This window comes from Microcella flavibacter, from assembly GCF_012530535.1.
Classification (GTDB): Bacteria; Actinomycetota; Actinomycetes; order Actinomycetales; family Microbacteriaceae; genus Microcella; species Microcella flavibacter.
This window is the reverse complement of record NZ_CP051299.1, coordinates 1,408,547-1,521,350: the sequence shown is the minus strand read 5'-3', so window position 1 is coordinate 1,521,350 and position 112,804 is coordinate 1,408,547. Positions and strand designations below refer to the sequence as shown.

Below are 112,804 nucleotides of genomic sequence, written 5' to 3'. Positions count from 1 at the left end.
CGCGAGGGCCGCCCGCGCCCACTCCGCGGCCGTCCGGCGCGCGTGCTCGGGGGCCGTGATGACGCCGACGCCCGCGAGCCGCGCCGCGAGGCGGCCGATCATGCCCTCGTGCGCGAGCGGGATCGTGACGGTCGCCTCGTCGCCCGCGTACACCACCTCGTCCTCGGGGCCGAGGAAGTCGTGCAGCAGGCCGAGGGCCGAGGCGGGCATCCCGACCGTCACCCGCAGGTCGTCGGCGTCGCCGCGGAAGAGCTCCCCCGGCGCCGAGGAGGCGGGGTGCTCGGCCGCGGGGCCGATCGGCTCGGCGCTCGCCATGCGGTCGAGGCGGAAGGTGCGCTCCGCGTCGCGGCTGAGGCTCCAGCCGCGCAGGTACCAGACGTCGTCGATGGATTCGAGGCGCAGCGGGTCGACCTCGCGCAGCTCGCGCTCCCCCGCGCTCGTGACGTAGTCGATGCGCAGGCGCTCCCGGCTGGCGACCGCGGCGGCGACGATCGTGCGCAGCGGGTCGACGGCGGTGGGATGCACGGCGAGCGGCGTCACCGTCGAGGCCGAGCCGCGCGCCAGCTTCGCCATGAGCTGCCCGATCTCGGGCCGCTCGGCGAACGCGGGCAGCGCCGCCACCGACTGCAGACCGGCCAGCAGGGCCGCGGCCTCGCGCGCCGAGAAGCGCGGCCGCTGCTGCAGGGGCGCCGCGCGGAACCGGATGACGTCGCGCTCGTCGAAGTCGTCCCAGTCGATGTCGAAGAGGCCGTCGTGCTGGTAGAGCCCCTCCGCCCCGGGATCCCCCGTGGCGGTGAGGTAGGTGACGTACTCGCGCATCTGGGCGGGCGTGACGCCGAAGTGCTCGGCGGCCTCGGCGACCGTCACTCGCGCCTGGTCGATGAGGTACGGGACGAGGGCGAGCAGGAAGGCGAGCTTCTCGCCGGACTTCTGCGGGGCGCGGCGCTCAGCCATGGGCCGCCGCCACCGCGCGCCAGCGGTCGAGCACCGCGGCGCGCAGGCTCTCGGGCTCGAGCACGCGCACGCCCGCGCCGAAGGCGGCGAGCTCGTCGGCGAGCACGTCGAGGTCGGTCGTGCGGATGCGCAGGGCCTCGCCGTCGTCGCCCGTCGCGGCGTCGGGCACCGCCTCGACCTCGGTGCCGGCGCGGTTGCGCAGCACGACGTCGGCCTCGCTCCCGCTCGTCGTGCGCACGAGGGCCGTGGTGCGCTCCCAGACGCGCTGCAGCTCGGCGCCGGCCCGCGCGGCCTCGTCGGGCGCCGCGGGGCGGGCGGGGGCATCCTCGATGCGCACGGCGCCCACGATGCGGCGCAGCAGGAAGGTGCGCGGCCCGCCGGCGACCTCGTCGTGGGCCTGGAGGTGCCAGCGGCCCTCGTGGTTCACGAGCGCGAGCGGCGAGACCGTGCGGCGCTCGGGCTCACCGCGGCCCGCTTTGAGATAGGGGAAGCTCACCTGCCGACCGCGGTCGATCGCGGCCGCGAGCGGATCGTAGGAGGGGTCGCGGGTGCCGATGGAGGGGGCGAAGCCCAGCTCCTGCGCATCGACCGAGAGGCCGAAGGAGCGCAGCTTCACGAGGGCGCGGCGGGAGTGCTCGGAGAGCGAGCCCTCGCGCCAGACCTGGCCGGCGAGGGTCAGCAGGGCGTACTCCTCGGCCGAGAACTCGACGTCGTCGGGCAGCTGGTAGCGCTCCTTGGCGATGCGGTAGCGCTGCTGCTTGGTGTCGTCCTCCGCGCCCGGGGGCGCGACCGTCTCGAGCGGCACGCCGAGGTCGCGCAGGTCGTCCTTGTCGCGCTCGAACTGGCGCTCGAGGTTGTCTCGGTCGGCGGCGACGGCGTAGCGCTCGGCGTAGCCGTGCACGGTCGACAGCAGCTCGTGCTTCGTGAGGCCCTGCGTCGTCGCGACGAGCGCGAGCACGAGGTTGAACTGGCGCCGCTCGACCGGCACGCGGGCGCGCACGGCGCCGGACGCGGCGGGCGCGTCGGCGGAGCGGCGGGCGGCCACGGGGCCCGCTACTGCTCGATGCCGAGCACGTCGACGACGAAGACCATCGTCGAGCCCGGCGGGATGCTCGCGGGAGCCTGGCCCTCGGGGTAGCCGTCCTCCGGCGGGATGATGACGATCACCTGCGAGCCGACGGTCTGCCCGATGAGCCCCTCGGCGAGCCCGGGGACGACGCCCTCCGGGTCGTCCTCGAAGCTCGCGGCGGTGAAGGTGGAGGCTGCGCCGCGCTCCCAGCTCGAGTCGAACACGGTCTTCTCGTCCCAGAGCAGGCCGGTGTAGTGCAGCACGACGCGGTCGCCCTCGGCGACCTCCTCGCCGTCGCCCGTGACGAGCACGTGCGTGCGCAGTTCGGCAGGGGCCTCCTCGTCGGGGATGGTGACGCCGGGCACGCCCTCGGGGCTCGTGACGACGGCCGGCACGCCCCGCGCGCCGAGCTGGGGCTGGCCCGTCGCGCGGCCCAGGTAGCTCTGCACCACGTCGATGACGGCGACGACGGGTGCGTCGTCCTCGAAGCCGAGCGCGGGGTCGAGCGCGCCCGAGCCGAAGACGTCGGCGATCGTCGCGGTCGCGGCGATGCGCGAGCCGACCTCGGCGCACTGCACGACCTCGGCGAAGAGCGGCGTGGTCGCGCCCTCGGCCGGCTCGCCCGCGGTGGTGCGCAGCGGGTCCTGCTCGTCGTCGTACGCGGTCGCGGTGATGAGCTCGCCGCTCGCGGCGTCGAACAGGCTGACCTCGAGGTCGACGATCGCGCCCTCGCGCACGAGCGCGCCGTCGCCCCCGACGAGCACGGACTGCTCGGCGCCCTCGGAGATGAGGGGCGTCGGGAAGCTCACCTCGGGGGTCTGCCCCACCTCGCCGCTCGCGTCGACCGTCGCGGCACCAGGGCCGGTGCCGACGAGCGGCTCGCAGTCGGCGGGAGGGACCGTGCATGCCGTGAGGGTGGCGAGCAGGACGCCGCTCAGGACGATCGCGGCAGCGGGAGTGCGCACGGAACCTCTTCTTGTCGCGGTGGGGGTGGGCCTGACCACTCTACCGGCTGGCCTCGGGCTGATCGGGGGTCGCGGCGGGGCCCTCGGACGCATCGTCGGAGGACGCGGCGGGCGCCTCGCGCGGGGCGTTGCGGAGGGCGGAGCGCTCGGCCAGCGACTGCGACTCGCGCACGACCTTGCGCAGGCGCTTGTCGCTCGCCTGCCGGTCGCCCAGCGCGCCGGGCGTCCACAGCTCGACGTCCTCCTCGCTGTGCTCGGTCTTCGAGCCGCGGCGCGCCTTCGTGAACGGCGGCGCGCCGGAAGCGAGCAGCCGCGCGGTGATGAGGAAGCCGGTGTGGGCGACCATGCGGTGGTCGGGGCGCACCGAGAGGCCGTCGACGTTCCAGCCCCGCACCATCGTCTCGCTGGAGAGCGGCTCGGTGAAGCGCTCCATGCCCCGGATGGCCTCGGCCGTGCGGGAGAGCTGGGTCGCGGTCGCGACGTAGCAGAGCACGACGCCGCCGGGGGCGAGCGCCTCGGCCACGGCGGGGAGGCACTCCCAGGGGGCGAGCATGTCGAGCACGACCCGGTCGACCGTGGCCGGCGCGCAGGTCTCGGGCAGGGCATCCTGCAGATCGCCGAGGGTGATCGTCCAGTTCTCGGGCGCCTCGCCGAAGAAGGCGGCGGCGTTGCCGCGGGCGATGTCGGCGAACTCGGCCCGGCGCTCGAAGCTCAGCAGGCGGCCGGTCGGGCCGATCGCGCGCAGCAGCGACATCGAGAGAGCCCCCGAGCCCACGCCGGCCTCGACGACCGTCGCGCCCGGGAACACGTCGGCGATCGAGACGATCTGCCCCGCGTCCTTCGGGTAGACGATCGCGGCACCGCGCGGCATCGACATCACGAAATCGTTGAGCAGCGGCCGCAGCGCCAGGTACACGACGCCGGCGGAGTTCTCGACGACGCTGCCGTCGGAGAGGCCGATGAGCTGCTCGTGGGGCAGGATGCCGCGGTGCGTGTGCAGGGCCTTGCCGGGTTCGAGCGTCACGGTCGTCATCCGGCCCTTGGGGTCGGTGAGCTGCACCTGATCGCCGATGACGAAGGGGCCGGACTGGCGGCGCAGGGTCATGAGGTGCCTTCCGGATGGTGGTGGCGGTGCAGGGCGAGCGCCAGGTCGTCGACGCCGCGACCGTCGAGGGTCGGCCAGAGCACGTGGGTCGGGGCCTCGTGCAGCTCGACGTGGCAGGGCACGCCGATCGCGGCCGCGCCCGAGGCGATGGCCGAGACGAGCCCGAACTCGCTGTCCTCGATGGCGGCGCAGCGCTCGATGGGCACGCCCAGGCGCTCGGCGGCCAGCAGGTACGGCTCGGGGTGGGGCTTGGCGTGCTCGACGTCGTCGCCGGCGACGACCACCGCGAAGACGTCGTCGCCGATCGCCTCGGCCACGGCGAGCGCCATGCGCCGCAGCGACATGGTGACGAGGGCGACGGGGATGCCCTCCGCGCGCAGCGCCGCCAGCAGCTCGCGCGCTCCCGGGCGCCAGGGCACGCTCTCGGCGATCTGCGCCATGACGCGATCGGTCAGGTGGTCGATGATCGCCGTCGTCGACAGGGAGACACCCGCCTGCTGCAGGATGCGGGCGGAATTCTCCAGGCCCGAGCCGACGAGCTGCATGGCGTCGTCATGGCTCCAGGTGCCGCCGTGCTCGGCGACGAGCGCGGTCTCGGCGGACATCCAGTACGGCTCGGTGTCGACGATCGTGCCGTCCATGTCCCACAGCACGGCGGCGGGCCGGTCGGGGGCGTGATGCGGTGTGGTCACGACGGTCGAGTCTAGAGGCGTTCTATCCTGGGGAGTCCCCCGCGCGAGCCCGCGCGGACGGCCCCCGATTCCCTAAGGCGAGTGCGTGACCTCCACCGATCTGTTCCGCAGCGGACGGCTGCTCGTCGTGGCCTTCGAGGGCTGGAACGACGCCGGCGAGGCGGCGAGCGGGGCGGTCAAGGCCCTCAAGGAGGTGCTCGACGTCGTCGAGATCGCCGACATCGACCCCGAGGACTACTACGACTTCCAGCTGAACCGGCCGCAGATCGAGACGACCGACGACGGGCGGCGCGTGCTGCGCTGGCCCTCGGTGACGATGTTCGGCCCCGCCAACGACGACGGTCTCCCCCGCGACGTCGTGCCCGAGGCGCCCCTCAACGTCAGCGGCACCAACCACGACAACATCTACCTGCTCGTCGGCACCGAGCCGAGCCGCGGCTGGCGAACCTTCGCCACCGAGACGATGGATCAGGCGCTCACCGCCGATATCACGGGCATCATCATGCTCGGCGCGCTGCTCGCCGACGTGCCGCACTCGCGGCCGATCGCGGTGCACGCCTCCAGCGAGAACGCGCAGGTGCGGGAGGAGCTCGAGATCGAGCGCTCGACCTACGAGGGGCCCGTCGGCATCCTCAGCGTCATCGCGGCAGCGGCGGAGGAGGTGGGCATCCCCGTCGTCACGCTGTGGGCCTCGGTGCCCCACTACGTGCACAACGCGCCCTCCCCCAAGGCCATCCTCGCCCTGCTCGACAAGCTCGAGGAGTTCGTCGACGTGACCATCCCCCGCGGCGACCTCGTCGACGAGGCCCGCGCGTGGGAGGAGGGCATCGACTCCCTCGCCGAGGACGACGAGGAGATGTCGTCGTACATCGTCGCGCTCGAGAGGGCCCGGGATGCCGTGGAGGCGCCCGAGGCGAGCGGCGAGGCGATCGCGCAGGAGTTCGAGCGGTACCTGCGCACGCACGAGGACGACGAGGAGCCGGGCGAGGCCCAGGAGTCGGACGATCCGGATGCGGCCGCTCCCGCGGACGACGAGGGCGACAGCGGCACCGGCAGCGGACCGGCCTCGGCGGCCTGACCGCTCGGGCGCCTACAGCGGGTCGAGCACGCCCGTCGCCAGCAGGATCAGCAGCGCGCTGCCGAGCACGACGCGGTAGATCACGAAGGGCAGGAACGAGCGCTTCGAGATGTACCGCATGAGCCCCGCGATGACGGCGAGGCCGACCCCGAAGGCGACGACCGTCGCGGCGGTGATCTCGAGCGCCGAGAAGGGGCTCGCGCCCGGCTCGCGGATGGCCGTGACGAGCTCGTAGAGCCCGCTGCCGAAGACGGCGGGCACGGCCAGCAGGAACGCGTAGCGCGCGGCCGCCGGCCGGGTGTACCCGAGGGCGAGGCCCATGGTCGTCGTCGCGCCGGAGCGCGAGACGCCGGGCACGAGCGCGAGCATCTGCGCGGCGCCGTAGGCGAGCCCGTGCGGGTAGGTCAGCTCGTTCAGCTCGCGGTCGCGCCGGCCGAGGCGGTCGGCGAGGCCGAGGATGATGCCGAAGACGATGAGCACGATCGCCACGAGCCACAGCGAGCGGAACGCGGTGCGGATGTACTCCTGCGCGAGGTAGCCGACCACGACGATCGGGATCGTGCCGATGATGATGAGCCAGCCCATCCGCACGTCGGGGTGGTTCGCGGGCAGCTCGCGCCGCAGCACGTGCCGGAACCACGCGCCGATGATGCGCGTGATGTCCTTCCAGAAGTAGAGCAGCACCGCGAGCTCCGTGCCGATCTGCGTGATCGCGGTGAAGGTCGCGCCCGGATCCTGCGCGCTCGGCAGGATCTCGCCGGCGATGCGGAGGTGGGCGCTGGAGGAGATCGGCAGGAACTCGGTCAGGCCCTGGATGAGGCCGAGGACGAGGGCTTCGAGGAACGACACCCGCAGACTCTAGTAGCGGCGCAGCAGGTCGGTGAGCGCGGCGTGGCCGAACTCGAGCGCCGAGAGCGGCACGCGCTCGTCGACCCCGTGGAACATGGCGGGGAAGTCGAGGTCGGGCGTGAGCTTGAGCGGGGCGAAGCCGTAGCCGGTGATGCCGAGCTCGCTGAGCGCCTTGTTGTCGGTGCCGCCGCTGAGCAGGTAGGGCAGCACCTGCGCCTCGGGGTCGTGCCGCTGCAGGGTGGCGACCATGGCCTCGACGAGCGGCCCCTCGAAGGGGTTCTCGAGGCCCACATCTCGCACGACGACCTCGATCTCGACGTCGTCGGGCAGCATCGCCCGCACCTCGGCGAGCACGGCGTCCTCCTCCCCAGGCAGGGTGCGGATGTCGACGAGCGCCTCGGCCGTGTCGGGGATGACGTTGTGCTTGTACCCGGCCTGCAGCAGCGTCGGGTTGCTCGTCGTGCGCAGGGTCGCCGTGAGGAACCCCGCGGCGGTGCCGGAGCGCAGCATGAGCTCGTCGGGCCCGGTGCGCTCGGGGTCGACGCCGAGCAGCCGGGCGATCTCGCCCAGCAGCCGCTCGGTCGTGCCGGTGAGGTGCAGCGGCCACTCGCGCCGCCCGATGAGCGCGATCGCCTCGGCGAGCTTCGTGACCGCGTTGTCGTGGATGACGCGCGATCCGTGGGCCGCCGTGCCGCGGGTGCGCAGGCGGATCCAGACGAGGGCCTTCTCGCCCGTCTGCAGCAGGTAGGCGCGCTTGCCGCCGATCTCGACCGAGTAGCCGCCGACCTCGCTGATGGCCTCCGTCGCACCGGCGAAGTGCTCGGGGCGGTGGTGCACGAGGTGGTGCGAGCCGTAGACGCCGCCGTTCTCCTCGTCGGAGAAGAACGCCACGACGAGGTCGCGGTTCGGCCGCGCCCCCGAGCCGAGGATCTCGCCGAGCGCGGTGAGGATCATCGCGTCCATGTTCTTCATGTCGACGGCGCCGCGGCCCCACAGCATCCCGTCGCGGATCTCGCCGGCGAAGGGGTCGACCGACCAGTTCGCGGGGTCGGCGGGCACGACGTCGAGGTGGCCGTGCACGACGAGCGCGGGACGCTCGCCGCGGGCGGTGTCGACGGGATGCTCGTACGAGCCGTCGACGCGGGCGATCACGCTCGTGCGCCCCGGTGCGGCGTCGATGAACTCGGGTTCGAGCCCCATCCCGGTGAGCAGCGCGCCGACGTACTCGGCCGCCTCGGTCTCGCCGTTGCTGCGCCCCTCGCCGTAGTTGCTCGTGTCGAAGCGGATGAGATCGCGCGCGATCCGGGCGGTGTCGTGGAGCTCGTCGCCTGCCATGACGACCACGCTACCCGGCGCTCGCCGCGGTGCGAGGGGGCCCCGAGGACGTGCTAATGTCGTCTCTCGGTTGCCCCGCCCTCGTGCGGAGCAGCCGGACCAGCGCGGGTGGCGGAAATGGCAGACGCGCTAGCTTGAGGTGCTAGTGCCCGGATAGGGCGTGGGGGTTCAAGTCCCCCCTCGCGCACGCTGGTCCGGTCGGATGGAGCTCGACTCCGCTCGACCGTGAGACCCGGTTTACGACCTGGTTGAGACAGGCCTGATCCGTCAGGTGAACGGCCCCGGTGAGCATCGCTCCCGGGGCCGTTCGGTCGTTCCGGGGCGTGCTCGTCCCGTCCGTCCGTCGCGACGATCCGGGCGAGGGATGCTCCCGGTAGGGTTGCGCGCGATGACCGTGACGCGACGCAGCCTCCTCGCCGGTGCCGCCGGCGTCTCGGTGCTGGCGCTCGCCGCGTGCACGCCGGATCCGCCGCGGCCCGCGCCGACCGCCACCACCCCTCCCCCCGTCGATCCGCTGCGGCCGCTCTCGATCCGCCGCAGCGACTGGACGCGGGACGGCTTCGCGCAGGGCGCGACGAGCTTCATCCCCGTCGGCGAGACGCCCGACCGGCGCGACGACCTCGCCGCCCCCGTCGACGACCGCCTCTTCTTCGCCGGCGAGGCGACCTCGCGCACGGCCCCCAGCAGCCTCGAGGGCGCGCGCGAGAGCGGCGAGCGCGCCGCGGAGGAGCTGCTCGCCGTCGCGGCGGAGGGCGAGCGCATCGCCGTCGTCGGCGCGGGGCTCGCCGGGGCGATCGCCGCCCGGCGCATCCGCGACGCCGGCTTCGAGGTGCTGCTCATCGAGGCGCGCGAGCGCGTCGGCGGCCGCATCCGCACGATCGACGGCGACGACCAGCAGCCCGACGAGCTCGGCGCGCTGTGGCTGCGCGAGGGGCGCGACGACGTGCTGCTCGCCGCCCTCGAGGAGGCCGGGGTCGAGACCGCGCCGCTGCGGCGCACGAGCGTGCGCACGGCCGAGCAGCAGCTCGACGCGGCCCTCGTGGAGGAAGCGGTCGTCGCGATCGACGCCTCCGTCGCCGCCACGGCCGAGACCGTCGCCTTCGACCTCCCCGTGAGCGGCGCGATCGCCCTGCTCGGCGCGCTCCCCGACGAGGCCCCCGCGCCGAGCGCGCCCAGCCCGCGCGCCGCCGTCGGGCTCTACACGGACGGGCTCGGCATCGCCACGGGCGCAGAGGCCCGCCGCATCTCCACCCGCTACGCGCTCGACGAGCTGCCGAGCGGCGACCGGCTGCTCTCGATCGGCGGGCTCGCGCGCTACGTCGACTCGCTGCTCGACGGCATCGACGTGCTGCAGTCGAGCGCGGTCACCACCGTGCAGCGCGACGAGGGCTCGCTGAGCCTGCGCCTCGGGGCGGGCGAGTCGCTCACCGTCGACCGCGCCGTCATGACCGTGCCGCTGGGCGTGCTGCAGTCGGGCGGCATCACCTTCGAGCCCGAGCTGCCGCTCGTCAACCGCCGGGGCATCGCCGCGCTCGGGGTCGGGTACCTCGAGACCGTGTGGGTGCGCTACGCCGAGGCGGTCTGGACGGAGCGCGCCGAGACCTGGAGCCTCGTGCCGACCGACGGCGGCCCCGACATCCGCACCTGGGTCAACCTCCAGCCCGTGACGGGCGACGCCGTGCTCGTGGGGCTGCTCAGCGGGGCGGAGGCCCGGCGGTTCGCGGGGCTCGGCGACGAGCAGGCCACCGACGCGGTGGTCGCGGCGCTGGAGCCGTTCCTGCGCGACTGAGGCGCAGCATCCCGATCGCCGATTCGAGGCGCCGCAGCGGGTGGAACCGGCCCTCGAGGATGAGCAGCGAGGCGATGAGGGCGAAGAGCGCCAGCGCGGCGAGGCTGAGCAGCGCGAACTCGCCGAAGCCGCTCACCTGCGCCGGGTCGAGGAAGAAGTACGGGTACCAGCCGACGAGCGGCCCGCGGATGAGGGTGACGACGCCCCAGCCGATCGGGTAGCCGACGACGACGGCGAGGATGCGCCAGCTCACCCGGCGCTCCCCCGGGGCGAAGAGCCAGTCGAGCAGCAGGTACGCCGGCAGCCAGTAGTGCAGGATCTGGTCGCTCCACGGCACGTCGAGCCGGTAGCCGCGCTCGGAGGCCTGCGCGGCGAGGATGGCGAACACGATGCCGGCGACGAGGAGGAAGCTGGTGACGGCGAGGCGCAGGCCGGGCATCCACCAGGGGTCGGATGCGCGCCGCAGGGCCACGATGCCGCAGGCGGTGTTCGCGACCACCGCCACCATGTTGCTCTGCACGGTGAGGTACGCGAAGAAGTTCGCCGAGGCGAAGGCGCTGAAGCCGAGGCCGTAGTCGAAGCGCGCGACGAGGGCGATCACGCCCGTGACGGCCGCGAGCAGGCGCAGCACCCCGAAGATCCGACGGCGCGCCAGGACGGCCGCGTCGGATCGGAGACTCATTCCACCGAGGGTGCCATGCTCTCGGCCCGCTGCTGGATCGCCCGCTCGCGGTTCGCCAGGAACAGCGGGAAGGTGAAGGCGATCGCTGTCAGGCCGGAGAAGGCGATGTACGCCCACAGGTGCCTCATGCCGAGGCGCCGGCCCTCGATGACGATGAAGGCGCAGCCCGTGACGGCCATGATCAGCAGGTCGGTCGTGAGGGATCCGACGGCCGGGCCATTATTGAACCAGTCGCCCAGGAAGTCGTTGCGCTCGATGATGGCGATGACGTTGTACGTCCAGGTGCCGACGAGGCCGATCACCGCGAGAACGAGGAACACGATGGCGCGAGGAGTCCAGTGACGGGTCAGGGTGCTCAGTCGGGTCATGCAGACATCATCGCCCCGTTCGGGCTGCTGCTCGACGTGGACGGGCCCATCGCGAGCCCCGAGTCGCGCACCATCGCGATCCCCTCGATCGTCGAGGATCTGCTGACGCTCGCGCACGCCGGCATCCCGATCGCGTTCATCACCGGGCGCAGCGACGAGTTCATGCGCTCGCAGGTGGTGTCGCGGCTCGTGACCTCGGGTCTGCGCTCCGATGCTCTGGTGTTCGGGGTGTTCGAGAAGGGCGGGGTGTGGGCGCCCATCACGCCCGCGGGGCTCGGCGCGCTCGAGATCGACGAGAGCGTCGCGCTGCCTGCTGCTGCGCGGTCGGCCGTCGAGCAGCTCGCGCGCGAGCACTACGGGCACGCGATGTTCGTCGACGAGGGCAAGCGCGTCATGGTCTCGCTCGAGCAGCGGGTGGATGCCCCGGCCGAGGTGTACCGCACCGCCCAGACGGCGTTCCAGGCGGCGGCGTACTCGCTGCTCGGCTCGCTCGGGGTGGGGATCCGGTACGGCTCCCGCTCGCTGCCCGACGCCTCGGGCGCCGTGCCGTTCCGCATCGATCCGACGATCATCTCGACCGACATCGAGTCGGTGCGCCTCGACAAGGATCGCGGGGCCGAACGGGCCCTGCAGTGGTTCTCGGCGCACGGGGTCGGCGCTCGCCGCTGGTACTCGGTCGGCGACTCGCGCTCGGACTACCTCATGGCCGACCACGTGCACGCCGTCGGTCTGGATGTCGCCCACGTCGACGTGCGGCCCGCCGACGGCGTGCTCGAGCGCGAGTACGAGGTGATCGTGCTCGGCGAGCTCGTGCACGATCACGCGGGGGCGGCGTTCCTGCGGGCGCGGGTCGAGGAGCTCGGGCTGTAGAGGCCGGGGTCGCGGAGCCGGCCGCCGCAGGGTGTCCGTCTCGCGCGGACTTCTAGCGGACGCGTCGGAAGAGGACCCGTCGCTCGGCGTGTCGCCCGATTCGCCGTGCAGGACGGACACGGGGCGGTGAACGAGACGCGCCGAGCATCCCGCCCTGATCGTCGACACGCCGTCGAATGTCGGTGGCAGTTGCCATATTCGAACGTATGTTCGACTATGGAGTCATGCCGGCTCTCGCCCTCTCCCCTGCCGCGTCGCTCGACGCGGCCTCCGGGGTGCGTGCGGGCTCGGTCTCCGGTTCCGGGTCGGGCTCGGGGTCGGCGGCGCTCGCCGCAGCGCCGAGCGGGGCGCGGCTGCAGACGGTCGACACCGTGCAGGCGCTGCAGGCCCGCATCGACTCGCTGCAGCGCACGACCCTCGATACCCGGCTGAAGCCGACGCACGAGGCGCTCGCCGACCTGCTGCCCGACGGCGGGCTGAAGGAGGGCGCCGCCTACTCTGTCAGCGGCTCCAGCGCGCTCATCATGGCGCTGCTCGCCGGCCCCTCCGCCGCGGGCTCGTGGTGCGGCGTCGTCGGCATGCCCGAGTTCGGCATCGAGGCCGCCGAGGCCATGGGCATCGACCTCGACCGGCTCGTGCTCGTGCCGCACCCCGGCGACCAGTGGCTCACCGTCACGGCCTCCATCGCGGATGCGCTCGGCGTCATCGTCGTCAAGCCCGGGCGGGCGGCCAGCGACGGCGCGGTGGCGAAGCTCGCCGGCCGGCTGCGCGAGCGCGGCTCGACCCTGCTCGTGCTCGGCGCCTGGCCGCAGACCGAGGCGATGATCAGCCTCACCGAGAGCCGGTGGTCGGGGCTCGGAGCGGGCTCCGGCTACCTGACCAGTCGCGAGGTGACCCTCACGGTGACGAGCAGGCGCTCGGGGCGGCCCGCGAGCGGGCGGCTGCTCATGCCCGACCCCGAGCAGGGCATCCGTCGGCTCGACCCGCCGCTCGGCGCGGGGCGCACCCGGCCCGCCGCCGTCCGCGCCGAGCAGCGCTGGCGCGAGGTCGGCTGATGCTGCGCGCGCTCTGCCTCTGGGTGCCCGACTGGCCGGTGCTCGCCGTCGTGCGCGACGGGCAGGCGAAGCCCGGCGCCGTGCTCGCCGTCGTGAGCGCCAACCGCGTCGTTGCCTGCTCGGCCGCGGCCCGGGCGCAGGGCGTGCGGCGGGGCATGCGACGCCGCGAGGCGCAGTCGCTCGCCCCGGCGCTCACCGTCGTGCCGCACGACGACGACCGCGACCACCGGGTCTTCGGCCCGCTCGTGGACGCCCTCGAGGGGCTCGTCGCCGGGGTGCAGGTCGTGCGGCCCGGGCTCGTCGTGATCGGCGCCCGCGGGCCCTCCCGCTACTACGGCGGCGAGCGGGCGGCCGCGCTCGCGCTGCGCGCCGCTCTCATCGAGGATGGGGTGACCGACGCGCGCATCGGCATCGCCGACGGCGCCTTCACCGCCGACCTCGCCGCGCGGGATGCCCCCGCCGACGCCCCCGTGCGCATCGTGCCGGCCGGCGCCTCGGCGGCGTTCCTCGCCGCCCACCCCGTCACCGTGCTCGACGACCCCGAGCTCGCCACCCTGCTGCGCCGGCTCGGCATCCGCACCCTCGGCGAGTTCGCCGCCCTGCCCGACGAGGCCGTGCGCGCGCGGTTCGGCGAGCGGGGGGCCCACCGGCACGCGCTCGCCTCGGCTCACGATGCGAGCCTGCTCGTGCCGCGCATCCCGCCGCTCGACCTCGAGCGCGTCATCGAGTTCGAGCCTCCCCTCGACCGGGTCGACCAGGTCGCCTTCGCCGTGCGCCGGCTCGCCGACGAGGTCGTCGAGACCCTCGCCGGGCACCGGCTCGTCGCCACCGCGATCCGCATCGGGTTCCGCGACGAGCTCGGCGGCGAGCAGGAGCGCGCCTGGCTGCACCCGCGCTCGTTCCGGCCGAGCGAGATCGTCGACCGCGTGCGCTGGCAGCTCAGCGGGGCGACGCGCGTGCTCGGGGCGCGGCCCGGTGGTGCGGGCGGCGGCGGTGCGCCGGGGCCGGGCGGCGGCGCGATGGGCCCGGGACTGCCCGACCTGCGCGCCCCCATCACGCGCGTACGCATCGTGCCCGAGAGCCTCGACGCCCTCGCCCACCACGAGCCGGGGCTCTGGGGCTCCGGGCCCGACGAGCGCGTGCACCACGCCCTCTCGCGCGTGCAGAGCCTGCTCGGGCACGAGGCCGTGCTCACCCCGCAGCGCTCGGGCGGGCGCACCCCCGCCGAGCGGCGGGTGCTCGTGCCCTGGGGCGACCGCGCCGTGCTCGCCCGCCCCGTCGACCGGCCGTGGCCCGGGGCGCTGCCGCAGCCCGCCCCCGCGACCGTCTACCCCTCGCGCCACCCCGTCACCGTGCTGGATGCCCGGGGCGAGGTCGTCACGGTCGACGAGCGCCTGCGGCTCAGCGCGCCGCCCGCGGGCTTCTCCCCCAGCGCCGGCGGGGCGGTGCGCCCCATCGGATCCTGGGCGGGGCCCTGGCCGCTCGACGAGCGCTGGTGGGATCCGGCGCGCGCCCGCCGCGCGCACCGGCTGCAGGTCGTCGACGCCGCCGGCATCGCCTGGCTGCTCGTGCTCGAGGGCACGAGCTGGTGGGCGGAGGCGAAGTATGACTGAGCGCGCAGCGACGAGCGGGGCGGTGCGCTGATGGCCGGCTGGCACAACCCGCCCATCCCGTGGAGCGAGTTCGAGCGCGCCCTGCGCGACGGCACCCGCCCCGGCACGGCCCCGCCGCCCGGGGCCGACGGCGGCGACTCCCCCGCCTGGTCGGCCAAGCGCGCGCCCTACCAGCCCGCCGCGATCGAGCGGCCCGATGACGATCAGCTCGTCCCCTACGCCGAGCTGCACGCGCACTCCTCGTTCTCGTTCCTCGACGGGGCCTCGAGCCCCGAGGAGCTCTTGGAGGAGGCCGCGCGGCTCGGCCTCACCGGGCTCGCCCTCACCGACCACGACGGCCTCTACGGCGTCGTTCGGCTCGCCGAGGCGGCCGAGGCGCACGGGCTCACCACCGTCTTCGGCGCCGAGCTGAGCCTCGACCTCACCGGCCCGCAGCAGGGCGTCGCCGACCCCGAGGGCACGCACCTGCTCGTGCTGGCCCGGGGGCAGTCGGGCTACCACCGGCTCGCGGCCGCCCTCACCGAGGGGCAGCTCGCCGGCGGCGAGAAGGGGCGCCCGGTGTACCGGCTCGACGATCTGGCCGACAGCGGGCGGGGCGAGTGGGTCATCCTCACCGGATGCCGCAAGGGCGCCGTGCGCGCCGCCCTCGGCGATGCCGCGCTGCCGACCCGGGCGGCGCGCGATGCCGCCGGCCGCGCGCTCGACGCCCTCGTCGACCGGTTCGGAGCGGACTCCGTCGTCGTCGAGCTCATCGACCACGGCCGCCCCCTCGACACCGTGCACAACGACGTGCTCGCCGCCCTCGCCCGCGAGCGCGGCCTGCCGATCGTCGCCACGGGCGCCGTGCACTACGCCTCCCCCGCCCGGCACCCCCTCGCGAGCGCCTTCGCCGCGCTGCGCGCCCGCCGAAGCCTCGACGAGATGGAGGGCTGGCTGCCGCCCGCCGGTACCGCCCACCTGCGCAGCGGCACCGAGATGGCCGAGCGCTTCGCCCGCCACCCCGGGGCCGTCGAGTGCAGCGTCGAGCTCGCGCAGCAGCTCGGGTTCCCGCTGCGGCAGGCGAAGCCCGCGCTGCCCAGGCAGCGGGTGCCCGAGGGGCACACCCCGATGAGCTGGCTGCGGCACCTCGTCTGGGCGGCCGTGCCGCGCCGCTACCCCGAGGCCACCGAGGCCGACCGCGCCCGCATCGGCCGCGAGCTCGACGTCATCGAGCAGAAGGACTTCCCCGGCTACTTCCTCATCGTGCACGACATCGTGCAGTTCGCCCGCTCCCGCGGCATCCTCTGCCAGGGCCGCGGCTCGGCCGCGAACTCGGCCGTCTGCTACCTGCTCGACATCACCGCCGTCGATTCCATCGCCTACAAGCTGCCCTTCGAGCGGTTCCTCTCCGCGCTGCGCGACGAGGAGCCCGACATCGACGTCGACTTCGACTCCGACCGGCGCGAGGAGGTCATCCAGTACGTCTTTACGAAGTACGGCCGCCGCAACGCCGCCCAGGTCGCCAACGTCATCAGCTACCGCCCCAAGAACGCCGTCCGAGACATGGCGCGCGCGCTCGGGCACTCGACGGGCCAGCAGGACGCCTGGTCGAAGCAGGTCGAGCGCTGGGGCGCCGTGCTCTCGAGCGACGACCACGACATCCCCGCCCCCGTCGTCGCCCTCGCCCAGCAGGTGCTCACCTACCCGCGGCACCTCGGCATCCACTCCGGCGGCATGGTGCTCACCGATCGGCCCGTCGGCGAGATCGTGCCCATCGAGCACGCCCGCATGGAGGGGCGCACGGTTCTGCAGTGGGACAAGGACGACTGCGCCTGGATGGGCCTCGTCAAGTTCGACCTGCTCGGACTCGGCATGCTCGCCGCCCTGCAGTACGCCTTCGACCTCATGCGCGAGCACCTCGACGAGGACTGGGAGCTCGCGACCCTGCCGAAGGAGGAGCAGGCCGTCTACGACATGCTCTGCCGCGCCGACTCGATCGGCGTGTTCCAGGTCGAGAGCCGGGCGCAGATGGGCCTGCTGCCGCGCCTGCAGCCGCGCAAGTTCTACGACCTCGTCGTGCAGATCGCCCTCGTGCGCCCCGGCCCTATCCAGGGCGGCGCCGTGCACCCCTTCGTGCGCCGCAAGCTCGGCGAGGAGCCCATCGTCTACGACCACCCGAAACTCGTCGAGCCGCTCGAGCGCACGCTCGGCGTGCCCGTCTTCCAGGAGCAGCTCATGCAGATCGCTATGGCCGTTGGCGGCTGCACGGGCGACGACGCCGACCTGCTGCGCCGCGCCATGGGCAGCAAGCGCGGCCTCGAGCGCATCGAGTCGCTGCGCGAGACCCTCTACGCCGGCATGGCGGGCAACGGCATCACCGGGCGCCTCGCCGACGAGATCTACGGCCGCATCCAGGCCTTCGCCAACTTCGGCTTCGCCGAGAGCCACTCCCTCAGCTTCGGCCTGCTCGTCTACGCCAGCTCGTGGATCAAGCTGCACCACCCCGGCATCTTCCTCGCCTCGCTGCTGCGCGCCCAGCCCATGGGCTTCTACTCCCCCGCGAGCCTCACCGCCGACGCCGAGCGGCACGGCGTCGAGGTGCGCACCCCGTGCATCCTGCGCTCCGGCGTCGAGGCCGGCATGGAGAGGGTCGACCTCGTCGTCGACGACGCGTGGGCGCCCATCCCGGTGGATGCCCGGCGCGCCGCCGCGACCGGGCGCGAGCAGTGCCTCCACCGCCGGCAGCCGCCCGTGCCCGAGTTCGACGCCGCGGGCCCCGGGGGCACCGCCGACGACTGCGCCGCCCACCGCCGCGACGGCGACCTGGCCGTGCGGCTCGGCCTCGGAGCGGTGACCGGCATCGGCCGCCCCACCGCCGAGCGCATCGTCGCCGAGCGCGAGCGCGGCGGCCCGTACCGCGACCTCACCGAGCTCGTGTACCGCACCGGGCTCACCGCCGCGCAGGTCGAGGCCCTCGCCACCGCCGGCGCCTTCGACGTGCTCGGCCTCACCCGGCGCGAAGCCCTCTGGGCCGCGGGCGCCGCGGCCCAGGCCCGCCCCGAGTACCTGCCGGGCAGCGTCGTCGCCGTGCAGCCGCCGCTGTTCACCGACCTCGACGACGGCGAGACGATGGTCGCCAACCTCGTGTCGACGGGCATCGCCCCCGGCGACCACCCCGTGCGCTACGCCCGCCCGGCGCTCGGCCGGCGCGGCGTGCTCAGCGCCCGCGCGCTGCGCACCGCCGAGCCCGGCCGCCGCGTCGAGGTCGCCGGGGTCGTCACCCACCGGCAGCGCCCCGCCACGGCGAGCGGCATCACCTTCATCAACCTCGAGGACGAGACCGGGCTCGTCAACGTCATCTGCAGCGTCGGCCTCTGGGGCCGCTACCGCCGCGTCGTGCGCGAGGCGAAGGCCCTCATCGTGCGCGGCACCCTCGAGCGCTCGGCGGAGGGCGTCATCAACATCGTCGCCGACAGGGTGGAGGCCCTGCCGCTCACGGCGACGATGCCGAGCCGGGACTTCCGGTGACCCGCGACCGGTGAGCCACGACGCGCGGAGCGCGCCGGCCGCGACGCGGCACTCCCCCGATGAGCGTGCCGCAGCGGCCTCGTGCCGCGGTACCGTGAGCCCATGGCAGACGGCGGCACGGCATCCCCCAGCAAGAGCGACCGCGCGGAGGACGCCGTCACCGCGGTGCACGAGCATCCCGCGTTCCGCCTCGCCGCTCGCGGCGGCTTCGCCGTCAACGGGCTGCTCCACATCCTCATCGGCGCGCTCGCGCTCGCCATCGCGCACGGCACCACCGGCGGCGACGACGCCGACCAGGGCGGGGCGCTGCGCAGCATCGCCGAGAGCCCCGGCGGCGTGCTCGTGCTCTACGTCGTGCTGGTGGGCCTGCTCGCCCTGGGGCTCTGGCTCGTCGTCGAGGCGTTCCTCGAGAACCGACCCCGTCCGACACCCGACAAGCGGTGGCTCAAGACCGGGGTGACCCTCGCCAAGGGTCTCGTCTACCTCGCGCTCTGCGCCCCCGTCGTCAGCGTGCTCATGGGCGTCTCCAGCGAATCCGACGAGGACGTGCAGGAGGTCAGCGCCTTCCTGCTGCGGACGCCCGGCGGCGTCTTCGTGCTCATCGCCGGCGCCGCGATCATGCTCGGCATCGGCGGCTACTTCGTCGTCAAGGGCGTCAAGCGGCGGTTCCTCGACGACATCCGCCTGCCCCGATCCCCGCTCGACCGCGGCGTCACCGCGCTCGGCGTCGCCGGCTACACCGCGAAGGGCGTCGCCCTCGCGGCCGTCGGCGGCCTGCTCGCCACCGCCGCGATCTCCACCGACGCGAGCGAGGCGGGCGGCATCGATGACGCTCTGCGCATGATCGCCGCTCTGCCGTTCGGCACCGTGCTGCTCACGATCGTCGGCGGCGGCCTCATCGCCTACGGTGTCTACTGCTTCGCCCGCGCCCGCCTCGCGAGGCTCTGAGGCGGCCGCGGCCGGTAGCCTGATCCGATGGCCGCTCCCGACGAACCGCTGCGCCCCGCCGCGCGCGCGGCGAAGGCGCTCGGCCCGGACACCCCGCTCGATCCCACCATCGAGAGCTCGGCCGGCACCGCGCGCACCGCGCTCGAGAGCCGCCCCTTCACGATCCTCGCCCGCTCCGGCTGGGCCGTCACCGGGCTGCTCCACCTCCTCATCGGCGGGCTCGCCATCGCCCTCGCCGTCGGCAATCGGGATGTCCGCGCCGACGAGGTCGGCGCCTTCGAAGCCCTGGCCTCCCCGCCCCTCGGCGGCGTGCTGCTCGCCGCGGTCACGATCTCGCTCGCGGGCCTCGGCGTCTGGATGATCGCCGACGCCGTGCTCAACCAGGGCCCCATGCACCGCCCCACCTCGGCCGTGTCGAGCGCGGCCCAGGGCCTCATGTACCTCGCGATCGCCGTGCTGCCGCTCATCCTGCTGCTCGGCGGCGAGCTGCAGTCGGGCGGCGCGGCCCGCCGGCTCAGCGCGATGCTCATCGGCACGCCGTTCGGCGCGGTCGTCCTCGTGCTCGTCGGTCTCGGCGTCGCCGTCGCAGGCGGCTACTTCGTGGTCAAGGGCGTGCTGCGCCGCTTCTCGTGGGAGCTGCGCCCCCTGCCGCCCCGGCGCGGCCGCGCCGTGCGCATCGCGGGGCTCATCGGCTACGTCGCCCGAGGGGTCGCGTTCCTGCTGCTCGCCGGCCTCATCATCGTCGAGACCCTCGAGGCCGACGCCGAGGGCATGACGGGGCTCGACGGCGCCTTCTCCGCCGTGCGCGAGGTGTTCCTCGGCCCGGTGATCCTCAGCCTCATCGGGGCCGGGCTCATCGTCTACGGCGTCTACGGCTTCGCCCGGGCGCGGCTCTCGCGCATCTAGCGGGTCGCGCCGAGCGCGCCGCGAGGGCGACCGCGCTCCGGGCGGCTCGAGCCTCGCGCCGTCCGACATCGGCGCTCCGCGCCGCCCGCCATCACGTGTTCGCGCCCCGTGCCGCCACCGCCCACTCCTCCTCGCGCCCATCCGGGTGCACCGCCACCACCCGGTCGGCGAGGTTCATGGCCGAGCACACGTGGTTCGGCGCCAACCGCAGCACCGTGCCGAGCGCGGGCACCGCCGCCGTCTCGGGCAGCTCGATCGTGGCGTGGTGCTCCGACAGCGCCACGATGCGCGCCTCGGGGTGGTCGGGCAGGCGCCCGAAGCCGGTCGCGAAGGCGAGCCGGTCGGCGCCGAGCGCCTTGTTGCCGGCATCGACGATCACGCGCCGCCCGCGCCGGCTCACGACCGTGGCGTGCGCGGTGAGGGCGATGCGGCCGGGGTCGGCGGAGCCGAGCTCCCACTGCTGCGCGTCGAGCAGCGGGTAGACCCCCGGGCGCAGCTCGGTGAGCAGGCCCGGCGCCGTGTGCTCGACGCTCGGCGTCGAGCCCCCGCTGACGAGGGGGCACGGGATGCCCTGCGCGAGCATCCCGTCGCGCGCGGTCTGCAGCGCCCGCTGCTCGTCGGCGGCCGCGGCCGCCCTCCGGTCGGGAGCGTAGGAGTGCCCGGGGAACGTGAACACCCCGTCCACGCCGAGCCCGGCGTCGAGCGCCACCGAGGCGACCGCGGCGGCCTCCGCCGGAGCGACCCCGCTGCGCGCGTGCCCGCTGTCGATCTCGACGGCCACCGTCACGACCGCTCGGCTCGCGGCGAGCATCCGCACCCCCTCGATCGAGTCGACCCCGACGCGCAGCCGCACCCGGTCGGCGAGCGCGCGCAGGCGCTCGGCCCGCGGGCCCGCCGCCCACACCGGGTACGCGATGAACAGGTCGTCGATGCCGTGGTCGGCGAAGATCTCGGCCTCGGCGACCGTCGCGACGGTCAGCCCGACCGCGCCGTGCGCGAGCTGGCGGCGGGCGATCTCGACGGTCTTGTGCGTCTTCGCGTGCGGCCGCAGGGCGAGGCCGAGCCGGCGGGCGTGGGCCGCCATGCCGGCGAGGTTCTGCTCGAGCAGCTCGACGTCGACGACGAGGAAGGGGGTGTCGCGCATGGCCCCATCCTGCCGCGCCGCGGGCCGGTCACGGTGCTCAGCGGCCTCCCGACCAGAAGCACCGCACCCGGTCGCCCAGCGCTCAGCCGCCCTGCGCCATCTGCTTCCGCAGGAAGTCGATGCGCGACTGCAGCTGCGCCACGCTCGCGTGGCCGACCGCCGGGCCGCCGCAGATTCGGCGCAGCTCGGCGTGCACGTGCCCATGCGGCTGCCCGGTGAGCTTCGCGCGAAGACCGACGAGGCTGTTGAGCAGCGTGCGCTGCTCCTTGAGGGAGCGGTAGAGCGGCACCGCGGGCTGCTGCTCCGAGGGCGGGCGCTCGGCGACGCGCCTCATCTGGCGCTGGTAGCGCGAGCGCAGCAGCTCGTGCACCTGGTCGGGTTCGAGGATGCCCGGCAGGCCGAGGAAGTCGAGCTCCTCGAGGCTGCCCACCTCCGCCTGCTGGCCGAACTCGGCGCCCTCGTAGAGCACCTTGTCGAACTGCGCCTCCGACTCCAGCGCCTTGAACGTGTAGGTCTCGGTGAGCGCGTCGCTCGCGCTGTCGGGCGTCTCGGCCGCGTGCAGCAGGTCGTCGGCGAGCAGCTCGCCGGCACCCTCGCGGTCGAGGGCGTGATCGCGCTCGCGCTCGAGCTCGCTGGCGAGACCGAGGATGGGCGGCACGCTCGGGATGAAGATCGACGCCGTCTCGCCGCGGCGCCGGGCGCGCACGAACCGCCCGATGGCCTGGGCGAAGAACAGCGGGGTCGACGAGCTCGTGGCGTACACCCCGACGGCGAGGCGCGGCACGTCGACGCCCTCCGAGACCATGCGCACGGCCACGAGCCAGCGGCTCTCGGCGTCGGCGTACTCCTGGATCCGCTCGCTCGCGCCGAGCTCGTCCGAGAGCACGACGGTGGGCATCTCGCCGGTGATCGCCCGCAGCAGCTGCGCGTAGGCGCGGGCTGCGGTCTGATCGGTGGCGATGACGAGGCCCCCGGCATCGGGGATCGCGTGGCGCACCTCGGTGAGACGCCGGTCGGCCGCGCGCAGCACGCCGGGCATCCACTGGCCCTCGGGGTCGAGGGCGGTGCGCCAGGCCTGCGAGGTGACGTCCTGCGTGTCGCCCTGGCCGAGGCTCGCCTCCATCTCGTCGCCCGTCGTCGTGCGCCAGCGCACCTTTCCCGCGTAGGACATGAACAGCACGGGACGCACGACGCCGTCGGCAAGGGCGCGGCCGTAGCCGTAGGCGTAGTCGGTCTGCGAGATGCGGATGCCCTGCTCGTCGGGCAGGTAGGTCACGAACGGGATCGGCGAGGTGTCGGAGCGGAACGGCGTGCCCGTGAGCGAGAGGCGCCGCACGGCCCCGTCGTAGGCCTCGCGGATGGCGTCGCCCCAGCTGAGCGCGTCGCCGCCGTGGTGCACCTCGTCGAGGATGACGAGGGTGCGGGCCGACTCGGTGATGATGCGGTGCACGTAGGGCTTCGCGGCGACCTGCGCGTAGGTGACGGCGGCGCCGTGGTAGGCCCGGGCGACCGAGCGCTGGCTGTTGCGGAAGGCGGGGTCGAGGCGGATGCCCACGCGGTGCGCCGCATCCGCCCACTGCCGCTTGAGGTGCTCGGTCGGCGCGACCACGACGACGCGGTCGACGGTGCGGCGCGCGAGCAGCTCGGTGGCGAGCCGCAGCGCGAAGGTCGTCTTGCCGGCGCCGGGGGTCGCGGCGGCGAGGAAGTCCTTCGGCTCGGAGGCGAAGTAGCGGTCGAGGGCCTCGGCCTGCCAGGCGCGGAGGCGGCCGGCGGTGCCGCGCGCGGCCCGCTCGGGGAATGACGGGGAGAGGTGCTCGGCGGCGAAGGTGCCCACATGGGGTGCTGCGCGGTCGGGCTGGCTCACGTGCATCGAGGCTACTCGCTGTCGGGGGCGTCGAGCCGCGAGAGGGCCGAGCGGCGGCGGGCGACGGCGGGGCCGAGCAGGGATGCGCGCTGCACCGCTCCCCGCCCGAACCGGTCGGCGACCGCGTCGATCGTCGTCTCGGCATCGCGCCAGGTCTCGTCGTCGTCCCAGAGCCCGCGCGCGATCGATCCCGTCGGCAGCAGGTTCTCGGCGCGCACGCCGATGAGCCGGATCCCCGCGCCGTCGGCGTTCGCCGCCCCGTAGAGCGCCCGCGCCTCCCGCGCGATGCGGTCGGCGACGTCGGTGGGCTCGGGAACGGTGATCGAGCGCGTGATGGTGCGGAAGTCGCCGAAGCGCACCTTGATCGCCACGGTGCGCGCGACCCAGCCCCCTCGGCGCAGGCGCTCGGCGACCTTCGTCGACAGCCGCAGCAGCTCGCGCTCGAGGGCGGCGCGGTCGAGCACGTCGCGCTCGAATGTCATCTCGTGGCCGATCGACTTCTCGTCGTGCTCGGGGACGACGGCGCGCGCATCGCGGCCCCACGACAGGGCGTGCAGCCGTGCGGCGCCGGCGTCGCCGATGGCGCGCGCGAGGGCATCCACCGGCGTGCCCGCGAGGTCGCCGATGGTGCGCAGCCCCAGGCGCACGAGCTTCTCCTCCGTCGCCGCGCCCACGCCCCACAGGGCGGAGATCGGCTGCGGGTGCAGGAAGGAGAGGGTGTCGCGCTCGGGCACGACGAGCAGGCCGTCGGGCTTCGCGCGCCCGGAGGCGAGCTTGGCGACGAACTTGGTCGCGGCCGCGCCGACGGAGGCGTTGAGCCCCGTCTCGCGGCGGATGCGCTCGCGCAGCGCCCGGCCGATCTGCCAGGGCGGCCCGAAGAGCCCGGTGGCGCCGCGCACGTCGAGGAAGGCCTCGTCGATCGACAGCGGCTCGACGAGCGGCGTCATGTCGCCGAGGATCGCCATGACGTGCCGCGACCAGCGCTGGTACTGCTCGTAGTGCGGCTCGAGCACGACGGCCTGCGGGCAGCGCCGCAGCGCGACGGCCATGGGCATCGCCGAGTTGACGCCGTAGCGCCGCGCCTCGTACGTGGCGGCGGTGACGACGGAGCGCATGCCGCGGTGCCCCACGATGACGGGGCGCCCCCGCAGCTCGGGCCGGTCGAGCAGCTCCACCGAGGCGAAGAAGGCGTCCATGTCGAGGTGCAGGATGCCCGCGCTGAGGTCGTCCGAGGGCGTCTCGGTCGTCTGCCGACCCGTGCCGTCCTGCTTGCTCATCGCCCGCCCCTCACGCGAGCATCCTCGCACCGACCACCGACCACCGACCACCGACGCGTGCGAACGCCGACGTGCACGAACGCCGATGGGGGCGGAGCGTCCGAGGACGCCCCGCCCCCATCGGGCGGTGCGGGAAGCGGCTACTAGGCGCGCTTGCGGCCGGTCACGGCGCCGTAGATGACGAGCACGATGAGCGCGCCGCCGATGGCGACGAGCCAGGTGCCGATGTCGAAGAAGCTCTCGATGCCGACGCCGAACACGGCGCTGCCGATGAAGCCGCCCAGGAGGGCGCCGACGACGCCGAGGACGAGGGTGATGAGCCAGCCGCCGCCCTGACGACCCGGGAGGATCAGCTTGGCGATGGCGCCGGCGATGAGGCCGAGGAGGAGGAAGGCGAGGATGCCCATATGGTGCTCCTTTATCTGTGGTTCAAGAACACGGTTGGTTCTTAGGGGGCTCACAAGCGATTCGGTGGAATCGCTCGGCCAAAATCTAAGCACACCCCCGGACGGGGGGCGCGTAAGCATTCAGCGCGTTCCCAGTTTTGCGGTTCCGGCACCCTCTGCCACGCTGGGAGCATGTCTCACCTGCATCCCTGGTCGCGCTACGTCGCGATCGGGGACTCGTTCACGGAGGGCATCGGCGATCCCGAGCCCGACTCCCCCGGCGGGCACCGCGGCTGGGCCGACCGGGTGGCGGAGAACCTCGCTGAGCGCACCGAGGGCTTCGCCTACGCCAACCTCGCGATCCGCGGGCGCCTGCTGCAGCAGATCGCCGACGAGCAGATCCCCGCGGCGCTCGAGCTGCGGCCCGACCTCATCTCGATCTCCGGCGGCGGCAACGACATCATCCGCCCCGGCACCGACCCCGACGAGGTCGCCACCCGCTTCGAGGCCGCGATCGAGCGGCTGCGCTCGAACGGGGCGACGGTCGTCATGTTCAACGGACCGGACATCGGCATGACCCCCGTGCTGCGGCGCGTGCGCGGCAAGGTCGCGATCTACAACGAGAACCTGCGGTACATCGCGGCCAAGCACGACGCGATCGTCGCCGACATGTGGGCGCTGCGCGAGCTGCAGGACCCGCGCATGTGGGCGCCCGACCGCCTGCACTTCTCCCCGCTCGGCCACCATACGATCGCCCGCGCGGTGCTCGACGCCCTCGCGGTGCCGCACGATCTCGCCCCCTACGCGCCCGAGCCGATGCCGGGCCGAACCTGGCAGCAGGCGCGCGTCGACGACATGGGCTGGGCGCGCGAGTACCTCGTGCCCTGGGTGGTGCGCCGCATCCGGCACCAGTCCTCCGGTGACGCCGTCACGCCGAAGCGCCCCGGGCCCTTCGTCTGACGAGCACCCCGCGCGCGGGTCAGCGCGCGAGCGACTCCTCCGCCGGCAGCACGCCCCACAGGCGCAGCGGCTGCTCGAGGCGCCACGAGAGATCCGGTGCCGGGATGCTCCCGCTCCACTCCAGGCCCACCCGCAGCTGCTCGTCCCCGAGCTGCACGAGCATGTCCTGGGGCTCCGGCGGGTCGCCCGGTCGCAGCCGGGGCGCCGGGATCAGGCTCGAGCTCGTCGCCGCCCCCCACGTCACCGCCGCCGAGTCCTCCGCGACGCGCAGTTCGGCGCTGCCGCCCCACGGCGCCTCGTACCGGGCGACGACCTCGCCGTCGGCGGCGAGGTCGATGCGGCGGAAGTCGTCGCGGGTGCTCGCGAGCAGGGCGCGCACGTCGCCGCCGACGATCGGGCTGGTCGGCCCGCCGAGCACGACGCCGACGAGGGGCACGGTCTCGCCGGCCTCCTCGGCGTCGGCGGAGAACAGCAGGCACGAGCCGGCGGCGTTCGTCGTGCCGGTCTTGAGCCCGGTGATGCCGTCCTGCCCGAGCACGGGGTTGCGGCTCTCGAACCGCCCGATGCCGGGCACCTCGACGACCGGCAGGCCCGCCGCGGTCGCCGTCACGGGATGCGCGAGCGCGAGGCGGGCGAGGTCGAGCAGGGCGCGCGGCGTGCCGGCGCTCTCGGTGGCGAAGCCGGTGGCGTCGGCGACCGTGATGCCCTCGAGCCCGTTCTCGGCGAGCCAGGCGTTCGCGGCTTCGACGTAGGCGTCGACCGAGCCGAAGGCCCAGGCGGCGAGGGTGTCGGCGTAGTTGTTGGCCGAGTGCACGAGCATGAGCTCGATGACGGAGCGCTGCGTGATCTCGGTGCCGGCCGGCGCGGGGGCGACGACGCCGACGATCGCCCGGTAGTCGGCGACGCGCTGCTCGTCCTCGGCGGTGAGCGTGATCGTCTCGCCGCGGTCGTCGCCCTCGATGGGGCGGGCGTCGAGCACCACGAGCGCCGTGACGACCTTCGTGATGGAGGCGATGGAGCGGGGTGAGTCGAGGTCGTTGCCGGCGAGGACGGTGCCGGGGGCATCCTGCTCGCCGATCGCGGCGGCGCCGTAGCCGGGCAGCGCGACCTCGGCGGCGGGCGTGCTGATGGCCGCCCGAGGCTGCACCTCGGGCGCGATCGCCGGCAGCGGCAGGGCGAGGGCGTAGGCGGTGTAGGCGCCGGTGACGCTGGCGAGCAGGCCGGCGCCGACGATCGCGGCGATGCCGGCGCGCAGACGGGGGCGCGGACCGCGCGCGCGACGGAAGGCGGGGCCGAACCCGGGTGCGCTGCTCACGCGGAGTCGCGCCAGACGATGCGGGTGTCGAGCAGCACGCCGCTCTGGGCGCCGCGGCCTCCCGAGCGGATCTGCTCGAGCACGAGCTCGGCAGCGCGCGCGCCGAGCACGCCGGCCGGCTGGCGCACCGTCGACAGCAGGGGCTGGCAGCGCAGCGCCCAGGCGCTGTCGTCGAAGCCGACCACCCCGACGTCCTCGGGCACGCGGCGGCCGGCGGAGCGCAGGGCGTCGAGCGCCCCGGCGGCGACGGCGTCGGAGGCGCAGAACACGCCGTCGAGGTCGGGCGCGCGCTCGAGCAGCTCGGTCATGCCGACGAGTCCGGCGCGGAAGGAGTAGAGCTCCTGCTCGCTGACGAGGGCGGGGTCGAGGTCGTCGCCGAGCGCATCCCGGAATCCGGCGAGGCGGTCGCGGCCCGAGTCGCGGTCGAGGCCCGCGGCGATCATCCCGACCCGACGGCGGCCGGTGCCGACGAGGCGCTCGACGATCTGCCGGGCCGCGCCGCGGTTGTCGATGCCGATCCAGGGCAGCTGGGGCTGGTTGTCGGGGCGGCCGACCATGACCGCGGGAAGGTGGAGGTCGGCGATGGCCTTCGAGATCGGGTCGCCCTCGCGGGCGGAGACGATGATGGCGCCGTCGACGAAGCCGCCGCCGAGGTAGCCGGTGACGCGCTCGGAGTCGCGCTCGGTGTCGATGACGAGGGAGACGAGCTGGTAGTCGGCGTCGCTCAGGGCGGCGTTGGTGCCGAGCAGGATGTTGCCGATGTTGGGGTCGTCGACGAACACGGAGTGCGGCTCGTGCACGATGAGCGCGATCGCGCCGGAGGACTGCGTGGCGAGGTTGCGCGCGGCCGTGTTGCGCACGTAGCCGACCTTGCGGATCGCCGCCTCGATGGCCGCCCGCGAGGAGTCGGAGACGTACGGCTCGCCGTTGAGCACGCGCGAGACGGTGCCCCGCGAGACCTTCGCCTCGGCGGCCACGTCGAAGATCGTGGCGCGCTTCGGGCGCGGGCGGGTGTCGGTCACGGTCGTCAGTGTAATCGCGGCTCCCCCGCCGATCGGGGAGGCGGATGTTGACACCGCGGCCGCGCCGTGTCTACTCTGTGAACGCTCACAGAAACCTCCTCCCCGTGATCGCGCAGCGCAATCTGTGCACGCTCACAGAGGGGCCGGGATCGGGGCGACGACGATGTTGACCGACGATCTTGCGAGGACCGTTCCCGTGACCAGCACCCCCGCCCTCTCCCGCCCCGCCGAGGCCTCCCTCGTGCCCGGGTGGTCGACGCGGTCGATCCTGCTGGGCTGCGACTACAACCCCGAGCAGTGGAACGAGTCCGTCTGGCGCGAGGACGTCGCGCTCATGGCCGAGCTCGGCGTCGACCTCGTCGCGATCAACATCTTCGGCTGGGCCCACCTCGAGCCCCGCCCGGGCGAGTACGACTTCCGCGGCCTCGACGCGATCATGGCGATGCTGCACGAGGCGGGCATCCGGGTGAACCTCGGCACCGGCACCGCCTCGCCGCCGCCGTGGCTCAGCCGCGTCAGCCCCGAGATCCTTCCCCGCACGGCCGAGGGCGTCACCGCCTGGCCGGGCGGCCGCCAGGCCTGGTGCCCGAGCTCCCCCGAGTTCCGCGCCCGGGCGCTCGCCCTCGTCGAGAAGGTCGCCGAGCGCTACGGGCAGCACCCCGCGCTGGCGCTCTGGCACGTCTCCAACGAGCTCGGCTGCCACAACGCCCGCTGCTTCTGCGACACCTCGGCCTCCGCGTTCCGGGACTGGCTGCGCGGTCGCTACGGCACGATCGAGGCCCTCAACGCTGCCTGGGGCACCGCCTTCTGGAGCCAGCGCTACAGCGAGTGGGCCGACATCCAGCCGCCGCGCTTCACCCTCTCGGCCGGCAACCCCGCCCATCAGCTCGACTACCGCCGCTTCTCCTCCGACGCGCTGCTCGACCACTACCGCGCCGAGGCCGCCGTGCTGCGCCGGCACTCCCCCGCGCCCGTCACGACCAACCTCATGGTCACCGACCACATCTCCACCCAGGACTACTGGGCATGGACGGGCGACCTCGACCTCGTGGCGAACGACCACTACCTCGATCACCGCCTGCCCGACCCGCTCGCCGAGCTCGCCTTCAGCGCCGACTGGACCCGCGGCCTCGCCGCCGGCGCCCCCTGGATGCTCATGGAGACCTCCACGAGCGCCGTCAGCTGGCAGCCGGTGAACCACGCGAAGCGGCCGGGCGAGCTCGCGCGCACCGTGCTCGGGCACATCGCCCGCGGCGCCGACTCCATCTGCTTCTTCCAGTGGCGCGCGTCCCAGCGCGGCGCCGAGCAGTTCCACTCGGCGCTCGTGCCGCACGCCGGCGCGACCGGCCCGGCGTGGGACGACGTCGTCGGGCTCTCCGCCCTCCTCGACCGGCTCGAGCCCGTCGTCGGAACCCGCGTCGTCGCCCGCGCCGCCATGGTCGTCGGCTGGCAGGAGCGCTGGGCCACCGAGGCCGACACGCTGCCGACGTCGCTGCTGCGGTACCTGCCCGAAGCCCGCCGCTACCACCGCGCGCTGCGCGCCCTCGGCGTGACGGTGGACGTCGTCCGCCCCGGCGCCGCGCTCGACGATTACGATCTCGTCGTCGTGCCCACCCTGTACGCCGCCTCCGACGCGGCCACACCCGCGCGCTGTACGCCCTGCTCGACGCGCTGCGCGCGCGGTTCCCGCACGTCGCGATCGAGTCCCGCGCCTCGGGCGGCGGGCGCATCGACCTCGGCATCGTCACGCGCGTGCACCGCTTCTGGACGAGCGACACCAACGACGCGCTCGAGCGCCAGCGCATCCAGCGCTACACGGGCATCCTGCTGCCGCCCGAGCTGCTCGGCGGCCACGTCGGCGCCCCGCGCGCGCACATCACGGGCCGCACCCACGACCTCTCCTTCCGTCTCGCGACCGCGCTGTTCGGCCACGCGGGCATCGAGTGGGACGTCACGCGGGCGACCGACGACGATCGTGCCGCCTTGCGCAACTGGGTGGCGCAGGTGAAGGCGCTGCGGCCGCTGCTGCACGGCGGGCGCACGGTGCGCACCGACGAGGCCGACGACGCGCGCCTCGTGCACGGGGTCGTCGCCCACGACGGCGGCGAGGCGCTCATCGCGCTCGTCACCCTCGCGGCCTCGCCCGTCTCGGTGCCGCCGCCGCTGCGGTTCCCGGGGCTCGATCCCGAGCGCCGCTACCGCATCGAGCCGATCGAGCTGGGGGGCGCTCCGCGCGCGGTGCAGGATGCTCCCCCGCAGTGGCTCGCCGCCGGCGGCATCACGGCGAGCGGCCGGGCCCTCGCCGAGCTCGGCCTGCCCGTGCCGCTGCTCGCGCCGGAGCAGGCGCTCGTGCTGCACGCCCGCGCCGTCGAGCAGCCGTAGCGGGCGCGCCGGGCCCGCGGTGCCCGCGCGCGTCGAGACGCGCCGAGTTGAGCTTTCGATGCCGAGATGCGGCTTCCGAAACCCCAACTCGACACGAACCCTCAGTTCGGCGAGGCGGTCGACGACGCCGTCGCTGCAGCGATCGGTGTCCCCGCGGCCCGCCTAGCCCAGCGCGTACAGCGCGACCGCGCTCGCGGCCGCGACGTTGAGCGAGTCGACCCCGTGCTGCATGGGGATCGTCACGACGACGTCGGCGGCCGCGAGGGCGGGGCGGCTGAGGCCGTCGCCCTCGGCGCCGACGAGGATCGCGACGCGCTCGGGCGCGGAGGCTGCGAACTCCCGCAGGCTCACGGCGTCGTCGGCGAGGGCGAGCGCGGCGATCGTGAAGCCCGCGGCGTGCAGCATCGGCGCGGCCTCGTCCCACTCCGGCAGCCGCGTCCACGGCACCTGCAGCACGGTGCCCATGCTGACGCGCACGCTGCGGCGGTACAGCGGGTCGGCGCAGCGCGGCGTGACGAGCACGGCGTCGGCGCCGAGTCCGGCCACCGAGCGGAAGATCGCCCCGACGTTGGTGTGGTCGACGACGTCCTCGACGATGACGACGCGCCGGGCATCCCGCAGCAGCGTCGCCGGGTCGACGGCGGGCGGCCGGTGCATGCTCGCGAGCGCGCCGCGATGCAGGTGGAACCCGGTGAGCTCCTCGAGCACGCCCGCCGCGCCGACGTGCACGGTGACGTCGTGGCCCTCGAGCAGGCGCTCGAGCTCGGGCAGCCACTTCTCGCTCGTCAGCACCGAGCGCGGCCGGTGGCCGGCCCGCAGGGCCCGGCCGATGACGGTGAGCGACTCGGCGATGTACAGCCCGCCCTCGGGCTCGGTGACGCGGCGCAGCGCGACATCGGTGAGCCGCGCGTAGTCGGCGAGTCCGGGGTCGTCGACGCTCGTGATGGTCTCGATGCGCATGCCGCGCCCGCCTTCCGCTCCGGGCGTACAGCCCGGGGAAACATATCGGAAACCGCGCGCGCTTACTCTGGAGGGGTCCGCTCGAGAGGAGCCGCATGTCGTCGTCCGCCGCTCCGGCCGCCAGCGCGGCCGATCCTGCGGCGCGCGCTGCGGCCCTGAGCGACGAGGCGCGCACCGCCCTCGAGGCCGCGACGACCGTGCTGAAGGGCGCGCGCATCGCCGTGCTGACCGGGGCGGGCGTGAGCACCGACTCGGGCATCCCCGACTACCGCGGCGCCGGCGCCCCCGTGCGCACGCCCATGACGTACAGCCAGTTCCTCGCCGACGACACCTACCGCCGCCGCTACTGGGCGGGCAGCCACCTCGGCTGGAAGCGCTTCTCCGAGGCCCGCCCGAACGACGGCCACCGCACGCTCGCCGAGCTCGAGGCCGAGGGCGTCGTCGCGGGCATCATCACGCAGAACGTCGACGGCCTGCACGTGCGCGCCGGCTCCCGCCGCGTCGTCGACCTGCACGGCTCGATGTATCGCGTCACCTGCCTGCACTGCGGCCAGTTCTTCGCGCGCGAGTCGATCGCCGAGCGCATCGAGGCGCTCAACCCCTGGCTCGACCCCGAGGGCCCGCACGCCATCAACCCCGACGGCGACGCCGAGGTCGACGACGTCAGCCGCTTCGCCATCCCCGAGTGCAGCGTCTGCGGCGGCACCCTCAAGCCCGACGTCGTCTTCTTCGGCGAGTTCGTGCCGCCCGTGAAGTTCGAGGAGGCCCGCGGCATCGTCGCCCGCGCCGACGCGCTGCTCATCCTCGGCTCCTCCCTCGTCGTCAACTCGGGCATCCGCCTCGTCGGGCTCGCGCAGAAGCGCCGCATCCCGACCGTCATCGTCAACCGCGGTGCGACGAAGGCCGACTCGCGCGCGGCCGTCAAGATCGAGGCCGGCACGACCGAGACCCTCGCGGCCCTGCGCGACGCGCTGCGCGCCTGAGAAGCGCCCCTAGGATCGTTCCGGCCCCCACCCGGAAGGACACCATGACCGCGTTCGCGCTCGTGCGCCACGGCGAGACCGACTGGAACCGCGCCCGCCGCATCCAGGGCTCGACCGACATCCCCCTCAACGACACCGGGCGCGAGCAGGCCGCCGCGGCCGGCGCCCTGCTGCGCGGCCGGCAGTGGAGCCGCATCATCGCCTCGCCGCTGTCGCGCGCCGCCGAGACCGCCGCGATCATCGCCGAGGGGGTCGGGATGCCCGGCCCCGAGCTCGACGAGGCCTTCGTCGAGCGCAACTACGGCGAGGCGGAGGGCTGCACGGGCGCCGAGCTCGACGCCCGCTTCCCCGACGGCACGGAGGTTCCCGGCCGTGAATCGCGCGAGGCGGTCGCCGAGCGCGTCATCGCCGGCCTCCACCGCGTCGCCGCCGAGCACCCCGGCGAGGCGATCATCGTCGTCTGCCACGGCGGCGTCATCCGCAGCGTGCTCGAATCGGTCGCCCCGGGTCGCCACCGCGAGCCGATCACGAACGGCTCGGTGCACTCCTTCCAGCACGCCGACGGGGCGCTCGAGCTCGTGGCCTTCGACGACCCGCTCGATGAGGCGTCGATCTTCCCGTTCGCCGAGGACTTCGAGCAGCAGAACCCGCTGGCCGGGCGCGAGCGCTAGCGCCCGCTCGCGCGCCCTCGCGCCGCGAGCTCGCGCAGCAGCTCGAGCAGCAGCGCCGCACTCCGACCCCAGTCGAAGCGCGCGGCCTGGGCGATGCCGGCGCGCGAGCGCGCCTCCCACTCCCCCGGCGCGAGCAGCGTTGCGACGGCGGCGGCGAAGGCCTGCGGGTCGTCGGCCGGCGCGTACAGCGCCGCATCCCCGCCGATCTCGCGGAAGATCGGGGTGTCGCTGGCGATGACGGGCGTGCCGCGCCCCATCGCCTCGACGAGCGGGATGCCGAAGCCCTCGTCGCGCGAGGCGTGCACGAGGGCCGTCGCGCCGTCGAGCAGCGCGCGGTACTCCTCGTCGCTGACCCCGTCGTGGGCGACGATCGCGCCCGCGGGCGCGAGGGCGAGCAGGCGGTCGCGGTCGGCGGGACGGATGCGGCTCAGCAGGTGCAGGCGCGCGCCGGGCATCCCGTGCAGCGCCCGCGCGAGCGTCTCGACATTCTTGTACGGCATGAACGAGCCCATGTAGACGAGCTCGATGCCGCCCTCGGGCCGCGTGCGCTGCGGCGCCGGGTCGGGCCGGTCGGCCGCGTTCGGCACGACGACGACGGGCCGACGAGTGAGCCGGTGCCGTTCGATGAGCCCGCGGGTTGTCTCGCTCACGGTGACGATCGCGTCGGCGCCGTTCAGCAGCATCCGCTGCGGCCACCAGGCGCGGTGGTACAGCCGCCAGAGCAGTCGCACGGGGCCGGGCAGGTCGCGCGGCGGCGTGGGATGCGCGTAGTAGATGAGGTCGTGCAGCGTGAGGGCGAGCGGGTAGCGCCGCCCGCGCGAGCCCATCGTCTGCATGGGGCTGAAGACGACGTCGGGTGCGAGCCGGTTGACCTGCCGGGCGACGAAGAGCTCGCGCGCGCTCGTCGGACCGCTGACGCGGTGCGCCGCGACGCCCGCGGGCAGCATCGCGCGCTGCCGCTCGTCGCTGATGAGCATCGTCAGCCGTTCGTCGTCGCGCAGCAGCGGCAGCAGGTGCTCGACGAGGCTCGCGGTGAAGCGGCTGATGCCGTCGTGCGCGCCGAGGCGCGTGTAGCGGCAGTCGATCACCAGATGGGTGGCGGGCTCGCCGCTCACGCCAGGAACTCCTCGATCGCGCGCGCCGCGACCGCCGGGGTCTCGTAGTGGATGAGGTGGCCCACCTCGGGGATGGCGACGAGGCGCGCATCGGGGAACAGCGTGACGAGCCGGTGCTGCGCCTCGATGGGGGTGATGTCGTCGCGCTGCGCGGCGATGAGGAGGGTCGGCTGCGCGATGCGGGCGGCGTACTCCGAGACGTCGTGCGAGACGGATGCCCGGAACGACTCCAGCAGGCTCTGCCGGCTCGCGAAGGCCGAGAAGTAGCGGTCGTGCTCCTCGTGGATCCACCGCCGCAGCGCGGGCTCGCGGGTCTTCGCCATGGAGGCGCTCATGATGCGCGTCACGAGGCGACTGCGCAGCGCCGCGAAGCCGAGGCGCTCGGGCAGGGCGGCGCCCACGCGGTAGAAGCCGACCGCGGCCCGGGTCAGCACCCCGCGCGGGCCCGCGAGGGCGGGCTGGCCGATCGGGTTGACGAGGATCACCCGCGGCGAGGGCACCCGCGCAGCGACGGCCGCGGCGACGACGATCGAGCCGAAGGAGTGGCCGAGCAGCACCGCGGTGCCGCGCACGCCGCTCGCGCCGAGGAACGCGTCGAGCCAGGCCGTGTAGCCCGCGATGTCGTGCGGCCGGTCGGGCAACGGGGACGAGGCGCCGAACCCCGGAAGATCCGGCGCGATGATGCGCAGGTGGGGCAGCTGCGCCACGACGGGCTCGAGCCCGTGGTGATCGCCGCGGAAGCCGTGCACGACGACGAGCGTGCGCTCGGCATCCACCGGGCCGTACTCGACGACGGCCGTCGAGGCGCCCAGCACCTCGAGCCGCGACTCGCGGCGCGGGATGCGCGACAGGGCGTCGGCGTACGGGGAGGGGACGGGCACCCGGCCGATTCTAGGGGCGCGGCAGGTGCGGCGGTCGGCAGCACCACGGTTAGGGTTGACTCGCCCTGAAACCGATCCGCCCACCCCCGAGGAGTCGCGTGAACTTCACCGCCCCCATCACCCTGCCGGGTCTCGCCCTCGACCCGCAGTGGTACCGCCGCAGCGTGTTCTACGAGGTCATGGTGCGGTCGTTCATGGATGCGAACGGCGACGGCACCGGCGACCTGGGCGGTCTCATCGGCAAGCTCGACTACCTGCAGTGGCTCGGCATCGACGCCCTGTGGCTGCCGCCGTTCTTCCAGAGCCCGCTGCGCGACGGCGGCTACGACATCAGCGACTACACGGCGATCCTGCCCGAGTTCGGCACGATCGAGGAGTTCCGCGAGCTCGTGACGAAGGCGCACGAGCGCAACATGCGCGTCGTGATCGACCTCGTCGTCAACCACACCAGCGACCAGCACGAGTGGTTCCAGCAGTCCCGCAGCGACCCCGAGGGCCCCTACGGCGACTTCTACGTCTGGAGCGACACCGACGAGAAGTACGAGGACGTGCGCATCATCTTCGTCGACACGGAGGAGTCGAACTGGGCGTTCGACGCCGAGCGCCGGCAGTTCTACTGGCACCGCTTCTTCTCGCACCAGCCCGACCTCAACTTCGAGAACCCGGCCGTGCACGAGGCGATCTTCAACGTCGTGCGCTTCTGGCTCGACCTCGGCGTCGACGGGTTCCGGCTCGACGCCATCCCGTACCTCTACGAGAGCGACGGCGGCAACGGCGAGGGCGAGCCCGCCACGCACGAGTTCATCAAGACACTGCGCGCCATGGTCGACAAGGAGTACCCCGGCCGGGTGCTCATCGCCGAGGCGAACCAGTGGCCCAACGAGGTCGTGCAGTTCTTCGGCACGACGGAGGAGCCGGAGTGCCACATGGCCTTCGACTTCCCCGTCATGCCCCGCATCTTCTACGCCCTGCGCTCGCAGCAGGCGACCGAGCTCGAGCGCCAGCTGCGCGAGGAGATCGACGCGCCCGAGGGCGCGGCCTGGGGCGTGTTCCTGCGCAACCACGACGAGCTGACGCTCGAGATGGTGAGCGAGGAGTACCGCCAGGCGATGTACGGCTGGTACGCCTACGACCCGCGCATGCGGGCCAACATCGGCATCCGCCGCCGGCTCGCGCCGCTGCTCGACAACTCGCGCGCCGAGCTCGAGCTCGCGCACGCGCTGCTCTTCAGCCTGCCCGGCAGCCCGTTCCTCTACTACGGGGACGAGATCGGCATGGGCGACAACATCTGGCTGCCCGACCGCGACAGCTCGCGAACGCCCATGCAGTGGACTCCCGACCGCAACGCGGGCTTCTCGCACGCCGACCCGGGCAAGCTCTTCCTGCCCGTCGTGCAGTCGCTGGTGTACCACTACAACCAGATCAACGTCGAGAGCCAGCTCGCCCAGTCGCGCTCGCTGCTGCACTGGGTGCGCAACGTCATCCACGTGCGCAAGGCCCACCCGACCTTCGGCCTCGGCACCATCCGCGTGCTGCAGACCGACCACGAGTCGGTGCTCGCCTTCGTGCGCGAGTACGGCGGCAGCGGCACGCACCTCGGCGACGCGCCCGAGCGCATCCTCTGCGTCTTCTCCTTCGCGCACAACCCGGTGGCGGCGACGATCACGCTCGACGGCCACGAAGGGGCCCCGCTGTGGGATCTCTTCGGCGGCGCCGACTTCCCGAGCGTGAACGACGACGGCACGGTCACGCTGACGATGGCCACGCAGAGCTTCTACTGGCTGCACGTGGGCGACCGCGATCCGCACCCGCACCACGGCACGGGCTTCGGCGTCGGCGGTCACGCCTAGGCTCCGCGGCATGACCGGTCTGCTCAGCACCCTCGCCGTCTTCGACCTCGAGACCACGGGGGTCGACGTCGCGACGGCCCGCATCGTCACGGCGCACGTCGGGGTCATCGGCCCCGACGGCGAGCCGCTCGAGTCGCGGGCCTGGCTCGCCGATCCGGGCGTCGAGATCCCCGCGGGGGCGCAGGCCGTGCACGGCATCAGCACCGAGCACGCGCGCGAGCACGGGGCGCCGGCCGCGCAGGTCGTCGCCGAGATCCTGGATGCCCTCCGTGCGCTCCTCGCCCGCCCGCTGCCCCTCGTGATCTACAACGCCCCGTACGACCTCAGCCTGCTGCGCCACGAGGCCCTCCGGCACGGCCTGCCGCCCCTGGAGCAGCCGACGCCCGTCGTCGACCCCCTCGTCATCGACAAGGCCGTCGACCGGTACCGGCGCGGCAAGCGCACCCTCGAGGCCGCGGCCGCCGAGTACGGCGTCGCCCTCAGCGGCGCGCACGACGCGGGCGTCGACGCCATCGCGGCCGGGCGCGTCGCCCAGGCCGTGGCCGCCCGCCACGCCGCGGCGCTGCCGACGACGCTCGAGGCGCTGCACGCCGCCCAGGTCGCCTGGCACGACGCGCAGTGCGACTCGTTCGAGGACTACATGCGCCGCGAGCGCGACCACCGGTTCACGGCCGACCGCGGCTGGCCCGTGCGGCACTGAGTCGGGCATCCGCCCGCACGAGCCCCCGGGAACGACGAAGGCCCCGCCGGAGCGGGGCCTTCGTCGTGCAGAACTCGGGAGCGACTACGCGCCGAAGTTCTTGAAGCGCTGGTTGAACTTCTCGACGCGGCCGGCCGAGTCCATGATGCGCTGCTTGCCCGTGTAGAACGGGTGCGAGGCCGACGAGATCTCCACGTCGATGACGGGGTACTCCACGCCGTCGAGCTCGATCGTCTTGTCGCTCGTGACGGTCGAGCGGGTGAGGAAGGTCTCCCCCGACGCGAGGTCGCGGAACACGATCGCCTTGTACTCGGGGTGGGTGTCAGTCTTCATGAACGGTTCCTTGGATTCGGTCGAGGTGGATTCAGCGGTGCACGTGTGAAGGGCGGCGGGAGCGCAGGGCTCCGCGGGCCGACTCTCAAGACTATCAGAACCGGTGCGGGCTGCCGCGGCGCGACAGCGCGGCGCGGTCAGGCCGCGCGCGCCGAGAAGCGGTCGCCGTCGCGGTGCACCGAGAGGGCGAGCCCGAAGGCGGCGCTGAGCCGCTCGTCGGTGACGACCTCGTCGATGGGGCCGGCGGCCGAGACCGAGCCCTCGGCGAGCAGCAGCGCGTGCGAGAAGCCGGTCGGGATCTCCTCGACGTGGTGCGTGACCATGATCATCGCGGGCGACTCGTCGGAGGACGCGTAGGCGCCGAGCAGCTGCAGCAGCTCCTCGCGGGCGCCGAGGTCGAGGCTCGCGGCCGGCTCGTCGAGCAGCAGCAGCTCGGGGTCGGTCATGATCGAGCGCGCGATCTGAACGCGCTTCTGCTCGCCGTCGCTGAGGCTGCCGAAGCGCCGGTCGGCGAAGCGGTCGAGGCGCCACTCGCGCAGCACGCGGTGGGCGCGGCGCTCGTCGACCTCCTCGTAGGTTTCGTTCCAGCGGCCGGCGACGGAGTGCGCAGCGGTCATCACGACGTCGAGCACGCGCTCGTCGGCGGGGATGCGGCGGGCCATGGCCGTCGAGGCGAAGCCGATGCGCGGGCGCAGCTCGGCCAGATCGCTCGAGCCGATCCGCTCGTCGAGCACCGTGACGGTGCCGGTCGTCGGGTGCAGCAGCGCGGCGGCGAGCTGCAGCAGCGTGGTCTTGCCGGCGCCGTTCGGGCCGAGCACGACCCAGCGGTCGCTGTCCTCCACCCGCCAGTGGACCGAATCGAGGATGGCCGTGCCATCGCGCGTGAGGGTGACGTCGTCGAACTCGAGAACACTGGCCATGGTGCGATCAGCCTATCGCCGCTCCCGGCTCGAACGGGGTCAGACGAGCAGGCTCTTGTACAGGCTGCGCGTGCGCTGGGCGATCGCGTCCCAGGCGAAGTGCTGCTCGGCGCGGTGCCGACCGGCCTCGCCCATCGCGAGGGCGCGCGGGGCATCCATCACGACCTCGCGCAGCACGTCGGCGAGGTCGCCGATGAAGCGCTCGGGGTCGATGGGCGTGCCCGTGCCGTCCTGCATCTGCTCGATCGGCACGAGGCGCCCGGTGACGCCGTCGTCGACGACCTCGGGGATGCCGCCCGTCGCGGTGCCGACCACGGCGACGCCGCAGGCCATGGCCTCGAGGTTGACGATGCCGAGGGGCTCGTAGACGCTCGGGCAGACGAAGACGGTCGCGTGCGAGAGCACGGTGGCGAGCTCGTGCTGCGGCAGCATGCGCTCGATCCAGACCACGCCCGTGCGCTCGGACTGCAGCGCGGCGACGCCCTCCTGCACCTCCTGCAGGATCTCCGGGGTGTCGGGCGCGCCCGCGCAGAGGACGAGCTGCACGTCGTGCGGCAGGCGGCGCATGGCCTGCAGCAGGTAGGGCAGGCCCTTCTGCCGCGTGATGCGGCCGACGAAGACGACGGTCGGGCGGTCGGGGTCGATGCCGAGCGAGCGCACGAAGTCGGGGTCGATGGTGCGCCGCCAGCCCTCGAGGTCGATGCCGTTGTGGATGACCGAGACGCGCGCCTCGTCGAGGGCCGGGTACGAGCGCAGGATGTCGCGGCGCATGCCGTCGCTCACGGCGATGACGGCGTCGGCGGTCTCGAAGGCCTGGCGCTCGATCCAGCTGGAGATGCGGTAGCCGCCGCCGAGCTGCTCGGCCTTCCACGGCCGCAGCGGCTCGAGGCTGTGGGCGGTGACGACGTGCGGGATGCCGTGCAGCATCTGCGCGAGCTGGCCGGCGGCGTTCGCGTACCAGGTGTGCGAGTGCACGAGGTCGGCGCCGACGACGTCCTCGGCGATCGCGAGGTCGACGCCGAGCGTGGCGAGGGCGGGGTTCGCCCCGGCGAGGATGCCCGGCACGAGGTACGCCTGCGTGCCCTCCTCCTCGCGCGGCGCGCCGAAGCAGCGCACGCGCACCTCGAGCTCGGAGCGGAGGGCCCGGACCAGCTCGGCGACGTGCACGCCCGCTCCCCCGTAGACCTCGGGCGGGTACTCCCGGCTGATGACGTCGACGCGCATGACGACGACGCTAGTACGGCGGCGGCCCTCTCACCTACTGTGGGGGTATGGCCGCACCCAAGATCTTCGGAATCGTCCTCGCCGGTGGAGAGGGCAAGCGGCTCATGCCGCTCACCGCCGACCGGGCCAAGCCCGGCGTGCCCTTCGCGGGCGGCTACCGGCTGATCGACTTCGCCCTGTCCAACCTCATCAACTCGGGGTTGCGCCAGGTGGTCGTGCTCACGCAGTACAAGAGCCACTCGCTCGACCGCCACATCTCGCAGACGTGGCGCCTCAGCGGCATGCTCAACGCCTACGTCGCCTCGGTGCCGGCGCAGCAGCGCCTCGGCAAGCGCTGGTTCTCCGGCTCGGCCGACGCCATCCTGCAGAGCCTCAACCTCATCCGCGACGAGAAGCCCGACATCGTCGTCGTGGTCGGCGCCGACCACGTGTACCGCATGGACTTCCGCCAGATGATCGACGCGCACATCGCCAACGGCGCGGGCGTCACGGTCGCGGGCATCCGCCAGCCGATCGGGCTCGCCGACCAGTTCGGGGTCATCGAGACCGACCCCGCGAACCCGCAGCGCATCGCGGCCTTCCACGAGAAGCCGAAGAACCCCGAGGGGCTCGCCGACTCGCCGCACGAGGTGCTCGCCTCGATGGGCAACTACGTCTTCGACGCCGACGTGCTCATGGACGCCGTCATCCGCGATGGGCGCAACGACGACTCCGACCACGACATGGGCGGCGACATCGTGCCCGACTTCGTGAACCGCGGCGAGGCCTTCGTCTACGACCTCAACCACAACCTCGTGCCCGGGGCGACCGAGCGCGACCGCTTCTACTGGCGCGACGTGGGCACGATCGAGTCCTTCTTCGACGCCCACCAGGATCTGATCTCGGCGCTGCCGGTGTTCAACCTGTACAACGCCGACTGGCCGATTTACACGCAGCAGCTCAACATGCCGCCGGCGAAGTTCGTGCGCGACGGCCAGGGCCGCACCGGCAACGTCGTCGACTCGATCGTCTCGCTCGGCGCCGTGGTCTCGGGCTCGCTCATCGAGCGAAGCGTGCTCGGCACCGCCGTCACGATCGAGTCGGCCGAGGTCATCGACTCCGTCGTGTTCGAGCGCACGGTCATCGGCGCCGGCGCGGTCGTCCGCCGCGCCATCCTCGACAAGGAGGTCGTCGTGGCACCCGGGGCGCAGGTCGGGGTCGATCACGACGCCGACCGCGCCCGCGGCTTCACCGTGACCGAGACCGGCATCACCGTGGTGGGCAAGGGCACCCACGTCGTCTAGGCGGTCACCGCCCCGCCGATCGCGCCACCGCCCGACCGTCCCGACCGCGCGCGCCCACGCGCCCTCCAGGAGCCCCGCATGCCCCGCTTCCTCGTCGTGCTCGACGTCGACTCCACGCTCATCGAGCAGGAGGCGATCGAGCTGCTCGCCGACGAGGCGGGCACGGGCCCCGAGGTGGCGCGCATCACCGAGCGCGCGATGGCGGGCGAGCTCGACTTCGCCGCCTCGCTCGCCGAGCGCGTCGCCCTGCTCGCCGGTCTCGATGCGGGATGCTGCGCCGGCGTCGCCGACCGCATCACCCTCACGGCCGGCGCCGAGCAGCTGATCGAGGGCGTCCACGCCGCCGGCGGCGCCGCGGCCGTGGTCTCCGGCGGATTCCACGAGCTGCTCGACCCGATCGCGGCGCGACTGCGCCTCGATCGCCACCGCGCCAACCGGCTCGAGCTCGATGGCGGACGGTTCACCGGCCGCACCTCGGGCCCCGTGATCGACGCCGGAGCGAAGGCCGAGGCCCTCCGGCAGTGGGCCGACGAGCTCGACGTGCCGCTCGCCCGCACGATCGCCGTCGGCGACGGCGCCAACGACCTCGGCATGATGGCGGCGGCCGGCCTCTCGATCGCCTTCGACGCGAAGCCGGTGGTGCGCGCGGCCGCGCATCTCAGCCTGCCGCGCCGCGACCTCTCGGCGGTCCTCGCCGTGCTGGGCCTGCGCGGCTAGACCGCGACCCGAGGTCGGGCGGGCAGGGGAGGCTGCGGGGCCTAGTGCCCCATGCCGAGGCCGCCGTCGACGGGGATGACCGCGCCGGAGATGTAGCCGGCGTCGTCCGAGGCGATCCACGCGACGACGCGGGCGACCTCCTGGGCGCTGGCGAAGCGGCCCGCGGGGATCGCGTCGCGGTACGCCTTCTGCTGCTCCTCGGGCAGGGCCGCCGTCATGTCGGTCTCGATGAAGCCGGGGGCGACGACGTTCGCGGTGATGCCGCGACCGCCGAGCTCCCGCGTGAGGGAGCGCGCCATCCCGACCAGGGCCGACTTCGAGGCGCTGTAGTTGACCTGCCCGGCCGAGCCGTAGAGGCCGACCACGCTCGAGATGAGCACGATGCGGCCGAAACGCGCCTTGAGCATCCCCTTCGTCGCCCGCTTCACGGTGCGGAAGGCGCCCGTCAGGTTCGTGTCGACCACCTGCTGGAAGTCGTCGTCGCTCATGCGCAGCAGCAGGGTGTCGCGGGTGATGCCGGCGTTCGCCACGACGACCTCGATGGGCCCGTACGCCTCCTCGACCTCGCGGTACGCGGCGTCGAGCGAGGCGGCGTCGGTCACATCGGCGGTGACGGTCAGCGCGCCCTCCGGGCCGGAGCCGGAGCGGGCGGTCACGGCCACGCGGTGGCCCTGGGCGAGGAACTCCTCGGCGATCGCGAAGCCGATGCCGCGGTTGCCGCCGGTGATGAGAACGGTGCGCTGAGAGGTCATGACCCTCAAGCTTATGCGCAGGCTGCGCTCGTAGGATCGAGCCGACATGAAGCAGACGCCGGGCGCCGCCATCACGAGCATCCCCGCCTCTCCCGCCGAGGAGCGGCACACCCGCATGGTGAAGTACGCCGTCGCGATGGGCATCCGCCTGGTCTGCATCGCCGCCTGCTTCGTCACCCCCGGGTGGTGGCTGCTCATCCCCGCGCTCGGCGCGGTCATCCTGCCCTCCTTCGCCGTGCTCGTCGCCAACAACGTCGCGCCGACCACCGGCCCCGCCGTCGAGCGCCCCGGCCAGATGCTGCCGTACGCCCCCGGCGGGCCCGGGCCCTCCGCGTGATCTCCCTACCTGGCGAGATCTCGGGCACGCGCTGCTCGCGGGCCGGCTGCCGCGCCGAGGCGGTGTGGGCCGTCAACTGGCGCAACCCGAGCATCCACACCCCCGACCGGGTGAAGGTCTGGCTCGCCTGCGAGGAGCACCGCGACTTCCTGTACGACTTCGTCGACCAGCGCGGCTTCCCCGTGACGATCACGCCCGCGGGCGTCGTCGTCGGCCGCGTGCCCGATCGGGGAGAATGAGCGCATGAGCATCGCGCGCCTGGCCCTGTCGCGCAAGTGGCTCGGCTACCTCGCCCTCACCGTGATCGTCGCGATCGTCTGCGTCGGCTTCGGGCTCTGGCAGTGGGCGCGCCGCGAGGAGGCGGTCGCCGAGATCAGCCTCATCGAGGACAACTACGACGCCGAGCCCGTCGACTACGCCGAGGCCATGGGCGAGGGATTCGACCCGGCTGACGAGTGGCTGCCCGTGCTGCTCGAGGGCGAGTACCTCGCCGAGGACCAGCTGCTCGCCCGCAACCGCCCGCGCGACGGCCGGCCGGGCTTCGGGGTGCTCACCCCGCTGCAGCTCGACGACGGCACCGTCGTGGTCATCGACCGCGGCTGGCTGCCGATCGGCTCGGCGCAGGACTCCCCCGACGTCGTGCCCGAGGCGCCCGCCGGTCGCGTCGAGGTCACCGCGCGCCTCAAGCCCGGCGAGCCCACCATCGCCGGCCGCGGGGCGCCCGAGGGCCAGATCGCGACCATCAACCTGCCGCAGATCGCCGAGCTGCTGGGCCCCGAGGTCGAGACGACCGCCTACGGCCAGCTCATCGCCGAGGACCCGGCGCCCGCGCAGCGCCCGCTCCCGGCCCAGCGCCCCGTCCTCGACGAGGGCCCCCACCTCAGCTACACGTTCCAGTGGTACGTCTTCGCGATCCTCGCCTTCATCGGCTTCGGGTGGGCGCTGCGGCAGGATGCCCGGGCCCTCGAATCCGAGCGCACCGGGGTGCCCGTGGCCGAGCCGGCCCGGCGCCGCCCGAGCGACGCCGACGAGGAGGACGCGCTGCTCGACGCCCCGCGCTGAGGGTCGACCGCGCTAGGCGAGCGAGATGAGCTCGGCGTAGTCCTTCGTCCAGAGGTCCTCGACGCCGTCGGGCATGATGAGCACCCGCTCGGGGTTGAGCGCCTCGACCGCGCCCTCGTCGTGGCTGACGAGGATGACGGAGCCGGCGTAGCTCGACAGCGCGCCGAGGATCTCGAGGCGGCTGGCCGGGTCGAGGTTGTTCGTCGGCTCGTCGAGCAGCAGCAGGTTCGCCTTCGAGACGACGAGCATCGCCAGCGAGAGGCGCGTCTTCTCGCCGCCCGAGAGCACGCCGGCCGGCTTGGCGGTGTCGTCGCCGAGGAAGAGGAATGAGCCGAGCACGCTGCGCGCCTCGCGCTCGGTGATCGTCTCGGAGGCCGACATCATGTTCTCGAGCACGCTGCGCTTCACGTCGAGCGTCTCGTGCTCCTGCGCGTAGTAGCCGACGCGCAGGCCGTGACCGGGCTCGAGCTCGCCCGTGTCGGGCGCGTCCACGCCCGCGAGGATGCGCAGCAGCGTGGTCTTGCCGGCGCCGTTGAGGCCCAGGATGACCACGCGGGAGCCGCGGTCCACCGCCAGGTCGACGGCGGTGAAGATCTCGAGCGAGCCGTAGCTTTTCGACAGATTGCGGGCCTGCAGCGGCGTCTTGCCGACGGGCGCCGGATCGGGGAACCGCAGCTTCGCCACCCGATCGACGGCGCGCACCTCCTCGAGGCCCGAGAGCATCTTCTCGGCCCGGGCGACCATCTGGTGCGCCGAGGCGGCCTTCGAGGCCTTGGCGCCGAAGCGCGCGGCCTGCTGCTGCAGCGAGGTGGCCTTCTTCTCGACGTTGGCGCGCTCCTTCTTGCGGCGCTCCTCGTCGGCCTCGCGCTGGCGCAGGTAGTGCTTCCAGCCCATGTTGTAGATGTCGATGACCTGGCGGTTCGCGTCGAGGTAGAAGACCTTGTTGACGGTCTCCTCCACCAGGTGGATGTCGTGGCTGATCACGATGAAGCCGCCCTGGTAGCTGCCGAGGAACTCGCGCAGCCACACCACCGAGTCGGCGTCGAGGTGGTTGGTCGGCTCGTCGAGGATCATCGTCTCGGCATCGCTGAACAGGATGCGGGCGAGCTCGATGCGGCGGCGCTGACCGCCCGAGAGCGTGTTGAGCGGCTGGCTGAGGATGCGATCGGGCAGGTTGAGGTTGCTCGCGATCGACGCGGCCTCGGCCTCGGCCGCGTAGCCGCCGAGGGCGAGGAAGCGGTCGGTGAGCCGCCCGTAGCGGTTCATCGCCTTCTCGCTCACCTCGGGGTCGGGGCTCGCCATGTCCTGCGTCGCCTGCTGCATGTCGATGACGATCTGGCCGAGACCGCGGGCGTCGAGGATGCGCGTGCGGGCGAGCTGCTCGGGATCCCCCGAGCGCGGATCCTGCGGCAGGTAGCCGAGCTCCCCCGTGCGCTGCACGCTGCCCGCGGCGGGCAGCTCGTCCCCCGCGAGCACCTTGGTGAGCGTCGTCTTGCCGGCGCCGTTGCGCCCCACGAGGCCGACCTTGTCGCCCTTGTCCACCCGGAAGGCGACGTTCTCCATGAGCAGGCGCGCGCCGACCCGGATCTCGAGATCCTGAACAGCGAGCACAGCGGAGGTCCGTTTCTTTGGTGGGTTTCGTCAGCCGGGGCGACGGGGGGTCAGCCCGATAGTCTACCGAGGTCCCCTGACCCTCGAATCCCGTGAGGAACGCCACCGCCGTGACGAACGCCATCACCCTCGCCCGTCCCACTCTCGTGGACCGCGTCCAGACCCGCACCCTCGCCACCGACGTCATCCTCGTCATGGGCGGCACGGCGCTCGTCGCCGCCCTCGCCCAGATCGCCGTGCCGCTCTGGCCCGTGCCCGTCACGGGTCAGACCCTCGCCGTGCTCATCGTCGGCGCCTCGCTCGGCGCGGCCCGCGGCGCAGCCTCGCTCGCGCTCTACGCCATCGTCGGCGGCCTCGGCCTGCCGGTGTTCAGCGACGCGGAGTCGGGCTGGAGCATCATCGCGGGCCCGACCGGGGGTTACATCATCGGCTTCGTGCTCGCCGCCGCGATCGTCGGCTGGGCCGCCGAGCGCCAGTGGGACCGCGGATGGCTGAAGGCCGCGGTCACCTTCATCGGCGGCTCCCTCGTCGTCTTCGCGGTCGGACTCCCCTGGCTCGCGATGTCGCTCGGCCAGCTCGGCCTGCCGAACGACCTCGGCGCCGTGCTCGCCTCGGGCTTCGTGCCGTTCATCATCGGCGGCCTCATCAAGGCCGGCATCGCCGCCGCGCTCATGCCCGCGCTCTGGCGTGCGGCCGAGGCGCGTCGCGCCGACGAGGCCTGACAGCCCGCGCATCCCGCATGCAGAACGCCCCCGCCGAATGATCGGCGGGGGCGTTCTCCATTCGACGCGATGGCGGAGGTCAGATGCTGAAGCCCAGCGCGCGCATCATGTCGCGACCGTCGTCGGTGATGCGCTCGGGGCCCCACGGCGGCATCCACACCCAGTTGATGCGGAACTGCGCGACGATGCCGTCGAGCGAGTTGGCGACCGACTCCTCGATGACGTCGGTGAGCGGGCAGCCGGCCGAGGTGAGGGTCATCGAGATGATGAGGGCGTCGGACTCCTCGTCCCACGCGAGGTCGTAGACGAGCCCCAGGTCGACGATGTTGACCCCGAGCTCGGGGTCGATGACGTCCTTGAGACCCTCCTCGACCTGGTCGAAGAGCTTCGGTTCGAGTGCGACGGGCATGCGGTCAGGCTACCGGCGTCTCGGTGACGAAGCGATCGTAGCCCTCGTTCTCGAGGCGATCCGCCAGCTCGGCGCCACCCTGCTCGGCGATGCGGCCCTCGACGAAGACGTGCACGAAGTCGGGCTTGATGTAGCGCAGGATGCGCGTGTAGTGCGTGATGAGGAGCACGCCGAGGCCGGTCGACTCCTTGACGCGGTTCACGCCCTCCGAGACGATCTTGAGCGCGTCGACGTCGAGGCCGGAGTCGGTCTCGTCGAGCACGGCGAACTTGGGCTTGAGCAGCTCGAGCTGCACGATCTCGTGGCGCTTCTTCTCGCCGCCCGAGAAGCCCTCGTTGACGTTGCGCTCCGAGAAGCCGCGGTCCATGCGCAGGGCCTCCATCGAGCTCTTGAGGTCCTTGACCCAGCTGCGCAGGGGCGGGGCCTCGCCGTCGAGGGCGGTCTTCGCGGTGCGGAGGAAGTTCGACACCGTCACGCCGGGGATCTCGACCGGGTACTGCATGGCGAGGAACAGGCCCGCCTTGGCGCGCTCGTCCACGCTCATCGCGAGGACGTCCTCGCCGTCGAGCGTGATCGAGCCCGAGTCGACGGTGTAGCGGGGGTGCCCGGCGATCGTGTACGCGAGCGTCGACTTGCCCGAGCCGTTGGGGCCCATGATCGCGTGGATCTCGCCCTTGTTGATGGTCAGGTCGACGCCGCGGAGGATCTCCTTGGGGCCCTGATCGGTGGCGATCGAGACGTGCAGGTCGCGGATCTCAAGTGTGGACATGTCGTGGGGTTCCGTTCGTCGTCGTGCCCGCGGGAGCGGGAGGTTGCTGCTCGTCGTGCCCGCGGGAGCGGGCGGTTGCTGCTGAGGGGCGCCGGTCAGGGCGCGATGGTCGTCGCGGCGTCCACGAGGATCTCGCCGTTCTCGACGGTCACCGCGTAGACGGGCACCGGCTCGAAGGCCGGGAAGTTCTTGGGGGCGCCGGTCGCGAGGTCGAACTTCGACCCGTGCGCCCAGCACTCGAGCGTGCCGTCCTCGACGAAGCCCTCGCTCAGCGAGATATCGCCGTGGGTGCAGGTGTCGCCGAGCGCGTGCACGGCGCCGGATGAGTCCTTCACGACGGCGATCGGCTTGCCGTCGATGACGACCTTCATGGCCGTGGCGGGCGCGAGCTCGCTGTCGGCGCAGACGCGGGTGCCGGCCATGTCAGTCGACCTCCATGGTCGCGAGCTCGGCCTCGACGGCGTCGATGAGCCGCGCGCGGACGTCCTCGACGGTGATCTTCTGCACGATCTCCATGAGGAAGCCGAGCACGACCAGGCGGCGCGACTCCTTCTCGGAGATGCCGCGCGAGCGCAGGTAGAACAGCTGCTCGTCGTCGAAGCGGCCCGTGGCGCTCGCGTGACCGGCGCCGGCGATCTCGCCGGTCTCGATCTCGAGGTTCGGGATGCTGTCGGCGCGGGCGCCGTCGGTGAGCACGAGGTTGCGGTTCGCCTCGTAGGAGTCGGTGTCGACCGCGTCGGCGCCGATGAGCACGTCGCCGATCCAGACGGTGCGCGCCTTGGCGCCCTGCAGCGCGCTCTTGTAGAGCACGTTGCCCTTGGTCGCGGGCCCCTCGTGGAACATGTACACCTGGCTCTCGAGGTGCTGGCCGCTGTCGGCGAAGGAGAGGCCGTAGAGCTCGGCGTGGCTGCCCTCGCCGGCGAGCCGAACGCTCGGGTTCACGCGCACGACCGCGCCGCCGAGGCTGACGACGAAGTGCGTGAGGGATGCCCGGCGCCCGACCACTGCCTGATGCGCCGCGGCGTGCACGGCGTCGTCCTCCCACGTCTGCAGCGAGAGCACGGTCAGCGCCGCGCCGTCGCGCACGATGATCTCGACGTTCTGGGCGTACTGCGCGCTGCCCGTGTGCTCGAGCACCACGGTGCCGTGCGCGTCGCGCTCGGCCTCGATGACGATGTGGGCGTTGGCGTGACCGGACGCATCGGTGCCGTGCAGGCGCACGCGCACCGGCTGCTCGAGCACCTCGCCCGCGCGCAGCCGCAGGTGCAGGGCGTTCTCGCTGCGCTTCCACGCGATGGCGCTCGGCAGGTCCTCCGGGCGGAAGATCTCCCCGCGGACGGGGGCGTCGAGGCCCTCGGAGGGGACGTGCACCCCGGCGGGGGCATCCACCTCGTAGTCGACCGTGCCGTGCCCGCCCGCCTCGTCGACGAACAGGGGCGCGAGCCGCTGCAGGTCGCTGAGCTTCCAGTTGACCTCGCGCGCCGAGGGGGCGGCGAAGTCCGCCGGCTCGAACGAGGTCGGCCGGGCGGATCGGGTCTGGATGGGCACGTCCGCCAGTCGGGCGGCGAGGGCGTCGGCGATCAGGGTCTCGGTCATCGAGCCTGGGGGTCCTTTCGTGGGGGGCGGGAGGGCGGCGGCGCGGGCGATCAGCCGACGCTGCCCTCCATGTTCATCTCGATGAGCTTGTTGAGCTCGAGCGCGTACTCCATGGGCAGCTCGCGCGCGATCGGCTCGATGAAGCCGCGCACGATCATCGCCATGGCCTCGTCCTCGGGCAGGCCGCGCGACTGCAGGTAGAACAGCTGCTCCTCGCTCACGCGCGAGACCGTGGCCTCGTGCCCCAGCTGCACGTCGTCGACGCGGATGTCGATCGCCGGGTATGTGTCGGAGCGCGAGATGGTGTCGACGAGCAGGGCGTCGCAGCGCACGGTGTTGGCGGAGTGGTGCGCGGCGGCATCCACCCGCACCTCGCCGCGGTAGCCGGCGCGACCGCCGCCGCGGGCGATCGACTTCGAGATGATCGACGACGTCGTGTACGGCGCCATGTGGATCATCTTGGCGCCGGCGTCCTGGTGCTGGCCCGGGCCGGCGAAGGCGACCGAGAGCGTCTCGCCCTTGGCGTGCTCGCCGACGAGGAAGATCGACGGGTACTTCATCGTGACCTTCGAGCCGATGTTGCCGTCGATCCACTCCATGGTGGCGCCCTCGTGGGCGACGGCGCGCTTCGTGACGAGGTTGTAGACGTTGTTCGACCAGTTCTGGATCGTCGTGTACCGAACGCGGGCGTTCTTCTTCACGATGATCTCGACGACGGCCGAGTGCAGCGAGTCGCTCTTGTAGATCGGCGCCGTGCAGCCCTCGATGTAGTGCACGTACGAGCCCTCGTCCGCGATGATCAGCGTGCGCTCGAACTGGCCCATGTTCTCCGTGTTGATGCGGAAGTAGGCCTGCAGCGGGATCTCGACGTGCACGCCGGGCGGCACGTAGACGAACGATCCGCCCGACCAGACGGCCGTGTTGAGCGCGGCGAACTTGTTGTCGCCGGGCGGGATGACCGTGCCGAAGTACTCCTGGAACAGCTCCGGGTGCTCGCGCAGCGCCGTGTCGGTGTCCATGAAGATGACGCCCTGCTCCTCCAGGTCCTCGCGGATCTGGTGGTAGACGACCTCGGACTCGTACTGGGCGGCGACGCCGGAGACGAGGCGCTGGCGCTCGGCCTCGGGGATGCCGAGCTTCTCGTACGTGGCCTTGATGTCCTCGGGGAGCTCCTCCCACGTGGTGGCCTGCTTCTCGGTCGAGCGCACGAAGTACTTGATGTTGTCGAAGTCGATGCCCGAGAGGTCGGCGCCCCAGTTCGGCATCGGCTTCTTGCCGAAGAGGTCGTAGCCCTTCAGGCGCGTCTTGAGCATCCACTCGGGCTCGCTCTTGAGCGCGGAGATGTCGGAGACCACCTCGGTGCTGATGCCGCGGCGGGCGGTGCTGCCGGCGGCGTCGGAGTCGGACCAGCCGAACTCGTACTGCCCCAGACCTTCCAGCTCGGGTCGATCGATAAGCACGTCAGACACGATGTTCCTCTCTGTTGCCGAACCCAACCGGTGGCGATGGCGGCCCATTCCCCTCGCGGGACGCGATGGGGTTGTTGAGGGCGGATGCTCATGGAGCCCGATTTACACTGGACTCTGGCGGGTCGATGCCCCACGCGGAACCCGCGGAGGCACCCGCTATCGACACTGATGGTGAGCGCTGGAAGTCTACCGTGCTCAGCCTGGACGGAGAGGGTGCGGCACCGTGAATCGCCTGTGGCAGAACCTGGTCGGCTCGGTGCGCGCGGCGCGCGCGTGGCTCCCGACGACGGTCGATCGGCGCGTGCGGTTCATCGCCTGGGCCTCCCTCGTCAGCCAGACCCTCATCGTCGGCACCGGCGGCGCGGTGCGCCTCACCGGCTCGGGCCTCGGCTGCCCGACGTGGCCGCGGTGCACGGCGGACTCGTTCGTCGCGACGCCCGAGATGGGCATCCACGGCATCGTCGAGTTCGGCAACCGCCTGCTCACCTTCGTGCTCGTCATCATCGCCATCGCCGCCTTCGCCTTCGTCGTGCGCATGCGACGCGAGCGCCCCGAGCTGCTGCGCCTCTCCGTGGCCCTCGGCCTGGGCATCCCGGCGCAGGCGATCATCGGCGGCATCACCGTGCTGACGAACCTCGACCCGTGGATCGTCGGCCTGCACTTCGTCGTCTCGACCGCGCTCGTCGCGCTCGCGACCGTCTTCGTCTTCCGCGTCTACCGCGGGCCGGCCTCGCGCTCGCTCGCCGTGCCGGCCCCGGTGCGGATGCTCGGCCTCGCGACCGCCGTCGGCGCCTGGGTCACCGTGCTCGTCGGCATCGTGGTCACCGGCTCGGGCCCGCACGCGGGCGACGGCGGCGCGGCGCGCAACGGCCTCGACTCGGAGCTGCTGCAGCACGTGCACTCCTGGCCGGCCTACATCACCGCCGGCCTGAGCCTGGCGCTGCTCGTCGTCGCCGCGCGGCTCGGGCTGGCCCGCGTGCAGCGCGCCGCCGTGGGCCTGCTGCTCGTCGAGGGGGCGCAGATCGTCATCGGCGTGGCCCAGGCGCGGCTCGGCCTGCCCGAGATCCTCGTCGGGGCGCACATGGTGCTCGCCTGCGTGCTCATCGCCGCGGTGACGCGCGTGCTGCTGGAGATGCGGACGACCCGCGACGAGGACGCCGCTCTCACCGCCGCAACCGCGGAGCCGGAGCTCGTCGCCCGCTAGCCCGCTCGGCGGGACGCGGCCGCTAGTACGGCAGCAGCGGGTCGATGCCGACGGCCACGAAGAGCAGCGTCAGGTAGGTGATGCTGGCGTGGAAGACCTTCATCGGCTTCGCCTCGCGGCCGTGCAGCGCGCGCGAGTAGAGGCGGTGGCTCTCGATGATGAACCAGGCCCCCGCGAGCACCGCGGCGCCCGAGTAGAGCGCACCCATGTCGGCGACGGGGATGAGCAGCAGCGAGCAGGCGACCGTGGCCCAGGCGTACAGGATCGTCTGCAGGCCGACCATGGCGCGCCCGCGCACGACGCCGAGCATGGGCACGGAGGCCGAGGCGTAGTCGTCGCGGTACTTGAGCGACAGCGGCCAGTAGTGCGGCGGCGTCCAGAGGAACACGACGAGGAAGAGGATGAGCGGCGGCCAGTCGAGCGAGCCGGTCACGGCCGTCCAGCCGATGACGACCGGGAAGCAGCCGGCGATGCCGCCCCAGATGATGTTCTGCTCGGTGCGGCGCTTGAGCACGAGCGTGTAGATGACGACGTAGAAGAGGATGGCGGCGAGCGCGAGCGACGCGGCGAGCCAGTTCGTCGTGATGAGCAGCCAGACGATGGAGACGACGCCGAGCACGTAGGCGAAGACGAGCGCCTGCCGGTCGGTGAGCTCGCCCGTCACGAGCGGCCGGTTCTGCGTGCGCTGCATGATGCGGTCGATGTCGCGGTCGATGTACATGTTGAACGCGCCGGCCGATCCGGCCGAGAGGGCGCCGCCGATGAGGGTCGCGAGCACGAGCCAGAGGCTCGGCAGCCCGCCCTCCGCGAGGATCATGACCGGGGCGGTCGTCACGAGCAGCAGCTCGATGACCCGCGGCTTCGTCAGGGCGACGTACGCCGCCACGGTGCGCTTGAGGGTGCGCGGACGGGTCGTGATCGACGGGTCGAGCGCAGTATCCATGTCTCCTCTTCGCGCGGCGGGTTCGCCGTCGAGTCTACGGGAGCGGTGCTGGGGGGATGCTCGGCCCGCGCCCCCGCACGACAGAGGCCCTCCCTATACTGGGGCGAGCTTGTCAGCCGCCACGTCCGTCTCTCGAACGGGGGCGCCCTCACGGGTGCCCGAGTGGGCCGCGGTCACGATCGATGACGATCACGGCAAGGTTCCCGCCAGGGGCAGCACCACCCGGATCGCCCCTGAGCTCGCATCGAGAAAGGGCTGTACCCCCGTCATGACCGACCTCACCTGGGACCCGCTGGACTCCGCCGCTGTCGACACGGCACGAATGCTCGCGGCGGACGCCGTCGAGAAGGTCGGCAACGGGCATCCCGGCACCGCGATGAGCCTCGCCCCCGTGGCCTACCTGCTGCACCAGAAGACGATGCGGCACGACCCCGCCGACCCGCAGTGGCTCGGGCGCGACCGCTTCATCCTCTCGGCCGGGCACAGCTCGCTGACGCAGTACGTGCAGCTCTACCTCGGCGGCTACGGCCTCGAGCTCGACGACCTCAAGTCGCTGCGCACCTGGGGCTCGAAGACCCCCGGCCACCCCGAGTACGGCCACACCGACGGCGTCGAGATCACGACCGGCCCGCTCGGGCAGGGCCTCGCCTCCGCCGTCGGCTTCGCCTACGCCGCCCGCTTCGAGCGCGGCCTGCTCGACCCCGGCGCCCCGGCCGGCGAGAGCCCCTTCGACCACCACGTCTACGTCATCGCCGGCGACGGCGACCTGCAGGAGGGCGTCACGAGCGAGGCCGGCTCGCTCGCCGGCCACCAGCAGCTCGGCAACCTCATCGCGATCTACGACTCGAACCAGATCTCGATCGAGGACGACACCGACATCGCCTTCACCGAGGACGTCGCCGCGCGCTACGAGTCGTACGGCTGGCACGTGCAGACGGTGGACTGGAAGCAGACCGGCGAGTACGTCGAGGACGTGCACGCGCTGCACGCCGCGCTCGAGGCGGCGAAGGCCGAGACCGGGCGCCCGAGCCTCGTGATCCTCAAGACGATCATCGGCTGGCCGGCCCCGACCAAGCAGAACACCGGCAAGATCCACGGCTCGGCCCTCGGCGGCGAGGAGCTCGCCGCGACGAAGACGATCATGGGCTTCGACCCCGAGCAGAGCTTCGTCGTCAGCGACGAGGTCATCGCGCACACGCGTGCCGCCGTCGAGCGCGGCGCCGAGCGCCACGCCGAGTGGCAGCAGGGCTTCGACGCCTGGGCGACCGCGAACCCCGAGAAGAAGGCCCTCCTCGACCGGATGCTCGCGGGCGAGCTGCCCGAGGGCCTCACCGAGGCGCTGCCGGTGTTCGAGGGCGGCACGAGCGTGTCGACCCGCGCCGCGAGCGGCAAGGTCATCAACGCCATCGCCGGCGTGGTTCCCGAGTTCTGGGGCGGCTCGGCCGACCTCGCCGAGTCGAACCTCACGACCATCGCGGGCGGCGGCTCGTTCGTGCCCGCCGAGCACTCCACGCACGAGTGGCAGGCCGACCCCTACGGCCGCATCCTGCACTTCGGCATCCGCGAGCACGCGATGGGCGCGATCCTCAACGGCATCGCCCTCCACGGCCGCACGCGCGTCTTCGGCGGCACCTTCCTCATCTTCAGCGACTACATGCGCCCCGCCGTGCGCCTCGCCGCCCTCATGGGCGTGCCGGTCACCTACGTCTGGACGCACGACTCGGTCGCGCTCGGCGAGGACGGCCCGACGCACCAGCCGGTCGAGCAGCTCGCGGCGCTGCGCGCCATCCCGGGGCTCGACATCGTGCGCCCGGCCGACGCGAACGAGACCGCCTGGGCGTGGAAGACGATCCTCGACCGGCACAGCCACCCGGCCGGTCTCGCGCTGACCCGCCAGAACGTGCCCGTGTTCGAGCGCGGCGACGACGTCGCCTCGGGCGAGGTGCTCGCCGCGGCCCATCACGTCGCGCGCGGCGCCTACGTGCTCGCCGAGGCTGCGAACGGCTCGCCCGACGTCATCCTCATCGCGACCGGCTCCGAGGTGCAGATCGCGCTCGAGGCCCGCGAGGTGCTCGCCGGCGAGGGCGTCCACGCCCGCGTCGTCTCGGCTCCGAGCCTGGAGTGGTTCGAGGAGCAGAGCGCCGAGTACCGCGAGTCCGTGCTGCCGGCCGCTGTCACCGCCCGCGTCAGCATCGAGGCGGGCCTCTCGCTGAGCTGGCACCGCTACCTCGGGGTGCGCGGTCGCGCGGTCTCGATCGAGCACTTCGGCGCCTCGGCGGACTACCAGACCCTGTACCGCGAGTTCGGCATCACGACCGAGGCCGCCGTGGCCGCCGCGCACGAGTCGCTCGCCGCGGGCTGAACCCGCTCCCCCACCGACCCCCACCTCCCCCGCAGCACCAGAGAACCGAGGACAGCATGACCTCCACCCCCACCGCTCAGCTCAGCGCGCTCGGCGTCAGCATCTGGCTCGACGACCTCTCGCGCGATCGCATCTCCTCCGGCGGGCTCGCCGCGATCATCACCGACCGCGACGTCGTCGGCGTCACGACCAACCCCACGATCTTCGCGGCGGCGCTCGCGACCGGCACGACCTACGACGACCAGATCCGCGACCTCGCGGCCGCCGGCGTCGATGTGACCGACGCCGTCTTCGAGATCACCACCGACGACGTGGCCGCGGCGAGCGACATCTTCGCCCCCGTGTACGCGTCGACCGCAGGCCGCGACGGCCGCGTCTCGATCGAGGTCGAGCCGGGCCTCGCCCACGACGCCGCCGGCACGATCGAGCAGGCGCGCCAGCTCTGGGCGAAGGTCGACCGCCCGAACGCGATGATCAAGATCCCCGCGACGCTCGAGGGGCTCGAGGCGATCACCGAGACCATCGGCGCCGGCATCAGCGTCAACGTCACGCTCATCTTCAGCCTCGAGCGGTACCGCGCCGTGATCGACGCCTACCTCGCCGGGCTCGAGAAGGCGCGCGACGCCGGGCACGACCTCGCGACCATCCACTCCGTCGCCTCCTTCTTCGTCTCGCGCGTCGACTCCGAGATCGACAAGCGGCTCGAGGCGATCGGCACCCCCGAGGCGCTCGCCCTCAAGAGCAAGGCCGGCATCGCGAACGCCCGCCTCGCCTACGAGCTCTTCGAGCAGGCCTTCGCCGAGCCCCGCGCCGCGGCCCTGCTCGAGGCCGGCGCCAACGTGCAGCGCCCGCTCTGGGCCTCGACCGGCGTCAAGGACCCGGCGCTGCCCGACACCCTCTACGTCACGGCCCTCGCCGTCGGCGACACCGTGAACACCATGCCGGAGAAGACCCTCGAGGCGACCTTCGACCACGCAGTGGTCGAAGGCGACGAGGTCAGCGGCTCGTACGAGGCCTCGCGCGCCGTGCTCGCGGCCCTCGAGGAGCAGGGCGTCTCGATCGCCGAGGTCACCGCGCTGCTCGAGAAGGAGGGCGTGGAGAAGTTCATCGTCAGCTGGAACGAGCTGCTCGACACCGTGTCGGCCGCGCTCGAGGCGGCCAAGTGACCGCCACCGTCGGCGCGCGCGGCGCGGCCGCCGAGGCGATCGAGCGGCACGTACCGGCGCTGGTCGAGCAGCTCGTCGCGAGCCGCCTCACCGCGGGCGACGCGACGCTCTGGGGCCCTGCCGCCGAGGCCGAGGCCTCCGTGCGGCTCGGCTGGATCCAGGCGGTCGGCGTCTCGCGCCCGCTCGTGGCCGAGATCGAGCAGCTGCGCGAGGAGCTCGCCGAGCGCGGCGTGACCCGCATCGTGCTATGCGGGATGGGCGGCTCCTCGCTCGCCCCCGAGGTCATCACCGCGACGGCGGGCGCGCCGCTCGTCGTCCTCGACGCCACCGACCCGCACCAGGTGCGCGGCGTCGTCGAGCACGACCTCGCCTCGACGGCCGTCGTCGTCTCCTCCAAGTCCGGCTCCACCGTCGAGACCGACAGCCAGAAGCGCGCCTTCGAGGCGGCCTTCACCGCCGCCGGCATCGACCCCGCCGAGCGCATCATCATCGTCACCGACCCGGGCTCGCCGCTCGAGCAGGCCTCGCGCGCCGCCGGGTACCGCGTCTTCACCGCCGACCCGACCGTCGGCGGGCGCTACTCGGCGCTCACCGCCTTCGGCCTCGTGCCCTCCGGCCTCGCCGGCGCCGACATCGCCGAACTGCTCGACGAGGCGGATGCCGCGCTCGCGCCGCTCTCCATCGACAGCCCCTCGAACCCCGGGCTGCAGCTCGCGGCGGCCATCGCGGGCACCGAGCCCCGGCGCGACAAGCTCGTGCTCGTCGCCGACGGCACGCACGTCGTGGGGCTCGGGGATTGGGTCGAGCAGCTGATCGCGGAGTCGACGGGCAAGGACGGCACGGGCATCCTGCCGGTCGTCGTCGGGATCGACGCGCCGGAGCTCGTCTCCCACGCCCCCGACGTCCAGGTCGTGCGCCTCGTCGCCGACGCCCGCGCGACCGAGGAGGTCGCCGAGGGCGAGATCGAGCTCTCCGGATCGCTCGGCGCGCTCATCATGACCTGGGAGTACGCGACCGCCATCGCCGGCATGATGCTCGGCATCAACCCCTTCGACCAGCCCGACGTCGAGTCGGCGAAGGTCGCCGCCCGCGGCCTGCTCGACGCGCGCCCCGAGCCGGTCGAACCGCTGTTCGTCGACGGCGGGGTCGGCGTCGCCGGGCCGCAAGCCCTGCTCGAGGGCGCCACGACCGTGAGCGAGGCCGTCGACCGCCTGCTCGCGGCGGTGCCCGCCGACGGCTACGTCGCCGTGCAGGCCTACCTCGATCGCACCGCGCACCCCGAGCTCGAGGCCGTGCGCCACCGCATCGCGGCCGCGAGCGGACGGCCGACCACCTTCGGCTGGGGTCCGCGCTTCCTGCACTCGACCGGCCAGTACCACAAGGGCGGTCCCGCGCACGGGGTGTTCCTGCAGATCGTCTCGACGGCCGAGGGCGACCTCGAGATCGCCGACCGGCCGTTCACCTTCGGGCAGCTCATCGCCGCGCAGGCGGCCGGCGACGCCCGCGTGCTCGCCGACCACGGGCGACCGGTCGTGACGCTCACGGTCTCCGATGCGAGCGCCATCGCCGCGCTCATCACCGCGCTCGCCTGAGCGCCGCTCGCCCGAGCACCGACCACCCTTCCCGTACGAGGAGATCCATGCCCCCGGTCGACATCTCGCCGGACAGCAACCCGCTGCGCTCCCCCGATGATCGCCGCCTGAACCGCATCGCCGGTCCGAGCGGGCTCGTCATCTTCGGGGTCACCGGCGACCTGTCGCGCAAGAAGCTCATGCCCGCCGTCTACGACCTGGCGAACCGCGGCCTCCTGCCGCCGGGCTTCGCGCTCGTCGGCTTCGCGCGGCGCGACTGGGAGGACCAGGACTTCGAGAAGGTCGTGCACGACGCCGTGCAGGAGCACGCGCGCACGCCCTTCAACGAGGACGTCTGGAAGCAGCTCGCGGCGGGCATCCGCTTCGTCTCGGGCGAGTTCGATGACGACGCGGCCTTCGAGCGGCTGTCGGCGACGATCGCCGAGCTCGACCGCGAGCGCGGCACGATGGGCAACCACGCCTTCTACCTGTCGATCCCGCCGAAGTCGTTCCCTCAGGTGACCCAGCAGCTGCGCCGCAGCGGCCTCGCCGAGGCGGAGGACGGCCAGTGGCGCCGCGTCGTCATCGAGAAGCCCTTCGGCAGCGACCTCACGACGGCGCGCGAGCTGAACGCCGTCGTCGAATCGGTGTTCCCGCCCGACTCGGTGTTCCGCATCGACCACTACCTGGGCAAGGAGACGGTTCAGAACATCCTCGCGCTGCGCTTCGCCAACATGATGTACGAGCCGATCTGGAACGCGAACTACGTCGACCACGTGCAGATCACCATGGCGGAGGACATCGGGGTCGGCGGGCGCGCGGGCTACTACGACGGCATCGGGGCGGCGCGCGACGTCATCCAGAACCACCTGCTGCAGCTGCTCGCGCTCACGGCGATGGAGGAGCCCGTCTCGTTCGACGCCGCCGACCTGCGCGCCGAGAAGGAGAAGGTGCTCTCGGCCGTGCGCCTGCCGAAGGATCTCGGCGCCGCGACCGCCCGCGGCCAGTACGCCGGCGGGTGGCAGGGCGGCGAGCACGTGCTCGGGTTCCTCGAGGAGGACGGCATGAACCCGGAGTCGGTCACCGAGACCTACGCCGCCATGCGCCTCGACATCGGCACCCGCCGCTGGGCGGGCGTGCCCTTCTACCTGCGCGCCGGCAAGCGCCTCGGCCGCCGCGTCACCGAGATCGCCGTCGTCTTCAAGCGGGCCCCGCAGTACCTGTTCGCCGAGAGCCAGACCTCGGCGCTCGGCCAGAACGCGCTCGTCATCCGCGTGCAGCCCGACGAGGGCGTCACGATGCGCTTCGGCTCGAAGGTGCCCGGCGCCGGCATGCAGGTGCGCGACGTCACCATGGACTTCGGTTACGGCCACGCCTTCACCGAGGCGAGCCCCGAGGCCTACGAGCGGCTCATCCTCGACGTGCTGCTCGGCGAGCCGCCGCTGTTCCCCCGCCACGAGGAGGTCGAGCTCAGCTGGAAGATCCTCGACCCGATCGAGGAGTACTGGGCCACCCAGGGGCGCCCCGAGCAGTACGCGCCCGGCACCTGGGGCCCGAAGTCCGCGGACGACCTGCTCGCCCGCGACGGCCGCGTCTGGAGGCGCCCGTGATCATCACCCTGCCCGACACCACGACCAGCAAGGTCACCAAGACGCTCGTGCGCATCCGCGACGAGGCCGGCGCCGTGGCGCTCGGTCGCGTGCTGACGCTCATCATCGCCACGACCATCGGCGAGGAGGAGGACGTCATCGCGGCCGCGAACGACGCCTCGCGCGAGCATCCGATGCGCATCATCGTCGTCTCGACCGACAGCGCCGACGCGGATGCCCGGCTCGACGCCGAGATCCGGGTCGGCGGTGACGCGGGCGCGAGCGAGGTCGTCGTGCTGCGCGCCCACGGCGACGCGGCGCGCGACCAGCACGGCCTCGTGACCGGGCTGCTGCTGCCCGACGCCCCCGTCGTGACCTGGTGGCCCGGCGAGTGCCCGTCGCGGCCCGGCGAGACGCCGCTCGGCGATCTCGCGCAGCGCCGGATCACCGACGCCGCGGCCTCGGCCGACCCCCTCGCCCGCCTCGAGCGGCTCGCCCGCGAGTACGAGCCCGGCGACACCGACTTCGCCTGGACGCGGCTCACGCTGTGGCGCGCCCAGCTCGCCGCCGCGCTCGACCAGCCGCCGTACGAGCCCGTGGAGCGCGTCGAGGTCGAGGGCCCGCCCGACTCCCCCTCCACCGTGCTGCTCGCCGCCTGGCTGCGCCGTCAGCTGCAGGTGCCCGTCGAGGTGCGCGTCGTCGGCGACGACGCGACCGCGGGGCTCTCGCGCGTCGTGCTGCACCGCTCGTCCGGCCCGCTCACGCTCGAGCGCACCGAGCCGGCCATCGCGCGGCTCACGCAGGCCGGGCAGCCGACCCACGAGCTGTCGCTTCCGCGGCGCACCCTGCGCGAATGCCTCGCCGAGGAACTGCGTAGGCTCGACCCCGACGACGTGTTCGGCGACGTGCTGCGCTCGGGACTCGAGCCCGCGGCCTGAGGCCGTCGACCGCGCGGCTCCCGAGCCGCGGCCGAGCATCCCGCCCCCGATCCGCAGCAGAGAGGTTCACACCGACGTGACGACCGAACGACGCGTGCTCGTGCACCCCGACCGCCCCGCCCTCGCCGCCTCCGTCGCGGCGCGGTTCCTCACGAAGGTCATCGACCTCATCGAGGACGAGGGCGAGGCCCACATCGTGCTCACCGGCGGCTCCGTCGGCACCGAGGTGCTGCGGGCCATCGCCCAGTCGCCCGCGCGCAACAGCATCGACTGGTCGCTCGTGCACGTGTGGTGGGGGGATGAGCGCTGGCTGCCGCGCGGGGACGACGAGCGCAACGAGACGCAGGCCCGCCGGGCGCTGCTCGACCACGTGCCCGTCGACGAGAGCCGCGTGCACCCGTTCCCCGCGAGCGACGAGGGGCTCGACATCGACGAGGCCGCCGCGCGGTACGCCGACGAGCTGCGCGCCCACGCGGCCGAGGGCGCCGATTTCCCCCGCTTCGCCATCACCTTCCTCGGGGTGGGGCCCGACGGCCACGTCGCCTCGCTGTTCCCCGAGCGCGAAGGGCCCACCGTCACGGTGCCCGGCGTCATCGCCGTGCACGACTCCCCCAAGCCTCCCGCCGGCCGGCTCAGCCTGACGATGCCGCTCATCAACAGCTCCGAGCGCATCTGGCTCGTGCTCACCGGCGCCGACAAGGCCCCCGCCCTCGGGCTCGCCCTCGCCGGCGCCTCGGTGCAGGAGGTGCCCGTCGCGGGCGTGCTCGGCACCAAGCGCACCGTGTTCTTCATCGACGCCGCTGCCTCGACCGACGTGCCCGAGTCGCTCATCATGCCCACCTCCTACTGGACGGGCGCGATGGACCAGTCGGACTGGCTGCCGACGCGGGCGCCCGGCGGACGCTAGCGCCGCGCGGCTCGCCGCCGCGAACGAGAACGGCCCCGGCATCCATTCGGATGACCGGGGCCGTTCTCGTGACTGGGCGTCAGGCGGAGGTGCCGCGCCGCTCGCGGAGCTTCTGCAGCGCCTCGTCGAGGATCTGCTTCGCCTCGTCCTCGGAGCGGCGCTCCTTCACGTAGGCGAGGTGGGTCTTGTACGGCTCGTTCTTCGCCACCTGGGGCGGGTTCGCCTTGTCACGGCCGGCGGGGAGGCCGGTCGTCGGGGAGTCGATGACCTCGGGGATCTCCTCCTCCGGGAGGTTCGCCGCGAAGTGCCGCACCGTCTCGTTGCCCGAGGCGTCCCAGTACGAGACGGCGATGCGCTCGGCGTGGACGCCGCGATCCTGCTCGCCCATGGGGCCTGACCCGACCCGCGAGCCGCGGATCGCACTGCCACCGGAGACCATGTGGTGCTCCCTTCCTAGACCGCGTCGAAACGCGTGATGAGACCGAGGATCACGATCGAGGTCACCCAGACGAGGGCGAGCACGATCGTGATGCGGTTGAGATTGCGTTCGGCGACCCCGGAGGCGCCGAGGTTCGACGAGACGCCGCCGCCGAACATGTCGGAGAGCCCGCCGCCGCGACCGCGGTGGAGCAGGATCATCAGGGTGAGCAGCAGGCTGGTGATGCCCAGGACGACCTGGAGCAGGACCTGAAGGATTTCCACGGGGGCGACCTCTCGGGGTTTCAGAACAGTTGCCTACTCTAGCGCAGGGCGGCGCCGCGGCCGGTCGCGCGACGGGCCGCGGCGCTCGGCGGGCGCGCCGCCGACGGGAGCGGGTCTCTCGGTCAGACGGTGCCGACGTGGCTGCGGAAGCGCGCGATCGCCGAGAACTCGGCCGCATCGAGGCTCGCACCGCCGACGAGGGCGCCGTCGACGTCCTTCTGCGCCATGAATCCGGCGATGTTGCCCGACTTCACACTGCCGCCGTAGAGGATGCGCGTGCGTGCGCCCGCGTCCTCCCCCAGCTTCTCGACGATCGCCGACCGCAGCGCCGCGCAGACCTGCTGGGCCTGCTCGGGGCTCGCCGCCTGGCCGGAGCCGATCGCCCACACGGGCTCGTAGGCGACCACGATCTCGGCATCGGCGCCCGAGGGGCCGGCGACGATCGCGTCGAGCACGGTCGCCAGCTGGCCCACGGGCACGGCCGCGGGGCCGTGCGCCTCGAGGTCCTCCGCGGTCTCGCCGACGCAGACCACCGGGGTGACGCCGTGCTTCAGCGCGGCGAGCGTCTTCTGCGCGACCACGTCGTCGTCCTCGTGGTGGTACTGCCGGCGCTCGGAGTGCCCGATGATCACGTAGCTGCAGGCGAGCGCCTTCAGGAAGGCGCCCGAGATCTCGCCGGTGTACGCGCCGCTGTCGTGGATCGAGATGTCCTGCGCGCCGTGCACGAGCTCGAGCTTGTCGGCGGCGATGAGCGTCTGCACGCTGCGGAGATCGGTGAAGGGCGGGAACACCGCCACCTCCGCATCACCGACGCTGTGCTTGGCGTCCTTGAGCGACCACGCGAGCTTCTGCACGAAGGCGATCGCCTGCAGGTGGTCGAGGTTCATCTTCCAGTTGCCCGCAATCAGCGGGGTGCGGGCTACGCCCATCCGAGGACCTCCAGTCCGGGAAGCTTCTTGCCCTCGAGGAACTCGAGGCTGGCCCCGCCGCCGGTGGAGACGTGGCCGAAATCGTCGTCGCTGAAGCCCAGCGCCCGCACGGCCGCGGCGGAGTCGCCGCCGCCGACGACGCCGAGCCCCGAGACCTTCGTGAGCGCCTCCGCGACGGCACGGGTGCCGTGGGCGAACGCGGGGAACTCGAACACGCCCATGGGGCCGTTCCAGAACACCGTGGCCGAGCCGGCGACAGCCTCCGCGAAGCGGGCGGCGGTCTCGGGGCCGATGTCGAGCCCGATGCCGGATGCTCCTGCCGGGCCGCTCTCGAGCGCATCCGCGGCGAGCACGACGTGCGGCGCGTCCGCGGCGAAGCGCTCGGCGACGACCACGTCGGTCGGCAGCACGATCTCGACGCCCCGCTCCTCGGCCTCGGCGAGGTAGCCGCGCACCGTGTCGAGCTGGTCCTCCTCGAGGAGGCTCGCGCCGACGGCGTGGCCCTGCGCCTTGAGGAAGGTGAAGAGCATCCCGCCGCCGATGAGCAGACGGTCGACCCGCGGCAGCAGGTGCGCGATCACGCCGAGCTTGTCGGAGACCTTCGAGCCGCCGAGCACGACCGTGTACGGGCGCTCCGGCTTCTCGGTGAGGCGCTCGAGCACGTCCGTCTCGGCGGCGATGAGCGAGCCCGCCGCGCTCGGCACCGTGCTGGCGAGCTCGAAGACGCTCGCCTGCTCGCGGTGCACGACGCCGAAGCCGTCGCTCACGAGCACGTCGCCGAGGGCCGCGAGGCGGTCGGCGAAGGCCTGCCGCTCCTCGGCGCTCTTGCTGGTCTCCCCCGGGTTGAACCGCAGGTTCTCGAGCACGGCGATGCCGCCGTCCTCGAGACCGGCGACCGTTTCCTGCGCGCTGTCGCCGACGGTGTCGCCGGCGAAGGCGACCGGTGCGCCCAGCAGCTCGGAGAGCCGCTGGGCGACCGGCTTGAGGCTGTAGCGCGCATCGGGCGAGCCCTCGGGACGACCGAGGTGCGACACCACGATCACGCGCGCGCCGCGGTGGAGCAGCGCGTTGAGGGTCGGGAGGGACGCGCGGATGCGTCCGTCGTCCGTCACCGCGCCGTCCTTCAGCGGCACGTTGAGGTCGCAGCGCACGATGACGCGACGACCGGCGAGCTCGCCGAGCGAGTCGATGGTCCGGAGGCTCATGGCCCGTCCCCGCGCTTAGAGGCGCTCGGCGACGTACTCGGTGAGGTCGACCAGGCGGTTCGAGTAGCCCCACTCGTTGTCGTACCAGGCCGAGACCTTGACGAGGTTGCCACTCACGTTGGTGAGCTCGGCGTCGAAGATCGACGAGTGCGGGTTCTGCTGGATGTCGCTGGAGACGATCGGGTCCTCGGTGTACTCGAGGAAGCCCTTGAGCCGGCCCTCGGCCGCGGCGGCCTTGTAGGCGGCGTTGATCTGGTCGACCGTGAGGCCGTCGGTCGGCGTGACGATGGTGAGGTCGACGATCGAGCCGGTGGGCACGGGCACCCGGTAGGACGAGCCGCTGAGCTTGCCCTGCAGCTCGGGCAGCACGAGGCCGATGGCCTTCGCGGCACCGGTCGAGGCGGGCACGATGTTGATCGCGGCGCCGCGCGCGCGGCGCAGGTCGGCGTGCGGGCCGTCCTGCAGGTTCTGGTCGGCCGTGTACGCGTGCGCCGTCATCATGAAGCCGCGCTCGATGCCGAAGGCGTCGTTGAAGACCTTGGCGAGCGGCGCGAGGCAGTTGGTGGTGCAGGAGGCGTTGGAGATGATGACGTCGGTCGCGGGGTCGTAGGACTCCTCGTTGACGCCCATGACGATCGTGGCGTCGTCTCCCGAGGCGGGCGCAGAGATGAGGACCTTCTTCGCGCCGCCGGCGATGTGCTTCCTGGCGTCCTCCGCCTTGGTGAAGCGGCCGGTCGACTCGATGACGATGTCGACGCCGAGCTCGCCCCAGGGGAGGTTCGCCGGGTCGCGCTCCTCGAACACGCGGATGCGGCGGCCGTCGACGGTGATCGAGTCGCCGTCGTGCGAGACCTCCTGCGGGAGGACCCCGCCCACCGAGTCGTACTTCAGGAGGTGCGCGAGCGCCGCGTTGTCGCTGAGGTCGTTGACGGCGACGATCTCGAGGTCGCTGCCCTGGGCGAGAGCCGCCCGGAGGTAGTTGCGGCCGATGCGGCCGAATCCGTTGATGCCGACTTTCACGCTCACGGGATCTCCTGTTGCTCTGGCGCTGCACGGCGCCGTGGGGTGGTGGTGGTGGTGGGGTGGTGATGCGGTGCGGGAGACGGCGATGGCCGGGGCCAAGGCCCCGGCCACGACGCCTTTACGACAGTAGCAGTAGGCCGTCCGTCGTCGAGCGGGCCGCCTGGAAGCGGGCGGCGACGTTGCCCCAGTCGACGATGTTCCAGAAGGCCTTGACGTAGTCGGCCTTGACGTTGACGTAGTCGAGATAGAAGGCGTGCTCCCACATGTCGAGCTGCAGCAGCGGCACGGTGGTCTGCGCCGTGTTGGCCTGCTGGTCGAAGAGCTGCTGGATGATCAGGCGGCGCCCGATCGGATCCCACGACAGCACGCCCCAGCCGGAGCCCTGCAGCCCGAGGGACGCGGCCGTGAAGTGCGCCTGGAACTTGTCGAAGGAGCCGAAGAACTCGTCGATCGCCGCAGCGAGCTCGCCCTCGGGCCGGTCGCCGCCCTCGGGCGAGAGGTTCGTCCAGAAGATCGAGTGGTTGACGTGGCCGCCGAGGTGGAAGGCGAGGTCCTTCTCCAGCCGGTTGACGTTGGCGAAGTCGTTCGAGTCGCGCGCCGCCGCGAGCGCGTCGAGCGCGCCGTTCGCACCGGCGACGTAGGCGGCGTGGTGCTTGGAGTGGTGGAGCTCCATGATGCGGGCGCTGATGTGGGGCTCGAGCGCGGCGTAGTCGTAGGGGAGCTCCGGAAGGCTGTAAACGGGCATGCGTGCATTCTCCTCGCGGTTGTGCTGAGGCCGCGTCGAGCGACCCCGCTGACGGCTGTCAGTCTACGGACGGCAACCGCTCAGGCGGCGCGGCTGTTCCCGCTGCACACGCACCTCTCAGCGATGACGGGCTCAGTCGTCCTCGGAGGGAAGGTTGGCGTCGGTGCCGCCGATGCCGAGCTGCTCGGCGCGCTTGTCGGCCATGGCGAGCAGGCGGCGGATGCGCCCCGCCACCGCGTCCTTCGTCATGGGCGGGTCGGCGTGGTGGCCGAGCTCGTCGAGGCTCGCGTCGCGGTGCGCGAGGCGCAGCCGGCCGGCGTACTGCAGGTGCTCGGGCACCTCGTCGCCGAGGATCTCGAGCGCGCGCTCGACGCGCGCGCAGGCGGCGACGGCGGCCTGGGCGGAGCGGCGCAGGTTGGCGTCGTCGAAGTTGACGAGGCGGTTCGCGGTCGCGCGCACCTCGCGGCGCTGCCGCATCTCCTCCCACTCCCCCACCGTGTCGGTGGCGCCCATGAGGCGCAGCATCTGGCTGATCTTCTCGCCGTCGCGGATGACGACGCGGTGCACGCCGCGCACCTCGCGCGCCTTCGCCGGGATGCCCAGCCGACCCGCGGCGCCCACGAGGGCCATCGCGGACTCGTTGCCGGGGCAGGTGATCTCGAGGGCGGCGGAGCGACCGGGGTCGGTCAGCGATCCGTGCGCGAGGAACGCGCCGCGCCACACCGCCGCGAGCTCTTCGCGGGAGCCCGTCGTGAGCCGGTTGGGGAGGCCGCGGACGGGCCGGCGCCGAGCATCCAGGAGGCCCGTCTGCCGGGCGAGCGTCTCGCCGCCGTCGACGACGCGGACGACGTAGGTGGGGGTGCGGCGGATGCCGCTCGCGGACATCATCGCGCCGTCGCTGCGCATGCCGTAGAGCTCGGCGAGGTCGCGGCGCACGCGGTGCGCCGTCGTCGCGGCATCGAGCTCGACCTCGACCGCGACGCGGCCCGAGATGAGGTGCAGACCGCCAGCGAACCGGAGGATCGTCGCCAGCTCGGCGGCGCGCACCGTGGTCTTGGTGACCGCCAGCTGTGCGAGTTCCTCTTTCACATCGGCGGTCAATGCCACGGTCTTCCTCTCGATCGTCGTCGTCGTTCTCTGCGTCGCGCCAGGGCGACAGTCGAGCCTACTCGCGACCGAGGTCGCGATGCTTCACGGTGACCGCGATGCCGGGCAGGGTGCGCACGCGCGCCGCCAGCTGCTCGATCATCGCCACGGAGCGGTGCTTGCCGCCGGTGCAGCCGATCGCGATGGTCGCGTGGCGCTTGTTCTCGCGGGCGTAGCCGGCGAGCACCGGCTGCAGCGCGGCGAAGTAGGCGTCGAGGAAGTCGAGGGCGCCCTCCTGCCCCAGCACGTAATCGCTCACCGCGCCGTCGAGCCCGGTCGAGCTGCGCAGCTCCTCCTGCCAGAACGGGTTCGGCAGGAACCGCGCGTCCGCGATCATGTCGACGTCGGTCGGGGCGCCGTACTTGAAGCCGAAGCTCTCGAGCGTGAGCTTCACGTCGGCCGTCCCGGCCGGGGCGAAGATCTGGCTCACCGTCGTGGCCAGCTGGTGGATGTTGAGCTCGCTCGTGTCGATCACGATGTCGCTGAGCTCGCGCACCTCGAGCATGCGCTCCCGCTCGCGGCCGATGCCGTCGAGGAGCGTGCCGTCGAGCTGCAGCGGGTGCGGGCGGCGCACCTGCTCGAAGCGCCGGACGAGCGCCGCATCGGTCGCCTCGAGGAAGAGCACGCGCACGGTCGCGCGGTCGCGCAGCTCGTCGATGATGAGCGCGAGGTCGGCGAAGAGCTTGCCGCCGCGGACGTCGACGACGGCGGCGATCTTGGGCAGCGCGCTGCCCGGGTGCACGGCGAGGTCGACGAGAGGGCGCAGCATCTGCGGGGGCAGGTTGTCGACGACGTACCAGCCGAGGTCCTCGAGGGCGTTCGCGACCGTCGAGCGACCGGCGCCGGACATCCCGGTGACGATGAGCACGTCGTGCGCGGTCTGGATCATGATCGGGCCTCGTTCGTCGGGGCCTTCAGCCTACCGGGGCCGCCCTGCCGCACCGCCCGGTGCACCTGCTCGGCGGTGATGCGGCCGATGCCGTCGACGGCGACGAGCTCGTCGACCGTCGCGGCCCGCAGGCGCGTCACCGAGCCGAAGTGCGTGAGCAGCTGCTTGACCCGCGCCGGCCCGAGACCCGGGATGCTCGACAACTGGGTCTGGATGTCGGCCGACCGCTTCGTGCGCTGGTAGCGCAGCGCGAACCGGTGCGCCTCGTCGCGCAGTCGCTGCAGCAGGAAGAGGGCGTCGGAGCTGCGCGGCAGGATCACCGGGTAGTCGCTGTCGGGCAGCCAGATCTCCTCCAGCCGCTTCGCGATGCCGCAGACGGCGATGTCGTCGATGCCGGCGTCGGCGAGGGCGCGGGCGGCGGCGGCGACCTGCGGCTGCCCGCCGTCGATGACGAGCAGGCCCGGTCGGTAGTGGAAGGCCTTGCGGGTGCCCGTCGCGACGGGCGCCTCGGCGGCCGCGGCCTCCGAGGCCGCCGTCCCCGCCGCGCCGTCGACCGCCGCGGACTCGGCCGCGGCGACCGCGTCGGCCGCGAGCTCGGTGTCGGCGGGCACCTCGACGCCGGCGGCGCCGGGCCGCAGGTAGGCGAGCCGCCGGCTGAGCACCTGGTACACGGCGTCCGTGTCGTCGCGTGCCGAGGCGATCGAGAACTTCCGGTACTGGTCCTTCTTCGGCAGGCCGTCCTCGAACACGACCATCGAGGCGACCTGGTTGGTGCCGCCGAGGTGCGAGACGTCGAAGCACTCGAGCCGCAGCGGGGCCTCGGCGAGCCCCAGCGCCTCCTGGATGTCGGCGAGGGCCTGCGAGCGCGCGGTGAAGTCGCCGCTGCGCCGGGTCTTGTAGACCTGCAGCGCGTTGCGGGCGTTCGTCGTGACCGTCTCGGCGAGGGTGGCCTTGTCGCCGCGCCGGGCGGTCTTGACCACGACCGATCCACGCTCCCCCGCGGCGCGGCGTCGCTCGCTCAGCACCTGCTGCAGCGCGGCGGCGTCGTCGGGGATCTCGGGCACGATCACCTCGCGCGCGGGGACCACGACCTCGTCGTAGGCGTTCTGCAGCACCTGGTCGACGAGCTCGGGCAGCGCCACGTCGAGCTCGGTGTCGACGACCCAGCCGCGCACGCCGCGGATGCGCCCGCCGCGCACCACGAAGAGCTGCACGGCGGCGGCCAGCTCGTCGTGGGCGATGCCGAAGACGTCGACGTCGACGTCCTCCTGCAGCACGATCGAGCTCTTCGACAGCGCGGTCTCGAGCGCCCCGATCTGGTCGCGCAGGCGGGCGGCGGACTCGTAGTCCATCTCGGCGGCGGCGGCGGTCATCCGCGATCGCAGCTCGCGCACGTGGCTCGCGTCGTTGCCGGCCATGAAGGAGGCGAAGTCGACGGCGATCGACTTGTGGTCGGCCTTGCTGATGCGGTCGACGCAGGGGGCGGCGCACTTGCCGATGTCGCCGAGCAGGCACGGTCGCTTGCGGTCGCGGGCCCGCTTGTACGTCGCGTCGGAGCACGAGCGCATCGGGAAGGCCTTGAGCATGATGTCGACCGTCTCGCGCACCGCCCAGACCTTCGTGTACGGGCCGAAGTAGCGGGCCCCGGGGATGCCGCGGGTGCGGGTCACCATGACCCGCGGCACCGCGTCGCCGAGGGTGATCGCGAGGTACGGGTAGGTCTTGTCGTCGCGGAACTTGACGTTGAACGGCGGCGCGAACTCCTTGATCCAGCCGTACTCGAGCTGCAGGGCCTCGAGCTCGCTGCCGACGACCGTCCACTCGACGCCCCGGGCCGTGGTGACCATCCGCCGGGTGCGCTCGTGCAGCGTGTGCAGCGGCTGGAAGTAGTTGCTGAGGCGCTGCCGCAGGTTCTTCGCCTTGCCGACGTAGAGCACGCGCCCCGCGTCGTCCCGGAACCGGTAGACGCCCGGCTCGGTCGGGATCTCGCCGCGACGGGGCCGCCACGCGTCGCGCGTCTCCTGGGGGGTCATCCCGCCGCCTGCACGGATGCTCAGCCCGCCGCCCGCGATCGTGCCGCGCGCTTCGGCGCGACGCTCCCGGCCGCGGCGCCCTTCGCCTTCTTCGCGGTCGCCGTCGACTTCTTCGCGGCACCGGTCTTGGAGGCGGGCTTCGTCCCCGTCGCGCTCTTCGTCGCTCGTCCACGCGGGCCCGTGACCGGAGCCTCGATCACATCGGTCTCGGGCAGCAGCTCGGCGAGGAACCGCCCGGTGTGGCTGCCCTCGACGCCGGCGAGCTGCTCGGGCGTGCCGGAGGCGAGCACGGAGCCGCCGCCCGAGCCGCCCTCGGGCCCGAGGTCGATGAGCCAGTCGGCGGCGCGGATGACGTCGAGGTTGTGCTCGATCACGACGACCGAGTTGCCCTTGTCGACGAGCCCGCCGAGCACGGCGAGCAGCTTGCGGACGTCCTCGAAGTGCAGACCCGTGGTCGGCTCGTCGAGCACGTAGATGCTGCGGCCGTTCGAGCGCTTCTGCAGCTCGGTGGCGAGCTTGACGCGCTGCGCCTCGCCGCCCGAGAGGGTCGTGGCGCTCTGCCCGAGCCGCACGTAGCCGAGGCCGACCTCGACGAGCGTCTTGAGGAACCGGTGGATGGCGCTGATCGGCTCGAAGAAGTCAGCGGCCTCCTCGATCGGCATGTCGAGCACCTCGGCGATGTTCTTGCCCTTGTAGTGCACCGAGAGCGTGTCGCGGTTGTACCGAGCGCCGCCGCAGACCTCGCACGCGACGTAGACGTCGGGCAGGAAGTTCATCTCGATCTTGATCGTGCCGTCGCCCGCGCAGTTCTCGCAGCGGCCGCCCTTGACGTTGAAGCTGAAGCGGCCCGGCAGGTAGCCGCGCATCTTCGCCTCCTGCGTCTCGGCGAAGAGGGTGCGGATGCGGTCGAACACGCCCGTGTAGGTGGCCGGGTTCGAGCGGGGGGTGCGCCCGATGGGCGCCTGGTCGACGTGGACGACCTTGTCGAGGTGCTCGAGCCCGGTGATGCGGGTGTGCTTGCCGGGGACCTGCCGGGCCCCGTTGAGCTTGTTGGCGAGCACCTTGTAGAGGATGTCGTTGACGAGCGAGCTCTTGCCCGAGCCGCTGACGCCCGTGACGGCGACGAAGACGCCCAGCGGGATGTCGACGGTGACGTCGCGCAGGTTGTTGGCCCGCGCGCCCTCGATCGTCAGCGTGCGGCCGAGGTCGACGGGGCGGCGCCGGACGGTCTCGACGACCTGCCGCCGGCCCGCGAGGTAATCGCCCGTGATCGACTTCTCGTTGGCGAGGAGCCCCTCGTAGCTGCCCGAGTGCACCACCTCGCCGCCGTGCTCGCCCGCTCCGGGGCCGATGTCGACGATCCAGTCGGCGGTGCGGATGGTGTCCTCGTCGTGCTCGACGACGATGAGCGTGTTGCCGAGGTTCTTGAGCTTCACCAGGGTGTCGATGAGGCGTCGGTTGTCGCGCTGGTGCAGACCGATCGAGGGCTCGTCGAGCACGTACAGCACGCCCGTGAGGCCCGAGCCGATCTGCGTCGCGAGGCGGATGCGCTGCGCCTCGCCGCCGGAGAGGGTGCCGGCCGCGCGGGCCATGCTGAGGTAGCCGAGACCGACCTCGAGCAGGAACTCGAGCCGGGCCCGGATCTCGCGCAGCACGGCAGCGGCGATCGTGGCCTCGCGCTCGGTGAGGCGGATGCCCTGCATGAAGTCGTACGCGTTCTGCAGGCTGAGCTCGGCGACCTGAGCGATGCTGTTGCCGTTTACCTGAACCGCGAGCACCTCGGGCTTGAGGCGCGCGCCGTCGCACTCGGGGCAGGGGACCTCGCGCAGGTACTCGGCGAAGCGCTGCTGCGACCAGTCGCTCTCGGCCTCGGCGTACTTGCGCTCGATGTACGGGATGACGCCCTCGAAGCCGGTCGAGTAGGTGACGTCGCGGCCGTAGCGGTTGCGCCACTTGACGCGCACCTCGAAGTCGTTGCCGTGGAGGATGGCGTCCTGCGTGCTCTCCTCCAGGTCGCCCCACGGCGTGTCGAGCGAGAAGCCCAGGTCGCGCGAGAGACCCGCGAGGAGCTTCTGGAAGTAGCTGTAGAGGCCCTTGCCCTGCTGGTTCCACGGCAGGACGACGCCGTCGTTGAGGCTGAGGCTCGGATCACCGATGAGCAGGTCGACGTCGACCGCCATGCGGGTGCCGAGACCCGAGCAGACCGGGCAGGCGCCGAAGGGAGCGTTGAAGGAGAACGTGCGCGGCTCGATCTCGGTGAGCTGCAGCGGGTGCCGGTTGGGGCAGCTGAGCTTCTCGCTGAAGGTGCGCCGGCGATCGGCCGCCTTCTCCTCGCGGTCGACGTAGTCGACGACGACGAGGCCGTCGGTGAGTCGCAGGGCGGTCTCGAGCGAGTCGGTGAGCCGGGTGAGGCCCTCGTCGTTGGCGACGAGGCGGTCGACGACGACGGAGATGTCGTGCTTGACCTGCTTCTTGAGCGCGGGGGGCTCGCTGAGCTGGATCATCTCGCCGTCGACGACCGCGCGCGAGAAGCCGCCCTGCGCGAGCTCGGCGAAGAGGTCGACGAACTCGCCCTTCTTCTGGCTGACGACCGGGGCGAGGATCTGGAAGCGGGTGCCGGTCTCGAGCGTCATGAGCTCGTCGGCGATCTGCTGCACCGTCTGGCGCTGGATGGGCTCGCCGCAGACGGGGCAGTGCGGGATGCCGACCCGCGCCCACAGCAGGCGCATGTAGTCGTAGATCTCGGTGATCGTGCCGACCGTCGATCGCGGGTTGCGGTTGGTCGACTTCTGGTCGATCGAGACGGCGGGGCTCAGGCCCTCGATGAAGTCGACATCGGGGCGGTCGACCTGCCCGAGGAACTGCCGCGCGTACGCCGAGAGGGACTCGACGTACCGGCGCTGGCCCTCGGCGAAGATCGTGTCGAAGGCGAGCGAGCTCTTGCCGGAGCCCGAGAGCCCGGTGAAGACGACGAGCGAATCCCGCGGGATCACCACGTCGACGTCGCGCAGATTGTGGACCCGTGCGCCGCGGACGCTCAGGTGGGAATGGAGGTCGAGAGGGGATGCCGGCACTCGCGTCATTCTAGGTGCGACCCCCGACATTCCCCCGTGGGCGCCCAGCCCGCACGCATCAGCGGACGTGCCCCGCCTCGACCATCTGCCGCAGCTCGCGCTTGAGCTCCTGCACCTCGTCGCGCAGTCGCCCGGCGAGCTCGAACTTCAGCTCCTCCGCCGCCTGCAGCATCTGGGCCGTGAGGTCGGCGACGATCGATTCGAGCTCGGCGGCGCCCTCGGCGGCCTTGCCTTCGCGCCGCAGGCGCGGGGTGGGCGACTTCTTGCCGCCCTGCTGGCGGGCGGCGAGCAGCGCGGCGGTGTCCTCGCCCTCGCGCACGAGCTGATCGGTGATGTCGGCGATCTTCTTGCGCAGCGGCGTCGGGTCGATGCCGTTGGCCCGGTTGTACTCGACCTGGCGCTCGCGGCGTCGCGTGGTCTCCTCGATGGCCTGGGCCATCGAGGGCGTCACGACGTCGGCGTACATGTGCACCTCGCCGGAGACGTTGCGGGCCGCACGGCCGATGGTCTGGATGAGGGAGGTCGAGGAGCGCAGGAAGCCCTCCTTGTCCGCGTCGAGGATGGCCACGAGCGAGACCTCGGGGAGGTCGAGCCCCTCGCGCAGCAGGTTGATGCCGACCAGGACGTCGAAGACGCCCTGCCGCAGCTCGCGCAGCAGCTCGACGCGCCGAAGGGTGTCGACGTCGGAGTGCAGGTACTGCACGCGCACCCCGGCGTCCTGCAGGAAGGCCGTCAGCTCCTCCGCCATCTTCTTCGTGAGCGTCGTGACGAGCACGCGCTCGTCGCGCTCGACGCGCAGCCGCACCTGCTCGAGCAGGTCGTCGATCTGGCCGAGGCTCGGCTTGACGACGATCTGCGGGTCGACGAGGCCGGTGGGGCGGATGATCTGCTCGACGACCGTGTCGGTGATGCCGAGCTCGTACTTGCCGGGCGTCGCCGAGAGGTAGACCTTCTGGCCCGTGCGGTCGAGGAACTCCTCCCACCGCAGCGGCCGGTTGTCGAGCGCGCTCGGCAGGCGGAACCCGTGCTCGACGAGCGTGCGCTTGCGCGAGGCGTCGCCCTCGTACATGGCGCCGATCTGCGGCACCGTCACGTGGCTCTCGTCGATGACGACGAGGAAGTCGTCGGGGAAGTAGTCGAGCAGGCAGTTCGGGGCCTCCCCCGGCTGCCGGCCGTCGATGTGGCGCGAGTAGTTCTCGATGCCGTTGCAGAAGCCGATCTGCTCCATCATCTCGAGGTCGAAGGTGGTGCGCATGCGCAGCCGCTGCGCCTCGAGCAGCTTGCCCTGGCGCTCGAGCTCGGCGAGCCGGGGCTCCAGCTCCTCCCGGATGGTGACCATCGCGCGCTGCATCGTGTCGGGCGAGGCGGCGTAGTGCGTCGCGGGGAAGACCGAGACGGCGTCGAGCTTCTTGACGACGGCGCCCGTCAGGGGGTGCAGGGCGAAGAGCCCCTCGATCTCGTCGCCGAACATCTCGATGCGGATCGCGAGCTCCTCGTAGACGGGGATGATCTCGATCGTGTCGCCGCGCACGCGGAACTTGCCCCGCGAGAAGTCGATGTCGTTGCGCTGGTACTGCATGCCGACGAAGCGACGGATGAGGGTCTCGCGCGAGATCTGCTCCCCCACCTGCAGGGCCACCATCGCCTCGAGGTACTCCTCCGCTGCGCCGAGGCCGTAGATGCACGAGACCGTCGAGACGACGACGACGTCGCGCCGGCTCAGCAGCGAGTTGGTCGTGGAGTGCCGGAGGCGCTCGACCTCGGCGTTCACCGAGCTGTCCTTCTCGATGAAGGTGTCGGTCTGCGGCACGTAGGCCTCGGGCTGGTAGTAGTCGTAGTACGAGACGAAGTACTCGACCGCGTTGTGCGGCATGAGCTCGCGGAACTCGGTGGCGAGCTGCGCCGCGAGGGTCTTGTTGTGCGCGAGCACGAGCGTCGGCCGCTGCACCTGCTCGATGAGCCAGGCGGTCGTGGCCGACTTGCCGGTGCCGGTCGCGCCGAGCAGCACGATGTCGGTCTCACCGGCGTTGATGCGCGCCGTCAGCTCGGCGATCGCCTGCGGCTGGTCACCGCTCGGCGTGTACTCGCTGACGACCTCGAAGGGGCGGACCGAGCGCGTGGGTTGCATGCGACGAGCCTAGGACGCACCACCGACATCCGGCTGGGCGGGCGGTCAGGGGCGCGGGATGCCCGCCGCGCGCTCGGCGACGATCGACTCCCACAGCGCATCCACCTGCTCGATCGTGCGCTCGAGGGTGCCCGAGGCGTCGATGACGTGATCGGCGAGGGCCCGGCGCTCGGCGTCGGGGATCTGGGCGGCGACGCGGGCCTCGGCGGCCGGGCGCTCCATGCCGCGCAGGGCGACGAGGCGCTCGATGCGGGTGGCGGCAGGGGCATCCACCACGATGACGGAGGAGAACTCGCTCGCGGCGCGCACCTCGACGAGCAGCGGCACGTCGTAGATGATGATCGCCGCGGGGTCCTCCGCCTCGATCGCGGCCACGCGACGGGCGTAGGCGTCGCGCACCGCGGGGTGCACGATCGCGTTGAGGGCGAGCCGCTGTCGCCCGTCGCCGAAGACGATCGCGCCGAGGGCCGCCCGGTCGAGCGCGCCGTCGGCGCCGAGCACGCCCGGGCCGAAGCGCTCCACGATGGCCGCGAGCGCGGGAGTGCCGGGCTCCACCGCCTCACGGGCGAGCGCGTCGGCGTCGATGATGCGCGCGCCGTGCTCGGCGAAGCGCGCCGCGACCGCCGACTTGCCCGCGGCGATGCCGCCCGTGAGTCCGATGACGTCCATACGGCCGAGCGTACCGGCCGCTACCATGGCGGCACCGACGACCGGAGGAGGCCCCGTGCTCGAAGTGCTGACCGGGACGGGCCTCGCGGTCGCCGCGGGGCTCAACGCCTACGTGCCGCTGCTCGCCCTCGGCCTCGCCGGCCGGTTCCTCGACGTCGTGCAGCTGCCCGCCGGCTGGGCCTGGCTCGAGAACGAGTGGGTGCTCGGCGTCATCGCGGTGCTGCTCGTCATCGAGCTCGTGGCCGACAAGGTTCCGGTGGTGGACACGATCAACGACTGGCTGCAGACGATCGTGCGCCCGGCATCCGGCGGCATCGTCTTCGGCACCGGCGCGACGAGCGAGACGGCGGCGGTGAGCGACCCCGGGGCCTTCCTCGAATCCGGCGACTGGGTGCCCGTCGTCATCGGCGTCGTCATCGCCCTGCTCGTGCACCTCGCCAAGATGGCGATCCGCCCCGCGGCGAACGCCCTCACGGCCGGGGCCGCCGCGCCGGTGCTCTCCGCCGCGGAGGACGCCGGGGCGCTGCTGCTGAGCGTGCTCGCCCTGGTCATCCCCGTGCTCGTCGTCGTGACGCTCATCGGGGCGGTCGTGATCGTCGTGCTCGCGCTGCGGCGGGCGCGCCGGCGACGGCAGTCGGTCGCCCCGATCTGACGCCGCAGGCCAGCAGATGATCGGCGCGGCCGCACGCGCTCGGCACCCCGGAACGCGGAACGGGCCGCCCTCCGTGAGGAGAGCGGCCCGTTCGCGGTGCTGCGGTGACTAGCTGTTGCTCGAGAGCTTCTCGCGCAGAGCGGCGAGCGACTCGTCGTCGGCGAGCGTTCCGCTGCCGGCGGCGTCCGAGCTGAACGTCGAGCCGCTGGGGAGGTCGAGAGCGGCCTCCTCGGTGAGCGACGCGGCGACCTGCTTCTTGTGCGCCTCGTAGCGGGCCTGGGCGGCAGCGTAGTCCTGCTCCCACTTGGCGCGCTGCTCGTCGAAGCCGTCCTTCCATTCGCCCGACTCGGGGTCGAACCCCTCGGGGTACTTGTAGTTGCCGGCCTCGTCGTACTCGGTCGGCATGCCGTACACCGCGGGGTCGAACTCGGTGCCCTCGGGGTCGACGCCCTCGTTGGCCTGCTTGAGGCTCAGCGAGATGCGACGGCGCTCGAGGTCGATGTCGATGACCTTGACGAACACCTCGTCGCCGACGGCGACGATCTGCTCGGCGAGCTCGACGTGCTTGCCCGACAGCTCCGAGATGTGCACGAGGCCCTCGATGCCGTCCGCCACACGCACGAAGGCGCCGAACGGGACGAGCTTCGTGACCTTGCCCGGGGCGACCTGACCGATCGCGTGCGTGCGGGCGAAGACCTGCCACGGGTCCTCCTGCGTCGCCTTGAGCGACAGCGACACGCGCTCGCGCTCGAGGTCGACCTCGAGGATCTCGACGGTGACCTCCTGGCCCACCTCGACGACCTCGCTGGCGTGCTCGATGTGCTTCCAGCTGAGCTCGGAGACGTGGACGAGACCGTCGACGCCGCCGAGGTCGACGAACGCGCCGAAGTTGACGATCGACGAGACGACGCCCTTGCGGACCTGGCCCTTGGCGAGGTTGTTGAGGAACGTCGTGCGGCTCTCGGACTGCGTCTGCTCGAGCAGGGCGCGGCGCGACAGGACCACGTTGTTGCGGTTCTTGTCGAGCTCCAGGATCTTCGCCTCGAGCTCCTGACCCAGGTACGGGGTGAGGTCGCGCACGCGGCGCAGCTCGATGAGCGAGGCGGGGAGGAAGCCGCGGAGGCCGATGTCGACGATGAGGCCGCCCTTGACGACCTCGATGACCTGACCGGTCACCACGCCGTCGGCGTCCTTGATCTTCTCGACGTCGCCCCATGCGCGCTCGTACTGGGCGCGCTTCTTGGACAGGATGAGGCGGCCTTCCTTGTCCTCCTTCTGGAGGACGAGGGCCTCGACGGTGTCGCCGACGCTGACGACCTCGGTGGGGTCGACGTCGTGCTTGATCGAGAGCTCGCGCGAGGGGATGACGCCCTCGGTCTTGTAGCCGACGTCGAGGAGGACCTCGTCGCGGTCGATCTTCACCACGGTGCCCTCGATGAGGTCGCCGTCGTTGAAGAACTTGAGGGTCTTCTCGACCGCGGCCAGGAAGTCTTCAGCAGAGCCGATGTCGTTGATGGCGATCTGCTTGGGGGCCTTGGTCGTAATGATGGTCATGTAGTAGGTGCTCCGATGCGGACATGGATCGGGCCCGGGGCGACGCATCGCGCGGTGCGGGATGCTGGTGTTGTCGCAGGTGGTGATGCCGCCGTGGTGCTCACGCAGCTGGTGCTGACGCGGTGCTGGCGGTGCCCGGGCAAGCGGACAGGATGAACGTCGAATCGACGACTCCCCAGCCTATCCCGCGCGGTGACCCGGCGGCAAACGCACGGAGGGCCGTTCGCCGGCCGTTCAGCCGGGCGACGGGGCGAGGATGCTCCGCAGAGCCTCCTCGAGGTGCGGGTGCGCGAAGCGGAAGCCGGCGGCCTCGAGCCGCTCCGGCACGACCCAGCGGCTCTTGAGCACGAGCTCGCTCTCGGTGCGGATCGCGATCGAGCCCAGCTCGAGCATCCATCGCGGCATCGCCAGCCCGAACGGCCGGCCCAGGATGCGGCGAAGGTGCGCCATCAGCTCGGCGTTCGTCTCGGGGTTCGGGGCGGCGGCGTTGATCGGGCCGTCGATGTCGGGACGGGTCTCGAGCCACTCGACGATGCGCACGACGTCGTCGAGGTGCACCCAGCTGAAGCGCTGCTGACCGTCGCGGCTGCGCTGCTGGTGCTCGGTACCCACCGCGCGGCGCCGGCGCGACGGGAACCACACGCCGTCGCTCTGCTTTCCCCCGAGGCCGAGCCGGGTGAGCGCGGCGAGCGGCTCGAGGGCGCTGCCCTCGCCGAGCACGATCGGCAGGCGCAGCGCAACACGACGGGTGCCGGGGAGGTCGGCGTCGAAGAGCGCCCCCTCCCAGGCGGTCGCGACCGAGACCGAGAAGCCCCGCCCGATCTCGCCCGTCGACTCGGTCTGCGGGCGGTCCATCGCATGGCGGTAGATCGTCGCGGTGGAGGCGTTGATCCAGAGCGGCGGCGGTGTCGTGGCGCGGGCGATCGCCCGACCGAGCTCGCGGGTGGTCTCGACCCGCGAGCGCAGGATCTCGGCGCGGTTCTCGTCGGAGTACCGGCAGTTGACGCTCTTGCCGGCGAGGTTGACGAGCACGTCAGCGCCGTCGAGCAGCGCGGCGATCGATGCCGTCTCACCCCAGCTCACGGGCTCGCGGCGCCCGATGCGGTCGACGCGCCATCCCCGCGCTCGGTAGGCCTGCTCGAGCCGCGCGCCGATGAAGCCGGAGGCCCCGGCGATGACGACGCGGCCCGCGGGGGCGGTGTCGTCGTCGTCGTCGGGGCGCTCCGGGGCGGTCATCCGAGCAGGGCCGTCTTGAGCGTGTCGAGGCCGACGCCACCGAGGTCGAGCGCCTTCTTGTGGAACGCCTTGTTCGAGAACGTCGCGCCCTCGCGGGCCTTGTACTCGTCGCGGATCTGCTCCCAGATGCGCTGCCCGACCTTGTACGAGGGCGCCTGGCCCGGCCAGCCGAGGTAGCGGTTCACCTCGAACTGCACGAAGCCGTCGTTCATGTTGACGTTGCTGCGCATGAACGCGAACGCGTCGTCGCTCGTCCAGGCGCGGCCGGTGGTGGGATGCTCCTTGCCGAGGTGCACGCCGATGTCGAGCACCACGCGCGCGGCGCGCATGCGCTGCCCGTCGAGCATGCCGAGGCGGTCGGCCGGGTCGTCGAGGTAGCCCAGCTCCTCCATGAGGCGCTCGGCGTAGAGCGCCCAGCCCTCGGCGTGGCCGCTCGTGCCGGCGAGCAGACGGCGCCACGAGTTGAGCTGCCCCCGGTTGTAGACGGCCTGGCCGATCTGCAGGTGGTGGCCCGGAACACCCTCGTGGTAGACCGTCGTCGTCTCGCGCCAGGTGTCGAAGGAGTCGACGCCCTCGGGGATCGACCACCACATGCGGCCGGGCCGCGAGAAGTCGTCGGTGGGGCCGGTGTAGTAGATGGCGCCGCCCGGGGTGGGGGCGATCATGCACTCGAGCGCCTTGACGGGCTCGGGGATGTCGAAGTGGGTGCGCGAGAGCTCGTCGACGGCGGTGTCGCTCAGCTGCTGCATCCAGGCCTTGAGGGCGTCGCGGCCGTGCAGCTTGCGGGACTCGTCCTTCTCCAGGTGCGCGATGGCCTCCTCGACGCTCGCGCCGGGCAGGATCTCGTCGGCGATGCGCGTCTGCTCCTCGACCATGCGCGCGAGCTCCTCCTTGCCCCACTCGTAGGTCTCGTCGAGGTCGATCGTGGCGCCGAGGAAGCGGCGCGACATGAGGCCGTACAGCTCGCGCCCGACCGCGTCGTCCTGGCGGGCGGCGGGGGCGAGCTCGCCCTCGAGGACGTCGCCGAAGCGGCCGTAGGCGTCGGCGGCCCGCTCCGCGGCGGCCGCGAGATCGGCCTTCAGGCTCTCGGGGACCTCGGCGCCGCTCGTGAACTCGGCGAAGAAGCCGTCGCGGGCGGCGTTGGTGCGCACCTGCCCGAGCACCTCGCGCACCTGGCGCACGGCGGGGGTGTTGCCGTTCGCGATGCCCTCGCGCAGGGTCTCGGCGTAGCCCTCGAGGGCGCCGCTGACGCGGTCGAGGCGCCGGGCGATCACGGCCCAGTCGTCCTCCGTGGCGGTCGGCATGAGGTCGTAGATCTCGCGGATGCCCTGCGCGGGCGAGGCGAGCACGTTGATGTCGCGCGCCGCCCAGCCGGCCTCCTCGAGCTCGATGTCGAGCCGCAGCTCGGCGGAGAGGTCGGTGATGGTGACGCGGTCGGTGTCGTCGACGGGGGTGGCGGCGTCGAGCTGGGCGAGGGTGCGCTTCGCGGCGCCCATGAGCTCGGCGCGGCCCGTCGGCGAGTAGTCGCTGTACTCGTCGAGCTTCTCGGAGCCGCCGATGTAGGTGGCGAGCTCGGGGCTCAGGGCGGAGAGGGTCTGCACCCACTGCTCGGCGATGCGGTCAACGGGGGTCGGCGTACGGCCGGCAGCGGTGTCAGACATGCGAAGGATCCTAGTGCGCGGCCTCGTCCCAGTCCTTGCCCACTCCCACCTGCACCTCGAGCGGCACGCGCAGCTCGGCCGCGCCGCCCATGCGGGCGCGCACGATCTCCTCCAGGGCCTCGCGCTCCCCCGCGGCCACCTCGAAGACGAGCTCGTCGTGCACCTGCAGGAGCATCCGCGAGGTCATCGACCGCTCGCGCATGTCGGCGTCGACGCCGATCATCGCGATCTTCATGATGTCGGCCGCGGTGCCCTGGATGGGTGCGTTGAGGGCGGCGCGCTCGGCGTTCTCGCGCAGCACGCGGTTCGGCGAGCTGAGGTCGGCGAAGGGGCGGCGGCGGCCGAAGATCGTCTCGGTGTAGCCGTCCTCCTTCGCCTGCACGACGACCCCGCGCAGGTACTCGCGCACGGCGCCGAAGCGGGCGAAGTAGTCGCTCATGAGCTGCTTCGCCTCGGCGGACTCGATGCGCAGCTGCTTGCTGAGACCGAAGGCGCTCAGGCCGTAGGCGAGCCCGTAGCTCATCGCCTTGACCTTCGTGCGCATGAGCGCCGTGACCTCCTCCGGCGGCACGCCGAAGATGCGCGCGCCGACGAAGCGGTGCAGGTCCTCGCCGATCGTGAAGGCCTCGATGAGGCCCTCGTCGCCGGAGAGGTGCGCCATGATGCGCATCTCGATCTGCGAGTAGTCGGCGGTCAGCAGCCCCTCGAAGCCCTCCCCCGCGACGAAGGCGGCCCGGATGCGGTGGCCGACCTCGGTGCGCACGGGGATGTTCTGCAGGTTCGGATCGGTCGACGAGATGCGCCCCGTCGTCGTGCCCGTCTGGTCGTAGGTGGTGTGGATGCGGCCGTCCTCGGCCGTCGCCTTCTCGAGGCTCTCGATGATCTGGCGCAGCTTCGTCGCGTCGCGGTGCTGCAGCAGCAGGCCGAGGAAGGGGTGCGGGTGCTTCTCCTGCAGGTCGGCGAGCGAGGCGGCGTCGGTCGAGTAGCCGGTCTTCGTCGCGCGGGTCTTCGGCATGCCGAGCTCGTCGAAGAGCACCTGCTGCAGCTGCTTCGGCGAGCCGAGGTTGACCTCGCGGCCGATCTCGCCGTACGCCTTCTCGGCGAGCTCGCCCGCGGTCGTGCCGAGCTCGGCGTTGAGCGCGGTGAGGGCGGGCCGGTCGACGGCGACGCCCGTGCGCTCCATGCGGGCGATCACGGGGGTGACCGGCAGCTCGATGGTGGTGAGCACGCGGGTGCTGCTCTCGGCGAGGCGCTCGCGCTGGGCGGCGACGACGCGGCCGAGGAACCAGGCGCCCGTGGCCGGCGGCGTGCCCGCGGTGTCGGGCACGAGCTGGTTCGGGTCGGACTCGGGAAGGCTCTCGCCGAGCGCCGCGCTCACGAGCTCTGCGAGGGACTGGGGCTTCGAGCCCGGCCGTTCGAGCCAGGCGGCGAGGGCGGCATCCCACACGACGCCTTCCAGGCGCAGGCCGTGATCGGCGAGGATGCCCGCCGCGCGCTTCGCGTCGACGACGAGCTTCGGCGCCGCGGCGTCGCCGAGCCACTCCTCCAGCGCCGCGTAGTCGGGCCGCCCGGCGGCCCAGTTGACGTGCACCGTGGGACTGGAGGCGGCGGCGAGGCCGAAGCCCTCGAGGTGCCCGAGCGGGGCATCCACCACCAGCGCGATCGGATCGCCGGCGGCGACCGCGGCGCGCAGCCACGCCGCGAGCTCCTCGTCGACGAGGGTGGCGATGGGCGGGGCGTCGGCCGCGGGCCCGGCGGCGTCGCCCTCGGAGGACATGTCCGCGCCCTCGGCCGCGGCGATCTTCAGCACGCGCTCGGTGAGCGTGCGGAACTGCAGGCGCTCGAAGACGCTCTTCACGGCGGGGACGTCCATCGGGCCGCGCTCGAGGTCGTCGGGGCCGACCGGCAGCTCGACGTCGGTGAGCAGGCGGTTGAGGCGGCGGTTGCGCTCGGCCCGTTCGCGCTGCTCGCGCAGGTTGTTGCCGACCACGCCGCCGATCTCGTCGGCGTGCGCGAGCAGGTTCTCGAGCGAGCCGTACTGCGTGATCCACTTCACGGCGGTCTTCTCGCCGACCTTGTCGATGCCGATGAGGTTGTCGCTCGTCTCGCCGACGAGCGCCGCGATCTCGGGGTACTGCTCGGGGGCGATGCCGTAGCGCTCGCGCACCGTCTCGGGGTCGTAGCGCTTGAGCTCGCTCACGCCGCGCGCGTTCGGGTAGAGCAGGGTCACGTTCTCGTTGACGAGCTGGATGGCGTCGCGGTCGCCCGAGACGACGAGCACGTGGTAGCCCTTCTCCGCGCCCTGGAGGGCGAGCGTGGCGAGGATGTCGTCGGCCTCGTAGTCCTCCTTCGTGATCGTCGTCACGTTCATCGCGGCGAGGGCCTCCTGCAGGAGGGGGACCTGCCCCACGAACTCCGCCGGCGTCTCGGCGCGCGTGCCCTTGTACTCGGGGTACTCGCGGGTGCGGAAGGAGTAGCGCGAGATGTCGAAGGCGACGGCGACGTGCGTGGGCTTCTCCTTCGCGAGGAGGCCGAGGAACATCGAGATGAAGCCGTGGATGGCGTTCGTGTGCTGCCCGTCGTGGGTGACGAAGCTGTCGACCGGCAGGGCGTAGAACGCCCGGAAGGCCAGCGAATGGCCGTCGACGATGAGCAGAGTAGGCTTCCCGGAGTCGGTCACGCCGCCAGCCTACTGCCGTGCTCCGACACCGCGCCGGGCGCCCGGCGGCCCTCCCGACACCCCTCGAAGGACCTCGCGATGACGCTGTTCCCCGCCGACCTCGACCCCGAGCTCTACGAGCGCCTCATCACCTCCGGCGGGGGCGCGCTCACCCGCAAGATGGGGATCGAGTTCAGCGAGCTGGGCGCCGAGCGATCGGTCGCGAGGATGCCCGTCGAGGGCAACACGCAGGTGATCGGTCTGCTGCACGGGGGCGCCCACGTCGTGCTCGGCGAGAGCCTCGGCTCGATCTCCTCCGCCATCCACGCCGGAGCGGGGCGCTACGCCGTCGGCATCGAGATCAACGCCACCCACTCCCGCTCGGTCACCGAGGGCTGGGTGACGGGCACCTGCACGGCGCTCGTGCTCGGTCGCACGCTCGCCACGCACGAGATCGTCATCACCGACGGGGAGGGCCGCCGGCTCTCGACCGTGCGCATGACCAACATGCTGCGCGACCGCTGACCGGTTCTGCGCGCTGCGCTCCGGAGACCGGAGCGGGGCCTACTCGGCCGCGTCGTCCTCGGCGGCCGCGGCCTTGCGCGGCTCCTTCTTCGGGGCGAGCTGGTCGATGATCGCGTGCGCGACGGCCTGCATGGTGGTGCGGCGGTCCATCGATGCCTTCTGGATCCAGCGGAACGCCTCGGGCTCGGTGAGGCCCATGCGCTCGTTGAGCAGGCCCTTCGCGCGGTCGACGAGCTTGCGGGTCTCGAAGCGCTCGACGAGGTCGGCGACCTCGGCTTCGAGCGTGAGGATCTGCTGGTACCGGCTGAGGGCGATCTCGATCGCGGGCAGCAGGTCGTTCGGGGTGAACGGCTTGACGACGTAGGCCAGCGCGCCGGCCTCGCTCGCCTGCTCGACGAGCTCCTTCTGCGAGAAGGCGGTCAGCAGCACCACGGGGGCGATGTGGTTCTCGCTCAGGCGCTTCGCCGCCTCGATGCCGTCGAGCTGGGGCATGCGGATGTCCATGACGACCAGGTCGGGGCGCAGCTCGGTGGCGAGGGCGACGGCCGTCTCGCCGTCACCGGCCTCGCCGACGACGTCGAAGCCGTTGTCGCGCAGGATCTCGACGATGTCCATGCGGATCAACGACTCGTCCTCGGCGACGACGACACGACGGGGGGCGACGGTGCTCTGTTCCTGGTCACTCACGGTTGTAGAGCCTACGGTATCGTCGACCTGCCGCCCCCTCGCGGGCTGCGCCGACTTGGCGGAATGGCAGACGCGGCGCACTCAAAATGCGCTGTCCGAGAGGGCGTGTGGGTTCGAGTCCCACAGTCGGTACGTCACTGATCGGGATGCTCGGCACCCGGTTCTTCCCCTCCCCCACCTGTGCGCGGGCTGTCAAGCCCCCTGCGGCCGCGCGGAGAGTGCGCTTCGATGGGCTCCGACTATTGGAGGTCACCATGAGCACTCCCGACGACCGCGAGCGCATGCCGCGCACCCCTCCCGCCGATCGCGACGACGCCGCCCGCACCGAGCGGCTCGATCGCGCCGATCACGCGGACCGTGCCGATCACGCCGACCGCGTCGACCCCGTCGACGACGCCTCACGGCGCGATCACGGCGATCACGGCGACCACGCCGCCCCGACCCGGGCCGTCCCGGCCGCGGCCGCCGCGACCGGCGCTTCCGTCGACGACCGCGCCCGGCACGCCGACCCCGTGACGGACGACCCCCGCGCCGTGCAGCGCGAGGTCATCGCGCGCGAGAAGGCGGCCTTCGGCGGCATCCAGTGGGGCTCGGCGTTCTTCGGCTGGCTGACCTCGATCGGCACCGCGGTGCTGCTCACCGCGCTCGTCGCCGGCACCGGCACCGCGCTCGGCCTCGCCACCGACACGACCCCCGACGAGGCGCTCGACGGCGCCGCGCAGAGCGTCGACACCGTCGGCATCATCGGCGCCGTGCTGCTCGCGGTCATCGTGTTCGTCGCCTACTACGCCGGCGGCTACGTCGCCGGCCGCATGGCGCGTCTCAGCGGCGCCAAGCAGGGCGTCGCCGTGTGGGTCTGGGCGCTCGTCATCGCCGTCGTCGTCGCCATCATCGGCGCGCTCGGCGGCGCCGACCTCAACGTGCTCGCCAACGTCAACGGGTTCCCCCGCCTGCCGATCGGCGAGGGCGAGCTGACGACCATCGGCATCATCACCGCCGTCGTCGCGCTGCTCGTCAGCCTGCTCGGCGCCGTCGTCGGCGGGCTCGCCGGCATGCGGTTCCACCGCAAGGTGGACCGGGCGGGCCTCGGGCTCGACCCGCGCTGACCCTCGGCCGGGGCGCAGCCCCGGCACGTCGAACGGCCCGGCACCCGCGTGAGCGGGGGCCGGGCCGTTCGCATCTCGTCGCCTCATCGAGGCCGGGATCGAGGCGTCGTCAGTCGGCGTGGTCGCCGCTCTGCCAGGCCGGGGCCTTCGCGTTGACGGCGTCGCCGATCGTGTGCACGCGCAGGTCGTTGGTCGAGCCCGCGATGCCGGGAGGGGACCCGGAGATGACGACGACCTTGTCGCCGACCTCGGCCAGCCCCTCGCGCAGCAGCACCTCGTCGACCTGGTGGTACATGGCGTCGGTGTGGTCGACGCGGTCGACCAGGAACGACTCGATGCCCCAGGTGAGCGACATGCGGCGCTGGATCGACTCGGACGGGGTGAACGCCTTCATCGGGATGCGGAAGCGCAGGCGCGACATGCGGCGGGCCGAGTCGCCCGACTCGGTGAAGACGCAGACGTACTTCGCCTCGACGAAGTCGGCGACCTCGGCGGCGGCGAGGGTGATCGCGCCGCCCTGGGTGCGCGGCTTCGTGCCGAGCGGCGGGATGCGCTCGAGGCCGTGCTCCTCGGTGGAGGCCACGATGCGGGCCATGGTCGAGACGGTGATGACGGGGAACTCCCCCACGCTCGTCTCGCCGGAGAGCATGACCGCGTCGGCGCCGTCGAGCACCGCGTTGGCGACGTCGGAGGTCTCGGCGCGCGTCGGGATGGGGCTCGAGATCATCGACTCGAGCATCTGCGTCGCGACGATGACGGGCTTCGCCATGCGGCGCGAGAGCTCGACGGCGCGCTTCTGCACGATCGGCACGGCCTCGAGCGGCAGCTCGACGCCGAGGTCGCCGCGGGCGACCATGATGCCGTCGAAGGCGTCGATGATCTCCTCGAGGGCGTCGACCGCCTGCGGCTTCTCGATCTTGGCGATGACGGGGATGGTGCGCCCCTCCTCGGCCATGATCTCGTGCACGCGCACGACGTCGGAGGCGTTGCGCACGAAGGAGAGCGCGATGTAGTCGGCGCCGAGCTTGAGGCCCCAGCGCAGGTCGTCCTCGTCCTTCTCCGAGAGCGCGGGCACGTTGACCGCGACGCCGGGGAGGTTGATGCCCTTGTTGTTCGAGACGGGGCCGGCGACGACGACCTCGGTGCGCACGCGCACGCCGTCGGTGTCGAGCACCTTGACCTTGACCTTGCCGTCGTCGATGAGCAGGAAGTCGCCGGGCTTGACGTCGTCGGGCAGGCCCTTGAACGTCGTGCCGACGAGCTCCTTCGTGCCGAGCACGTCCTCCGTGGTGATCGTGAAGACGTCGCCCTCGGCGAGCTCGTGGGGGCCGTCGGCGAACTTGCCGAGGCGGATCTTGGGGCCCTGCAGGTCGACGAGCACGGCCACGGGGTGCGCGGCGTCGGCGGCGGCCTGGCGGACGTTGCGGTAGACCTCCTCGTGCACGTCGTACGTGCCGTGGCTGAGGTTCATGCGGGCGACGTCGACGCCCGCCTCGATGATGGCGCGGATGTTCTCGTAGCTCGCGGTGGCGGGCCCGAGGGTGGCGACGATCTTTGCTCGTCTCATGACTTCCTTACAGGGGTGGTGGTGGTGTGGTGGTCATGGTGCAACCGCCCGGCGCGCCGAGCGGGCGCGACGGGACGGGGGTGTGCGGACCGGTCGTGGTGAGGATCAGAACGGGGCGGCGGCGAGCGGCCGGTCGTGCGCCGTCACCGGTGCGGGCAGCAGGGTCTCGCCCTGCAGGAACGTGTCGACCTGCGCCGCGACGGCCCGGCCCTCGGCGATCGCCCAGACGATGAGCGAGGCGCCGCGACCCGCGTCGCCGGCGACGAAGACCCCCGACTCGCTGGTCGTGTAGTCCGCACCGCGCGCCACGCTACCGCGTTCGTCGAGCGGCAGGGAGAGCTGCTCGTCGAGCGTCGAGCGCTCGACGCCGGTGAAGCCCAGCGCGAGCAGCACGAGATCGGCGGGGATCTCGCGCTCGGTGCCCGCCTTGGGGATGCGCCGGCCGTCGACGTACTCGGTCTCGGCGACGCGCAGCGCGCGCACCTCGCCGACCTCGTTCGTGAGGAACTCGACCGTCGAGGCGAGGAACATGCGCTCGCCGCCCTCCTCGTGCGCGCTCTGCACCTCGAAGAGGGTGGGCTGCACCGGCCAGGGCTGGTGCTCGGGCCGCTCGGCGGGCGGCTGCACGCCGATCGCGAGGTTGGTGACGCTGAGCGCGCCCTGCCGGTGCGCGGTGCCGATGCAGTCGGCGCCCGTGTCGCCGCCGCCGAGCACGACGACGTGCTTGCCCTCGGCGGTGATCTGGTCGGCCACCGTGTCGCCGGCCTGCACGTGGTTCGACTGCGTCAGGTACTCCATGGCGTAGTGGATGCCGAGCGCGTCGCGGCCCGGGATGGGCAGGTCGCGGGGCACGGGCGCGCCCGTGGCGATGACGACGGCGTCGTAGCGCCGGCGCAGCTCGTCCCAGGTGATGTCGCGGCCGATCTCGACCCCGGCGCGGAACCGGGTGCCCTCGGCCTGCATCTGCGTGAGCCGGGCATCCAGGTGGCGCTTCTCCATCTTGAAATCGGGGATGCCGTACCGCAGCAGCCCGCCGATGCGGTCGTCCCGCTCGAAGACGGCGACCGTGTGCCCCACGCGGGTGAGCTGCTGCGCGGCGGCGAGCCCGGCCGGGCCGGATCCGACGACCGCGACCGTCTTGCCGGTCAGCCGCTCGGGCGGGGCGGGCTCGACCCACCCGTTCTGCCAGGCCTGCTCGATGATCGAGGCCTCGACCTGCTTGATGGTCACGGGCGGCTGGTTGATGCCGAGCACGCAGGAGGACTCGCACGGCGCGGGGCACAGCTTGCCCGTGAACTCGGGGAAGTTGTTCGTCGCGTGGAGGCGCTCGATGGCCTGCCGGCCCTCGCCGCGCCAGGTGAGGTCGTTCCACTCGGGGATGAGGTTGCCGAGCGGGCAGCCGTGGTGGCAGAAGGCGACGCCGCAGTCCATGCAGCGGCCGGCCTGGCGCTTGAGCACGGCCTGGTCGCCCTGCTCGTACACCTCCTTCCAGTCCATCAGACGGATGGGGACCGGTCGGCGGGGCGGGAGCTCGCGCTCGGGGACGTTGATGAAGCCGCGGGGGTCAGCCACCGGTCACCTCCAGGATGCGGCCCCACACGACGTCTCCGTCGGGGTCGAGGCCTTCGTCGAGTGCGGTCTGCCGCGTGGCGAGCACGGCGGCGAAGTCGCGAGGGAGCACCTTCACGATGCGGTCGAGGGCGGCGGAGCCCTCGGCGAGGAGGCGCTCGGCCACGGCCGAGCCCGTCTCGTCGTGGTGGCGGCGCAGCAGATCGGCGACGACGACGCGGTCCTCGGCGTCGAGCGGGCCGAGCTCGAGCTCGCCCGTGGCCAGGGCCTGGGTGTTGACGCGCTCGCGCTCGAGGTCGAGCACGTAGGCGGTGCCGCCCGACATCCCCGCGCCGAGGTTGCGCCCCGTGCCGCCGATAATGAGGGCCGTGCCGCCGGTCATGTACTCGAGCGCGTGGTCGCCCACGCCCTCGACGACCGCCGTCGCGCCGGAGTTGCGCACGAGGAACCGCTCGCCCACGATGCCGCGGATGAACATCTCGCCGCTCGTGGCGCCGTAGCCGATGACGTTGCCCGCGATGACGTTCTCCTCCGCGGCGAAGGCGGCCTCGCGCGCGGGGCGCACGATGACGCGCCCGCCCGAGAGGCCCTTGCCGACGTAGTCGTTGCTGTCGCCGTAGAGGCGGAGCGTGATGCCCCGGGGCATGAACGCGCCGAGGCTCTGGCCGGCCGAGCCGGTGAGCGTGACGTCGATCGTGTCGGGGGCGAGGCCGTGCTCGCCCTGCGCCATCGTCACGTGGTGGCCGAGCATGGTGCCGACCGCCCGCTCGGTGTTGCGGATGGGCAGGTCGATGCGCACGGGGGCGCCGTGCTCGATCGCGTCGGCGCTGAGCCGGATGAGCTCGTTGTCGAAGTGCTCCTCGAGCTCGTGATCCTGCTCCTCGCGCTTCGTGCGGGCCGCGCCCTCGTCGAACACGGGCCCGGAGAGGATGGGTGAGAGGTCGAGGCCGTCGGCCTTCCAGTGCCGGATGGCGCGGTCGACGTCGAGCAGGTCGCTGCGGCCGATCGCCTCCTCCATCGAGCGGAAGCCGAGGGCGGCGAGGTACTCGCGCACCTCCTGGGCGAGGAACTCCATGAAGGTGATGACGAACTCGGGCGTGCCGGTGAAGCGCTTGCGCAGCTCGGGGTTCTGCGTCGCGACGCCCACGGGGCAGGTGTCGAGGTGGCAGACGCGCATGAGGATGCAGCCGGAGACGACCATGGGGGCGGTCGCGAAGCCGTACTCCTCGGCGCCGAGCAGCGCCGCGATGATGACGTCGCGCCCGGTCTTCATCTGCCCGTCGGCCTGCACCGTCACGCGGCCGCGCAGCTTGTTGAGCATGAGCGTCTGCTGCGCCTCGGCGAGGCCGAGCTCCCACGGGGTGCCGGCGTGCTTGAGCGAGTTGAGCGGGCTCGCGCCCGTGCCGCCGTCGTGGCCCGAGATGAGGATGACGTCGCTCTTGGCCTTCGCGACGCCGGCCGCGACCGCGCCGATGCCCGACTGGCTCACGAGCTTGACGTGCACGCGGGCGCCGGGGTTCGAGCGCTTGAGGTCGAAGATGAGCTGCTTGAGGTCTTCGATCGAGTAGATGTCGTGGTGCGGCGGCGGCGAGATGAGGCCGACGCCGGGCGTGCCGTGGCGCAGCTGCGCGATCCACGGGTACACCTTGTTCGCCGGCAGCTGGCCGCCCTCGCCGGGCTTGGCGCCCTGCGCCATCTTGATCTGGATGTCGTCGGCGTGGCTGAGGTACAGGCTCGTCACGCCGAAGCGGCCGCTCGCGACCTGCTTGATGGCGCTGCGGCGCTCGGGGTCGAGCAGGCGCTCGGGGCTCTCGCCGCCCTCCCCCGTGTTGCTGCGCCCGCCGATGCGGTTCATGGCGATCGCCAGCGTCTCGTGCATCTCGGGGCTGATGGCGCCCATGCTCATCGCACCGGTCGTGAACCGGCGCACGATCGAGGCGACCGACTCGACCTCGTCGATCGGCACGGGCGCGCGGTCGTCGGTGCGCAGGCGGAACAGGCCGCGCAGCGTCATGAGCTTCTCGGCCTGCGAGTCGACGGTGTGCGTGTACTCGCGGTAGATGTCGTAGCGCTTCGACCGGGTCGCGTGCTGCAGGCGGAACACCGTCTCGGGGTTGAAGAGGTGGGGCGGCCCCTCGCGGCGCCACTGGTACTCGCCGCCCGTCTGCAGGCGCTCGTGCGGGTTCACGGGGGCGCTCGGCGGGTACGCGAGCGCGTGCCGCTGCGCGTTCTCGGTGGCGATCATGTCGATGCCGACGCCGCCGAGCACGCTCGAGGTGCCGGTGAAGTACTTGTCGACGAACTCCTGGCTGAGGCCCACGGCCTCGAAGGCCTGGGCGCCCGCGTAGGAGCCCACCGTCGAGATGCCCATCTTCGACATGATCTTCAGCACGCCCTTGCCGAGCGCCGTGATGATGTTGCGCACGGCCTTCTCGGGGGTCATGCCCGTGATCATGCCGCTGCGCACGAGGTTCTCGACCGACTCCATCGCGAGGTACGGGTTGATCGCCGAGGCGCCGTAGCCGATGAGGAGCGCGACGTGGTGCACCTCGCGCACGTCGCCCGCCTCGACGATGATGCCGACCTGCATGCGCTTCTCGGTGCGGATGAGGTGGTGGTGCACGGCCGCGAGCATGAGCAGCGAGGGCACCGGGGCGAGATCGGCCGTCGAGTCGCGGTCGCTCAGCACGATGAACTGCGCGCCGTCGGCGATGGCCTCGTCGACCTCGTCGCACATGGCCTGGATGCGCTTCTCGAGGGCCTTGGGGCCCTTGTCGACGCGGTACAGGCCCTTGATCGTCGTGGTGAGCGAGGAGCCGGGGCGGGGGTCGATGTGCTGGATCTTCGCGAGCTCATCGTTGTCGATGACGGGGAAGTCGAGCACCACCTGGCGGGCGTGCTTGGGGCCGGCCTGCAGCAGGTTGCGCTCGGGGCCGAGCCCCAGGCGCATCGAGGTGACGACCTCCTCGCGGATGGAGTCGAGCGGCGGGTTCGTGACCTGCGCGAACTGCTGCGTGAAGTAGTCGAACAGCAGGCGCGCGCGGTCGGAGAGCACGGCGATCGGCGTGTCGGAGCCCATCGCTCCGAGCGGCTCCGCCCCTTTCTGCGCCATGGGGGTGAGCAGCACGCGCACCTCCTCCTCGGTGTACCCGAAGGTGCGCTGGCGGCGCACGATCGAGGCCGGGGTGTGCACGATGTGCTCGCGCTCGGGCAGGTCGTGCAGGTTGATGCGGTTGCCGTCGAGCCACTCGCCCCACGGCTCGGCCTGGGCGAGCTGCGACTTGATCTCGTCGTCCTCGATGATGCGGCCCTCGACCGTGTCGACGAGGAACATCTTGCCGGGGCGCAGACGCCCCTTGCGCACGACGCGGGCCGGGTCGATGTCGAGCACGCCGATCTCGCTCGCGAGCACCACGAGGCCGTCGTCGGTGACGAGGAAGCGGCCGGGGCGCAGGCCGTTGCGGTCGAGCGTCGCGCCGACGAGCGAGCCGTCGGTGAAGGAGAGGGCGGCGGGGCCGTCCCACGGCTCCATGAGCATGCCGTGGTACTCGTAGAAGTCGCGCAGCGCCGGGTCGATCTCGGTCTGGTTCTCCCACGCCTCGGGCACCATCATCATGATGGCGTGCGGCAGGGACCGGCCGCCGAGCGTGAGCAGCTCCACGACCTCGTCGAAGGACGCCGAGTCGCTCGCGCCGGGGGTGACGATCGGGAAGACGTCGCGCAGGTCGCCGAAGAGCTCGGAGCTCAGCTGCGACTGGCGGGCGCGCATCCAGTTGCGGTTGCCCTGCACGGTGTTGATCTCGCCGTTGTGGGCGATGCCGCGGAAGGGCTGCGCGAGCGGCCACGACGGGAACGTGTTCGTCGAGTAGCGGGAGTGCACGAGCGCCAGGCGCGAGACGAAGCGCTCGTCGCTGAGGTCGGGGTAGAACGGCTCGAGCTGCAGGGTCGTGACCATGCCCTTGTAGACGATGGTGCGGCTCGACAGCGAGGGGAAGTACGAGCCCAGCTCGCGCTCGGCGCGCTTGCGCAGGCGGAAGGTCTGGCGGTCGAGCTCGATGCCGTCGAGAGCCTCGCCCGCCGCATCGGCGCGGGTGGAGGCGACGAAGAGCTGCTCGAAGGCCGGCATGGCGGCGTGGGCCAGGGTGCCGACGTGCGCGGGGTCGATGGGGACCTCGCGCCAGCCGAGGACGGCGAGGGCCTCCTCGGCGGCGATCGCCTCGATCGCGGCCTTCTCGGTCTCGCGCTCGGCCCGATCGGTGGGCAGGAACGCGGTTCCGACGGCGTAGCGGCCGGCCTCGGGGAGGGCGAAGGGCACGACGGCGCGGAACAGCGAGTCGGGCACCTGGGTCAGGATGCCCGCGCCGTCGCCCGTGCCGGCGTCCGAGCCGACCGCACCGCGATGCTCGAGGTTGCGCAGGGCGTCGAGCGCCGCCTGGATGATGTCGTGGCCGGCCGAGCCGCGGAGCGTTGCGACCATCGCGAGGCCGCACGCATCGCGCTCGAGCTCGGGGTCGTACATGCCCTGGGCGGCCGGGATCGCGGAGAACCGCTGGTAGGGCTGCTGGATACGTTCCATGGGAGAACCGTCCTCACGTGACGCTGGGGAGGGTGGGACGTCGTCGGCCCGATGGAGGGTGCGCGCGAGGTGGCGCGGGCCGCGGCAGGAGCCGCGGGGGATGCCGTGGTGGGAACGGCGCGGGTTCAGCGGATGCTGATCGTCACGGCCGCGCGGCGGTGTCGCGTGTCGCAGTGCCGCTTGTGGCGGCAGCTGATGCGGTGGGATGCGCTCCGGTGGTGGCGGAGGGTGCGGTACCGGTGGAGGCCGACGCCGCGGGTGCAGCGACGAGGTCGGCGTCATTGCCGTCATCGTCCGTCTCGGTGTAGACGTCATCGGAGTCTACCCCAGCGCTCTCCTCCCACCGGTGACCGTCGGTGTACGGGCTCGGCTCGGTGCCCGGGTGCCGGCGGCGCTGGATGATGATGATGAGCAGCCCGAGGACGACCGCCGCCCACGCGGCCCAGACGTTCACCCGGATGCCGAGGAAGAGCTCGCTCGGGTCGAGGCGGATCGACTCGAAGACGCTGCGGCCGACGCCGTACCAGATGAGGTAGCCGCCGAGGAGCTTGCCCCACTGCACCTTCAGCCGGGCATCCAGCGCCAGGAGGAGCAGGACGCCGGCGACATTCCAGACGATCTCGTAGAGGAAGGTCGGGTGGAACAGCGTGCCCTCGGGCAGGCCGACCGGGATGGCGCTGTTGCCCGGGTCGATCTCGAGGCCCCACGGCAGGTCGGTCGGCAGCCCGAAGAGCTCCTGGTTGAACCAGTTGCCGAGCCGGCCGAAGGCCTGGGCGAGCAGCAGGCCGGGCGCGAGGGCGTCGGCGAAGGTCCAGAACCGGATGCCCGTGACCCGGCAGCCGAGGGCCACGCCGAGGGCGCCGCCGATCAGGGCGCCGAAGATCGCCATGCCGCCCTCCCAGATGTAGAGCGGGGCGAAGGGGTCGGCGCCGGGGAAGAAGTAGTCGTCGGGGTGCGTGAGCACGTGGTAGATGCGGCCGCCGATGATGCCGAGCGGCACCGCGAACAGGGCGATGTCGAGCGTGATCCAGGGCTCGGCGCCGCGACGGGTGAGGCGGTGGTTCGTCAGTACGACCGCGGCGAGGATGCCGACGAGGATGCAGATCGCGTAGGCGTAGATGTTCACGTCGAAGGCGAACCAGGTCAGCCCGATGTCGCGCAGCCACTGGCCGAGGTTGAAGACCTGCCACTCCGGAGCGGGGCTCGGAATGCTCGTGGGGAGGATCACGGTGAGGGGGGACCTTTCTCGTAGGGGCGCGGGCCAGCCTACCGGCGGGCGCGGGGGTCGACGGTCAGCGCGTGCCGGCGGCGAGCTCGGCCGCCGTGCGGCCGACCGCGGCGACGCCGCCCTCGGCAAGGGCCGAGACGAGCGCCGAGCCGACGATCGCGCCGTCGGCGTACCCGAGCACGTCGCGGACCTGCTCGGCCGTCGAGATGCCGATGCCGACGCAGGCGCTCGTCGCGCCCGCCTCGCGGAGGCGGCCGATGACGTCGCGCGCCGCGCGGTCCATGTCGGTGCGCGCGCCGGTGATGCCCATCGTGGACACCGCGTAGACGAAGCCGCGGCTGGAGTCGACGGCCTGCTTCATGCGCGCCTCGCTCGAGGAGGGCGCGGCGAGGAAGACGCGGTCGAGCTCGTGCTGCTCGCTCGCCTCCATCCACTCTCGGGCCTCGTCGGGCACGAGGTCGGGCGTGATGAGGCCCGCTCCCCCGGCGTTCTCGAGATCGGTCGCGAAGCGCTCAACCCCGTACTGGATGACCGGGTTCCAGTAGGTCATCACGAGCAGCGGGGCGTCGACGCGCGAGCGGATGCGCTCGACCGCCTCGAAGCCGTGGCTGAGCTTGAAGCCGCCCTGCAGCGCGGTCTGCGTGGCGCGCTGGATGACGAGGCCGTCCATCACCGGATCGCTGTACGGCAGCCCGAGCTCGATGATGTCGACGCCGTTCTCGACGAGCGCGACGGCCGCGTCGACGCTCGTGTCGAGGTCGGGGAAGCCCACCGGCAGGTAGCCGATGAGCGCGCCGGAGCCCGCGTCGACGCGCGTGCGGATCGTCTGCTCGACGGTCGAGGCGGTCATCGCGCGCCCTCCTCGTCGCCGACCGTCGCGCCGGCGTGCGGCTCGACGCTGCCCTTCGCGTCGGCGCCGCGCTGCGCCTCGAGGACGGCCGCGTCGGCCGCCTCCTGGGCGTCGAGCAGGCCGAAGTAGCGGGCCGCCGTCTCCATGTCCTTGTCGCCGCGGCCGCTGAGGTTGACGAGCACGATGCCCTCCGGCCCCAGCTCGCGGGCGAGCTGCAGGGCGCCGTGCAGGGCGTGCGCCGTCTCGATGGCGGGGATGATGCCCTCGGAGCGGCTCAGCAGGCGCAGAGCATCCATCGCCTCGCGGTCGGTGACGCCGCGGTACTCGGCGCGCCCGATCTCGTCGAGCCAGGCGTGCTCGGGGCCGACGCCCGGGTAGTCGAGGCCCGCGCTGATGGAGTGCGACTCCATCGTCTGGCCGTCCTCGTCCTGCAGCATGAGGCTGCGCGCGCCGTGGAGCACGCCGGGGCGGCCCTTCGAGATCGTCGCGGCGTGGAAGAGGGTGTCGACGCCATCGCCCGCGGCCTCGAGGCCGACCAGGCGCACCGACTCGTCGTCGAGGAAGGGGTGGAAGATGCCCATCGCGTTGCTGCCGCCGCCGACGCAGGCGGCGATGACGTCGGGCAGGCGGCCGGTGAGGGCGAGCATCTGCTCGCGCGCCTCGGTGCCGATGACGGAGTGGAAGTCGCGCACCATCGCCGGGAACGGGTGCGGGCCGGCGACGGTGCCGAGCAGGTAGTGCGTGCTCTCGACGTTGGCGACCCAGTCGCGCAGGGCCTCGTTGATGGCGTCCTTGAGCGTGCGCGAGCCCGTGGTGACGGGCACGACCTCGGCGCCGAGCAGCTTCATGCGGGCGACGTTGAGGGCCTGGCGCTCGGTGTCGACCTCGCCCATGTAGACGACGCAGTCGAGGCCGAAGAGGGCCGCGGCCGTCGCGCTCGCGACGCCGTGCTGACCGGCGCCGGTCTCGGCGATGATGCGCGTCTTGCCGAGGCGCTTGGCGAGCAGCGCCTGCCCGAGCACGTTGTTGATCTTGTGGCTGCCCGTGTGGTTGAGGTCTTCGCGCTTGAGGAAGATGCGGGCACCGCCCGCCGTCGCGGCGAACCGCGGGGCCTCGGTGATGATCGAGGGGCGGCCCGTGTAGCTGCGGTGCAGCTCGGCCAGCTCCTCGGCGAAAGCGGGATCGGCCTTCGCGGACTCGTACGCGGCGTCGAGCTCGTCGAGCGCGGCGATGAGGGACTCGGGCACGAAGCGCCCGCCGAAGGAGCCGAAGTACGGCCCGGAGTGGGTGCGGAGACTCATGAGACGGCCAGGAATTCTGTGAGGGCGGCGACAGGATCGCCGCCGGTGACGAGGGCCTCGCCGACGAGCACGACGTCGGCGCCGCCGCGGCGGTAGTGCGCGACGTCGTCGACGCCGAGCACCGCCGATTCGGCGATGCGGACGGTGCCGTCGGGGATGAGGGGGGCGAGCCGGGCGAACAGGTCGCGGTCGAGCTCGAAGGTGGACAGGTCGCGGGCGTTGACCCCGATGACCTGCGCCCCGAGGTCGACGGCCCGACGGACCTCCTCCTCGGAGTGGGTCTCGACGAGCGGCGTCATGCCGAGGTCGAGCACGAGGGCGTGCAGCTCGGCGAGCTGCGCGTCGTCGAGCGCGGCCGCGATGAGCAGCACGAGATCGGCGCCCGCGGCGCGCGCCTCGAGCACCTGGTACGGCTCGGCGATGAAGTCCTTGCGCAGCAGGGGCGTCGGCACGGCGGCGCGCACGGCCTCGAGGTCGGCGAGGCTGCCGCCGAAGCGGCGCTGCTCGGTGAGCACGCTGATCGCGCTCGCTCCCCCCTCGGCGTACTGCCGGGCGAGAGCCGCGGGGTCGGCGATCGCGGCGAGGCTGCCGCGCGAGGGGCTCGCGCGCTTCACCTCGGCGATCACCTTGATGCGGTCGGCGCGCTGGAGGGCGGCCCGGGCGTCCAGCGCCGGCGGACGAGCGAGCGCATCGGCCTCGACCGCGGAGAGCGGTCGGGTCGCGCGCCGCTCGGCGGCGTCGGCGAGGGATCCGGCGACGAGGTCGCCGAGCATCTAGGAGTGCGCCTTGGCGGTGGAGCGGTCGCCGCCCGCACCGTACCCGGCCTTGGCCATGACGCCCCCGGCGACCCAGCCGGCGAGCGCGAGCGCGGCGCTCGCCCAGACGAGCCAGACGATCTCGAACCAGAAGGCGAACGTGCCGATCGTGAACGCGACGAGGATGATCGTCACGGCCGTCCAGGCGGCGATCGAGTGTCCGTGGCCGAGCTCAGACTGGGCGTTCATGGTTCTCCTGCGGTAGGGGGCGGGTGCGGTCACGAGTCTACCCCGGGCCCATCGGCGCCCGACTGGGTGCTGGGCCGGGGAACGCCGGGCATCCGCCCCTGATCGGTCGGGTCGCGGCCGTCGCTCAGGGCGTCCCAGTCGTCGAAGCGGTCGCGCGCGGCGGGAGGCGCGTCGGCGGCGCCCGCCTGCTTCAGGCGCACGGCGTCGTAGCGGCGGGTGCGCTCGGGCCAGCGCCCCGAGAGGGCGGCGACGAGGATGCCCGTCAGCACGCCGAGCGCGCCCACGACGAGCGCGATGCCGGGCCACGGGGTGAGCGCGGCGCTCGCGACGAGCGCGGCGACCGAGTCGGCGCCCTCGACCCCGGTGAGCTCGGTGACCGCGGGGCCGGCCGCCGCGACCGGCTGCGCGAGCACGAGCGCCGCCGAGGTGGCGATCGCCGCCCCGAGCAGGCTCAGCAGCAGCCCGAGGACGATGCGGAAGACGCGGCCGGCGAGGGCGAGGGCGGCGACGAGGGCGAGCATCGCGAGGGCGAGCGCCGGCAGCGCCGGGGCGGCCACGTCGCCCGCGACCGTGACGAGCGGGCCCTCGACGAGGGTCGCGTCGACCCAGGGCTGGGTCCACGTCAGCAGGGCGAGCGCGCCGAGCAGGCCGGGGGCCAGCAGCGAGACGAGCCGCACACGCGCGGGGGTCACGACCCGGCTCCCCCGGCCTCGGGGGCCGCGCGGCGCAGCGCGTTGGCGATCGCGACGGCTCGCAGGGGGGCCGCGGCCTTGCTGATGGTCTCCTGGTACTCCGACTCGGGCACGGAGTCGGCGACGAGCCCCGCACCGGCCTGCACCCGGGCGGTGCCGTTCTGCAGGAAGGCGGTGCGGATCGCGATCGCGAGATCGGCATCCCCCGAGAACGAGAAGTAGCCCACCACTCCCCCGTAGACGCCGCGGCGGGCGGGCTCGAGCTCGTCGATGATCTCGAGCGCGCGCGGCTTCGGCGCCCCGCTCAGGGTGCCCGCGGGGAAGGTCGCGCGGAACACGTCGACGTGGCTCGCCTCGGGGCGCTGGTCGCCCTCGACGCTCGAGACGAGGTGCATGATGTGGCTGAAGCGCTCGACCTGCATGAACTCGGTGACCTCGACGCTGCCGGCGCGGCACACCTTCGAGAGGTCGTTGCGGGCGAGGTCGACGAGCATGAGGTGCTCGGCCTGCTCCTTCTCGTCGGCGAGGAGGCCGTCGGCGAGCTGCTGATCGGCCTCGGGCGTGTCGCCGCGCGGGCGCGATCCGGCGATCGGGTGCATGTGCACGCGGCCGTCGGTGACCTTGACGAGCGCCTCGGGCGAGGAGCCGACGATGGCGTAGGGCTCGCCGTCGGCGCTCTCGTGCGTGAGCACGTACATGTACGGCGAGGGGTTGAGCGCGCGCAGCACGCGGTAGACCTCGAGCGGGGTCGCCTCGAGCGCGTGGTCGAAGCGCTGGGCGACGACGACCTGGAAGACGTCGCCGTCGCGGATGAACTCTTTCGAGCGGGCGACGGCGGCGAGGTACTCGTCGTGGGTCGAGCGGTAGCGCGGCTCGGGCGCGGTCGTGAGGTCGATGCGGCGGGGCTCGGGGGCCGCGGGCGTCGCGAGCGCGGCCTCGAGGGCGTCGAGGCGGCGCTGGGCGTCGTCCCAGAGGGCGTCGGCGTCGCGGTCGGCGCCGTCCGCCGTCCCGTCGTCCGCCAGCACCGAGACGACGAGGTCGACGGTGCCCTGGCGGTGGTCCATGACGACGAGCTCGCTCACGAAGGCGAAGGCGAGCTCGGGGCACGGGAAGTCGCTCGGAGGGGCATCCGGCAGGTTCTCGATGCGGCGCACCGCGTCCCACCCCATGAAGCCGACGAGACCGCCGGTGAGCGGCGGGTGGGCGGGATCGCGGGGCGACTCCCACCGGGCCGAGAGCGCGTCGAGCGCGGCGAGCGGATCGGCGGGCACGGCGCCGCCGAACGCGCGATCGGCATCGAGGCCGGACGCCCGCCAGACCGCCGAGCCGTCGTGCTCGGTGAGCACGCCGAAGGAGCGCACCCCCATGAAGGAGTAGCGCGACCAGATGCCGCCCTGCTCGGCGGATTCGAGCAGGAAGCCGCCCGGGCGGCCCTCGGCGAGCGAGCGGTAGAGGCCGACGGGCGTGAGCGCGTCGGCGAAGACGGTGCGGATGACCGGCACGACGCGCGCGTCGGCCGCACGGGCGTCGAACTCGGCGCGGGTGGTGCCCGTCATGGCGTGCCCTCCGGGTCGTCGGTGCCGGCCCCCGGGGTCGGGAGCGGCAGGAACGGGTCGACGTCGAAGCAGCGGCGCTCACCCGTGTGGCAGGCGGGGCCGTGCTGCTCGACCTGCAGCAGCAGGGCGTCGGCGTCGCAGTCGAGCTCGGCGCCGCGCAGGTGCTGGGTGTGGCCGCTCGTGTCGCCCTTGCGCCAGTACTCCTGGCGCGAGCGGCTCCAGTACGTGACGCGGCCCTCGACGAGGGTGCGGCGCAGCGCCTCGGCGTTCATGTAGCCGACCATGAGCACCTCGCGGGAATCCCACTGCTGCACGACCGCGGGCAGGAGCCCGGCGGCGTCGAAGCGCGCTCGGGCGACGACGGCAGCGGCATCCTGCTCGGTCATCGTGGCGTCGGAGGGGGTCGGGTTCATCGCACGCTGACCCCCTCGGCGCGCAGGGCGCCCTTGACCTCGCCGATGGTGAGCTCGGCGTTGTGGAACACGCTCGCGGCGAGCACGGCGTCGGCGCCCGCGGTGATCGCGGGGGTGAAGTGCTCGAGGGCGCCCGCGCCGCCCGAGGCGATCACGGGCACCGTCGCGACGCCGACGATGGCGCGGATGAGCTCGGTGTCGAAGCCGGCCTTCGTGCCATCGGCGTCGATCGAGTTGACGAGCAGCTCGCCCGCGCCGCGCTGCATCGCCTCGGTCGCCCAGGCGAGCGCGTCGATGTCGGTGGTGCGGCGCCCGCCGTGCGTCGTGACGACGAAGCCGCTCGGCGCGCTCGCGCTGCGGGTGACGTCGAGGGAGAGCACGCAGACCTGCGCGCCGAAGCGGTCGGCGATCTCGTCGATGAGGGCGGGGCGCAGGATGGCGGCCGAGTTGACGCCGATCTTGTCGGCGCCGTGCGCGAGCAGGCGCGCGACGTCCTCCGTCGTGCGCACGCCCCCGCCGACGGTGAGCGGGATGAAGACCTGCTCGGCCGTCGCCCGCACGACGTCGTACATGGTGTCGCGGTCGTCGACGGTCGCCTTCACGTCGAGGAAGGTGATCTCATCGGCGCCCTGCTCGTAGTACTTGCGGGCGAGCTCGATCGGATCGCCCGCATCCCGCAGGCCCATGAAGTTGACGCCCTTGACGACGCGACCGGCGGCCACGTCGAGGCAGGGGATCACCCGGACGGCGACGCTCATCAGATGCGCGCGGCGTGGATGGGGCTGACGAGGATGGCGCGGGCGCCGATGTCGTAGAGGGCGTCCATGACGTGGTTCGTGTCGTCCTTGGGCACCATGGCGCGCACGGCGACCCAGTCGGGATCGGCGAGCGGGCTCACCGTCGGCGACTCGAGGCCGGGGGTGACGGCCTGCGCCTGCGCGAGCAGCGCGCGCGGCAGGTCGTAGTCCATGAGCACGTACTGCCGGGCGACGAGCACGCCCTGGAGGCGGCGCTGCAGCGTGGCGATGCCCTCGACCTCGGGGCGCGCGGAGATGAGCACGGCCGTCGACTCGAGGATGACGGGGCCGATGATCTCGAGCCCCTGCGCGCGCAGCGTCGAGCCGGTCGAGACGACGTCGGCGACGGCATCGGCGACGCCGAGGCGGATGGCGGACTCGACGGCGCCGTCGAGCTTGACGAGGCGCGCGGTGACGCCGTGGCGGGCGAGGAACTCGCCGACGAGGGTCGGGTAGCTCGTGGCCACGCGCAGGCCCTCGAGGTCGCCGAGCTCGTGCACGGTGCCGGGCGCGGCGGCGAAGCGGAAGGTCGAGTCGCCGAAGTCGAGCGTCTGGATCTCCTGCGCCTCGCTCGAGGAGTCGAGCAGCAGGTCGCGGCCGGTGATGCCGACGTCGAGCGCGCCCGAGCCGACGTAGGTGGCGATGTCGCGCGGGCGAAGGTAGAAGAACTCCACCCCGTTGCGCGGGTCGGCCACCGTGAGGGCGCGGGGGTCGCGGCGACCGGCGTAGCCGGCCTCGACGAGCATCTCGACGGCGGTCTCGGAGAGGGAGCCCTTGTTGGGCACCGCGATTCTCAGCATGGGGGTCTCTTCATCACGCGCGCGGCGAGGCGCGAGGGGCGGGCGGTTCGGGATGCTCATCGCGGGCTCGACGCGCTAGAGGTTGCGGTACACGTCGTCGAGGGTGAGGCCCTTCGCGAGCATGAGCACCTGCAGGTGGTACAGCAGCTGCGAGATCTCCTCCGCGGTGGCCTCGTCGGTCTCGTGCTCGGCCGCCATCCACACCTCGGCGGCCTCCTCGACGATCTTCTTGCCGATCGAATGGATGCCCGCATCGAGCCGCTCGACGGTGCCGGATCCGGCGGGACGGGTGCGGGCGGTCTCGCTCAGCTCGGCGAACAGCGCATCGAAGGTCTTCACAACCGTCCAGGGTACCGGGCGGCGCCTGCCGCCCGGCCCCGAGGAGGTTCGCTCAGCTGACGCCGAGCAGATCGATCACGAAGACGAGGGTCTTGCCGGAGAGGCGGTGGCCGCCGCCGGCGGGGCCGTATGCGAGGGCGGGCGGGCAGACGAGCTGCCGGCGGCCGCCGACCTTCATGCCCGGGATGCCCTGCTGCCAGCCCGCGATGAGGCTGCCGAGGGGGAAGTTGATGCTCGAGCCGCGGTTCCACGAGGCGTCGAACTCCTCGCCGGTCTCGAACTCGACGCCGAGGTAGTGCACGTCGACGGTGGCGCCGGGCGTGGCCTCGGCTCCGTCGCCGACGACGAGGTCGGTGATGACGAGCTCCTGGGGCGCGGGGCCCTCGAAGAAGTCGATCTCTGGCTTGCTCAGATTGGTCATGGCTCCATCCAAGCAGACCGGCCCGGGAGGAGGCGACGCGGCCGGGGCGCGATGGACGAGCGCTCGGTGAGGGTCAGTGCGCGTGCGCGGCGGCGGCGGCGCGCAGACCCGCGATCGCCGCCTCGACGTCGTCGGCGCCGTAGACGCTCGAGCCGGCGACGAAGGTGTCGGCCCCGGCCTCGGCCGCGATGCCGATCGTGTCGGCGGTGATGCCGCCGTCGACCTGGAGGCGGATGGCGCGGTCGTCGGAGCGCAGGGCGGCGCGGAGCGCGCGGAGCTTCGGCATGGTCTCGGCCATGAACGACTGACCGCCGAAGCCGGGCTCGACCGTCATGACGAGCACCTGGTCGAACTCGGGCAGCAGCTCGAGGTAGGGCTCGATCGGCGTGCCGGGCTTCACGGCGAGGCCCGCGAGCGCCCCCCGCTCGCGCAGCGCGCGGGCCGTGGCGACGACGTCGTCGGCCGCCTCGGCGTGGAAGGTCACGCACTCGACGCCGAGCTCGGCGTAGCCGGGCCCCCAGCGGTCGACGTCGGCGATCATGAGGTGCACGTCGAGCGGGATGCCCGACACGGCCTGCAGGCGCTCGACCATCTGCGGCCCGAACGTCAGGTTCGGCACGAAGTGGTTGTCCATGACGTCGACGTGCACGGCGTCGGCGGAGCCGATGCGGGCGACCTCCTGCTCGAGGTTGACGAAGTCGGCCGACAGGATGCTCGGGTGGATGCGCTGGCTCACGCGCCCAGGGTATCGGCGGGCGCGGCAGCGGTCGCGGCGCCGGGGTGATCGGCCGCGTCGCCCGCCGCCCGCACCGTCAGGAGCTGGATGAACATGGCGTCGGTGCCGTGGCGGTGCGGCCAGAGCTGCACGGCGCCGCCGAGGTCTCCGAGGTCGAGGGGTTCGCGCACGACGCCGGCGAGCACGGCGGCGGTGTCGATGCGGGCGACGTCGGAACGGGCATCCACCACCGCGTCGACGACCGCGGTCGTCTCGTCGGGATGGGGCGAGCAGGTGACGTAGGCGAGCACTCCCCCGGGGGCGAGGGCGTCGAGGGCGGCGTCGAGCAGCTGCGTCTGCAGCGCGGCGAGCTCGGGCACGTCGCCCGAGCGCTTGCGCCAGCGCGCCTCGGGGCGGCGGCGGAGGGCGCCGAGGCCCGTGCAGGGCGCGTCGAGCAGGACGCGGTCGAAGCCGGCCGGGTCGGTGCGGCCGATCTCGCGGCCGTCGGCGACGCGCACCTCGACCGCGGGGTCGACGGCGGTCAGGGCGCGGCGCACGAGACCGGCTCGCGCGGGCACGACCTCGTTGGCGGTGAGGTGCGCGCCGTGCTGCCGTGCCTCGGCGGCGAGCAGGGCGGCCTTGCCGCCGGGGCCCGCGCAGAGGTCGAGCCAGCGCTCCCCCGCGGCGACGGGGCGGGCGCGGCTGAGGGCGAGGGCGGCGAGCTGCGAGCCCTCGTCCTGCACGCGCACGCGCCCGGCGGCGACGGCGGGGTCGTCGCCCGGGTCGCCGGAGGCCGCGCGCCGCCCGAACGGCGAGTACGGCGTCGCGTCGACCTCGGCGCCGATGTCACCGGGCCGCGCGAGGCCGGGCAGGGCGACGAGGGTCACCCGCGCGGGCACGTTGTCGGCCTCGAGCAGGGCCTCGAGCTCGTCGCCGCGGCCCTCGCGCTCGAGGGCGGCGCGCAGCGCGTCGACCACCCAGAGCGGATGGGCGGTGGTGATGGCGAGCCGCTCGTCGGGGTCGTCGACGCCGCGCAGCAGCAGCGCCGTCCACTCCTCGAGCGTGCGCTCGCTGATGCGCCGCATGACGGCGTTGACGAAGCCCGTGGCGCGCTGCAGCCCGAGCGGGCGCGTGAGCCCGACCGTCTCGTCGACGGCGGCGTGCACCGGGGTGCTCATCGCGAGCAGCTGGTGCGCGCCGAGGCAGAGCAGGTCGAGCGCGCCGGGGTCGATCGCGTCGAGCTCGCGGCCCGAGGCCTCGCGGATGACGGCGTCGTAGAAGCCGCGGCGGCGCAGGGTGCCGTAGGCGAGCTCCGTGGCGAAGGCGGCGTCGGCGCCGTGAAGGGATGCCCGGCGCAGGCGCTGCGGCAGCACGAGGTTCGCGTAGGCGTCCTCCGCCGAGACGGCGTGCACGACGTCGTACGCGATGCGCCGGGGCGTCGCCTGCTCGCGCACGGCGGGGCGGCGCGGGTCGCGCGCGGCGCGGGCGTCGTTCCTCTCGCCGTCGCGGTGCGCGCTGCGCCGGTCGTCGCGCCGGTCGCCGCCGGCGCGGCCGGGACGGCGGGGTGCGGGGCTCATGCGAGCACCGGCAGCGCGGCGGCGTCGAGGCCGCGCGCCCAGTCGGCGGCGGGCATGGCGGGCTTGCCGGCGGGCTGCACCCGCAGCAGCTCCAGGGCCTGCGACGCCGTGCCGACGAGGGCGCGGCCGCCGTCGATCGCGAGCCGGCCGGGCGGGAGCGGCGCGGCCTCGCGGGCGGGGGCCGCCTCGTGGACCTTGAGCACGGCATCCGTGCCCGCGATCATCGTGAAGGCGCCCGGCTCGGGCGTGACGCCGCGCACGCGGGCGTGCACCGATTCGACGGGGGCGTCCCAGCGGATGCGGGCGTCGTCGCGGACGAGCTTCGGGGCGAGCGTCACCTCGCCCTCCTGGGGTCGGGCGACGGCGGTGCCCGCGGCGAGCTCGTCGACGACCCGCGCGGTGAGCGCCGCACCCGAGGCGCTGAGGCTCTTGAGCAGGGCGCCGGCGGTGCGGTGCGCGCCGATGGGCTCCTCGAGCCGGGCGTACCAGTCGCCCTCGTCGAGGCCCTCGGTGAGCTGGAACACCGTCGCCCCGGTGCGCTCCTCCCCCGCCATGATCGCGCGCTGCACGGGCGCGGCGCCCCGCCAGGCGGGCAGCAGCGAGAAGTGCAGGTTGATCCAGCCGAGGCGGGGCCACTGCAGCAGCGGCGCGCGGACGAGCCCGCCGTAGGCGACGATGACGCCGAGGTCGACCTGAAGGGCGAGCAGCTCCTCCTGCACGTCGGCGAGGCGCGCGGCCTCGACGACGGGGATGCCGTGGCGCTCGGCGGCCTGCGCCACCGGGGTCGGGGTGATGACGCGCTTGCGGCCGAGCGGCGAGGCCGGGCGCGTGATGACGCGCACGATCTCGTGCGGGCCCGCGGCGAGGGCGTCGAGGGTCGGGACGGCGGCGGCGGGGCTGCCGGCGACGACGAGGCGCAGAGCGGTCATCCCCCCATTCTCCCCTGGCCGGGGGCGCCGCCCGCGCGCGCCGAAGCCGACGGCGGGCCGCCCGCGGGATCGTCGAAGGGCTCGTGGTCGTCGAAGCGCACGCGCAGCCCGGGGGCGCGGCGGCGCGGCGGGCGGCCGTCGACGCGGCGGGGCTTCGCGGTGGCCGAGCGGATGAGCGCGACCTTGAGCGTCTCGGCGACCTCGGCGCCGCGGGCGTAGTCGAAACGGACGATCGCGCGGACGCGCTCCTCGTCGAGCTCGACCGGGCCGAGCACGTCGACGCTCTCGAGCGCGGCGACCTCCGCGGAGGCCCGCGCGACCTGCTCGGGCTCGCCCACCATCGCGGCGACGCGCACCGCGGGCGGGAACCGCAGCAGCCGCCGGTCGGCGAGCTCCTCGGCCGCGATGCGCTCGGGCTGCCCCATCGCGAGGGCCGAGGCGACGGAGCCCCCGACGCCGACCAGGATCACCGGGGCGTCGCGCGCGGCGAGGGCCGCCGCGGTGCACCACCAGCGCACGCAGTCCTCGACGACGCGCAGGCTCTCGCGCGCGAGCATCCGCTCGCCGTCGAGCAGCAGCACGGCGCGGTAGCCACCCTCGGCGACCGGCTCGGCCCCGCGCGTCGCGACGACGAGGGTGCGGCCGGCGGGGACGTGCTGCACGCCGGCCTCGCCGTCGGCGACGATGATGCGCGCGCCCGGGAAGGCCCGGCCGAGCTCGTCGGCCGTGCGCCCGGAGCCGCTGCCGACCGTGCGCCAGCGCTCGCCCTCGCAGCGCGAGCAGCGCCACTCGACCGCGAGGGCCCCGCACCACTGGCAGGCGGGCGTCGCGCCCGCGCGCTTCTGCGCGATCGGGCCCTGGCAGGCCGTGCAGCGGGCGGTCTCGCCGCAGTCGGCGCAGGCGATCCGCGGGGCGTAGCCGGGCCGGGCGACCTGCACGAGCACGGGCCCCTCCTCGAGCGCGGCCGCGACGGCGCGCCAGGCGGCCGAGGGGATGCGGGCCCGCGCCGCGGGCCCGTCGGCGCTCGTGAGCTGCGCCGTGGGGGTGATGCGCCGCCGACGCGCGGGGCTCGGAGCGAGCTCGTCGACGTACCCCACCTCGACCAGGCGCTGCACGTCGGTCGTGCGCGCGTGCGAGGCGAGCACGAGCGCCGCGCCGGAGTCCTCCTGCCGCAGCAGCGCGAGGTCGCGGGTGTGCACGCCCGGGGCGTGCTGCTCGACGTGCAGGCCGTCGCCGTCGTCCCACAGGGCGATGAGGCCGAGCGCGTGCGCGGGAGCGGCGACGGCGGTGCGCATGCCGAGCACGATGACGGGGCGGGGCTCGAGCGCCCGCAGGAACCCGCGGTAGCGGTCGGGGTTCGACTGGCCGGCGTCGACGCGGGCGACTCCGTCGGCCGGGACGAGCGCCGCGAGGGCTGCGGCGACGTTCTCGAGGTCGCGGTAGTCGGGCACGCTGACGATGGCCGAGCGGCCGCGGGCGAGCGTGGCGGCGGCGAGCTCGGCGAGCGTGCGGGCCGCGGCGGGCATCCAGCGCTGCCCGGAGGGGGCCTCGGGGTCGGGCACCGGGGCGGGCTCGGGGATGGCGGCGAGGGCCATGCGGCGGCGCTGCCCGGGGGCGGCGGGGTCGAGGAGCGCCTCGATCGCGGCCGGGTCGTAGCCGACGACCGCGGGGGCGTCGACGACGGGCGCCGCGGGGGTCGCGCCCTCGGCCTCGCGGCGGGCGAGCCAGGCCTTCTCCACCCGCACCTGCCGGGTCGGGATGACGAGACGCGCGAGGTCGCTCGCGGTGCCCGCGGCGCGATCGGCCGCGCGGCGGATGAGCCGGTAGACGTCGGGGCTCAGCACGGGCGCCGCCGAGACCACGTCGACGAGCTCGCTCAGCACGCCCTCGAAGGACTGCTCCTCGACCACCTCGACGAGGTAGCCGCTCGCCTGCCGGCCGGCGGCGCGCAGCGGCACGGTGACGCGCACCCCGGGGATCGCGGCCGCGCGGAGGCGCGCGGGGATGCGGTAGTCGAACAGGCGGTCGAGCTGCGGCAGCGGTGAGTCGAGCAGCACGCGCGCGACGGCCGAGCCCGGCTCGACGCCCGCGTCGGTCATGGTGCGCGCCGGAGCGGCGCGCTCTGGAATGCTCAGAGGCCGGCCGCCGCGCGCAGGTCGTCGGCGCGGTCGGTGCGCTCCCACGTGAACTCGGGCAGCTCGCGCCCGAAGTGGCCGTAGGTCGAGGTGCGCGCGTAGATGGGGCGCAACAGGTCGAGGTCGCGCACGATCGCGCCGGGGCGCAGGTCGAAGACCTCCTGGATGGCGGACTGGATGCGCGCCTCCGGCACGTGGTGCGTGCCGAAGGTCTCGACGTAGAGCCCGACGGGCGAGGCCTTGCCGATGGCGTAGGCGACCTGCACCTCGAGCCGGTCGGCGAGGCCGGCGGCGACGGCGTTCTTCGCGACCCAGCGCATGGCGTAGGCGGCGGAGCGGTCGACCTTCGACGGGTCCTTGCCCGAGAAGGCGCCGCCGCCGTGCCGCGAGGCGCCGCCGTAGGTGTCGACGATGATCTTGCGGCCGGTGAGGCCGGCGTCGCCCTGCGGCCCGCCGATGACGAAGCGGCCGGTGGGGTTGATGAGGATGCGCGGGCGCTGGTCGGCGAAGCCGTGCGCTTCGAGCACGGGGCGGATCACCTGCTGCTCGACCTCGGCGCGCAGCTGCTCGGTCGTGACCGAGTCGAGGTGCTGGGTCGAGAGCACGATCGTCTCGATCGTCTTCGGCACCTGGCCCTCGTAGCCCACGGTCACCTGCGTCTTGCCGTCGGGCGCGAGGTAGTCGAGCACGCCGGTCTTGCGCACCTCGGCGAGCCGCTCGGCCAGGCGGTGCGCGAGCCAGATCGGCAGCGGCATGAGCTGCGTCGTCTCGCGCGTGGCGTAGCCGAACATGATGCCCTGGTCGCCCGCGCCCTGCACGTCGCCCGCGTCGGCGCTGGCCTGCTCGCGCGACTCGTAGGCCGCGTCGACGCCCTGCGCGATGTCGGGCGACTGCCCGCCGATCGAGATCGAGACGCCGCAGGAGCGGCCGTCGAACCAGACGTCGGAGGAGGTGTAGCCGATGTCGGTGACGCGCCGGCGCACGATGCCGGGGATGTCGACGTAGCCGATCGTCGAGACCTCGCCCGCGACGTGCACGAGCCCGGTCGTGACGAGGGTCTCGACGGCGACGCGCGCGTGCGGGTCGACCGCGAGGAGCGCATCGAGGATCGAGTCGGAGACCTGGTCGCAGATCTTGTCGGGGTGGCCCTCGGTGACCGATTCGGAGGTGAAGAGGCGCAGATCGGTCATGGCGGAGCATTCCCATCGGTGTCGAACGTGGCGGTGGTGAACGGTGCTGCGTCGAGCGTGGTGCGGTTCTCGGGCGGGGCAGCGGTTGTCGAGCGTGGCAGCGGGGCCGGATCAGCCGATCGCGTCGAGGATACGGTCCGCCACCGACAGCTTGTCCCCCGAGGCTGCGGAGACCACGCTACCGTCGGCGCGCACCATCATGACGCTGTTGGTCGTCGCCCCGAAGCCCTCGCTCCAGCCGACCCGGTTCACGACGATGAGGTCGGCGCCCTTGCGCTGCGCCTTGCCCGCCGCGAGCGCGACGAGCGCGCGCTCGTCCTGCTCGGTCTCGGCGGCGAAACCCACGATGCGCTGGTCGGCCGTGCGGGCCGCGGCGAGGGCGGCGAGCACGTCGGGCGTGCGCTCCAGCTCGAGGGTCAGGCCCCGGTCGTCGTCGCTCTTCTTGAGCTTGCCCGCCGCGACCTCGCGCGGGCGGAAGTCGGCGACGGCCGCGGCCATGATGACCGTGTCGTGGGCGGGAGCGAGGCGCGTCATGGCCTCCAGGAGGTCGGCCGTGGTCTCGACGTGCTCGACGACGGCCCCGGCGGGGGCATCCACCTCGAGATGGGCGGCGACGAGGGTGACCTCGGCGCCGCGGGCGAGCGCGGCGCGCGCGAGGGCCGTGCCCTGGCGGCCGCTCGAGCGGTTGCCGAGGAACCGGACGGGATCGAGGGGCTCGCGCGTGCCGCCGGCCGAGACGAGGATGCGCCGGCCGACGAGGTCGCGGGGGCCGACGAGCGCGAGCGCCTCGGCGACGATGTCGTCGGGCTCGGCCATGCGGCCGGGGCCCACGTCGGTGCCGGTGAGCGCGCCGGAGGCGGGGCCGACGATGTGCACGCCGCGGCCGCGGAGCGTGTCGATGTTCGCCCGCGTGGCGGCGTTGCCCCACATCTCGGTGTGCATCGCGGGGGCGACGACGAGCGGCGCCTCGGAGGCGAGCACGGTCGTGCCGAGCAGATCGCCCGCGAGGCCCGCCGCGAGGGAGGCGATCGCGTGCGCCGTCGCGGGCGCGATCACGATGAGGTCGGCGCGCTGCCCGAGGGCGACGTGGCGCACCTCGGCGACCCCCTCGTAGAGGTCGGTGTGCACCGGGTTGCGGCTGATCGCCTCGAGCGTCGGGCGCCCGACGAAGCGCAGCGCGCCCTCGGTGGCGATGACGTGGACGTCGTGCCCGGCGAGCACGAAGCCGCGGGCGACGCCGACGGCCTTGTAGGCCGCGATACCGCCCGTGATGCCGACGACGACCGTCAGTCGGCCGGGCCGGGCCTCGGACGACCCCGTCATGGTGCCGGTGCTACTCGGGGAGCTTGGTGAGGATCAGCTTGCCCTCGCTGATCTCGTGCATTGCGACCGAGAGCGGCTTGTCGTCGACGGTCGAGTCGACGAGCGGGCCGACGTTGTCGAAGAGCGAGCCCTCGTGCAGGTCGGCGTAGTAATCGTTGATCTGGCGCGCGCGCTTCGAGGCGAAGATGACGAGCTGGTACTTGGAGTCGACCTTCGTCAGCAGCTGGTCGATGGGGGGATCGATGATGCCCTGGGTCTTGCTGGCGGCCATGTCTGCTCCGTAATTCGTCGTCTGCTCGTGATGCTGCCGGTGTCGCTGCGATCGCGTCGGCGTGCTCAGCCGCGCGGATCGGCGCGGGGCACTGCCAGCAAGTCTACGACCTCGCGGGCCGCGCGCTCGACATCGTCGTTGACGACGAGCACGTCGAACTCGTCCTGGGCGGCCAGTTCGACCTGCGCGGTCTCGAGCCGGCGAGCCTGCTCCTCCGCGGATTCGGTGCCGCGTCCGACCAGTCGGCGCACGAGCTCGTCCCACGTCGGCGGCAGGAGGAACACCAGCACGGCCTCAGGGCTCGCGCGCCGCACCTGGCGCGCCCCGTCGAGGTCGATCTCGAGCAGCACGCTGCGGCCCTCCGCGAGGGCGGCGGCGACGGGCGGCCGCGGCGTGCCGTAGCGGCTGCGGTTGTGCACCACGGCCCACTCGAGGAACTCGTCGTCGGCGACCATCGCGTCGAAGCGCTCGTCGTCGAGGAAGAAGTAGTGCACGCCGTCGATCTCGCCCGGGCGCGGCGTGCGCGTCGTGGCCGAGACGCTCAGCAGCACCTCGGGGAAGTTCTCGCGGATGTACGACGAGACCGTGCCCTTGCCGACCGCGGTCGGGCCGGCGAGCACGACCAGCCGCCCGTGCCCCGCGACGGCCTCCCGGGCGCGCAGCCAGGCGCGCAGGGACTGCCGCTGCCGGTGCCCGAGCCCGCCGAGGCGCTTGACCTCGGCGATGCCGAGCGACTCGAGCGCCGCGAGCGTGCGGGTGGGGCCGAGGCCCTTGAGCGTTCCGATGAGGTCGCGCACGCGCATCCCGGCCTCGACGCCCTCGGCGTCGCGCCAGGCGGCCTCGGCGACCGAGAGGGCGCTGCGCTCCCCCGCCCGCACGGCCTGCTTGACGGCCGCCCGGGCGCGGCGGGCCTCGACGGCGGCGCGCGAGGCGGCCGCGCGGTCGACGTCGGGCATCGCGGGATGCTGCCGCCCCTGCCCGGTCATCGCCCGAGCTCCGCGCGGTGGGCCGCGATCGCCGCGCGCACCCCGTCGGCGCCGTCGCCGAGCACGCTGCGCGACACGGTCGGGATCACCGCGGGCCAGGCCGCCCCGAACAGCTGCTCGAGCTCGCCGAGCCGCGCGCCCTGCGCGCCGAAGCCGGGGGCGAGGACGGGCGTGCGCGCGAGGTCGGCGGGGTCGATGCCGGTCTCGGCGAGGGGGCGCGTCGCGCCGATGACGACGCCGAGGTCGCCGAGGCCGGTGCCGGGCGCGGCGGCGTTGCGCTGGGCGACCTCGTGCACGAGCTGCGCCGAGACGGTGCGGCCCGCCTCGTCGCGGGAGGCCTGCAGCGCGCGGCCCTCGGGATTCGAGGTCGCGGCGAGCACGAAGACCCCGCCGTCGGCGGCGATCGCCTCCTCCAGCGAGCCGAGGCCCTGGAAGGCGACGGCCGTCATGGCGTCGGCCCGCAGCGGCGAGCCCTCCCCCAGCCAGGCGGCGGCGTAGGCGGCGAGCGTCGAGCCGACGTCGCCGCGCTTCGCATCGGCGATGACGAGGAGGCCGGCGGTGCGCGCGGCGGCGATGACCTCCTCGAGCACGGCGTAGCCGGCCGCGCCGAAGCGCTCGAAGAACGCGACCTGCGGCTTGACGATGCCGACCGACCCGGCCGCCGCCTCCACGACCCGCAGGGCGAGCTCGCGCGCACCTTGCGCGTCGTCGGGAAGACCCCAGCGCTCGAGGAGGGCGGCGTGCGGGTCGATGCCGACGCAGA

General features: G+C 72.9%; 100 protein-coding genes, 2 tRNA genes and 2 pseudogenes (2 of these 104 cut by a window edge). 34 read left to right on the top strand and 70 right to left on the bottom strand.

Features of this window, described 5'->3' with window-relative positions:
• The 5 genes in view from HGB54_RS07170 to HGB54_RS07150 are tightly spaced (at most 40 nt apart) and all read right to left on the bottom strand, a layout consistent with a single transcriptional unit that may run on beyond the window.
• On the bottom strand, positions 1-954 hold the 5' portion of the coding sequence (locus HGB54_RS07170; protein ID WP_168915828.1) for a helix-turn-helix transcriptional regulator. The gene continues 27 nt to the left of window position 1, outside the view; only the first 954 of its 981 coding nucleotides appear in the window; its start codon is at positions 952-954; its stop codon lies off the left edge, out of view.
• Positions 947-1,999, bottom strand: coding sequence for a helix-turn-helix transcriptional regulator (locus tag HGB54_RS07165; protein ID WP_228545725.1), 1,053 nt, complete (start codon positions 1,997-1,999; stop codon positions 947-949). The genes HGB54_RS07170 and HGB54_RS07165 overlap by 8 nt, the downstream gene beginning before the upstream one ends.
• 8 nt (positions 2,000-2,007) lie before the next feature.
• A complete protein-coding gene (locus HGB54_RS07160; protein WP_168915827.1) occupies positions 2,008-2,988 on the bottom strand; it encodes an FKBP-type peptidyl-prolyl cis-trans isomerase in 981 nt (326 codons plus the stop codon).
• Between the two features lie 40 nt (positions 2,989-3,028).
• Positions 3,029-4,093, bottom strand: coding sequence for a tRNA (adenine-N1)-methyltransferase (locus HGB54_RS07155; protein ID WP_168915826.1), 1,065 nt, complete (start codon positions 4,091-4,093; stop codon positions 3,029-3,031).
• Entirely contained in the window at positions 4,090-4,785 is a 696-nt protein-coding gene (locus tag HGB54_RS07150; protein ID WP_267237824.1) for an HAD family hydrolase, read from the bottom strand. Before HGB54_RS07150 ends, HGB54_RS07155 begins: the two co-directional genes overlap by 4 nt.
• Positions 4,786-4,870: 85 nt before the next feature.
• Between HGB54_RS07150 and HGB54_RS07145 the strand changes: the two genes are divergently transcribed.
• Positions 4,871-5,863 (top strand): PAC2 family protein, encoded by a 993-nt coding sequence (locus tag HGB54_RS07145; protein WP_168915825.1) that lies wholly within the window; start codon positions 4,871-4,873, stop codon positions 5,861-5,863.
• Positions 5,864-5,875: 12 nt separating this feature from the next.
• Here the strand turns inward: HGB54_RS07145 and HGB54_RS07140 are convergent, their stop codons facing one another.
• The gene (locus tag HGB54_RS07140; protein ID WP_168915824.1) at positions 5,876-6,712 is read right to left on the bottom strand and encodes an undecaprenyl-diphosphate phosphatase; all 837 of its coding nucleotides are present in this window, start codon (positions 6,710-6,712) and stop codon (positions 5,876-5,878) included.
• Between the two features lie 9 nt (positions 6,713-6,721).
• Entirely contained in the window at positions 6,722-8,047 is a 1,326-nt protein-coding gene (locus HGB54_RS07135; RefSeq protein WP_168915823.1) for a M20/M25/M40 family metallo-hydrolase, read from the bottom strand.
• Positions 8,048-8,149: 102 nt separating this feature from the next.
• On the opposite strand from HGB54_RS07135, the gene HGB54_RS07130 reads away from it, so the two are divergent.
• Both HGB54_RS07130 and HGB54_RS07125 read left to right on the top strand, forming a co-directional pair.
• Positions 8,150-8,234: transfer RNA gene (locus HGB54_RS07130), tRNA-Leu, on the top strand.
• A 201-nt stretch (positions 8,235-8,435) separates the two neighbouring features.
• The gene (locus tag HGB54_RS07125; RefSeq protein WP_168915822.1) at positions 8,436-9,836 is read left to right on the top strand and encodes a flavin monoamine oxidase family protein; all 1,401 of its coding nucleotides are present in this window, start codon (positions 8,436-8,438) and stop codon (positions 9,834-9,836) included.
• Here the strand turns inward: HGB54_RS07125 and HGB54_RS07120 are convergent.
• Complete coding sequence (locus HGB54_RS07120; protein ID WP_168915821.1) at positions 9,742-10,518, bottom strand: Pr6Pr family membrane protein; 777 nt, start codon at positions 10,516-10,518, stop codon at positions 9,742-9,744. The two genes, HGB54_RS07125 and HGB54_RS07120, sit on opposite strands and share 95 nt — an antisense overlap.
• Positions 10,515-10,886, bottom strand: a complete 372-nt coding sequence (locus HGB54_RS07115) for a DUF2834 domain-containing protein (protein ID WP_168915820.1) — start codon at positions 10,884-10,886, stop codon at positions 10,515-10,517. Before HGB54_RS07115 ends, HGB54_RS07120 begins: the two co-directional genes overlap by 4 nt.
• Before the next feature lie 36 nt (positions 10,887-10,922).
• Here HGB54_RS07115 and HGB54_RS07110 point away from each other — a divergent pair, with 36 nt between their 5' ends.
• The 6 genes from HGB54_RS07110 to HGB54_RS07085 all read left to right on the top strand — a co-directional run bounded on the left by HGB54_RS07110 (position 10,923) and on the right by HGB54_RS07085 (position 19,785).
• A complete protein-coding gene (locus HGB54_RS07110; protein WP_228545724.1) occupies positions 10,923-11,756 on the top strand; it encodes a hypothetical protein in 834 nt (277 codons plus the stop codon).
• A 224-nt stretch (positions 11,757-11,980) separates the two neighbouring features.
• Positions 11,981-12,811: a hypothetical protein gene (locus tag HGB54_RS07105; protein ID WP_168915819.1), complete on the top strand. Its 831-nt coding sequence runs from the start codon at positions 11,981-11,983 to the stop codon at positions 12,809-12,811.
• Positions 12,811-14,424, top strand: coding sequence for a DNA polymerase Y family protein (locus tag HGB54_RS07100; RefSeq protein WP_168915818.1), 1,614 nt, complete (start codon positions 12,811-12,813; stop codon positions 14,422-14,424). Before HGB54_RS07105 ends, HGB54_RS07100 begins: the two co-directional genes overlap by 1 nt.
• Before the next feature lie 30 nt (positions 14,425-14,454).
• Positions 14,455-17,931: an error-prone DNA polymerase gene (locus HGB54_RS07095; RefSeq protein WP_168915817.1), complete on the top strand. Its 3,477-nt coding sequence runs from the start codon at positions 14,455-14,457 to the stop codon at positions 17,929-17,931.
• A gap of 102 nt (positions 17,932-18,033) precedes the next feature.
• Entirely contained in the window at positions 18,034-18,879 is an 846-nt protein-coding gene (locus HGB54_RS07090) for a DUF1206 domain-containing protein (protein ID WP_168915816.1), read from the top strand.
• Positions 18,880-18,906: 27 nt separating this feature from the next.
• The gene (locus HGB54_RS07085) at positions 18,907-19,785 is read left to right on the top strand and encodes a DUF1206 domain-containing protein (protein ID WP_168915815.1); all 879 of its coding nucleotides are present in this window, start codon (positions 18,907-18,909) and stop codon (positions 19,783-19,785) included.
• 91 nt (positions 19,786-19,876) lie between these two features.
• Here the strand turns inward: HGB54_RS07085 and HGB54_RS07080 are convergent, their stop codons facing one another.
• The 4 genes from HGB54_RS07080 to HGB54_RS07065 all read right to left on the bottom strand — a co-directional run bounded on the left by HGB54_RS07080 (position 19,877) and on the right by HGB54_RS07065 (position 24,477).
• Entirely contained in the window at positions 19,877-20,929 is a 1,053-nt protein-coding gene (locus HGB54_RS07080; RefSeq protein ID WP_168915814.1) for an alanine racemase, read from the bottom strand.
• A gap of 82 nt (positions 20,930-21,011) precedes the next feature.
• Positions 21,012-22,799: a DEAD/DEAH box helicase gene (locus tag HGB54_RS07075; protein WP_168915813.1), complete on the bottom strand. Its 1,788-nt coding sequence runs from the start codon at positions 22,797-22,799 to the stop codon at positions 21,012-21,014.
• Positions 22,800-22,804: 5 nt separating this feature from the next.
• Positions 22,805-24,070 (bottom strand): DNA polymerase IV, encoded by a 1,266-nt coding sequence (locus HGB54_RS07070; protein WP_168915812.1) that lies wholly within the window; start codon positions 24,068-24,070, stop codon positions 22,805-22,807.
• Between the two features lie 143 nt (positions 24,071-24,213).
• The gene (locus HGB54_RS07065) at positions 24,214-24,477 is read right to left on the bottom strand and encodes a GlsB/YeaQ/YmgE family stress response membrane protein (protein WP_168915811.1); all 264 of its coding nucleotides are present in this window, start codon (positions 24,475-24,477) and stop codon (positions 24,214-24,216) included.
• A gap of 171 nt (positions 24,478-24,648) precedes the next feature.
• Here HGB54_RS07065 and HGB54_RS07060 point away from each other — a divergent pair, with 171 nt between their 5' ends.
• Entirely contained in the window at positions 24,649-25,416 is a 768-nt protein-coding gene (locus tag HGB54_RS07060; RefSeq protein ID WP_168915810.1) for an SGNH/GDSL hydrolase family protein, read from the top strand.
• 19 nt (positions 25,417-25,435) lie between these two features.
• On the opposite strand, the gene HGB54_RS07055 is transcribed toward HGB54_RS07060, so the two are convergent.
• Both HGB54_RS07055 and HGB54_RS07050 read right to left on the bottom strand, forming a co-directional pair.
• On the bottom strand, positions 25,436-26,731 hold the full coding sequence (locus HGB54_RS07055; protein WP_168915809.1) for a D-alanyl-D-alanine carboxypeptidase family protein: 1,296 nt from the start codon (positions 26,729-26,731) through the stop codon (positions 25,436-25,438).
• Positions 26,728-27,753, bottom strand: a complete 1,026-nt coding sequence (locus HGB54_RS07050) for a LacI family DNA-binding transcriptional regulator (RefSeq protein ID WP_168915808.1) — start codon at positions 27,751-27,753, stop codon at positions 26,728-26,730. Before HGB54_RS07050 ends, HGB54_RS07055 begins: the two co-directional genes overlap by 4 nt.
• Positions 27,754-27,916: 163 nt before the next feature.
• Between HGB54_RS07050 and HGB54_RS07045 the strand changes: the two are divergent.
• The 3 genes and pseudogenes from HGB54_RS07045 to HGB54_RS12740 all read left to right on the top strand — a co-directional run.
• Positions 27,917-29,380, top strand: a pseudogene (locus HGB54_RS07045) (beta-galactosidase); the annotation flags it as partial.
• 23 nt (positions 29,381-29,403) lie between these two features.
• Positions 29,404-29,724 (top strand): annotated as a pseudogene (locus HGB54_RS12810) (alpha-galactosidase); the annotation flags it as partial.
• 12 nt (positions 29,725-29,736) lie between these two features.
• A complete protein-coding gene (locus HGB54_RS12740; RefSeq protein WP_267237822.1) occupies positions 29,737-30,135 on the top strand; it encodes a GH36 C-terminal domain-containing protein in 399 nt (132 codons plus the stop codon).
• 162 nt (positions 30,136-30,297) lie between these two features.
• Here HGB54_RS12740 and HGB54_RS07035 read toward each other — a convergent pair whose 3' ends face one another.
• A complete protein-coding gene (locus HGB54_RS07035) occupies positions 30,298-31,095 on the bottom strand; it encodes a TrmH family RNA methyltransferase (RefSeq protein WP_168915807.1) in 798 nt (265 codons plus the stop codon).
• A gap of 95 nt (positions 31,096-31,190) precedes the next feature.
• Here HGB54_RS07035 and HGB54_RS07030 point away from each other — a divergent pair, with 95 nt between their 5' ends.
• Together HGB54_RS07030 and HGB54_RS07025 are read left to right on the top strand one after the other, a co-directional pair.
• Positions 31,191-32,078, top strand: coding sequence for a Sir2 family NAD-dependent protein deacetylase (locus HGB54_RS07030; protein WP_168915806.1), 888 nt, complete (start codon positions 31,191-31,193; stop codon positions 32,076-32,078).
• Between the two features lie 44 nt (positions 32,079-32,122).
• Positions 32,123-32,749 carry a histidine phosphatase family protein gene (locus HGB54_RS07025; RefSeq protein ID WP_168915805.1) on the top strand — a complete coding sequence of 209 codons (627 nt, stop codon included), beginning with the start codon at positions 32,123-32,125 and terminating at the stop codon, positions 32,747-32,749.
• On the opposite strand, the gene HGB54_RS07020 is transcribed toward HGB54_RS07025, so the two are convergent.
• Positions 32,746-33,864: a glycosyltransferase family 4 protein gene (locus HGB54_RS07020; RefSeq protein ID WP_228545723.1), complete on the bottom strand. Its 1,119-nt coding sequence runs from the start codon at positions 33,862-33,864 to the stop codon at positions 32,746-32,748. The genes HGB54_RS07025 and HGB54_RS07020 overlap by 4 nt on opposite strands.
• Positions 33,861-34,745, bottom strand: coding sequence for an alpha/beta fold hydrolase (locus HGB54_RS07015; RefSeq protein WP_168915804.1), 885 nt, complete (start codon positions 34,743-34,745; stop codon positions 33,861-33,863). The genes HGB54_RS07020 and HGB54_RS07015 overlap by 4 nt, the downstream gene beginning before the upstream one ends.
• 98 nt (positions 34,746-34,843) lie before the next feature.
• Here HGB54_RS07015 and treS point away from each other — a divergent pair, with 98 nt between their 5' ends.
• Complete coding sequence (gene treS / locus HGB54_RS07010) at positions 34,844-36,595, top strand: maltose alpha-D-glucosyltransferase (RefSeq protein WP_168915803.1); 1,752 nt, start codon at positions 34,844-34,846, stop codon at positions 36,593-36,595.
• Between the two features lie 10 nt (positions 36,596-36,605).
• Positions 36,606-37,295: an exonuclease domain-containing protein gene (locus tag HGB54_RS07005; protein ID WP_168915802.1), complete on the top strand. Its 690-nt coding sequence runs from the start codon at positions 36,606-36,608 to the stop codon at positions 37,293-37,295.
• A gap of 84 nt (positions 37,296-37,379) precedes the next feature.
• Here the strand turns inward: HGB54_RS07005 and HGB54_RS07000 are convergent, their stop codons facing one another.
• The 3 genes from HGB54_RS07000 to glgA form a co-directional block, all read right to left on the bottom strand.
• On the bottom strand, positions 37,380-37,628 hold the full coding sequence (locus tag HGB54_RS07000; protein ID WP_168915801.1) for a type B 50S ribosomal protein L31: 249 nt from the start codon (positions 37,626-37,628) through the stop codon (positions 37,380-37,382).
• A 137-nt stretch (positions 37,629-37,765) separates the two neighbouring features.
• Positions 37,766-38,548: an ABC transporter ATP-binding protein gene (locus HGB54_RS06995; protein WP_168915800.1), complete on the bottom strand. Its 783-nt coding sequence runs from the start codon at positions 38,546-38,548 to the stop codon at positions 37,766-37,768.
• Between the two features lie 39 nt (positions 38,549-38,587).
• The gene (glgA, locus tag HGB54_RS06990) at positions 38,588-39,772 is read right to left on the bottom strand and encodes a glycogen synthase (protein ID WP_168915799.1); all 1,185 of its coding nucleotides are present in this window, start codon (positions 39,770-39,772) and stop codon (positions 38,588-38,590) included.
• A 47-nt stretch (positions 39,773-39,819) separates the two neighbouring features.
• Here glgA and glgC point away from each other — a divergent pair, with 47 nt between their 5' ends.
• The gene (gene glgC / locus HGB54_RS06985; protein ID WP_168915798.1) at positions 39,820-41,055 is read left to right on the top strand and encodes a glucose-1-phosphate adenylyltransferase; all 1,236 of its coding nucleotides are present in this window, start codon (positions 39,820-39,822) and stop codon (positions 41,053-41,055) included.
• Between the two features lie 78 nt (positions 41,056-41,133).
• The gene (gene serB / locus HGB54_RS06980) at positions 41,134-41,772 is read left to right on the top strand and encodes a phosphoserine phosphatase SerB (protein ID WP_168915797.1); all 639 of its coding nucleotides are present in this window, start codon (positions 41,134-41,136) and stop codon (positions 41,770-41,772) included.
• 41 nt (positions 41,773-41,813) lie between these two features.
• On the opposite strand, the gene fabG is transcribed toward serB, so the two are convergent.
• Positions 41,814-42,524 carry a 3-oxoacyl-ACP reductase FabG gene (gene fabG, locus HGB54_RS06975; protein WP_168915796.1) on the bottom strand — a complete coding sequence of 237 codons (711 nt, stop codon included), beginning with the start codon at positions 42,522-42,524 and terminating at the stop codon, positions 41,814-41,816.
• A 46-nt stretch (positions 42,525-42,570) separates the two neighbouring features.
• On the opposite strand from fabG, the gene HGB54_RS06970 reads away from it, so the two are divergent.
• The 3 genes from HGB54_RS06970 to HGB54_RS06960 are packed head-to-tail and all read left to right on the top strand — an operon-like array spanning position 42,571 to position 43,923.
• A complete protein-coding gene (locus HGB54_RS06970) occupies positions 42,571-42,861 on the top strand; it encodes a DUF3099 domain-containing protein (protein WP_168915795.1) in 291 nt (96 codons plus the stop codon).
• Positions 42,858-43,100, top strand: a complete 243-nt coding sequence (locus HGB54_RS06965; protein WP_228545722.1) for a hypothetical protein — start codon at positions 42,858-42,860, stop codon at positions 43,098-43,100. Before HGB54_RS06970 ends, HGB54_RS06965 begins: the two co-directional genes overlap by 4 nt.
• 4 nt (positions 43,101-43,104) lie before the next feature.
• Positions 43,105-43,923 (top strand): SURF1 family cytochrome oxidase biogenesis protein, encoded by an 819-nt coding sequence (locus HGB54_RS06960; RefSeq protein WP_168915794.1) that lies wholly within the window; start codon positions 43,105-43,107, stop codon positions 43,921-43,923.
• 12 nt (positions 43,924-43,935) lie between these two features.
• On the opposite strand, the gene abc-f is transcribed toward HGB54_RS06960, so the two are convergent.
• Positions 43,936-45,534: a ribosomal protection-like ABC-F family protein gene (gene abc-f / locus HGB54_RS06955; protein WP_168915793.1), complete on the bottom strand. Its 1,599-nt coding sequence runs from the start codon at positions 45,532-45,534 to the stop codon at positions 43,936-43,938.
• A gap of 92 nt (positions 45,535-45,626) precedes the next feature.
• On the opposite strand from abc-f, the gene HGB54_RS06950 reads away from it, so the two are divergent.
• Entirely contained in the window at positions 45,627-46,256 is a 630-nt protein-coding gene (locus tag HGB54_RS06950; protein WP_228545721.1) for a biotin transporter BioY, read from the top strand.
• A 79-nt stretch (positions 46,257-46,335) separates the two neighbouring features.
• Here the strand turns inward: HGB54_RS06950 and HGB54_RS06945 are convergent, their stop codons facing one another.
• The 5 genes from HGB54_RS06945 to sufB all read right to left on the bottom strand — a co-directional run bounded on the left by HGB54_RS06945 (position 46,336) and on the right by sufB (position 50,499).
• Positions 46,336-46,665 (bottom strand): metal-sulfur cluster assembly factor, encoded by a 330-nt coding sequence (locus tag HGB54_RS06945; RefSeq protein ID WP_168915792.1) that lies wholly within the window; start codon positions 46,663-46,665, stop codon positions 46,336-46,338.
• Between the two features lie 4 nt (positions 46,666-46,669).
• Positions 46,670-47,434 carry a Fe-S cluster assembly ATPase SufC gene (sufC, locus tag HGB54_RS06940; RefSeq protein ID WP_168915791.1) on the bottom strand — a complete coding sequence of 255 codons (765 nt, stop codon included), beginning with the start codon at positions 47,432-47,434 and terminating at the stop codon, positions 46,670-46,672.
• 95 nt (positions 47,435-47,529) lie between these two features.
• Positions 47,530-47,856 carry a non-heme iron oxygenase ferredoxin subunit gene (locus HGB54_RS06935; protein ID WP_168915790.1) on the bottom strand — a complete coding sequence of 109 codons (327 nt, stop codon included), beginning with the start codon at positions 47,854-47,856 and terminating at the stop codon, positions 47,530-47,532.
• A 1-nt stretch (position 47,857) separates the two neighbouring features.
• Positions 47,858-49,030: a Fe-S cluster assembly protein SufD gene (gene sufD / locus HGB54_RS06930; RefSeq protein ID WP_168915789.1), complete on the bottom strand. Its 1,173-nt coding sequence runs from the start codon at positions 49,028-49,030 to the stop codon at positions 47,858-47,860.
• A gap of 50 nt (positions 49,031-49,080) precedes the next feature.
• Positions 49,081-50,499 carry a Fe-S cluster assembly protein SufB gene (gene sufB / locus HGB54_RS06925; protein ID WP_168915788.1) on the bottom strand — a complete coding sequence of 473 codons (1,419 nt, stop codon included), beginning with the start codon at positions 50,497-50,499 and terminating at the stop codon, positions 49,081-49,083.
• Between the two features lie 223 nt (positions 50,500-50,722).
• On the opposite strand from sufB, the gene HGB54_RS06920 reads away from it, so the two are divergent.
• Positions 50,723-51,703 carry a COX15/CtaA family protein gene (locus HGB54_RS06920; RefSeq protein WP_228545719.1) on the top strand — a complete coding sequence of 327 codons (981 nt, stop codon included), beginning with the start codon at positions 50,723-50,725 and terminating at the stop codon, positions 51,701-51,703.
• A gap of 22 nt (positions 51,704-51,725) precedes the next feature.
• Here the strand turns inward: HGB54_RS06920 and HGB54_RS06915 are convergent, their stop codons facing one another.
• Positions 51,726-52,646 carry a heme o synthase gene (locus HGB54_RS06915; protein ID WP_168915787.1) on the bottom strand — a complete coding sequence of 307 codons (921 nt, stop codon included), beginning with the start codon at positions 52,644-52,646 and terminating at the stop codon, positions 51,726-51,728.
• Between the two features lie 268 nt (positions 52,647-52,914).
• Here HGB54_RS06915 and tkt point away from each other — a divergent pair, with 268 nt between their 5' ends.
• From tkt to pgl, 6 genes are all read left to right on the top strand, one after another.
• On the top strand, positions 52,915-55,008 hold the full coding sequence (gene tkt, locus HGB54_RS06910) for a transketolase (protein ID WP_168915786.1): 2,094 nt from the start codon (positions 52,915-52,917) through the stop codon (positions 55,006-55,008).
• Positions 55,009-55,064: 56 nt separating this feature from the next.
• Entirely contained in the window at positions 55,065-56,174 is a 1,110-nt protein-coding gene (tal, locus tag HGB54_RS06905; protein ID WP_168915785.1) for a transaldolase, read from the top strand.
• On the top strand, positions 56,171-57,766 hold the full coding sequence (locus HGB54_RS06900; protein ID WP_168915784.1) for a glucose-6-phosphate isomerase: 1,596 nt from the start codon (positions 56,171-56,173) through the stop codon (positions 57,764-57,766). Before tal ends, HGB54_RS06900 begins: the two co-directional genes overlap by 4 nt.
• 47 nt (positions 57,767-57,813) lie before the next feature.
• Positions 57,814-59,355: a glucose-6-phosphate dehydrogenase gene (gene zwf / locus HGB54_RS06895; protein WP_168915783.1), complete on the top strand. Its 1,542-nt coding sequence runs from the start codon at positions 57,814-57,816 to the stop codon at positions 59,353-59,355.
• Entirely contained in the window at positions 59,352-60,272 is a 921-nt protein-coding gene (locus HGB54_RS06890; protein ID WP_168915782.1) for a glucose-6-phosphate dehydrogenase assembly protein OpcA, read from the top strand. Before zwf ends, HGB54_RS06890 begins: the two co-directional genes overlap by 4 nt.
• A 76-nt stretch (positions 60,273-60,348) precedes the next feature.
• Positions 60,349-61,179 (top strand): 6-phosphogluconolactonase, encoded by an 831-nt coding sequence (gene pgl / locus HGB54_RS06885; protein ID WP_168915781.1) that lies wholly within the window; start codon positions 60,349-60,351, stop codon positions 61,177-61,179.
• Positions 61,180-61,258: 79 nt separating this feature from the next.
• Here pgl and HGB54_RS06880 read toward each other — a convergent pair whose 3' ends face one another.
• From HGB54_RS06880 to coaE, 12 genes are all read right to left on the bottom strand, one after another.
• On the bottom strand, positions 61,259-61,618 hold the full coding sequence (locus HGB54_RS06880; protein ID WP_168915780.1) for an RNA polymerase-binding protein RbpA: 360 nt from the start codon (positions 61,616-61,618) through the stop codon (positions 61,259-61,261).
• 14 nt (positions 61,619-61,632) lie between these two features.
• Entirely contained in the window at positions 61,633-61,881 is a 249-nt protein-coding gene (gene secG / locus HGB54_RS06875) for a preprotein translocase subunit SecG (RefSeq protein WP_168915779.1), read from the bottom strand.
• Positions 61,882-62,003: 122 nt separating this feature from the next.
• Positions 62,004-62,810 carry a triose-phosphate isomerase gene (gene tpiA / locus HGB54_RS06870; RefSeq protein ID WP_168915778.1) on the bottom strand — a complete coding sequence of 269 codons (807 nt, stop codon included), beginning with the start codon at positions 62,808-62,810 and terminating at the stop codon, positions 62,004-62,006.
• Positions 62,801-64,015 (bottom strand): phosphoglycerate kinase, encoded by a 1,215-nt coding sequence (locus HGB54_RS06865; RefSeq protein WP_168915777.1) that lies wholly within the window; start codon positions 64,013-64,015, stop codon positions 62,801-62,803. Before HGB54_RS06865 ends, tpiA begins: the two co-directional genes overlap by 10 nt.
• Before the next feature lie 15 nt (positions 64,016-64,030).
• Positions 64,031-65,041 carry a type I glyceraldehyde-3-phosphate dehydrogenase gene (gene gap / locus HGB54_RS06860; RefSeq protein WP_168915776.1) on the bottom strand — a complete coding sequence of 337 codons (1,011 nt, stop codon included), beginning with the start codon at positions 65,039-65,041 and terminating at the stop codon, positions 64,031-64,033.
• 115 nt (positions 65,042-65,156) lie between these two features.
• The gene (locus tag HGB54_RS06855) at positions 65,157-65,783 is read right to left on the bottom strand and encodes a superoxide dismutase (protein ID WP_168915775.1); all 627 of its coding nucleotides are present in this window, start codon (positions 65,781-65,783) and stop codon (positions 65,157-65,159) included.
• Positions 65,784-65,915: 132 nt separating this feature from the next.
• Entirely contained in the window at positions 65,916-66,890 is a 975-nt protein-coding gene (gene whiA, locus HGB54_RS06850; RefSeq protein WP_168915774.1) for a DNA-binding protein WhiA, read from the bottom strand.
• Positions 66,891-66,948: 58 nt separating this feature from the next.
• The gene (gene rapZ / locus HGB54_RS06845; RefSeq protein ID WP_168915773.1) at positions 66,949-67,818 is read right to left on the bottom strand and encodes an RNase adapter RapZ; all 870 of its coding nucleotides are present in this window, start codon (positions 67,816-67,818) and stop codon (positions 66,949-66,951) included.
• Positions 67,815-69,851 carry an excinuclease ABC subunit UvrC gene (gene uvrC / locus HGB54_RS06840; protein ID WP_168915772.1) on the bottom strand — a complete coding sequence of 679 codons (2,037 nt, stop codon included), beginning with the start codon at positions 69,849-69,851 and terminating at the stop codon, positions 67,815-67,817. Before uvrC ends, rapZ begins: the two co-directional genes overlap by 4 nt.
• A gap of 20 nt (positions 69,852-69,871) precedes the next feature.
• Positions 69,872-72,934, bottom strand: coding sequence for an excinuclease ABC subunit UvrA (gene uvrA / locus HGB54_RS06835; protein WP_168915771.1), 3,063 nt, complete (start codon positions 72,932-72,934; stop codon positions 69,872-69,874).
• Positions 72,935-72,983: 49 nt separating this feature from the next.
• Positions 72,984-75,053 (bottom strand): excinuclease ABC subunit UvrB, encoded by a 2,070-nt coding sequence (gene uvrB, locus HGB54_RS06830; RefSeq protein WP_168915770.1) that lies wholly within the window; start codon positions 75,051-75,053, stop codon positions 72,984-72,986.
• 45 nt (positions 75,054-75,098) lie between these two features.
• Positions 75,099-75,722, bottom strand: a complete 624-nt coding sequence (gene coaE / locus HGB54_RS06825) for a dephospho-CoA kinase (protein WP_168915769.1) — start codon at positions 75,720-75,722, stop codon at positions 75,099-75,101.
• A 55-nt stretch (positions 75,723-75,777) separates the two neighbouring features.
• Between coaE and HGB54_RS06820 the strand changes: the two genes are divergently transcribed.
• Positions 75,778-76,374: a DUF4126 domain-containing protein gene (locus HGB54_RS06820; protein ID WP_228545718.1), complete on the top strand. Its 597-nt coding sequence runs from the start codon at positions 75,778-75,780 to the stop codon at positions 76,372-76,374.
• 108 nt (positions 76,375-76,482) lie between these two features.
• Here the strand turns inward: HGB54_RS06820 and rpsA are convergent, their stop codons facing one another.
• The 4 genes from rpsA to polA all read right to left on the bottom strand — a co-directional run bounded on the left by rpsA (position 76,483) and on the right by polA (position 83,505).
• The gene (gene rpsA / locus HGB54_RS06815; RefSeq protein ID WP_168915767.1) at positions 76,483-77,928 is read right to left on the bottom strand and encodes a 30S ribosomal protein S1; all 1,446 of its coding nucleotides are present in this window, start codon (positions 77,926-77,928) and stop codon (positions 76,483-76,485) included.
• 234 nt (positions 77,929-78,162) lie between these two features.
• Positions 78,163-79,164 (bottom strand): epimerase, encoded by a 1,002-nt coding sequence (locus HGB54_RS06810; RefSeq protein WP_168915766.1) that lies wholly within the window; start codon positions 79,162-79,164, stop codon positions 78,163-78,165.
• On the bottom strand, positions 79,161-80,825 hold the full coding sequence (locus HGB54_RS06805; protein ID WP_168915765.1) for a DUF885 domain-containing protein: 1,665 nt from the start codon (positions 80,823-80,825) through the stop codon (positions 79,161-79,163). The genes HGB54_RS06810 and HGB54_RS06805 overlap by 4 nt, the downstream gene beginning before the upstream one ends.
• Before the next feature lie 10 nt (positions 80,826-80,835).
• A complete protein-coding gene (polA, locus tag HGB54_RS06800; protein ID WP_168915764.1) occupies positions 80,836-83,505 on the bottom strand; it encodes a DNA polymerase I in 2,670 nt (889 codons plus the stop codon).
• Positions 83,506-83,583: 78 nt separating this feature from the next.
• Between polA and HGB54_RS06795 the strand changes: the two genes are divergently transcribed.
• Positions 83,584-84,009 carry a hotdog fold thioesterase gene (locus HGB54_RS06795; RefSeq protein ID WP_228545717.1) on the top strand — a complete coding sequence of 142 codons (426 nt, stop codon included), beginning with the start codon at positions 83,584-83,586 and terminating at the stop codon, positions 84,007-84,009.
• 39 nt (positions 84,010-84,048) lie between these two features.
• Here HGB54_RS06795 and HGB54_RS06790 read toward each other — a convergent pair whose 3' ends face one another.
• A complete protein-coding gene (locus tag HGB54_RS06790) occupies positions 84,049-84,696 on the bottom strand; it encodes an ANTAR domain-containing response regulator (protein WP_168915762.1) in 648 nt (215 codons plus the stop codon).
• 49 nt (positions 84,697-84,745) lie between these two features.
• Here HGB54_RS06790 and HGB54_RS06785 point away from each other — a divergent pair.
• Positions 84,746-84,828, top strand: a tRNA-Leu gene (locus HGB54_RS06785).
• A 122-nt stretch (positions 84,829-84,950) separates the two neighbouring features.
• Positions 84,951-85,802: a hypothetical protein gene (locus HGB54_RS06780; protein WP_168915761.1), complete on the top strand. Its 852-nt coding sequence runs from the start codon at positions 84,951-84,953 to the stop codon at positions 85,800-85,802.
• Positions 85,803-85,911: 109 nt separating this feature from the next.
• Here the strand turns inward: HGB54_RS06780 and pyk are convergent, their stop codons facing one another.
• The 24 genes from pyk to pyrF form a co-directional block, all read right to left on the bottom strand.
• Positions 85,912-87,369, bottom strand: coding sequence for a pyruvate kinase (gene pyk, locus HGB54_RS06775; RefSeq protein WP_168915760.1), 1,458 nt, complete (start codon positions 87,367-87,369; stop codon positions 85,912-85,914).
• A 105-nt stretch (positions 87,370-87,474) separates the two neighbouring features.
• Positions 87,475-88,941: a glutamate synthase subunit beta gene (locus HGB54_RS06770; RefSeq protein WP_168915759.1), complete on the bottom strand. Its 1,467-nt coding sequence runs from the start codon at positions 88,939-88,941 to the stop codon at positions 87,475-87,477.
• Positions 88,934-93,514 carry a glutamate synthase large subunit gene (gene gltB, locus HGB54_RS06765; RefSeq protein ID WP_228545716.1) on the bottom strand — a complete coding sequence of 1,527 codons (4,581 nt, stop codon included), beginning with the start codon at positions 93,512-93,514 and terminating at the stop codon, positions 88,934-88,936. Before gltB ends, HGB54_RS06770 begins: the two co-directional genes overlap by 8 nt.
• A 142-nt stretch (positions 93,515-93,656) precedes the next feature.
• Positions 93,657-94,742, bottom strand: a complete 1,086-nt coding sequence (gene lgt / locus HGB54_RS06760; protein WP_168915758.1) for a prolipoprotein diacylglyceryl transferase — start codon at positions 94,740-94,742, stop codon at positions 93,657-93,659.
• 64 nt (positions 94,743-94,806) lie between these two features.
• Positions 94,807-95,592, bottom strand: coding sequence for a tryptophan synthase subunit alpha (trpA, locus tag HGB54_RS06755; protein WP_168915757.1), 786 nt, complete (start codon positions 95,590-95,592; stop codon positions 94,807-94,809).
• Positions 95,589-96,893 (bottom strand): tryptophan synthase subunit beta, encoded by a 1,305-nt coding sequence (gene trpB / locus HGB54_RS06750; RefSeq protein WP_168915756.1) that lies wholly within the window; start codon positions 96,891-96,893, stop codon positions 95,589-95,591. The genes trpA and trpB overlap by 4 nt, the downstream gene beginning before the upstream one ends.
• Complete coding sequence (gene trpC, locus HGB54_RS06745; protein ID WP_168915755.1) at positions 96,890-97,666, bottom strand: indole-3-glycerol phosphate synthase TrpC; 777 nt, start codon at positions 97,664-97,666, stop codon at positions 96,890-96,892. The genes trpB and trpC overlap by 4 nt, the downstream gene beginning before the upstream one ends.
• A complete protein-coding gene (locus HGB54_RS06740; protein WP_168915754.1) occupies positions 97,667-97,897 on the bottom strand; it encodes a DUF6704 family protein in 231 nt (76 codons plus the stop codon). It lies immediately after the preceding gene.
• 29 nt (positions 97,898-97,926) lie between these two features.
• On the bottom strand, positions 97,927-98,589 hold the full coding sequence (locus tag HGB54_RS06735; protein WP_168915753.1) for a Trp biosynthesis-associated membrane protein: 663 nt from the start codon (positions 98,587-98,589) through the stop codon (positions 97,927-97,929).
• On the bottom strand, positions 98,586-100,145 hold the full coding sequence (locus tag HGB54_RS06730; RefSeq protein ID WP_168915752.1) for an anthranilate synthase component I: 1,560 nt from the start codon (positions 100,143-100,145) through the stop codon (positions 98,586-98,588). The genes HGB54_RS06735 and HGB54_RS06730 overlap by 4 nt, the downstream gene beginning before the upstream one ends.
• Entirely contained in the window at positions 100,142-100,558 is a 417-nt protein-coding gene (gene hisI, locus HGB54_RS06725) for a phosphoribosyl-AMP cyclohydrolase (protein WP_407663462.1), read from the bottom strand. Before hisI ends, HGB54_RS06730 begins: the two co-directional genes overlap by 4 nt.
• Positions 100,555-101,316: an imidazole glycerol phosphate synthase subunit HisF gene (gene hisF, locus HGB54_RS06720; RefSeq protein WP_168915751.1), complete on the bottom strand. Its 762-nt coding sequence runs from the start codon at positions 101,314-101,316 to the stop codon at positions 100,555-100,557. The genes hisI and hisF overlap by 4 nt, the downstream gene beginning before the upstream one ends.
• Positions 101,316-102,155 (bottom strand): ATP phosphoribosyltransferase, encoded by an 840-nt coding sequence (hisG, locus tag HGB54_RS06715; RefSeq protein ID WP_168915750.1) that lies wholly within the window; start codon positions 102,153-102,155, stop codon positions 101,316-101,318. The genes hisF and hisG overlap by 1 nt, the downstream gene beginning before the upstream one ends.
• Before the next feature lie 75 nt (positions 102,156-102,230).
• Positions 102,231-102,494, bottom strand: a complete 264-nt coding sequence (locus tag HGB54_RS06710; RefSeq protein ID WP_168915749.1) for a phosphoribosyl-ATP diphosphatase — start codon at positions 102,492-102,494, stop codon at positions 102,231-102,233.
• A 52-nt stretch (positions 102,495-102,546) separates the two neighbouring features.
• Positions 102,547-102,915 carry an FKBP-type peptidyl-prolyl cis-trans isomerase gene (locus tag HGB54_RS06705; RefSeq protein WP_168915748.1) on the bottom strand — a complete coding sequence of 123 codons (369 nt, stop codon included), beginning with the start codon at positions 102,913-102,915 and terminating at the stop codon, positions 102,547-102,549.
• Positions 102,916-102,988: 73 nt separating this feature from the next.
• Positions 102,989-103,651 (bottom strand): ribulose-phosphate 3-epimerase, encoded by a 663-nt coding sequence (rpe, locus tag HGB54_RS06700; RefSeq protein ID WP_168915747.1) that lies wholly within the window; start codon positions 103,649-103,651, stop codon positions 102,989-102,991.
• Complete coding sequence (locus HGB54_RS06695; RefSeq protein WP_168915746.1) at positions 103,648-105,207, bottom strand: RsmB/NOP family class I SAM-dependent RNA methyltransferase; 1,560 nt, start codon at positions 105,205-105,207, stop codon at positions 103,648-103,650. Before HGB54_RS06695 ends, rpe begins: the two co-directional genes overlap by 4 nt.
• A complete protein-coding gene (locus HGB54_RS06690) occupies positions 105,204-106,127 on the bottom strand; it encodes a methionyl-tRNA formyltransferase (protein ID WP_168916868.1) in 924 nt (307 codons plus the stop codon). Before HGB54_RS06690 ends, HGB54_RS06695 begins: the two co-directional genes overlap by 4 nt.
• A gap of 5 nt (positions 106,128-106,132) precedes the next feature.
• The gene (locus HGB54_RS06685; RefSeq protein ID WP_168915745.1) at positions 106,133-108,235 is read right to left on the bottom strand and encodes a primosomal protein N' family DNA-binding protein; all 2,103 of its coding nucleotides are present in this window, start codon (positions 108,233-108,235) and stop codon (positions 106,133-106,135) included.
• Between the two features lie 32 nt (positions 108,236-108,267).
• Positions 108,268-109,461 carry a methionine adenosyltransferase gene (gene metK / locus HGB54_RS06680; protein ID WP_168915744.1) on the bottom strand — a complete coding sequence of 398 codons (1,194 nt, stop codon included), beginning with the start codon at positions 109,459-109,461 and terminating at the stop codon, positions 108,268-108,270.
• A gap of 111 nt (positions 109,462-109,572) precedes the next feature.
• Positions 109,573-110,784, bottom strand: a complete 1,212-nt coding sequence (gene coaBC / locus HGB54_RS06675; RefSeq protein WP_228545715.1) for a bifunctional phosphopantothenoylcysteine decarboxylase/phosphopantothenate--cysteine ligase CoaBC — start codon at positions 110,782-110,784, stop codon at positions 109,573-109,575.
• A 10-nt stretch (positions 110,785-110,794) separates the two neighbouring features.
• Complete coding sequence (gene rpoZ, locus HGB54_RS06670) at positions 110,795-111,055, bottom strand: DNA-directed RNA polymerase subunit omega (RefSeq protein WP_168915743.1); 261 nt, start codon at positions 111,053-111,055, stop codon at positions 110,795-110,797.
• A 65-nt stretch (positions 111,056-111,120) separates the two neighbouring features.
• Positions 111,121-112,011, bottom strand: coding sequence for a guanylate kinase (gene gmk, locus HGB54_RS06665; protein WP_228545714.1), 891 nt, complete (start codon positions 112,009-112,011; stop codon positions 111,121-111,123).
• Between the two features lie 26 nt (positions 112,012-112,037).
• A protein-coding gene (pyrF, locus tag HGB54_RS06660) for an orotidine-5'-phosphate decarboxylase (RefSeq protein ID WP_228545713.1) crosses the window boundary here: on the bottom strand, positions 112,038-112,804 show its 3' portion. Its footprint extends 88 nt past the window's final position; only the last 767 of its 855 coding nucleotides appear in the window; the start codon falls outside the window, past its right edge; it ends in the stop codon at positions 112,038-112,040.

Excerpts from the sequence above, each read along its gene's own strand:
- HGB54_RS07155 (WP_168915826.1), bottom strand. The coding sequence starts at position 4,093 with ATGACCCTGCGCCGCCAGTCCGGCCCCTTCGTCATCGGCGATCAGGTG.
- HGB54_RS07135 (WP_168915823.1), bottom strand. The coding sequence starts at position 8,047 with ATGGCAGGCGACGAGCTCCACGACACCGCCCGGATCGCGCGCGATCTC.
- HGB54_RS07125 (WP_168915822.1), top strand. The coding sequence starts at position 8,436 with ATGACCGTGACGCGACGCAGCCTCCTCGCCGGTGCCGCCGGCGTCTCG.
- HGB54_RS07120 (WP_168915821.1), bottom strand. The coding sequence starts at position 10,518 with ATGAGTCTCCGATCCGACGCGGCCGTCCTGGCGCGCCGTCGGATCTTC.
- HGB54_RS07115 (WP_168915820.1), bottom strand. The coding sequence starts at position 10,886 with ATGACCCGACTGAGCACCCTGACCCGTCACTGGACTCCTCGCGCCATC.
- HGB54_RS07105 (WP_168915819.1), top strand. The coding sequence starts at position 11,981 with ATGCCGGCTCTCGCCCTCTCCCCTGCCGCGTCGCTCGACGCGGCCTCC.
- HGB54_RS07100 (WP_168915818.1), top strand. The coding sequence starts at position 12,811 with ATGCTGCGCGCGCTCTGCCTCTGGGTGCCCGACTGGCCGGTGCTCGCC.
- HGB54_RS07095 (WP_168915817.1), top strand. The coding sequence starts at position 14,455 with ATGGCCGGCTGGCACAACCCGCCCATCCCGTGGAGCGAGTTCGAGCGC.
- HGB54_RS07090 (WP_168915816.1), top strand. The coding sequence starts at position 18,034 with ATGGCAGACGGCGGCACGGCATCCCCCAGCAAGAGCGACCGCGCGGAG.
- HGB54_RS07085 (WP_168915815.1), top strand. The coding sequence starts at position 18,907 with ATGGCCGCTCCCGACGAACCGCTGCGCCCCGCCGCGCGCGCGGCGAAG.
- HGB54_RS07080 (WP_168915814.1), bottom strand. The coding sequence starts at position 20,929 with ATGCGCGACACCCCCTTCCTCGTCGTCGACGTCGAGCTGCTCGAGCAG.
- HGB54_RS07075 (WP_168915813.1), bottom strand. The coding sequence starts at position 22,799 with ATGCACGTGAGCCAGCCCGACCGCGCAGCACCCCATGTGGGCACCTTC.
- HGB54_RS07070 (WP_168915812.1), bottom strand. The coding sequence starts at position 24,070 with ATGAGCAAGCAGGACGGCACGGGTCGGCAGACGACCGAGACGCCCTCG.
- HGB54_RS07065 (WP_168915811.1), bottom strand. The coding sequence starts at position 24,477 with ATGGGCATCCTCGCCTTCCTCCTCCTCGGCCTCATCGCCGGCGCCATC.
- HGB54_RS07060 (WP_168915810.1), top strand. The coding sequence starts at position 24,649 with ATGTCTCACCTGCATCCCTGGTCGCGCTACGTCGCGATCGGGGACTCG.
- HGB54_RS07035 (WP_168915807.1), bottom strand. The coding sequence starts at position 31,095 with ATGCGCATCGAGACCATCACGAGCGTCGACGACCCCGGACTCGCCGAC.
- HGB54_RS07030 (WP_168915806.1), top strand. The coding sequence starts at position 31,191 with ATGTCGTCGTCCGCCGCTCCGGCCGCCAGCGCGGCCGATCCTGCGGCG.
- HGB54_RS07025 (WP_168915805.1), top strand. The coding sequence starts at position 32,123 with ATGACCGCGTTCGCGCTCGTGCGCCACGGCGAGACCGACTGGAACCGC.
- HGB54_RS07005 (WP_168915802.1), top strand. The coding sequence starts at position 36,606 with ATGACCGGTCTGCTCAGCACCCTCGCCGTCTTCGACCTCGAGACCACG.
- HGB54_RS07000 (WP_168915801.1), bottom strand. The coding sequence starts at position 37,628 with ATGAAGACTGACACCCACCCCGAGTACAAGGCGATCGTGTTCCGCGAC.
- HGB54_RS06995 (WP_168915800.1), bottom strand. The coding sequence starts at position 38,548 with ATGGCCAGTGTTCTCGAGTTCGACGACGTCACCCTCACGCGCGATGGC.
- glgA (WP_168915799.1), bottom strand. The coding sequence starts at position 39,772 with ATGCGCGTCGACGTCATCAGCCGGGAGTACCCGCCCGAGGTCTACGGG.
- glgC (WP_168915798.1), top strand. The coding sequence starts at position 39,820 with ATGGCCGCACCCAAGATCTTCGGAATCGTCCTCGCCGGTGGAGAGGGC.
- serB (WP_168915797.1), top strand. The coding sequence starts at position 41,134 with ATGCCCCGCTTCCTCGTCGTGCTCGACGTCGACTCCACGCTCATCGAG.
- fabG (WP_168915796.1), bottom strand. The coding sequence starts at position 42,524 with ATGACCTCTCAGCGCACCGTTCTCATCACCGGCGGCAACCGCGGCATC.
- HGB54_RS06970 (WP_168915795.1), top strand. The coding sequence starts at position 42,571 with ATGAAGCAGACGCCGGGCGCCGCCATCACGAGCATCCCCGCCTCTCCC.
- HGB54_RS06960 (WP_168915794.1), top strand. The coding sequence starts at position 43,105 with ATGAGCATCGCGCGCCTGGCCCTGTCGCGCAAGTGGCTCGGCTACCTC.
- HGB54_RS06945 (WP_168915792.1), bottom strand. The coding sequence starts at position 46,665 with ATGCCCGTCGCACTCGAACCGAAGCTCTTCGACCAGGTCGAGGAGGGT.
- sufC (WP_168915791.1), bottom strand. The coding sequence starts at position 47,434 with ATGTCCACACTTGAGATCCGCGACCTGCACGTCTCGATCGCCACCGAT.
- HGB54_RS06935 (WP_168915790.1), bottom strand. The coding sequence starts at position 47,856 with ATGGCCGGCACCCGCGTCTGCGCCGACAGCGAGCTCGCGCCCGCCACG.
- sufD (WP_168915789.1), bottom strand. The coding sequence starts at position 49,030 with ATGACCGAGACCCTGATCGCCGACGCCCTCGCCGCCCGACTGGCGGAC.
- HGB54_RS06915 (WP_168915787.1), bottom strand. The coding sequence starts at position 52,646 with ATGGATACTGCGCTCGACCCGTCGATCACGACCCGTCCGCGCACCCTC.
- tkt (WP_168915786.1), top strand. The coding sequence starts at position 52,915 with ATGACCGACCTCACCTGGGACCCGCTGGACTCCGCCGCTGTCGACACG.
- tal (WP_168915785.1), top strand. The coding sequence starts at position 55,065 with ATGACCTCCACCCCCACCGCTCAGCTCAGCGCGCTCGGCGTCAGCATC.
- zwf (WP_168915783.1), top strand. The coding sequence starts at position 57,814 with ATGCCCCCGGTCGACATCTCGCCGGACAGCAACCCGCTGCGCTCCCCC.
- HGB54_RS06880 (WP_168915780.1), bottom strand. The coding sequence starts at position 61,618 with ATGGTCTCCGGTGGCAGTGCGATCCGCGGCTCGCGGGTCGGGTCAGGC.
- tpiA (WP_168915778.1), bottom strand. The coding sequence starts at position 62,810 with ATGGGCGTAGCCCGCACCCCGCTGATTGCGGGCAACTGGAAGATGAAC.
- HGB54_RS06865 (WP_168915777.1), bottom strand. The coding sequence starts at position 64,015 with ATGAGCCTCCGGACCATCGACTCGCTCGGCGAGCTCGCCGGTCGTCGC.
- HGB54_RS06855 (WP_168915775.1), bottom strand. The coding sequence starts at position 65,783 with ATGCCCGTTTACAGCCTTCCGGAGCTCCCCTACGACTACGCCGCGCTC.
- rapZ (WP_168915773.1), bottom strand. The coding sequence starts at position 67,818 with ATGATCCAGACCGCGCACGACGTGCTCATCGTCACCGGGATGTCCGGC.
- uvrC (WP_168915772.1), bottom strand. The coding sequence starts at position 69,851 with ATGACCCCCCAGGAGACGCGCGACGCGTGGCGGCCCCGTCGCGGCGAG.
- uvrA (WP_168915771.1), bottom strand. The coding sequence starts at position 72,934 with ATGACGCGAGTGCCGGCATCCCCTCTCGACCTCCATTCCCACCTGAGC.
- uvrB (WP_168915770.1), bottom strand. The coding sequence starts at position 75,053 with ATGCAACCCACGCGCTCGGTCCGCCCCTTCGAGGTCGTCAGCGAGTAC.
- coaE (WP_168915769.1), bottom strand. The coding sequence starts at position 75,722 with ATGGACGTCATCGGACTCACGGGCGGCATCGCCGCGGGCAAGTCGGCG.
- rpsA (WP_168915767.1), bottom strand. The coding sequence starts at position 77,928 with ATGACCATCATTACGACCAAGGCCCCCAAGCAGATCGCCATCAACGAC.
- HGB54_RS06810 (WP_168915766.1), bottom strand. The coding sequence starts at position 79,164 with ATGACCGCCCCGGAGCGCCCCGACGACGACGACGACACCGCCCCCGCG.
- HGB54_RS06805 (WP_168915765.1), bottom strand. The coding sequence starts at position 80,825 with ATGTCTGACACCGCTGCCGGCCGTACGCCGACCCCCGTTGACCGCATC.
- HGB54_RS06795 (WP_228545717.1), top strand. The coding sequence starts at position 83,584 with ATGACGCTGTTCCCCGCCGACCTCGACCCCGAGCTCTACGAGCGCCTC.
- HGB54_RS06780 (WP_168915761.1), top strand. The coding sequence starts at position 84,951 with ATGAGCACTCCCGACGACCGCGAGCGCATGCCGCGCACCCCTCCCGCC.
- pyk (WP_168915760.1), bottom strand. The coding sequence starts at position 87,369 with ATGAGACGAGCAAAGATCGTCGCCACCCTCGGGCCCGCCACCGCGAGC.
- gltB (WP_228545716.1), bottom strand. The coding sequence starts at position 93,514 with ATGGAACGTATCCAGCAGCCCTACCAGCGGTTCTCCGCGATCCCGGCC.
- trpA (WP_168915757.1), bottom strand. The coding sequence starts at position 95,592 with ATGACCGCCTCGACCGTCGAGCAGACGATCCGCACGCGCGTCGACGCG.
- trpB (WP_168915756.1), bottom strand. The coding sequence starts at position 96,893 with ATGAGTCTCCGCACCCACTCCGGGCCGTACTTCGGCTCCTTCGGCGGG.
- trpC (WP_168915755.1), bottom strand. The coding sequence starts at position 97,666 with ATGCTCGGCGACCTCGTCGCCGGATCCCTCGCCGACGCCGCCGAGCGG.
- HGB54_RS06740 (WP_168915754.1), bottom strand. The coding sequence starts at position 97,897 with ATGAACGCCCAGTCTGAGCTCGGCCACGGACACTCGATCGCCGCCTGG.
- HGB54_RS06730 (WP_168915752.1), bottom strand. The coding sequence starts at position 100,145 with ATGACGGGCACCACCCGCGCCGAGTTCGACGCCCGTGCGGCCGACGCG.
- hisI (WP_407663462.1), bottom strand. The coding sequence starts at position 100,558 with ATGAACCCGACCCCCTCCGACGCCACGATGACCGAGCAGGATGCCGCT.
- hisF (WP_168915751.1), bottom strand. The coding sequence starts at position 101,316 with ATGAGCGTCGCCGTCCGGGTGATCCCCTGCCTCGACGTGGCCGCCGGT.
- hisG (WP_168915750.1), bottom strand. The coding sequence starts at position 102,155 with ATGCTGAGAATCGCGGTGCCCAACAAGGGCTCCCTCTCCGAGACCGCC.
- HGB54_RS06705 (WP_168915748.1), bottom strand. The coding sequence starts at position 102,915 with ATGACCAATCTGAGCAAGCCAGAGATCGACTTCTTCGAGGGCCCCGCG.
- HGB54_RS06695 (WP_168915746.1), bottom strand. The coding sequence starts at position 105,207 with ATGAGCCCCGCACCCCGCCGTCCCGGCCGCGCCGGCGGCGACCGGCGC.
- HGB54_RS06685 (WP_168915745.1), bottom strand. The coding sequence starts at position 108,235 with ATGACCGACGCGGGCGTCGAGCCGGGCTCGGCCGTCGCGCGCGTGCTG.
- metK (WP_168915744.1), bottom strand. The coding sequence starts at position 109,461 with ATGACCGATCTGCGCCTCTTCACCTCCGAATCGGTCACCGAGGGCCAC.
- coaBC (WP_228545715.1), bottom strand. The coding sequence starts at position 110,784 with ATGACGGGGTCGTCCGAGGCCCGGCCCGGCCGACTGACGGTCGTCGTC.
- rpoZ (WP_168915743.1), bottom strand. The coding sequence starts at position 111,055 with ATGGCCGCCAGCAAGACCCAGGGCATCATCGATCCCCCCATCGACCAG.
- gmk (WP_228545714.1), bottom strand. The coding sequence starts at position 112,011 with ATGCCCGACGTCGACCGCGCGGCCGCCTCGCGCGCCGCCGTCGAGGCC.